This is a genomic window from Sediminibacter sp. Hel_I_10 (genome assembly GCF_000688335.1).
Lineage (GTDB): Bacteria > Bacteroidota > Bacteroidia > Flavobacteriales > Flavobacteriaceae > Psychroserpens.
This window is the reverse complement of record NZ_JHZX01000001.1, coordinates 3171934-3287276: the sequence shown is the minus strand read 5'-3', so window position 1 is coordinate 3287276 and position 115343 is coordinate 3171934. Positions and strand designations below refer to the sequence as shown.

Below are 115343 nucleotides of genomic sequence, written 5' to 3'. Positions count from 1 at the left end.
TCGTAATATTGTAAATACCAGCCAGAGCCATTACTTTTGAGGTACCAGAATAAACATAAATGGGATAAATTTCTCCATTTTGATAATACGAACCAAAAAATCCAGAGACGAGAATACAACAACGGCGTTGTCGCAATACCTTTCCATAATGATCAGTTGAGATTATAGATGCTATTTCTAAATTTAAAGTATTGCTCACCTTTTGATAGACTTGCCAATCATCATTAAAATCTTGAGGAAGTATCCCCCAAATTCCAAGGTCAACAGTTTTTGGGGCCTTATCTAGAACTATAGGTAAAATTTCTTCATCTAGACCATCTATAATTGATCGTCGTTCAAAAATATCTGGAAATTTGAAATTTAAGCCATGTGCCTCTTTTAGATCTTTAACCGTAAAGTTATTTGAGAGTTTATAATACATAGCCGGGGTTTTTTTGTAAATATGGGTATTATACCCAAAAAACCTTGTCGTTAATTAGTTTAATCATAACTCAAACCAAATTTCATCATGAATTTATAAAATTCATAATCCTATTTCAATCCTATCTATTGTTTTAAGATATCATTTGATTTTTATGCACGACATCTGTTTAATAAAAAAAGCCATTACAAATTGCAATGGCTTATTATTTATATATTATAAAAGACTAGTCTACAGCGTCTTCAACATCATCAGCTACATCTTCTACAGCGTCTTCAACATCATCATTCTCTTTTGTTTCTCTGCAGCTTGTTACAACTGTTGACATTGCAAAAACTACTAAAAATACTCTTGCTAATTTTTTCATAATTGATAGTTTAAAATTGATTAGTGATTTTTATTTAAATGCGCCTTTTAATAAAGACAAGATAAATAATACAATAAATATAAAGAAAATAACTTTAGCTATTCCGGCGGCTGCACCAGCAATTCCACCAAATCCTAAAATGGCAGCAATAATGGCTATAACAACAAATGTGATTGTCCAACGTAACATAATAATTGATTTTTAATTAATACTGGATTGATTTTCAATCAAGTACTGCAATATACTTCGGAAATAAGTAATAGATTAGCTCATTAAACTTTAACATTAACACGAACACTTATAATTTTCTTTAAATACTATTTTACAACAAAAGAAAAGGGATGCAAAAAATGCATCCCTTCTTTTTCTTCTAATGATTGCGTATTATCTCAAATCTTCTAAAGACTTGATATTTGCTAATCCAGACTCGATGGTATTCTTTTGAGAAGTTAACAAACTTTTAGTGCTGGATGGCAAACTAGATTCACCTAGCACTTCTTGATATTCATCAACAGCAGCTTTTTCCCCTCTAATAGCCTCCTCTAACATAGACTCTTCATTATCGCCACTAAACAAAGCTTTCACGTCCATCCATGTGCGATGGAGTGTCCCAGATACGCTTCCGCCTTTATCAATATTTTGACCAAAGGATTTGATTTCAGACTTTAACTCATGCCCAAAGTTATAACGCTCTTGTGCCTTTTGACTAAAATATGATTTTAATGCCGCGTGATCTACATTCTCAGCTGCATTTTTAAAACCTTTTTCTGCATCATAGGTTCTTTCTAATAACTCATTTAGTTTTTTTCCGACTTCTTCTGTGTAAGTACTCATAGTTCTTGTGTTTAAATTTATAAAGCAATGGCTTATTTATAGATGTGCATTGGAGACATCAATTTCATTACACTAAAATTAATGTATCGCTCGAGGAGTCGTTAATCCTAATACCATCAGGATTAACGCAGAAGCCATTTTAAGTGAGTTTTAACAGTTGCTAACATCATTTATGTCTTAATATAATTTTTCTGTATTGCCTTATCGTGTTCTTAAGATTTAGAACCTTCCGAAGAGAACAGCAATTCATCCATTTAGAGAAGATGCATACAATGTTCTAAAATAGAAAAACCTTCCACTGCAGTTGATATCGTCTCAAACGCAGTGGAAGGTTTTAGTAGAATAATAGAACCTATTCTTTTATTATCGGTTCTCTTTCATGTAGTCATTATAACTTTTAGACAATTCTGTCTTTTGCTTTTCTGTAAGTACTTTTCCTGAGAGCTGAAAAAATTCATGCTCTTCATCGTCAAGATGGTGCTCAACTTTATGCTTAAGATCTTTAGCAATTTTTAACCAAGCAGAAGAACTATAATCTGTTGATTCAAGCTTCTCTATTAACTCATCGATTTCATGATGCTCGGCAATACCGTGACGTGCCTTTTCTTGCATCATGTCAGAACTTATTAATGGTTTATAATAATGACGTTCTTCTGCATCGGCATGAACCTGAAGTTCTTTTTTCACCTTTTTAAATAACTCGTCTCTTCCTTTTGAGTCTCCAGACGTTGTTACTAAAATATCCAGTAGTTCTCTTTGAATGTCGTGATCTTTTCTAATAGCTTCAAAAATTGTCATAATTAAAAATTTATTTTTATATAATACTAAATTAAAAAAACCTCAGCAATTTTTAAATTACTGAGGTCTAACCAACCAATCTTCTTAAGATAAGAAGTAATTACCAATACTTAGTAATTATGTAAATTTAATGGGATTATCACCAGCAATGGTGCTTTATAAATTTTGTCCTTAACTCAATGGCATTTCAATTAAATAAGTTCGAAAATTCCACAAATAGTATAAGGTCGTCCAGAAAAATTGAGCGTCTACAACTGCATATTTAAGGTGTCCATATTTTAAATACGTGTTTTTTTGAACTTATTCTAACGTATTAATTTTCAATTTAAAGTCTTCATCCAAATGTTAAGGCAATAACATTACTTTAACGCATTTACTATATATATTAATGTATATTGATTTATAGTTAAATTTGCTGAAAAAAAATATGGTAGAAATAGAAATGCGACCTCAAGCCGCAAAATATAGTTTAGAGCAATTAAAGAAGGCTCTTGGAGGTGATATCAAGAGAGAATCTGGTCGCGACGTATTAGTTGTTGATAATGATATCGCCAAAGGAACGATAGCCCATATTTCTTTTGACTGGGGTGTTCATTTTATGGTCTTGAAAATAAAATTTTTTAAAGAAGTTACTGTAAGAACAGAATCTAATGATTTTAATCCACTAAGATTCATGTACGCCATGCACGGTAGTTTTAAGCATCGTTTCGGCGTAAATAAAGAGGAACGCGATATTGATCAATTTCATTCCTTAATTTTTACCAATAAATCTGGAGGTGAGAATTTCATACACTTTCCTTCAAACGAAGCTTTGCACGTTAGTCTTATACAAATTGAAAGACGTTCATTTCTTAAAAAACGAAATACAAATGTGTCTTCTTTAAATCAAAGACTTCATGATGTTTTTGTAGATACAGACGAAGAACACCGTTTTGCACATTATGGTAGCTTAAATCTAAAAATAAGCGATTACATTAAAAAGATTGACAAACTAAAAGGCAAAGGAATGGTTAGAGCTCTAAAAATAGAGGCTCTGGTTTATGAAATTTTGTCTTTTCATATACAACAACATAACAAATTTCAAAAAGGGGTACCATTACCTACTTCTTTATCCAGCACAGAACTAAAATTGATACGAAAATTGGGTAATGAGATTATAAAAAATCCTTCTTTTCATTATAATCTAGATGAACTGTCTTTAAAATCTGCACTATCCCAAGCCAAATTACAAGAAGGGTTTAAGTTCTTATATACTAGAACGGTTACCGAATATGTGAGACATATTAGATTAGAGAAGGCTCGAGAACTTTTAAATAAAGCTGATCTTAACATATCACAAGTAGTATATTCTATCGGGTTTACAAGCAGAAGCTATTTCTCCAAAATCTTTAAAGAGAAATATGACATATCACCTAACGAATATCGTAAAAACGTCATGAGAAATATGGAATCTGTTAATATGGTAGCTTAAAATAGACGGCAAAAAAAAAGTGAAATAATTTCTTATTTCACTAACTTTTTCAATAGAACAAATAAGCCATATTTGCCGGCAAATTTAAATCCGCTTTGTAACCAACTTATTGGTTTAAAATATCCTACATACTCATCTTTAACAACTTTTAGCTCTTCGTAAGCAATCTTACGTTCTAAATCGAGTCGTTCTAAATTATATTCTATTTCTTTAAAATTTGAGTACATAATTATGATTTGAAGAATTTTTTTGAAAGAGATTTAATCACGGCATTATCTATTTGACGCGCTAAGAAGCAAGCTATAATGGCTAAAACTAATAATATCGCACCAACAATTAGAAAACCTAAAGTTTCAGACTCTAAAGCGTTACCAATTGCCAAAGCTGCTGATACAGCCAAGAATATAATTGCCAACATAAATAAAACTCCAAATATTACAAGTTTGCTCATATAACTGAGCCCAACTGCCATTTGCTTAAATATCTTAAGTTTAAAATATTCGCGAGAAGTATCAAAATACTTCTCGCCAATATTTGCTGCCTTATCCGTTGTATCGTTTATCGATTCGAATATGCTCATACGTTTATTTTAGCAGCGTTTGAAAGATTTGAATCTTTCTGCAAATTTTTATTTTTAGCTTTTAATTCAGACAATTTGCGCTCTAAAGTTGTAATAACATCTTCTGCTTTATGACTTGCATCAGATACGATATTTTCAACTTTTTCGTCAAGTGTATGCTTCTTAGAAGACATTGTAGTTACAACGTTATCTCTTAAATGAGTCGCCTTTTCAGAAAGCATATCTTTAGTATGAGCAGCTTCATCAGCAATTCTTTGTCTTGTAGTTGTTCCTTTATCTGGAGCAAATAAAATTCCTAATGTGGCTCCAATTGCTGTTCCAGCTAATATTCCTAGTAATGCACTACTTTCTTTTCCCATGATATGTTTGTTTTTTTTGGTTTAAATTAATAATTACAAAGTACAAAAAATTAAGCAAATCCATTTGACTCATTAAATTCAATTCTTGACTTATACAAGATTACTAGAACGTTAAATATTGTTGGTATTGCGTCAATATCTTTTAGCCACTAATTTTATTTTTATTAAAAATTAAAGATCATGTCAAATACAATACAAACTGTTAATCCTTTTAATAACCAAAAACTCAAAGAATATACCTTATATAATGATAATCAATTAGAAGAAATTTTAAAATTATCTGATACCGTTTTTCAAGAATGGCAATTAAAATCAGTGAAAAGTAGAGTGAAATTATTAGATAACGTCGCTCAAATTTTAAATGATAACCTTGAGGAATATAGTCAATTAATGACATCAGAGATGGGAAAACCTATAAGTCAAAGCAGATCAGAAATAGAGAAATGTATATGGCTTTGTGATTTTTACCGTAAAAACGGAGATCGCTTTCTTTCAGACGATCTTATTGAAACTGAAGCTAAGGAAAGCTTTATAAGTTATGACCCTTTAGGTACGATTTTAGCAATTATGCCATGGAACTATCCGTTCTGGCAGGTTATGAGGTTTGCTTTACCAACATTAACTGCGGGTAACACCGCTTTACTCAAACATGCTTCTAATGTTACAGGTTGCGCATTGATAATTGAGGATATCTTCGAAAAGGCAGGATATCCTAAAGGCGCTTTTCAAACCCTACTTACAGATCATAACAAGATCGAAGCAATGATTGGTGATGATCGAATTAAAGCGGTCTCTTTAACCGGTAGCGAGAAAGCAGGGAGAAAAATTGCCGAAGTGGCTGGTAAACATTTAAAGAAAGCAGTGCTTGAACTTGGGGGAAACAATGCCTGTGTTGTTTTAGCAGATGCTGATCTTGACACCTATTTAGAAGTTATGGTTAATGCTAGGATGCAAAACACTGGGCAAAGTTGTATAGCCGCAAAACGATTTATTGTTGAAGAAAAAATATATGACAAATTTCTTAAGCGCTTTACCAAAATGGTAAAAGATTTGAAAGAAGGAGATCCTTCAAAAGATAGTACAAAAATGGCAGTTTTAGCGCGTCCAGATTTAGCCGAAACATTAAAAGAACAAGTTGAAGCTAGTCTTAAGCAAGGTGCTAAGGTACATTATGGCAATAAACAAGACAAGGCGTATTACGAGCCAACAATTATTACAGACGTTACTCCTGGCATGCCCATTTTTGATGAGGAAACTTTTGGACCAGTTGCGGCCATAATAAAAGTGAAAAACAAGAAAGAAGCGTATCAAATGCTTTCAAATACAAGATTTGGATTAGGAACCATGCTTTTTTCAGAAGATACCGAAGATGCTAAAAAACATATTGCCCATGTGGGAGATGGTGCTTTTTTTATAAACGAAATGGTAAAATCAGATCCGCGATTACCGTTTGGTGGCACTAGAGCTTCTGGCTACGGAAGAGAACTTTCAAAAGAAGGCATCATGGAATTTGTCAACAAAAAAACTGTTTTTATTAAATAACCAATTAAAAAATAAGAAAATGAAATTTGTAAAAGATGAAGATGAAAATCGAAACGATTATATTCTACAAAAAGATGAAACAACTAAGAAGACCTCTGTTTTTGTAATCGTGATGGTCGTATTGTTAATTGTAGGGGTAATAGCCTCTGGCATTTACTTTGCAACACGATAAATCTTAAATTCAATAGTTTATACAAAACAGAAAGCCAAGGTCCCTCAACCTCGGCTTTCGTCATTTGCTTTAATTTTTCTGGTAGATTTAGGGTCTCTAAGTCTTCACAGTTGCAAATATTAATTAATTAATCCATTGAACTAAAAACTACATTTCTAGTACACTTCAAAGATAGTAGTGTTTTTGAATATACAAGTTAAAATACATTATTAATCGATGAAATACGTATTATTTTAACATTTTAAGACCAAATATTGTATTTTACCGATATAATGCATTGAAACAAGAGACCTAATCGCGCCTAAATTCAGTTCATTAATAACCATATATTGCTTAACTTTAATAAACCATATCACATGAAATATATATTCCAATTCATTAGCATTAGTTTTTTTAGTCTAATTAGTCTTTCCCTTTACAGTCAAGATAGCACGCTCGTTTCCGAAGATATTGCCATTAATAAAATGATAGATGGTACGCTACTTCAACCTAAAGAGACTAAAAAGCGGCCTTTGGCCATCATCATTGCAGGTTCTGGCCCCACAGACCGTAACGGCAATCAAAATCTGCTTCAAAATAATTCTTTAAAAAAGTTAGCGACAGGATTGGCAAAAAATGACATTGCCACTTTTAGATATGATAAACGTGTTGTGAAGCAAATCAAAATGAAAAAGATTGATCCCAATACAACCTTTGATGATTTCGTAATTGATGCAAAAGCAGTCCTAGACTATTTTATTGCGGAAGGAACGTACTCAAAAATATATGTTGTTGGACATAGCCAAGGAAGCTTGGTAGGTATGCTAGCCGCTAAAGATAAAGCCGACGGTTTTATTTCGTTAGCAGGTGCAGGACGAACCATTGATGAGATTGTTGTTAATCAAATAGGCGCGATGGATCCATCTCTTATAGAAGGCACAAAAAAGGCTTTTGAGAGTTTAAAGGCCGGCAAAACCACTAGTGACTATCCCGTGGCCTTGGGATCTATCTTTAGAGCCGATGTGCAACCTTTTATGATCAATTGGATGAAGTATAACCCTGCTGAAATTTTACCCACATTAGAAATGCCTCAACTTATAGTCAACGGCACCAAAGATCTTCAAGTCTCTCAAGCCGAAGCACAGTTACTTAAAGATGCTTCAGAAACGGCAGAACTTGAAATCATCAAAGACATGAATCACGTGCTGTTTACCATTGAAGGCGACACTTTAGAAAATTCAAAGTCTTATAATGAATCTTCTAGACCTGTTTCTGAAGAACTTATAATGATTGTCTCTAATTTTATTCTGAAACATTAAAACAACAGGAGCTATTTCAGCTTGAGAACTTCAACCTCAAGTAAAATTCATTTCTATCGTTTATAAAATCAAAAAAGCGCCTCAAATATGAGGCGCTTTTTTACTAACTAACCAACCAAATGTGAAATGCTACTCCGTTATACGAGGTAATCACTCCTCTGCTAACATCATCGTAAACATTTACAATACACATTAAGCAAAGGCCATGCCAAAATTGATTTTGATGATAAAAATTTTTTATATATCTTTATGATATGAAATTAATATCATATTGAAAACTTAACACACCAAACCAATGAAATCAGAAAAAATCATTACCCCAACCAACGGCTACTTAATGCTCCTCTTGTTTATTTTGCTATTTTTTGGTAGCATTATAGCTATCATTACATTTAAACATGCCATTTACGGTCTAGCAACCGTCTTTTCTTTATTTATTGCACCTGGTTTTGTAATGGTACAACCCAATGGATCGAGAGTATTACTGCTCTTTGGCAAATACATTGGAACCATCAAAGAAAACGGGTTCTACTGGGTTAATCCCTTTTTTACTAAAAAGAAAATTTCGCTTAGAGCAAGTAATTTTGACAGTGAGCGTCTTAAAGTAAACGATAAGTTAGGAAACCCTATAATGATTAGCACCATCTTGGTTTGGCGGGTCAAGAACACATATAAAGCTGCTTTTGATGTCGATAATTATGAAAACTTTGTAAGGGTTCAAACCGATGCTGCAGTTAGAAAGTTAGCAAGCATGTATCCTTATGATAATTTTGCCGATGAGGGCGTCGATGAAGACATTACCCTTCGATCTAGTGTCAACGAAGTAAGCGAAGCTCTAGAAAAAGAAATTGATGAACGTCTAACCACGGCAGGTATTGAAGTTCTTGAAGCCAGAATTGGTTATCTTGCATATGCTAATGAAATCGCTAATGCCATGCTTAAAAGACAACAAGCTACTGCAATAGTTGCTGCCCGACATAAAATTGTGGAAGGCGCCGTAAGCATGGTTGAAATGGCATTAGAAGAACTCGGAAAAAGACACATTGTTGAGTTAGACGACGAGCGCAAGGCAGCTATGGTAAGCAACCTTATGGTCATTCTTTGTGGAGATAAAGACGCCTCGCCCGTTTTAAACACAGGTACATTAAGTCACTAATAAAACAACATGGCAAAAAAGAAAGCATTTGCATTGCGTGTTAATGAAGACATGCTAAAAGCGATTGAAAAATGGGCAGCCGATGAATTCCGGAGCACCAACGGTCAAATCGAATGGATGCTCATGCAGTCTCTTAAAGAACAAAAACGTGAGCCTAAATCTAAAGCTTCCGATAAAAGCGACTCTTAACGAGTCGCTTTTTTTATGCACTTAAATTTGGTATTTTGCACATCTAAAGTTTTACCATGGACACTACTCCTTTTTTTACAGATGACACCATTGTTTTTGGACTCCTAATGCTCTCGTTAGGATTTGTTTTTTTAACAGAGTCCATAAAGACTGGATTTTGGCCTAAATTTTATAAGATTGTTCCAGGACTCTTCATGGCCTATATGATTCCTGCCGTTTTAACAACTACCGGTCTTATTGCTCCAGAATGGATTACAGTTACCGAAGATGGCTCCTCAGTTGAAAACAGCACTAGCCTCTATTATATGGCAAGCCGCTATCTCCTACCCGCCGCCCTCGTGCTCATGACACTGAGTATTGATCTTAAAGCGGTTTTTAATTTAGGGTGGAAGGCCTTAATCATGTTTTTTACTGGAACTATTGGGATAGTAATTGGAGGACCAATTGCCATATTGCTCATTTCTTTCTTTTCACCATCTACTGTTGGCGGTATTGGTCCAGATGCTGTTTGGAGAGGACTATCTACTTTGGCAGGGAGTTGGATTGGTGGTGGCGCTAATCAAACAGCCATGTTAGAGATTTATGAATACAATCCTGCAAAATATGGCGGTATGGTTTTTGTAGATATTGTGGTCGCTAATATTTGGATGGCCATTATTCTTATTGGTATAGGCAAACGTGACCGAATCAATAAGTGGCTAAAAGCAGATACAACATCCATTGAGCAGTTAAAGGAAAAAGTATCTGCCTTTTCAGAAAAAGCAAAAAGAAATCCTTCTTTAGCAGACATCATGATCATTGGTGCTATTGCTTTTGGTACAGTAAGCCTTGCGCATTGGGCCTCTAACGGTTTAGCGCCTTATTTTAATGGTATTGTTAAAGGTATAGAAGACCAAACCACCCGTAATGTTTTTACGTTTTTAGATTCTAAATTCTTTTGGATGATCAGTATCTCTACATTGGTGGCCGTACTGTTATCATTTACAAAGGCGAAGTCTTTTGAAGGCGCTGGAGCCAGTAAGTTTGGTAGTGTTTTTATATACATTTTGGTGGCTACCATAGGAATGAAAATGGATCTTACACTCATCTTTGACAATAAGGGTCTCATTTTTATTGGTGTGGTCTGGATGACTATTCACGCCTTATTACTTATTGGCGTTGCAAAACTTATTAGAGCACCCTATTTCTTTCTTGCTGTGGGCAGTCAAGCTAATGTTGGTGGAGCAGCTTCTGCACCAATCGTGGCCTCAGCATTTCATCCATCACTAGCCACTGTTGGGGTACTATTGGCTGTTTTTGGATATGCCATAGGAACGGTCGCTGCTATTGGTTGTACTATTTTAATGGAATTGGCTGCCGTTAGTTAGAATTTCAATTTATTTATAGCATATTTGCGCCTCTAAAATCACGAAAAAGAATGAAACAATTTGCTGCAATCCTAATCACTATCCTACTCTATAATTGTGCCTCAGAAGAGCAGCACGATTTTACATTAAAAGGTCATATTGAAGGACTTAAAAAAGGAACGGTTTATCTTCAAAAACAAACCGACTCGGTGATGGTGACCTTAGATTCCCTAGAGATTAATGGTAATTCTATGTTTGAACTTCATGCAGCATTGGAAGAGCCTGAGCTATTGTTTCTTAAATTAGACAAAAATGATGACGATGAAGGCACAGTCGTGTTTTTTGCTGACAAAGGCATTACAGAAGTTAATTCTACTTTAAAGACTTTTAATTACGATGCAAAGATCAAAGGTTCTAAACAACAAGATGTTTTAGAAGAATATTTATTAATGATGTCAAAATTCAATGATAAAAATTTAGACATGATCAAAGAAAGTTTTGAATCTCAAATAGCACAAGATTCCACTAAGTACAATAACATCCAAGCTAATTTTGACAACCTTTTAAAACGAAAGTATCTCTACACCATCAATTTTGCGGTAAATCATAAGGATAGCGAAGTGGCGCCTTATTTAGCGATAAGCGAAATTTCAAACACCAGTGTTAAATATTTAGAAGAAATTTACAATGCACTTGATGCAGAGATCAAAACATCGAAATACGGCATTGAACTGGAAGAACTGATTGCTTTACGAAAAGCAGAAGCTAAGAACCAATAAAAAAAGGGACTGATTTTGAAGATTCAAAATCAGTCCCTTTTAATTAATGCTTTCCGAAGAAAACTAGAATTAAAGATTAAGATTACCCTAATTGATTCACCTTTTCTACTAAAACTCTGCCTTTAGTTTCTAGGTCATTGTGAATTGACTTAAAGTGCGCCTTTTTGTTTTCTACAGATTTATCGTTCACTTTTGCGATAAGCTCATCAAAAGTTTCAATAGATTCGTCGATAATAGCTTCACTCTGCTTATTATCTTTTTTAGGATTGTTGTGTTCCCAAACGTAAACTGCTTCTATAATATCACCCAAGACAAAATTGATGTCTTTTTTTAGGTCTCTAACATTTGCCATAATTATATTGGTATTAGGTTTAATAGTTTTGCAAAAATAGGCAATATCAAGAGATAACCGCCATCAAAAAGGTGATCAAGAACAAAAAAAATCAATCAATAGACACTTCTAATAATTTTGCCTGTTTAGCCGATAGCTGATAATCTAAAATAGTGGCAGGTAAAAGCAAGGTCTCCCCTACCTTAATAGTTTCCTTATAATTTGAATTAGAAATCACCGCTTCTCCTTCAACGCACATATATATCACGAAAGCGTCTTTAGTATTTTTCTTCGGAAGATTGCCTTTAAGCTCTATAACATTCGTATTAAAATAAGCACAGTTTACCATTGAATTAGATTGGTTTGCAGTGGTCTCGTAACTCACCCTAAAATCATTTGGCATCTCAAAATCAAAGGCCTCAATGGCAATATCATTATGCAGCTCTCTTTCATTACCCTCGTCATCGGTTCTATCCCAATCATACACACGATAGGTAATATCACTGGTTTGTTGAATTTCGGCCAATAAAACGCCTGCCCCTATGGCATGTATTCTACCAGCAGCAATAAAATACGTATCCCCAGCTTTAACCTTATCAAAATTGAGGATATCTGTTAATGTTTTATTGTTTAGGTGACTTAGATAAGTCTCTGCATTCATCTCTTGGTTGAAACCAACAATTAAATTGGCATCTTCATCAGCTTGCATGACATACCACATCTCTGTTTTTCCGAAGGAATTATGGCGTGATTTTGCCAAAGTATCATTTGGGTGAAGCTGCACGGAGAGATCACTTTTTGCATCTATAAATTTGATCAATAGTGGGAATTTATTGCCAAAACGTTCGTAGTTTTTAGTTCCTAACAAATCAGCGCCATAATCAGTTAAAACGTCTGTTAAAGACTTTCCTTTTAAGGCGCCATTAGAAACTATGGAGACATCTCCCTCAACATCACTCAGCTCCCAGCTTTCACCAATATCTTTGAGCGTGCTTTGTTTGTTTAAGTAATGATGTAATTTTTCTCCTCCCCAAATTTTTTGTTTTAAGATGGGGTGAAATTTCAAAGGATACAGTGCTGCTCTCATTTACCTGAATAACTTACGAAGTTGCGTGGTGTTTCATATAAAGTGATTTCTAAATCAAAGGAAGGGTCTAATTTTGGTTTGATTTTTTGATAGATCACAACCACAATATTTTCCGCTGTAGGATTTAAATCCTTAAACTCGGGTACTTCCAAGTTTAAATTTTTATGATCAAAGGCATCTTCCACTTCCAATTTTATAATATCCTTTAAGACCTTCATATCCATAACATATCCTGTCTCCTTATCGATATCACCAGTTACATGAACAATTAAATCATAATTGTGTCCATGAAAGTTAGGGTTATTGCATTTCCCAAAAATCTCGTCATTTTTCTCAAAACTCCAATCCTTTCGGTATAAACGGTGAGCCGCATTAAAATGCGCTTTTCTACTTACGGTAACTCTCATGATTTTGTGATGTTGATATGTTCATAAAATTTCTCAAAGATAATTTTAAACCAGGCAGTATAGAGTTCTGGTTGATCAATCATATCTTGTTTAATACTCTCTAAATCCATCCATTTCCAAGCCTCAACTTCGTCAGGATTAATTTTAGGTTCCTCGTTATAGGTACCAATTAAGATATGATCAAATTCATGCTCTGTGAGGCCATTGTCAAATGGAGCTTTATATATAAAAGATATAGACTCTTCCAAGCCTGTTACAAAGCCCATCTCTTCCATAAGGCGTCGCTTACCAGCATCTAAATTAGATTCGCCCTCTCTTTGGTGACTGCAACATGTATTGGTCCAAAGCAAAGGTGAATGGTACTTATGCTTAGCGCGTTGCTGCACCATCAACTGTTTATCTTTATTAAATACAAATACGGAAAAGGCTCGGTGTAGGAGCGCTTTTTCATGAGCTTCCATCTTTGGCATGGTACCAATTTGCTCATCTTTTTCATTTACTAGAATTACACGTTCTTCTGTCATAGCAAACAAAAATAACAACTAATATTAACAATTTGAAGGTTAATAGAAATGGTACTTCAAAATAGTTGGAATTTAACGTTCTCTTAGCAAAGTAAAACAGGATCTAAAATCTTAGAATCTCAAAGAAATAACTACTTTTGCACTCAATTTCAAGGATTATGAGTTTTATTAAGGAAATCAACAGACGACGTACTTTCGGAATTATTTCGCATCCAGATGCCGGCAAGACCACACTTACTGAAAAGTTACTACTTTTTGGAGGTGCCATTCAGGAAGCCGGAGCTGTTAAAAGCAATAAGATCAAGAAAGGTGCTACGAGTGATTTTATGGAGATTGAGCGTCAGCGTGGAATTAGTGTGGCAACCTCTGTCTTGGCTTTTGAGTATGACGGAACCAAAATAAACATTCTGGATACTCCAGGTCACAAAGACTTTGCTGAAGATACATTTAGAACGTTAACTGCTGTTGATAGCGTTATCGTGGTTATTGATGTTGCTAAAGGTGTTGAGGAGCAAACCGAAAAACTAGTTGAAGTGTGCCGTATGCGTAACATCCCAATGATTGTGTTTATTAATAAGATGGACCGAGAAGGTAAGGATGCTTTTGATTTACTAGATGAAATTGAGCAGAAATTAGGTTTAAAGGTTGTTCCATTGAGTTTTCCCATAGGGATGGGCTATGATTTTAAAGGTATCTATAACCTTTGGGAACAAAACATTAATCTCTTTAGCGGAAGTAGTAGAAAAAACATTGAGGAAACTATCGAGATTTCAGATTTAAAATCTGAAGAATTAGATCAACTTGTAGGAGAAAAAGCTGCAGACACATTACGCGAAGAAATAGAACTTGTAGAAGGCATCTATCCAAAATTTGATAAAGAAGCTTATCTAAGCGGCCAACAGCAACCCGTCTTTTTTGGATCTGCGTTAAACAATTTTGGAGTACGTGAATTATTGGATTGCTTTGTAGACATTGCACCTAAACCAAGACCAAAGCAAAGTGAAGAGCGCTTAGTAAAACCTGAAGAAAAGGAATTTACCGGTTTTGTTTTTAAAATACATGCTAACATGGATCCCAACCACCGAGATCGTTTAGCTTTTATTAAAATAGTTTCTGGTGAATTTAAGCGGAACACGCCTTACCTTCATGTTAGAAATGATAAAAAACTTAAATTTTCAAGTCCGAATGCCTTTTTCGCCGAGAAAAAAGAAATTGTCGATATATCTTATCCTGGTGATATTGTAGGACTTCATGATACTGGAAATTTTAAAATTGGTGATACGCTAACCGAGGGAGAAACCATTCATTACAAAGGAGTCCCAAGTTTCTCTCCCGAGCATTTTAGATATATCAATAATGCCGATCCTTTAAAATCAAAACAACTCAATAAAGGAATAGATCAATTAATGGATGAAGGTGTTGCCCAGCTATTTACTTTAGAACTTAACGGACGAAAAGTAATTGGCACTGTAGGAGCCCTGCAATATGAGGTTATTCAATACAGATTAGAACATGAATATGGCGCGAAGTGTACTTACGAGAATCTAAATGTTCATAAAGCGTGTTGGGTTGAACCAAAAGACGCAAAAAGCCAAGAATTTAAAGATTTCCTTCAAGTCAAACAGCGTTTTCTAGCTAAAGACAAACGCAATCAAATTGTGTTTTTGGCAGATTCACCTTTTTCGCTGCAAATGACCCAGCAAAAATATCCGAATATCAAATTTCACCTCACTTCAGAATTTGACTGAAACTGCTAAAAAGAAGTTTAAGATAAAATAAATTTGGTTATTTACCGATGATTTTATACTTTTAATCGGACCTTTCCAAGTTGCGGAAAGATTCGTTTGCCCTAATTAAGATTAGATTAACCCCAAAAAAATCTACTTATGAAAACAAAACCTAATGTTTTCAGTAATTCTGAAATTACTGTCACCTACAGTCCGTGCCAATGCATAAACGCTGAGCGTTGTGCAAAAGAGCTCTCTAATGTGTTTAGACATTCAGTCATTCCATGGATTGATCTCGATGCCGCTTCAACAGACGAGATTATAAATCAAATCAAAAAGTGTCCATCAGGTGCTTTAGAATTTCATTATAATAAACGAATGGCCATGTGAGGAGATTGGACTCTATCCAAAATAAAAAACATCAAATACTCCTCAAAACGCACATAAATCCGATGTATAACCAAAATTTCTAGCTTTTCTCAATTTTAATTTATATCATTGTGTAAAATTCAGTTAATAAAGCATAAATTCACAACCCAATATTAGAAGCACTTTGGAATTCGATTACGACATAAAAGACATCAATAAATTGGCAACTAGTCTTTTAGATCAGTTTTCTTCTAAAATCATTCTTTTTCATGGAGACATGGGAGCTGGAAAAACAACGCTTATAAAAGCATTGGTTCAATCACTTGGAAGTGATGATGTGGTAAGTAGTCCTACCTTTTCTTTAGTTAACGAATATGAGATTACTGATGATAAGATCTATCACTTCGATTTATATCGTATAAAAGATGAGAATGAATTGCTTGATATTGGTTTTGAAGATTATATCCATTCTAAGCATTGGGTATTTATTGAATGGCCCGAAAAAGCCAAAGACTTTATCCCAATTGATTCTCAATTAATTACTATAAAGACGACAAAAAAGACCTCTAGAGCAATAATTTTGAGTTCAAACACCAATAAAAAAACAAATGAAGCTATGAAACAGCAGTAAAATCGCAAAATAATTTCCCGCCAAACACCCCATCATACTTAAAGACTACGGAAAAACCGTAACAAAATCATCATTTTAAGGCTGATTTTAACAGTTATTTTAACAGATTAAATTTAATTCAACTCCTATATTTGAATCAATAATTAATCTAATCCCTTAAAATTATGAAAACTAAAAAGTATGTTATCGCAATTGCGATTTTCGGTGGAATGTTATTTACTGCTCAAGCTACAGATTTAATTGACCTAAATGGACAAACTACTACCCAAATTGAAAAGAAAAATTTCAAAATACCGTCAGCAGGATAGAACTGTTTCTAAAAAAGACTTTGTAATTGGAGGCATAATAGGAATATTTATTGCTGCCAGTCCATATCTATTTTATTTATATGAAAGTGTCCCAGATCAGCAGGTCTGGAACACTTTTTTGTTTACTTATAATAGCAAAGGTTGGGGTAGTGCCAATCTATCAATGTGGATTTTGACAGGTAAGATTATTCCATTAATATTTTTAGTAATTTGGTTTTTCACCAATCGCCATTGGTGGTATCATGCCCTTTTGGTGCCAATTACAATGTATACTTATCAAATTGTCGTTCTCTTCAACGACGACAATAAGTATATAGATGAATTCCAACTAATTTACATTCTTCCCGTAATGGCAGTTATTATTCCATCCATATATCTCATACGTGCTCAAATATTTAATAAAATCAACAATGCTGGCAAAAGCATGAAAGAACTCGAAGAAGAGTTTATGATCAAACCCAAAGGACTTATGGGCACATTAAAACAATATTTTTAGACTAAATATCAATGTTTTAAGATGTATTCTCCTAAGCCACAACTCATACGTTTTGAGTTGAGTTTCATTTTCAGCCAATTCTCAAATGAATTCCTTTAAATCATAAATTATTTGTAAATTCATTTTTGAATTAACAAATCAAATGAACAAATCCCTTTCTCCCTTTACCAAGGCACAATTGATGCCTCAAGAAGAAATGCTCGAAGTCTACAGGAAAAAAAGCGAGCTTTTTATTGGCATTCCTAAAGAAACCCATTTTCAAGAAAAGCGAGTCTGTCTTACGCCAGATGCAGTTTCTGCTTTGGTATCTAATGGTCATCGTGTAATGATAGAGTCTGGCGCCGGAGAAGGTGCCAATTTTAAAGATAAGGCCTACAGCGATGCTGGTGCCGAGGTTACTAGAGACACCTCTAAAGTGTTCTCATGCCCTATTCTGCTCAAAGTAGAGCCACCGTCAAAGGATGAAATTCAAATGATTAATCCTCAGACGCTGCTCATTTCTGCTCTACAGTTAAAAACACAATCAAAATCCTATTTTGAAGCTTTAGCTTCTAAAAGAGTCACCGCCTTAGCCTTCGAATTTATAAAAGATGAGGACGGCGCATACCCTGCAGTAAGAGCCTTAAGCGAAATTGCAGGAACAGCCTCTGTATTAATTGCTTCAGAATTACTCTCAAATGTAAATGGCGGTAACGGACTTATGTTCGGTAACATATCTGGCGTTCCACCTGTTGAAGTGGTTATCATTGGCGCTGGAACCGTTGGCGAATTTGCCGCTCGCTCTGCTATGGGCCTTGGAGCTAATATTAAGGTTTTTGATAATAGCATCACAAGGTTGCGCTGCATTCAAGCCAATTTGGGCCGTACATTTTACACCTCAACCCTTCAACCAAAAAATCTCATTAAAGCATTAAAACGCTGTGATGTTGCTATAGGAGCAGTAAAAGGAAAAAATAGAGCGCCAATTATAGTTACCGAAGCTATGGTGAGCACGATGAAAGCTGGTGCAGTAATTATAGACGTGAGTATTGATATGGGCGGATGCTTTGAAACAAGCGAAGTCACCAATCACGACCAACCCACATTTGAATACAACAACGTCACACATTACTGTGTGCCAAACATACCAGCACGATACTCTAGATCTGCCTCAGTATCAATAAGTAATATTTTTACACCGTACCTTCTAAAAATTGCAGAAGATGGTGGTATTGAAGATGCCATAAGATATGACCGCGGTTTAAAAAATGGGTTGTATTTTTACCACGGCATTTTAACCAACAAATCGGTTGCAGATTGGTTTGATCTGGATTGTAGCGATGTGAATTTATTGATCTTCTAAAATTTCAATATACTTCAAATTAACTGTCTTCAGCTCACCATCTCAATACCATAAAGGACGTTCGTGTCTCTCAGTTTCCGTAATATATTAAAGAAAAAATTATATGAAATTTATTCACCGCCTCGGCTATTATTTAGGAGGCTTTTCCCTAGGTCTTATCCTTTTAGCTTTTTTTTTAAGCGGAAAAAAAACATCTTGTGATTATGGTCCAAACGCGAGAACCATCAAAAATATTAATATTAAAAAGCACTTTTTTTCTGAAACATCACTCGCCAATATGAATACCTATGGTATTGATAGCTTAGAAGTAGAACGCTTAATTAGAACTGGTGACGTTAATTTTTCTGAAAGTGAAACTGAAAAAGATTCGTGCAAACGTTACCTCATTGAAAATGAGTTGAAAGACTCCGACATTGAGCTTTGGCTTACAAATTGTGATTCTCTGGTAACCATAGAATCTCTAAACTTAAAATAAATTAACCTTTTCGGCGTTGCTTTTCTTTCTTTAGTAAATTCAACTCTCTACTAGTTTGTCCTGCTACAGAAGTATTCTCTTCTGCGCGTCTAATCAAGTAGGGCATCACATCTTTTACTGGTCCAAAAGGTACGTATTTAGCTACGTTGTAACCTTCTTCCGCTAAATTAAAGCTGATGTGATCGCTCATTCCGTATAACTGACCAAACCAGACATTATTATCTTTTTTATCGACGTTGAGATCTTTCATCATATCCATCGCTAAATAACAGCTATATTCATTGTGAGTGCCAATAAACACAGAGATACCATTTAAATTTTTAAGGCAATAGCGTAAACAATCATTAAAGTTATCGTCTGTCGCTTTTTTATTTTCACAAATTGGAGAATCGTATCCCTTATCCTCAGCTCTTTCACGTTCTTTCTCCATATAGGCACCTCTCACGATCTTGAATCCTACTTTATGACCATTCTCTTGAGCCCTTTTATGTAGATCTTTGAGATAATCAAATCGATCCCAACGGTACGTTTGTAACGTATTATAGACTATTGGCTTTTCTATGTTGTATTTGCGCATCATGTCTTCACAAAGATCATCTGCAGCGTCTTGCATCCAACTTTCTTCACCATCGATAAGCACCTCAACATCACGTTCTTTTGCCAAAGCACAAACGCTGTCATAACGGGCTACAATGCGATCCCACTCCGCTTGTTCTTCTGAAGTAAAGGCTTTACCCTCTCCCTTTTTTTGATATAAAAAGAAACGACCAAACCCTGTGGGTTTAAATACTACAATAGGCATGGCTTCTTTTTCATCTGCGAACTTAATGATCTTTATGATTTTTTCCGCGGCAGCATCAAAATTGGCCTCATTCTTTTTGCCTTCTACAGAATAATCTAAAACAGAGCTCACCCCTTTTTCAAACATATTATCCACCACCTTCATACAATCATCTTCACTCACACCTCCGCAAAAATGATCAAAAACAGTGGCCCTAATGAGACCCTCGACAGGCAAATGCGCCTTCAAGGCAAAATTAGTGGCTGCTGTCCCAATTCTTACCAACGGCTCGTGGGAAATCATTTTAAAAAGGAAATAGGCACGTTCTAGTTCTGAATCAGATTTCAGACTGAAAGCGACTTTAGTGTTATCAAAAAGTTGATTTTTCAATGCAATATCTACCATTTAGCAAAAATAATTATTCAGGTTCGATATTATTGCTAAAAAACTGCTAATTTTCGACGGTATTACTACAGAAACTTGCTCAATGAATTCCATACCATTAAAAAATTACAGCGTTCATTTCAATTCCAACGCTTACACCTCACTTAATGCGCATCTAAATGATGCGTCATTTTCAAAGCTTTTTATTTTAGTAGATAGCAACACACACCAACATTGCCTTAGTAAATTTCTCTCTGAGGTTCATTCTGAAATTGACATAGAGGTGATAGAAATTGAAGCAGGAGAATCTCATAAAACCATAGATAATTGTGTTGGTGTTTGGAATGCTCTAGCCGAGTTGGGTGCAGATCGCAAAAGCTTGCTCGTCAATCTTGGTGGTGGCGTTGTGACTGATTTGGGTGGCTTTGTAGCATCTACATTTAAAAGAGGAATTAGCTACATTAATGTTCCTACCTCACTATTGGCCATGGTAGATGCATCTGTTGGCGGTAAAACAGGCGTAGACCTTGGTCCTTTAAAAAATCAAGTTGGCGTTATTAGCTCTGGTGATATGGTATTGATTGACACCTCTTTTTTAGATACCCTTCCTCAAAATCAGCTTAAATCTGGTTTAGCCGAAATGTTAAAACACGGCCTTATTAAAGACAAAGCGTATTTTGACAAACTCACCGACTTAAAAAAGTTAACGCTCAATGATCTTGATCAATTGATTTACGATTCTGTAATCATTAAAAAAGATATTGTAACGCTTGATCCACTAGAGCAAGGCATTAGAAAACATCTCAATTTTGGCCATACGTTAGGGCACGCGATAGAATCTTATTTTTTGAGTCATCCAGAAAAAGAAGAACTATTACATGGCGAAGCCATCGCCATCGGCATGATATTGGAATCTTATATATCTCGTGAATTATTAGACTTTCCTTCCGAAGATCTTGACTACATCACACAGGCACTGTTAGATATTTATAATCCCGTAGAGATTATGCCTGTTGATTACGATGCTATTATAGAACTATTAAAATACGACAAGAAAAATGAGCACGGCAACATCAATTTCGTTCTGCTGGAAGATATTGGTAACCCAAAGGTCAATTGCTTAGTCGATAACAACATGATCAAGGAAAGTTTTGAGTTCTACACCCAAAAATGTTCAGAAACATCATGACGTTTACATCGCAGACCGCAAAGCATTTAAAGGACGTCTATTTTGGTGGCAACTGGACCAGTGTAAATTATAAAAATACACTGTCTGAAATTGATTGGAAAGAAGCCACAACAAAAATTGAAGGCTGCAATACCATAGCCACACTGGTTTACCACACCAACTATTACATCGAAGCCGTGACCAAAGTCTTAAAGGGCAATCCCTTAAACGCAAAGGATGAATTTAGTTTTGAAACACCACCGATAACTTCCGAAGAAGATTGGCGTAAACTCATTGAAAAATCCTTAAATGATGCTCATGCCTTTACAGAGCTCATTCAAAAACTGCCAAAGACAATACTACAAGAGGATTTTACTGATAACAAATACGGGAACTACTTTAGAAATCTCCATGGTATTATTGAACACTGTCATTATCATTTAGGTCAGATTGTGATTTTAAAGAAACTAATTACCAACAACGCATAAAAAAACCTTTCAGCGAAGATGATCTCAGCTGAAAGGTCTTTAAAATTTTACGTTATAAACGTTTCCGTTCAGTTATCCCTTTAACCAAGCTTTACGGGTTTCAATCTGTTTTTCAGTAGCATTCTCGTCTTCAGCTAAAACTTTTGAAGTTGTAAAAGATGGCGTTAGTTTGGTCTTAACAATGACCTCTTTTCCATCACGCTCCAATTTTACATCAATGTCTTGCCCTTCTTGCCATTGAAACATTCCTCCGATCATCGCCTGAGCATTTTGTAAAGTAAGCGCATCTCCATTTATAGTTTTGATGATATCTCCAGGTACAACACCTTGTTCTGTCCAAAAACTATTGTTTTTTACACCTTCAGAAAAGAAAATCACTCCTTTTTCACGGTCACCATCAAAAATAAACCCATCGCCACTTTGGATGTAGTTGGTAGGCACTTGAGTTTCCTTAAACGTCAACCCTACTTTTTCAAAGTATACATTATAATCAATTGGCGTATCTCCAGCAACGTGCTTGGTTAAGAAATCGCCGACAGATGGATAAGTCATACTAGTGATTTCTTCAATAAGATTATCATCTTCAAAAGGCTTTTCTTTTCCGTATTTGGCAGATAGCTCTTTCATTAAACTCAACATACTTCTATTGCCATTGCTTTCTTCTCTCATCATAATATCGATACACATCCCTATAAGTGCGCCTTTTTGGTACACGTTATAGTAATTAGATGCATAAGGCTCTTCCAAAACATTCTCGCTCATGGTGGTAAAACTCATGGCGTCATCCATACGTTTAGATGTTGTGATCTTTTGAGACATGGTTGCATAAAACTCAGGAGCCTCAATCAATCCTTCGTACACTTGAAAATGTTGAGCAAAATATTCAGTCACCCCTTCATACATCCATAAGTGTTTTGAAAATGTAGGCGCGTTGTAATCAAAATAGTGCACATCTTCAGAGTGGACAGACAATGGCGTCACGATATGAAAAAACTCGTGAGCAACAACATCTACCATAGATGCAGCCAATTGCTCTTTAGTAGATTGCTCTTGCAGTACCACTACAGTAGAGGTATGATGCTCTAAAGCTCCAAGTCCTTTTGGAGAGCCTTCACTGCCGTCTGATAAGTATAAATAAATATCATATCTAGGTGTAGTGTTGACATCGCCCAAATAAGATTTCTGAGCTTCCATCATTTTATAAACGGTCTCTTTCATGCTTGCTGCGGTATGCACATTGTTTGGAGAATAGACGCTCAACACAATTTTAATATCGCCAACCATAAATTCTTCAACGTCTAAATCACCATACATCATTGGGTTATCGGTAATATCAAAATAACGTGGTGCAAAATAACTTGTCGTCATTTGAGTACCGTCTTCACTAGATTTAGTGTTGGTTGTCTGTAACGCCGATGTTCTTTCAAAGGTTGCAGGCGCAGTAACATCTAAAGTATACTGTGCGTTTTTCAAATTATCAAAATAACCAATAAAACCATGCAAATTCAGTACATAATTATCTGGTTCAATGTTTGTTCCAGAAGGAGAGAAAGGCTGCTCGCCACCAATACCACCAGCTACTTCTTGATCAAATGTATCATTAACGTTATAAGTAATCTTATCAAGTTTTGTTGCATTAGTAATGGTCCAAGTATTGTCATCAACCTTTGAAGTTGCTAACTCGTTACCATCATAATCCAAGGCTTTAAAGTCGTCAATGTATTTTCCAAAATCACTCACAGAGTAGGTTCCTTGAACCACACGCGGTAATCTATAAGTTACTGTTTCTTCAGTTAAACGCCCTGGGTTAATCACCACAGGTGCCTTATCGTTGGAAACTTCAGATAAATTTATAGAAGTTGAAATTGGATTGGCAGTTGCCAAATCGTTAATATTAGATTTTGGCCCACAAGCTATTAGCAAGACGCTCAAACTAAGAATGTAACTAAAACGTTTTATCATTATAATAAGTTTAAATTTTTAGGACTACAAAAGTACCATCACACAAGCTTATTTTAGCAAAGGTTTTGTTAAAATGGTAACTTCGCGTCATGGATGACCCACTTATTAGCATTCTTGTACCCTTTAAAAACACCGAGCGTTTCTTGGCACAATGTCTAGATTCAATTCTCGCGCAAAGCTATGCCAATTGGGAGTTGCTTATTGTTGATGACCATTCTACCGACATGAGCTACAACATCGTAGCCAATTACGCGGAAAAGGATAAACGGATCAAGCTTTTCAAAAATGAGAACTCTGGGATTATTGCTGCATTGCGAACAGCCTATCAAAATAGTCATGGCCAATTTATAACCAGAATGGATAGTGACGATTATATGCATCCTGAAAAACTAAAACTCATGCTGAAGGATTTACAAAACTACGGTAGACAACATATTGCCCTAGGATTAGTGTCCTATTTTAGCGAAACCCGTTTGGGTAATGGTTACAAAGCCTACGAAGATTGGCTCAACCAATTGAGTATAGGAGGAAATAACTATAGCCAAATTTACAAAGAATGTGTTATCCCCTCCCCTTGTTGGATGGTACATCGCGATGATTTCGAAATCTGTAGAGCCTTTCAACCCAATACCTATCCTGAAGATTACGATCTCGCTTTTAGGTTTTACAAGTATGGCTTAAAATGTATTCCTTCTGAAAATGTCTTGCACTATTGGCGAGATCACACAAATCGCGCCTCACGAACTCATGAGCATTATGCTGAAAATAATTTTATAGACTTAAAAATCAATTATTTTCTTGAACTTGATCATGATGCAAACAGACCTTTGACCCTTTGGGGAGCAGGTCATAAAGGCAAGACTATCGCAAAACTTCTGAAATCTAAGAATATACCGTTTACGTGGCTTTGTGACAATCCTAAAAAAATTGGAAAGCATATCTATGATGTGCTTTTAGTCCACTACCACACGCTACACCAAATGAAACAAGCACAAACGATAGTCGCCGTGGCCAATCCTGAAGACCAACAGCATATTACTACATATTGTCAGGATTTGGGCATGACGGCTGCCTTAGACTATTTCTTCTTCTGCTAATGCATCATTTATCTCATTAATTTTTAATGCACTTGAATGGAGAATTAAAATCTAACTAATTTCTTACACAAATAATTGATGGCTTAACAAGCAGACTCACAACCTCTTGATATTAAATATCTGTTAACAGCTCAAATCGCACAGAGATAAATAGTACTTTTGGCACAAAATCTTAACCCGTTGAATTTATTTTTTCGAAGTCTTTTAATTCTATCCTGCTGGTTTTCAGTTGTAAATTTACATGCGCAGCAACCAAAAAAAATCAAGATTGAGTATTTTGGTTTTGCCACAAGAGATAGCCTACTTGGGGATAATATAACCACATTTGTACGTAGCGATCAATCACAAATTCACGTGATTCATGAAGGGATCGATATGTTTTGCGATAAGGCCATTTACTACCAAGACGAAGACTTTATTGAAGCCTTTAGCAATGTGAGTATGGTACAAGGCGATACCATCACCATGAACTCAAAATACGTTGAATATAGCGGTATTACGCAATTAGCATTTGCTGCAGGAGATGTTGTTTTAACCGAACCACAATCTGTATTGACCACGGATACCCTATATTTTGACAGAACCAAACAAGAGGCTTTTTATAATACAAAGGGTAAAGTTGTAAGAGATTCTTCGGGCACCATCACGAGCCAAATTGGCAGGTATTACATGAACGATTCGAAATACCGTTTCATCAAGGATGTGGTATTGGTCAATCCTGATTATACACTCAACACCGAACAACTCGATTTTTATTCAGAATCTGGTTATGCCTATATGTTTGGCCCCTCAACGATTGTTGGAGAAGCCAGTACCATTTATTGCGAGCGTGGTTTTTACAACACCAACGACGATACGGGTTATTTTATAAAAAATTCAAAAATCAATTATAACAATCGTGTTGTAGAAGGTGATAGCCTCTATTTTAATAGAAAAAACAGTTTCGCTTCTGCCACCAACAACATCAAGGTAACAGATACGATAAACAACTCGGTTATTAAAGGTCATTATGCAGAGGTCTTCCGAGAAAAAGATTCTGTATTTATTACTAAACGGGCCTTAGCCATTTCTGTTCAAGAAAAAGATTCCCTTTACATTCATGCCGATACATTAATGGTGACAGGCAAGCCAGAACACCGCATCACCAGAGCCTATTACCATGCCAAAATGTACAAAAGCGACATGAGCGGCAAGGCAGACAGCATTCATGCCGATCACAAGTCTGGCTTAACGCAACTTATAAATTTGAAGCGCTATAACTCAGGTGATGCTTTCGCTGTAAAACGAAAACCATTGATATGGAATCAAGGCAACCAAATGTCTGGGGATTCCATTCATTTGATTTCAAATGTAGAAAAAGAGCAACTGGATTCTTTAAAAGTGTTTGATGATGCCTTTCTTATTAGTAAAGACACCCTTGGTGATGGTTTCAATCAAATTAAGGGACAAAAACTTATTGGTTTATTCAATGACAATGAACTTTATAATGTTGACATTATTAAAAACGCAGAGGTGATTTTCTACACTAGAGATGATAAAGATTCTTTAGTAGGTATCAATAAATCGAAATCAGGAAGCATTAACCTCAAGTTTGATGGACCATACAAAATCATCACTTTAATCAATCAAGTGGATGGCAATATTAATCCGGAAAGCTTATTTCCAGAGAATGCCAGAAAATTTAGAGGTTTTGATTGGCGAGGAGATGAACGTCCCGAGAGTGTAGAGGATTTGTTTAGTGAAGACCCACCATTGCAGTTACCTACTATTAAAGGTTTGGAACCCTATGTTCCCGAAGAAGCCTTTTTTGATGAAGCCATGATGGAACGCGTCGATACCGCTAAGGAAAAAGATAAAGACGAAATCAATAAGGCTGGCAGAAACATTCCAAAGTCTAAAACATTACTTAAAAAAGATACCATCTCGTCTAAAAAGTCAAAAACAACAAAGAAACCTCTTATTAATACCAAGGACAAAAGACAATGAAGCAGGATTTCCTTAAATACCAAGCCCAAACTACTCCTCACCCTCTGGCTATGGAAATCTCTCATGCTGAAGGCTCTTACATTTATGACACTAACAATAAAGCCTACTTAGATTTTGTAGCAGGCGTTTCTGCCTGTAGCTTAGGGCACAAGCACCCAAAGGTCATAGAGGCCATCAAAACTCAATTGGACAAGTATCTCCATGTCATGGTCTATGGGGAATATGCACAACAACCAGCGGTTGAATTAACAAAATTGTTAGCAAGACTTCTACCAGAGCCTTTAGATAAAACGTATCTCACCAATTCAGGTACAGAAGCTATTGAAGGCGCTATAAAATTAGCACGACGCATCACTGGGCGCAGTGAACTTATTGGTGCCCAACACGCCTATCACGGCAACACTATGGGAGCCATGAGCGTTATGGGATTTGAAGAACGAAAGGCCGCGTTTAGACCCTTAATTCCCGATGTAAAATTTATAAGATTTAATAACCAAGAAGATCTTGCACAAATCACCACTAAAACTGCAGGTGTCATTTTAGAGACCATACAAGGGGGTGCTGGCTTTATAGAGCCACAGCAGGGGTATCTTGAAAAGGTAAGAGCGCGTTGTACAGAAGTTGGTGCGATGCTCATTTTAGACGAAATTCAACCAGGATTTGGCCGTACAGGTAAACTTTTTGGTTTTGAACATTTTAATTGTATTCCCGATATTTTGGTAACAGGCAAAGGTTTAGGCGGCGGTATGCCAATTGGTGCTTTTACGGCGTCTTCCGAACACATGGATTTACTTCAAGATCATCCAGAATTAGGCCATATCACTACGTTTGGAGGCCACCCTGTAATCGCTGCGGCAGCATTAGCCACGGTCAAAGAAATTACCGAAAGTGACTTAATGTCACAAACCTTAGAAAAAGAACAATTAGTTAGAAAACACCTTCAGCACCCGTTAATAACAGACATACGTGGTAGAGGTCTCATGCTGGCAGCCATGACTGTTTCTGCAGAAGTCACTAATGAAGTCATCCTTAAAGCGCAAGACAGCGGATTGGTTTTGTTTTGGCTGTTATTTGAGCCAAAAGCCATACGCATTACACCACCACTTACCATTTCCGAAGAAGAACTCATTAAAGGCTGTAAAATCATACGCTCTATTTTAGACGATCTTTCGGCATGATATATTCTATAAATCATTTATTGTTATACATTTAAACGTCATTTAATCGTTATAAGATGTAACAAAAAACAGTAGCTGTTAACTACTTTGTTGAAAACATTGAAGCCCAAAAATGAGGAAACTTAGATGTTAACATTACATTTAGAAAACCAATAATGCTAATTGCTTATGGAGTTCAGTCTACCTGACGATAATAACAACCTCTCGCTCACTCGTTTTGAATCGATGCTCAAGACGAATAATGTGTTGTTTTTTGATTCCAACGAATTTGAAAACATAATTTATCACTATCTCGAGAATGGTAAAATATCCCTTGCAAAAAAAGCAATAAAGTTAGGTTTGGAGCAACACCCAACCTCAACCAATCTGCGCTTATTTAAGACGGAAATTTTAATTATTGAAAACAAATTAGAAGATGCAGACAAGTTGCTAGAAAACCTGCATGATCTAGAGCCAATGAATGAAGAAATCTACATTCAAAAAGCCAATGTGCTTTCTAAGCGTGACGATCACGAGAGCGCAGTGCAAACACTTCTCATAGCTTTAGATTTAGCCGAGGTTGATGAAGGCATTGCAGATCTTTACGCATTGATCGGGATGGAATACCTCTTTTTAGATCAATTTGAAAATGCCCAGCATTATTTCAAAAAATGTCTAGAGATTGACAATGAAGATTATTCTGCCCTGTACAATGTGATCTATTGCTACGATTTTTTAAATGACAATCAAGAAGCCATTGTTTTCTTAAACGATTACCTCAATGGTAACCCGTATTGTGAAGTCGCTTGGCACCAATTAGGTTGTCAATATGTTATTGTAGAAGATTTCGACAAAGCCTTAGTAGCTTTTGATTTTGCCATTATTTCTGATGATACTTTTGTTGGCGCTTACCTCGAAAAAGGTAAAGTGCTGGAAAAGAAAAAACGCTACAATGAAGCTATAGACAATTACAAAATCACCTTGGCTTTAGATGATCCAACCTCTTTTGCTTTACTGCGAATCGGTAAGTGTCACGAAAAATTAGGCAATGATGATTTAGCGGTACAAAATTATTATAAAACGGTACATGAAGACCCGTTGTTGGATAAAGGTTGGATTGCAATTACCAAGTTTTACAACAAGAAGAAAAATTTCCAAAAAGCATTGTTCTACATTAATAAGGCTATTAATATTGATGGAGACAATGTTGTGTATTGGAAACTTTATGCACAGATCAACCACCGCTTAAATTTTATTGAAGAAGCTGAGCGTGGTTACAAAAAAGCATTAGACCTAGGGAATTATGAATTATCAACGTGGTTGGCTAGAGCCGATATTTTAATCGCTTTAGGAGAATATGAAGCCTCTATTCTTAACTTAATTCAAACCGCCGAGTTTTATCCAGAAACGGCCGAAATTGAATTTCGTTTGGCGGGCTTGCATTTTACGCTTCATGAAAGCAGTAAAGGACATTATCATTTAAAGAATGCCTTATTGCTCAATACAGACTATCAATATATTTTAGAGGAACTATTCCCTAACATTCTTAAAAAACCTTCGGTACAACAGCAAATTTTGAACGCTGGAAAGACAGAAAATTAAACGCTTCTAAATTTTAAAGTGATTATTAGAGATTTCTGAAACAACTTCGAGATCTGGGATAAAACTAATGGGGTGTTTTAAACCTTTATAACATCCCTTAGTCTAAACCAAAATTCAATTCTTGAAGGAAGAAGAAGCTTTAGTCGCTCAATTACAAAATCATCTTGATAAGGATACGGCCTTTAAGGAGCTGCTCAAACTTTATAAAGAGCGTTTGTATTGGCATATTCGGCATATCGTTAAATCACATGCCGATGCTGATGATGTATTGCAAAACACCTTTATAAAAATTTATAAAAATATTGATAAGTTTAAGGGCGACAGCAAATTATATTCTTGGATGTACCGCATAGCAACCAATGAAAGCATTACCCATCTCAACAAAAACGCCAAGCGCTTAAGTTTTTCTTCGGAAGAATTACAATCCTACACCATCAATAATTTACAAGCCGACGTTTATTTTGAAGGCGATGAGATCCAGCTGCAACTGCAAAAGGCGATTGCAACATTACCCGAAAAACAACAGCTGGTTTTTAACATGAAATACTTTCAGGAAATCACATATAAGGAGATGTCAGATATTTTAGAAACTTCCGAAGGTGCTTTAAAAGCGAGCTATCATATTGCTGTAAAAAAAATTGAGGCCTACCTCACCAAAGATTAAACCAATTAAAAATTACATAGTCAAAGACACAGATGACCACAAATAATTCACATATTCCAAAGACTTCCGGCTTTAAGGTCCCTAAGGATTACTTCGCTCATAGTGATGAACACATTTTAAACGTATCCCATCTCAAAGAAAGCGCTAGTGATTCTGGATTTGAAGTTCCTAGTGACTATTTCGAAAACTTTGATGCCCGTCTTCTTTCAAAATTAGAACAAGAGAAAGAAGTAAAAGTCATTTCTATAGGGCACTGGAAAACTGCAATTGCCGCAATAGCAGTTGCCGCTAGCTTTATTTTAGCTTTTAATCTGTTTATGAGTACACCACAACCCTTAAGTTTTGATTCTTTAGAAACAGCAGCTATAGAAAATTATCTTGAGGAGTCAGACTATACCAGCTACGAACTAGCTACTTTACTTTCTGAGAATAACCTTATCACAGATCACTTTATTGACAATAACATTGATGAAGATCAATTAGAAGCCTACCTATTAGACACTAACAATCTAGAAGATCTTATCACAAACTAATACTATGAAAAAATCACTGATCACTTTAGCATTGCTATTGCTAGTGCTTACGAGCTTTGCCCAAGATAAAGGCAAACGTGAGCGCATAAAAGCCCTTAAAATCGCCTTTATTACCGAAAAGCTAGACCTTACCACAACCGAAGCCCAAAAATTTTGGCCAATCTACAACGCTCATGAGCTTGAAAGAGATATGATGAGAATGACCCTGAGAGAGAAAAGATCTAACTTAAACGTAGACACCTTAAGTGAAACTGAAGCTAAAAGCGTGCTTACCGACATGATGGCCTTTGAAGAAGAGCGAAGTCAATCAAAAATTGATTATATCGAAAGTTTGCTAACGGCCATACCGGCTAAAAAAATAATTCTACTTAAAGTTTCCGAAGATGAATTTAACGAGCGCATGCTTGAGGAGTTCAAAAAAAGACGAGGCAGATAGGCCTATGCATAATTTGTTTCTCTTAGATCACATCATTATAAAAGCATCTTTTCACAATTCCCGAAACCAAACAGATCATCAAAGAAATTTAGTTTTTGGAATTCCTTTTTTTACGTAAAATGATTTTTGAAATTTTCCCTGCTCCTCCAGCATAGGCAACACTATCATTTAAAAACCTTAAAGTGTAAAATCCTTCGTCACTAAGATGAGACCAAGTTTCTCCAGAATCTTTGGAATAATCAATTCCTTTAAAACCAGTGGCAACTAATTCTTGAGCATTACTATTGGGGACATATTGCACACAACTTCGGTAGCCGGGTGATTGGTTTTTGGCAACCAACTCCCAAGTCTTACCTCCATCTTTTGTTCTTATTTTATTTGCACTACTATCGGCTGGTTTCATATAATCGCCACCAATTGCGAATCCATGCTTTTCATCATAAAAATCTAGACTATAGATACCGGTTGTAGATTCGCCTTGAATTATTGGTGTCTCATAAGTACGCCAAGTTTTGCCTTTATCTGCGGAATACAAGATTCTACTTACCACCCCTCCCGTAGCAATCCAAGTATGGCCTCCAACGATGGCGATATTGGTATCACTCGCAGCAAAGGCCGCCTCGCCTTCTTTAGCTTTCGGCAACTCTTCACAAGATAATTTCGTCCACGTATTGCCACCATCTCTGGTAATAATGATGCTCATGCAGTCTTCGGTAGGATCGCCAATGGCAATCCCTTCTTGGTTGTTCCAAAATTCCATAGCATCATAAAAGACGTTTTTGTGAGTTTCCTTATAGACCAGTTGTAATGAATCTTTATCTACTTTATATAAGAGCGCTGGCGATGCAATACTTAATACAAATGCAGCGCTATCGGTAACGGCTAACGAGCGAAAATTTGGGATAACACTGTCTTGTTTTAGTTGAAAAGTCAGGCTCGCTTCTTCATTTGGGTTCCCTGAAATAGTCCCAATTTTCCCGTTTGATAGGGCAAAAGATGCTCCACCAGATGGATCTAACTCCAAAGCCCTAACATTCAAAGTAGAGTCTCGTAATAAATCCACGATTTCAATTTCCATTTGTGATGCACTTTTAGAACGAACTGATGGTGTCTTTTTTCCGCAGGAAAACAAAAAAGAAGTCATTATAGATACTAGTAAGAGCTGTTTCATGTAAGTCTTGTTTCAGTAAAAATAGAAAACTTCTGTTAGTAATGCTTCAGCATCGCATTTAAACCAGCCTATTATCCAAAGACAGTGAAAGTTTCATACGCGCTATAAAAGGAGAAAACAATTTTAATGTACCTTTGCAGGCTTAAATCTCAAAGATTTAAGCTTAATTTTAGAAGATGAGATTACATAGAAATTTATGCTTTGCAGTGATTGATGGTTTAACCTTAATTTTTAATGAGGGTAACTATGCTGACAAAGTGATACAGCAACTACTTAAGAGAGATAAACGCTGGGGGAGTCGCGACCGTGGCTTTGTTGCCGAAACGACTTATGAAATTGTACGTTGGAAGCGTCTTTATGCTGAAATAGCCGAAGTTAAAGAGCCTTTTGATAGAGATAATCTTTGGCGCATCTTTGCGGTTTGGGCAACACTAAAAGGGATTAAACTTCCAGACTGGAAATACTTTGAGCATACACCAACCCGAAGAATTAAAGGTCGTTTTGATGAACTTTCTCAAATAAGAAAATACCGAGAAGCTGTTCCAGATTGGATGGACGAACTTGGAGAAAAAGAACTTGGGGAAGAATTATGGACCAAAGAATTAGCAGCGCTTAATGAGCAAGCTGATGTTATATTGCGTGTAAATACCTTACAAACAACTAAGGAAAAACTATACGCTACCCTGTTTGATCAAAATCTAGATACTGAGCCTATTAAAGGTTACCCAAGTGCACTTAAGTTAAAAGAACGCGCCAATGTTTTTCAAACTGAAGAATTTAAAAACGGCCATTTTGAAGTACAAGATGCGTCGTCACAACTCGTGGCAGAGTTTTTGCAGGTTGAACCAGGAATGCGCGTTGTAGACGCTTGTGCAGGTGCTGGAGGAAAAGCACTTCACCTTGCTACATTGATGGAAAATAAAGGTCAAGTTTTAGCTTTAGACATTTATGGCAATAAGCTTAATGAGCTAAAGCGAAGAGCCAAAAGAAACGGAGCCTTCAATATTGAAACCAGAACAATTGAATCTACCAAAGTCATTAAAAAATTATATGATAAGGCAGATCGCGTTTTAATAGATGCACCATGCTCTGGATTGGGAGTTTTAAGACGAAATCCTGATGCGAAATGGAAGTTGGAGCCAGAATTTTTAGAAAAAATTAAAAAGACGCAGCAAGAAATTTTGCAACAATACTCTAGAATGGTAAAACCAGGAGGAAAAATGGTGTATGCCACCTGCTCAATTCTCCCTTCTGAAAACAGAGAACAAGTTGACATTTTCTTAACATCAGAGATGGGAAAAGAGTTTACCTTTGCGCGAGAAAATATCGTCTATGCTCATAAATCTGGTTTTGACGGATTTTATATGGCATTATTAGAAAAGAAGAATTAACAATTAATATATCATGAAACACTTTTACTTTATTGCTTTATTAACCTTCATTAGCATCAGTGCTTTTGCTCAACTGCAGGTACCTGTAGAGCTGCAAGATTATTATGACGCAACGTCATTTAGTATTTCAGACGGAGAACAACTAAAAGACTTTGTAGCAACAACTACAAACAATCAGCATACTAACATATTAAGTTATGGCCAACGTCATCAGTATCTTTATACTGCTGATGCCAACTTAGACGATGCCTCAGAAGTGGTGTTGATGTACTCAGGTGAAATTCGCAACGAGCAGGAATATTTATCTGGTAACAATACTTACCCAACACAAACTTTTAATACTGAACACGTATTCCCACAGTCGATGCTAGCTGACGGTATTTATGATGTTGCAAGAGCAGACCTTCACCATTTAAGAAGTTGTGATGTTCAAGTGAACAGCAATCGTGGCAACAAACCTTTTGCAAACAATACTTCAGGAGGAACTTATGAGAATTTAGGGAGCACTTGGTTTCCTGGAGATGATTGGAAAGGTGATGTCGCCAGAATGGTGATGTACATTAATCTTAAGTATAACGAGCCTTTTACAGATGTTGGAACACTTGATTTATTTATAGAATGGAATATTGAAGATCCCGTTTCAGATTTTGAAATCAATAGAAACGAAGTTATTGCAGATGCACAAGGAAACAGAAATCCATTTATTGACAACCCATATTTAGCAACTGTTTTTTGGGGTGGTGCTGATGCTGAAAACAGATGGGAAACATTGTCTGTAAACAGTCAAGAAGAGAACAATATTAGCATGTTTCCTAATCCTGCAAAAGGAAATACCGTAACTATATTATCTAAAGACAGCATTACAGTAGCGGTTTTTGATGTATTAGGCAAAAAAGTACTTTCAAAAACAATGACTACTAATCAGAAAAAACTAGACATCTCCACTTTAAATGCTGGAGTTTATATTGTAAGGTTGAGCTCTAAAAAAGGCGCTATCACTAAAAAATTGATTAGACAATAAGTTTTTCAAAACTGAAAATTTCAAATCCCGACTTGTTCGGGATTTTTTTTATGTTCAAAAGTTAAGGATAACTGTTAAGAAACCGATGTTTAAAAAGCGCAATTTTCATCTAAAAAAAGTAAATTTGTGCTTCGCTCATTTTATATAACTACACTTATAATGATTCACTTCTTCGGAAACCAAAACAGTAAAATTTTTGCTGTTCAAGCCACAAAAGAATTTACAACCGAGACCATTTCAAAATTGGAATGGCTCTTTGGAAACCAACCTAAGCTAGAACAGTCCGCCGTGGCGGATTTTTTTATTGGTCCGCGTGCAGCTATGATCACTCCATGGAGTACAAATGCCGTCGAGATTACTCAAAATATGGGTATTGACGGGATCATAAGAATAGAGGAATTTCAATCTGTAAAAGCCGATTTCACCGATTTTGATCCGATGATTTCAGAAAAATTCAGCGTTTTAACCCAAGATACGTTTACCATTAGCGTTCAACCAGAACCCATTCTTCAAATAGAGGATATTTCCGCATACAACAACCAGGAAGGACTCTCATTAAGCGATGAGGAAGTTGACTATTTAGAGAGTGTTTCAAAAAGAATTGGCAGACCATTGACAGACTCTGAGGTGTTTGGCTTTTCACAAGTCAATTCGGAGCATTGCCGACATAAGATTTTTAACGGCACTTTTGTAATCGATGGAGAAGAAAAACCAAATTCTCTTTTCAAACTTATTAAAGAAACTTCTAAGCAAAACCCAAATACTATTGTTTCTGCTTATAAAGATAATGTGGCTTTCATTAAAGGCCCAAGAGCCCAGCAGTTTGCACCACAACGAGCAGACGTTCCTGATTTTTATCAAACAGAAGATTTTGAGTCGGTCATTTCTCTTAAAGCCGAAACCCATAATTTCCCAACCACTGTAGAGCCTTTTAATGGTGCTGCTACGGGATCTGGTGGCGAAATTAGGGATCGTCTTGCGGGAGGAAAAGGATCTTTACCTTTAGCCGGAACTGCGGTTTACATGACCTCCTACTCTAGACTAGAGAAAAATAAACCTTGGGAAAATGCTTTTGAAGCACGTGAATGGCTTTACCAAACGCCATTAGACATTCTGATAAAAGCGAGTAATGGTGCTTCAGATTTTGGAAACAAATTTGGCCAACCGCTTATTTGTGGTTCTGTGCTCACATTTGAACACAATGAGCAGGATGATGCTTCAACTGAAAGCAACGCTTCGCCTAGAAAATTGGGCTATGACAAGGTCATTATGCAAGCTGGCGGTATTGGCTATGGTAAATTAGATCAAGCCATAAAAGCGGTTCCCGAAGAAGGTGACAAAATTGTAGTTCTTGGTGGTGACAACTACAGAATTGGTATGGGTGGTGCTGCAGTGTCATCAGCAGATACAGGAGCTTTTGCTTCTGGTATTGAGCTTAATGCCGTGCAACGCTCTAATCCTGAAATGCAAAAGCGTGCAGCAAACGTCATTAGAGGGATGGTAGAAAGTAAGGAGAACCAGATTATATCTATTCATGATCATGGTGCTGGCGGACATTTAAACTGTCTGTCAGAACTTATAGAAGATACTGGTGGCCATATTGATTTAGACAAATTACCGGTAGGAGACCCCACCCTTTCAGATAAAGAAATTATTGGTAATGAATCCCAAGAACGTATGGGACTTCTCATTGCCGAAAAACATTTAAAACACATTAGCGATATTGCAGAGCGCGAACGTTCTCCTCTATACACCGTCGGAAATGTAACCAATGACAAGCACTTCTGTTTTGAGTCTGAGACCAAAGGGGTTAAACCTATGGATTTAGATTTAGAGGATATGTTTGGAAGTTCTCCAAAAACTGTGATGAACGATCAAACGGTTAAAAGATCTTATAGTGACGTCAATTACAATAGCAGCCAATTTTATAATTATTTAGACCAACTACTACAAATGGAAGCCGTAGCCTGTAAAGACTGGCTCACCAATAAGGTAGACCGTTGTGTTGGTGGCCGGGTTGCAAAACAACAGTGCGCTGGCCCATTGCAATTGCCTTTAAATAATGTAGGCGTTATGGCTCTCGATTTTAAAGGAAAAGAAGGCATTGCCACGTCTATTGGCCACGCTCCTATCGCCGGGTTAATTGATCCTGCGGCAGGTAGTCGGAATGCTATTGCAGAAGCGCTTACCAACATTATGTGGGCACCATTAGAAGAAGGTCTAAAAAGTGTATCCCTTTCGGCAAATTGGATGTGGCCTTGTAAAAATGAGGGTGAAGACGCTCGTTTATATGAAGCCGTAAAAGCCATCTCTGAGTTCGCCATTGATTTGGGCATCAATGTGCCTACAGGTAAAGATTCTTTATCTATGAAGCAAAAATATCCCGATGGTGATGTTATTTCTCCAGGCACAGTCATCATTTCTGCAGCAGGACACTGTAATGATATTACCAAAGTAGTAGAGCCTGTATTTAAGAAAAATGCCGGATCGATTTATTATATCAATCTCTCTCAAGACGACTTTAAATTAGGCGGAAGTAGCTTTGCACAAATTTTAAATAAAATTGGTAATGAAGCTCCTAATGTCAAAAGTGCAGCTTATGTGAGCACCGTTTTTAATACCGTTCAAAACTTAATTAAAGACAATCAAATTGTGGCAGGTCATGATGTTGCTTCTGGCGGACTCATAACCACCTTACTTGAAATGTGCTTTGCTGATACGAAATTAGGTGCCACTCTTAATATTTCAGCTTTAGGAGAAAAAGATGCTTTTAAAGTTCTCTTTGCCGAAAATGCAGGTATTGTATTTCAAGCCTTAGATGATTCTATAGAGCAGACGCTATCTGAAGCTGGTATTACGTTTTTCAATATAGGGAACGTCATGGAGAATGACGTGATGAGTATTATCAATGGAGAGGAAAGCCTCTCGATGACTGTTTCAGAGTTAAGAGATACGTGGTTTAAAACGTCTTACCTATTTGACCAAAAGCAAACGGCAAATGGTTTGGCTCAAGATCGCTATAATCATTATAAAAATCAGCCATTGGTTTATAAATTTCCGAAGCACTTTAATGGCACTTTAGCGGCGCTAGACCATAGGTCTAAAAGACCTAAGGCAGCCATCTTAAGAGAAAAAGGATCTAACTCTGAGCGCGAAATGGCTAATGCAATGTATTTAGCCGGTTTTGATGTTAAAGATGTACACATGACCGATTTAATTTCGGGCCGTGAAGATTTAAAAGACATTCAGTTTTTGGGCGCTGTGGGCGGTTTTTCTAATTCTGATGTTTTAGGCTCCGCTAAAGGTTGGGCGGGAGCTATTAAATACAACGCAAAAGCAAATAAAGTTATTAAAGACTTTTTTGATCGTGAAGATACCTTATCTATTGGGATTTGTAATGGTTGCCAGCTATTTATGGAGTTAGATTTGATAAATCCTGACCACGATGAGCACGGTAAAATGACCTATAATGATTCACATAAACATGAAAGTGGGTTTACTTCCGTAGAAATAAAAGAAAATAATTCTGTAATGCTATCTACCCTGGCAGGAACTAAATTAGGTGTTTGGATTTCGCACGGTGAAGGTAAGTTTCAACTTCCGAAGGAAGAGACAGATTATGACATTGTCGCTAAATATGGATATGCCGATTATCCAGCTAATCCAAATGGTTCTGATTATAACACAGCCATGTTATGTGATAAAACTGGACGTCATTTAGTAACCATGCCACATATTGAGCGCTCTACTTTTCCTTGGAATTGGGCACACTATCCTAATGACCGAAAAGAGGATGAAGTTTCGCCATGGTTAGAGGCTTTTGTGAATGCGAAGTTATGGGTCGAGAGTCACTAAAATTATCATAATTATAAAAAGACAAGGGGTATTTTCTTAAGATGCCCCTTTTTTATGCGCATATTTGAAAATCCCATTTAATTTCATACTTTGCAATACTTCTAACTTTCCAAATAACACATGACAGAAATAAAACGGCTTTTCGACTTTCCGTATTATCAACTAGAGCATAAACCTTCAGACTCAGCATTAGTTACTAAATATAATGGCAAATGGACGCCAATGTCTACACAAGAATATGTAGATAAGTCTAACGCCATAAGTCGAGCTCTTCTTAGACTCGGTGTTAAAAAAGACGATAAGATTGCAGTAATTTCCACCTCAAATAGAACAGAGTGGAACATCATGGATATTGGTGTGCTTCAATTAGGCGCTCAAAACATTCCTATTTATCCAACGATCTCTGCTGAAGATTATGAGTATGTTTTGAATCATAGTGAATCTATTTATTGCTTTGTTTCTGATGAAGAGGTTTTAAAAAAAGTACGAAAAGTACAATCTAGAACTAAAGTCAAAGAAGTATATTCTTTTGACCACATTGACGGTTGCAAGCATTATTCTGAATTGTTTGAACTAGGAAAAGATGAGAGCAATCAGCCAGAAGTTGAAGCTTGTAAAGACGTCGTAGATTCAAATGATTTAGCTACTATTATCTACACCTCTGGTACTACAGGTAAACCTAAGGGCGTCATGCTATCGCACTGGAACATTACCAGTAATGCTTTAGATAGTATCCCGAGATTACCGCTTATTGAAGGCGAAACCCGAATTCTTAGTTTTTTACCGATCTGCCATATTTTTGAGCGCGTACTCATTTATATTTATCAGCATGCAGGCACCAGTATTTATTACGCTGAAGCCATTGATAAAATAGGAGATAATGCCAAAGAGATTCACCCCAATCTTATGAGCGTAGTACCGCGTCTGCTTGAAAAGGTATACGATAAAATCTATGCGAAGGGCTCTGAACTTTCAGGAATCAAATACAAACTGTTTCATTGGGCCATAGCACTTGGAGAACAATGGAAACCTTATAAGGAAAATGGTGCTTGGTATGAGTTCAAATTAAAAATTGCCAGAAAACTTATTTTCAGTAAATGGCAAGAAGCCTTAGGAGGTGAACTTCACACAATGGTTTCTGGTAGTGCACCCTTGCAACCCAGATTAACGAGATTGTTTTGCGCGGCAGGCATGCAAGTCATGGAAGGCTACGGACTTACCGAAACGTCTCCCGTTGTTGCTGTTGGTATGTATAGCGATGCTCATTTTAGAGTTGGCACAGTTGGCAAACCGATAAGAAATGTTCAAGTAAAAATAGCCGATGATGGTGAAATTTTAATTAAGGGCCCTAACGTGATGTTGGGCTACTATAAAGATCCTATAAAAACTGCCGAGGTAATGTCTGGTGATTTCTTCCATTCGGGAGATAAAGGTGAGATAGATGCAGATGGATTTCTTAAAATTACCGGACGAAAAAAGGAAATGTTCAAGACCTCTGGTGGAAAATACGTGATCCCAACACTTTTAGAAAATGAGCTCAAACAATCCCGCTTTATAGAACAAATTATGGTTATTGGCGAAGGTGAAAAAATGCCGGCTGCTATCATTCAACCTAATTTTGAATTCATCCAGGACTGGATCAAGAAGAAACACAAAAACATAGGGACTTCTCCAGAGGAGATTGCTATGTCTCAAGAAGTCATTGATCGCATTCAGAAAGAAATAGACCGTTGCAATACCCACTTCGGAAAATGGGAACAAATCAAACGTTTTGAACTTACCAAAGACGCTTGGTCTATTGAAGGAGGACACCTTTCCCCTACCATGAAAATGAAACGAGACATTATTAAAGGAATCTATCAGGACCTATACGATAATATTTATCGATAAATTACAGCTCTAACACATTACTGAAGACCTTTCATTTCTTATAAATGAAAGGTCTTTTTTTTGTTCTAGGTATTAAAGATCACTAAAAGGGACCTTAAAATTTCTTTTATTTATTATGCATGCATAATAAATTTTCTTATATTTGAGTTATTAAATACTAATAGAATACCCGTTCATTTTCACGAGCGAGACTTCATATGAAAGATAAAACCATTGATTACATATTGCGTACCACATGGTTAGCAGTTAACAAAATGTATAATGAAGAGGCTGCTCAGTTTGAAACAACCATGGCTACTGGTTTTGCACTTTTGAGCATTGATCCGGAAGAAGGAACACCTTCAACGTCTTTGGGCCCTAAAATGGGAATGGAGGCTACAAGCCTTTCAAGAACCTTAAAGTCCATGGAAGCAAAAGGCCTCATTGAGCGCAAACCAAACCCTGAAGACGGACGTGGGGTATTGATCTATTTGACCGATTTTGGTAGAGAGAAACGTGAGTATTCCAAAGAGAAAGTTTTGACGTTTAACGAGGTGATTAAAGCTAATGTTTCCGAAGAAGAACTTAAAAATTTCTATAAAGTTTCCGAAGTCATCAATAACATGATCTCCAACAAACAAATTTATAAATCACAAGAACATACTTTAAAATAAGATGAGTAAACGAAGAATAAAAAAGATAGCCATTATTGGTTCCGGAATTATGGGAAGCGGTATTGCCTGTCATTTCGCAAGCATTGGTGTAGATGTCCTTTTATTGGACATAGTACCTAGAGAACTCAACGACCAAGAAAAAGCTAAGGGTCTAACCCTAGAAGATAAAGCGGTTAGAAATAGGATCGTTAATGATTCATTAACGGCTTCCTTGAAATCAAAACCCTCCCCTATTTATCACCAATCATTTGCCAGTAGAATCACAACAGGAAATCTTGAAGATGATATTTCTAAGGTTAAGGATGTTGATTGGATCATGGAAGTTGTGGTTGAGCGTTTAGACATTAAAAAACAAGTATTTGAAAAACTAGAGAAATACCGCACACCAGGTACATTGATTACCTCTAACACCTCTGGTATTCCTATAAAATTTATGAGTGAAGGGCGCAGTGAAGACTTTCAGAAGCATTTCTGCGGGACACACTTTTTTAATCCCGCACGATACCTGAAATTGTTTGAAATTATCCCTGGTCCTAATACAGATCAAGCAGTACTTGATTTTTTAAACGATTATGGCGAAAAGTTTTTAGGCAAAACATCTGTCGTTGCTAAAGATACTCCAGCATTTATAGGCAATCGTATTGGTATTTTTAGCATCATGAGCTTATTTCATGCTGTTAAGGATATGGACATGACGGTTGAGGAAGTGGATAAACTTACAGGTCCTGTGATAGGAAGACCAAAATCTGCAACGTTTAGAACCGTTGATGTGGTTGGCTTAGATACGTTGGTGCATGTTGCCAATGGTATTCATGATAACTGCAAAACAGATGAGCGTTTAGAGCTGTTTAAGCTTCCAGACTTTATCAATACCATGATGGAGAATAAATGGTTGGGCAGTAAAACTGGACAAGGTTTTTATAAAAAAATAAGAAAGGATGACGGTACTTCGGAAATTTTAACCCTAGACTTAAATTCCCTAGAATACAGATCTTCTAAAAAAGCGAATTTTGCTACTTTAGAACTGACTAAAACCATTGATAAAGTAGAAGATCGCTTTAAAGTTTTAGTTAATGGTAAAGATAAGGCCGGTGAGTTTTATAGAAAGACCTTTGCCGCTCTATTTGCTTACGTTACCCATAGAATTCCTGAAATCTCAGACGAACTTTATAAAATTGACGATGCCATGAAAGCTGGTTTCGGCTGGCAACACGGTCCGTTTCAAATCTGGGATACCATTGGCGTTGAGAAAGGTTTACAAATGATTAAAGACGAAGGCTACGAAGCAGCGTCATGGGTAAACGAGATGGTTGACAGTGGAGAAAATAGCTTTTATTCTGTTAAAAACGGGAACACCTATTTTTATGATATTCCTAAAAAATCAAAAGAAAAGATTCCTGGTCAAGATGCCTTTATAATTTTGGATAACATTCGAAAAACGAAAGAGGTTTTCAAAAATTCAGGAGTGGTCATAGAAGACATTGGTGATGGGATTCTAAACGTAGAATTTCAGTCAAAAATGAATACCATTGGCGGAGACGTTCTTTCAGGTATTAATAAAGGTATTGAACTAGCCGAAAAAGATTTTGCTGGATTGGTTGTAGGTAATCAAGCCGCTAACTTTTCAGTAGGAGCCAATATTGGGATGATCTTTATGATGGCTGCAGAGCAAGAATACGATGAGTTAAATGCTGCGATTAAGTATTTTCAAGATACCATGATGCGCATGCGTTACTCTTCAATCCCTACCGTAGCTGCACCACATGGCATGTCATTAGGCGGTGGTTGTGAATTGTCAATGCATGCTGACAAAGTGGTTGCGGCCGCAGAAACCTATATTGGTTTAGTGGAGTTTGGTGTTGGCGTAATCCCTGGAGGCGGCGGTTCTAAAGAAATGGCGCTAAGAGCTCAAGATAAGTTTGAAAAAGGCGATGTTCAACTCAATATTTTACAAGAGTACTTTTTAACTATTGCTATGGCTAAGGTATCTACCTCAGCTTATGAAGCTTTTGATTTGGGTATTTTACAAAAAGGAAAAGACGTCATTGTTGTTAATAAAGATAGACAAATAGCTGTTGCAAAATCTTATGCCAAACTAATGGCAGATGCCGGATATACCCAGCCTGTTAAACGTACTGATATTAAAGTCTTAGGCAAACAAGCCTTAGGGATGTTCATGGTTGGGACAGACTCTATGGAAGACAGCAATTACATTAGCGAACACGATAAGAAAATAGCAAACAAATTGGCCTATGTTATGGCAGGTGGAGACTTGTCTGAACCAGCCCTAGTCAGTGAGCAATATCTGTTGGATTTAGAACGCGAAGCATTTTTAAGTCTGTGTACAGAGCGTAAAACTTTAGAGCGCATTCAACATATGTTAAAAACAGGTAAGCCATTAAGAAACTAAATAGAATTATGTACTAAGTATGAAGTACATAGTTAGCACACAAGTAAAAACGAGTACATGCTGTAAAACAAGTGAAATTTTAATACTTATATAAATAATGCACAGGTTTGAAGATTTGAAAATATGGCAAAAAGCCATGGATATCACAGAAGACTGTTATCGAGTTACGGAAAATTTTCCTAAGAAAGAGACCTACGGACTAACTTCCCAAATAAGGAGATGTGCAGTTTCCATTCCTTCAAACATAGCTGAAGGTGCCGGTAGAAATACAAATGGTGAATTCAGGCAATTTTTAGGCATAGCCAACGGATCCTCATTTGAATTACTAACACAATTATACTTGTCAAAACGATTAAATTTAATAAATGAAGAAAAAGTGAGACCTATTGTACAAGAAGTGATTGAGGTCGCTAAAATGAATTATTCACTTCAAAAATCACTAAATAAGTCTTAATACTTGATACTAAAATCTTAATACCATTATGAGCAAACAAGCTTACATAGTTAAAGCATACAGAACGGCCGTAGGTAAAGCACCAAAAGGCGTGTTCCGATTTAAAAGAGCAGATGAGTTGGGTGCTGAAACCATCCAATACATGATGAAGGAATTGCCTAATCTAGACGTTAAACGTGTTGACGATGTGATTGTTGGTAATGCCATGCCAGAAGGAGCACAAGGATTAAATATGGCTCGTTTTATTTCTTTAATAGGACTAAACAGTGTAGATGTTCCTGGCGTAACCGTTAATAGGTTTTGTTCTTCAGGGATCGAAACCATAGGTATTGCCACTGCTAAAATTCAAGCAGGAATGGCAGACTGTATTATTGCAGGTGGATCAGAAAGCATGAGTTCGGTACCCATGACGGGCTTTAAGCCAGAGTTAAATTACAATACTGTAAAATCTGGTCATGAAGATTATTATTGGGGTATGGGAAATACTGCAGAAGCCGTTGCAAAACAATTTAAAGTGTCTCGCGAAGATCAGGATGAATTTGCATACCAATCGCACATGAAGGCCCTAAAAGCGCAATCTGAAAATCGTTTTCAAGATCAAATTGTTCCTATTGAAGTTGAGGAAACATTTATTGATACCAATGGAAAGAAAGCAACTAAAAATTATACAGTCAATAAAGATGAAGGCCCTCGTAAAGGGACAAGTCTTGAGGCACTTGCAAAACTTCGTCCTGTATTTGCGCAAGGAGGAAGTGTTACCGCAGGAAATTCATCCCAAATGAGTGATGGTGCGGCATTCGTAATGATCATGAGCGAAGCTATGGTCAAAGAACTTAATCTTGAGCCCGTAGCGCGATTGGTCAATTATGCCGCAGCAGGTGTAGAACCAAGAATTATGGGGATTGGTCCAGTAAAAGCAATTCCTAAAGCACTTAAGCAAGCTGGATTAAAACAATCAGACTTAGAGCTTATCGAGTTGAATGAGGCATTTGCTTCACAATCTCTTGCTGTAATTAGAGAACTTGGCTTAAACAAGGATATTGTTAATGTGAATGGAGGAGCCATTGCATTAGGTCACCCATTGGGATGTACTGGTGCAAAACTTTCGGTGCAACTCTTTGATGAAATGCGTAAACGCAATATGAGCGGCAGGTATGGCGCAGTAACCATGTGTGTGGGTACGGGTCAAGGTGCTTGTGGTGTGTTTGAGTTTCTAAGCTAAAGCATCCATCAAAGGAATCCATCAAAAACATGATATAATCAGAAACCAGAACAAATCTACAGTTTAGACTCATTAATCTATCTGTCAAAAATTTATCAAATCTTATGGCAACAACAGAAAAACAATTATTACGAGGCGGACAATTTCTAGTGAAAGAAACAGACTGTCAGGACGTCTTCACTCCAGAAGATTTCACAGAAGAACAAACCATGATGAAAGAAGCGGTCATGGAATTTAATGAAAGAGAAATCATTGCTCACCGTGAGCGCTTTGAGAAAAAAGACTACGCGTATACCGAAGAATGTATGCGTAAAGCTGGTGAACTTGGTTTTTTAGGTGTAGCCGTACCCGAAGAATATGATGGTCTTGGAATGGGCTTTGTCTCTACCGTATTAACTTGTGATTACATTTCATCAGGTACTGGATCTTTTAGTACTGCTTTTGGCGCTCATACGGGTATTGGTACAATGCCAATAACACTATATGGTACTGAAGAACAAAAGAAAAAATACGTCCCTAAATTAGCTACGGGCGAATGGTTTGGAGCCTATTGCCTTACTGAACCTGGTGCTGGTAGTGATGCCAACTCAGGAAAAACGGTTGCAGCACTTTCTGAAGATGGTAAAACCTATACCTTAAACGGACAGAAAATGTGGATTTCGAACGCTGGCTTCTGTAAATTGTTTATTGTATTTGCACGGTTAGAAAAAGACAAAAATATTACGGGTTTTATTGTAGAAAACGACCCTTCTAATGGGATCACCATGGGTGAAGAAGAGCACAAATTGGGTATTCGCGCCTCCTCTACCCGTCAAGTGTTTTTTAATGATACGGTTGTACCTGTAGAAAACATGTTAGCAGGGCGCGGTGAAGGTTTTAAAATTGCAATGAATGCGCTTAACATCGGTCGTATTAAATTGGCGGCCGCTTGTTTAGATTCACAACGTCGTATCTTAACTACAGCTGTTAAATATGCTAATGAGCGTAAGCAGTTTCAAACTAGAATTTCAGATTTTGGCGCTATAAAAGTAAAATTAGCTGAAATGGCTGCTAGTGCGTATGCAGGAGAATCTGCGACGTACAGAGCCTCAAAAAATATTGAAGATCGTATTACATTACGCGAAGAAGCTGGAAACTCTCATCAAGAGGCTGAGTTGAAAGGTGTAGAAGAATATGCCATTGAGTGTTCAATACTAAAAGTGGCGGTATCTGAAGATGTACAAAATTGTGCTGATGAAGGCATCCAGATTTTCGGTGGAATGGGCTTTTCTGAAGACACACCTATGGAAGCCGCCTGGAGAGATGCTCGTATTGCCCGTATTTACGAAGGCACTAATGAGATCAACAGAATGATATCTGTAGGGATGTTAGTTAAAAAAGCGATGAAAGGTCATGTCGATCTTATGGGTCCTGCTCAAGCGGTTCAAGAAGAATTGATGGGTATACCTTCTTTTGACACTCCTGATTATTCTGAATTATTTTCAGAAGAAAAAGAGATGATCAAGAAACTCAAGAAGACTTTTTTAATGGTTGCTGGAGGAGCTGTGCAAAAATACGGTCCAGATCTAGAGCAACACCAACAATTACTTTTGGCTGCTGCAGATATTCTGATTGAAATCTATATGGCGGAGTCTGCTGTTTTGAGAACTGAAAAAAATGCAAAACGTTTTGGGGAAGAAGCGCAGTCTGTTCAAATAGCAATGTCTAAGCTCTACCTATACCACGCTATTGACATCGTTGAAAAGAAAGGAAAAGAAAGCATTATTTCTTTTGCTGAAGGCGATGAACAACGTATGATGCTCATGGGGTTAAAACGCTTTACCAAATATCAAAACTATCCAGATATTGTAGATTTACGTAAAGAGATTGCAGAAAAAGTTAAGGAAGAAGAAAAATATTGTTTTTAAATTTTAGACTAACTCAATTTTTTTAAACAATGAAAGCCAATTCAATTTTTGAATTGGCTTTTTTATTTCCATTTAAATAAAAACGTCCAAAGCAATGAATTAGCTTTGGACGTTTTATAATAGAATTATAGATGTCTACTTAAGGTTGTGAAACCACACCAAGCGTATATAACTGCTCCATTGTTGGCGTATCACTTCCTCCTTCTGGCTCTAAGGTAATACCAAAGGCCTGACTCTCGTTAGCGTTTTCAATACTGAAGATCTTATTCTCATCTTCGTTAAACGTATCGATAGTTCCCAAACTTGTAGGGGTTAATGGATCTAATTTAAGCGACCATAACTGATAAACTTTACCGGCAGGAGCATCTGGTAGACCTTGTGCATCTAGGTAAATGGTATTGTCTTTTTTATTCCAATACACCTTAGCATAGGTATTCTCAAATTGACCTTGACCTCCTAAAGGAACGGCAATGATATCTTTATCTCTAAGGGCATTTAGTAATTCTTTTGAAGATACAAGATCACTCTTGGTATCCTCTAGTTGGGTTTCTAAATAATTCCTTTCAATATTTATATTCGATATTTTAGTTTCCAGCTGTTGATTTTGATTAAGGTTCCATAGCAAGCCAGCTCCAATAATAATAGCCGCAGCCCAGCCCAAATAGGTCACCCAATCGTATCTCGATTTCTCTATAGATACTACTTTCACCTCTTTATCGCCAAGTTTCAACTTGTTTTTAATAAGTCCGAAAATGTGACCATTAGCTCTAGGTGAAATCGCCGCTGTTAATTTTACAATAGCAGCTTCAATCTCTAACACCTCTTGAAGAATTTCTGGATGTTTCAACATGAGGTCGTAAACCTCTTTGTTTTCTTTTTCGCTGAGTTGTCCTGCGACGTAAAGCTCCAAAATTCCCGATTCTATGTATGCGTTTATATCCATTATTTCTCTATTCCACTAACATGGTTCTTAACTGCTTGATGCAATTTCGATTTCTGGTTTTTATAGTTCCGATAGGTATGTTGAGTTCTTCTGAAGTTTCCTTTTGAGTAAATCCTTTAAAGTATAAATAATCAATAATACTCTTGCACTTTTCTCCTAGGGCTTTAACATACTTCTTAATTCCTATAGCGTCTGTTTGGCTGTCGAGACTATCGCTAGTTTCAAGAATATCTACGAAAAAATCTGAGTTAAGGTTTTTTCCTGAGTTCTTAAAGGCCTTAGAACGAGTCTTATCTATAGCCGCATTACGCGCTATGTTCAAAATCCAAGTGAAAAAACGGCCTTTTGATGCATCGTAACTGCTTGAATTATTCCAAGCCTTAATAAAGACATCTTGCATGACTTCTTCTGCAATATCTTGACTTCTTACAATATTATAGATAACGCCATGCATACTATCGCTATACATGTTATATAATACTTCAAAAGCGGACTCATCCTTTTTTTGAAAATTTGAAACTAAAATTTCTAGTTGCATATAGAATCTTGGTAAAATTTATAAATGACCTAAACTCCGTTAAGAACTTAGGTCATCTATACAACATTTAATGTGTTTTATTTTAATTATTCAATGATCCCACCACAACTTACGCGGCTTCCTGCATCACCAGAAGGTTGAGAGGTATAATCGTCTACGCCTTCATGTACAATAATGGCTTTACCCATTACATTTTTAGTATCATCTTCACAACCAAGACACCACTCGTTTGTAGTTGTAGTTACCTCGGCAACACCTTCCGCATTTGCTGTGAAATTTCCTATATCACCTTTATGATATCCTGCTTCATCTCCCCATTTGCCATGTGGCGCTCCTGTTGGGTTCCAATGACCACCAGCTGACTTACCGTCATCTGAAGAACAATCTGCTTTTTCATGAATATGAATGGCATGTTCTCCCTCGCTTAAGCCAGTAAGATTTGCCTTCATCATAACTTCTCCATTTTCTTCTGTAAATGTTACGCTACCAGTCACATTACTGCCACTTTTTGATTCTAAAGCAAAAGTCACAGTTTTCGCTTCTTCCATTTCTTCCATGTCCATGTCCTTTTCATCAGTCATCTCCATGTCATCCATATCATCTGCATTCTCTTTCTTTTCACTTTTGCAGCTCATACACATGCTGAATACAACTAAAGCAGCGCCTAACATATAATTTTTCATAATTTTTGATTTTTGTGGTTAATTAAAGTTGAAATATACTCATTTAATAAGTTGAACCGAAATTATTAGAATTCTAATTCATTCTCTATCACTATTAAAAAAAAAGTTAACGCATATTCTAAAATAGACACAAAGAATTTTAAACATCAGCTTTACGTTAAATATTCATTAAATGCTTTGAAGTTTCTAAGGAATAGACTTACTTAAGAACTTATCAAAAACTCAACCTTATAACAACCATGAAGAAAATAATTGTACCTATTGATTTTTCTAAATATTCTGAATATGCTTTAGAGAGTGCTGCACTTCTAGCAAAACGACATAATGCTGAAATATTGGCGCTTCACATGCTCAATATAGACAAAGACAGTTTGACCAACTCAGAAGATCAACAGAATGAGCAAGTCGTATTTTTTATGAAATTGGCAGAGCAGAAATTTCATGCTTTTCTAGAAAAAGATTTTTTAAAAGATGTTAACGTAACCCCTATAGTGAAGCATTTTAGAGTGTTTAGCGAAGTGAGTGACGTGGCTGAAAATCACAGTGCAGATCTTATTGTAATGGGATCTCATGGTGCAAGCGGACTTTCAGAAGTTTTTGTTGGCTCTAATACCGAAAAAGTGGTGAGACACTCTAAAATTCCTGTTTTGGTAATTAAACAAAAACCAGCTCATATGGATTTTAAGAGCGCTGTTTTTGCCTCAGACTTTAAAGATGAAAGTATTAGCGCTTACAAAGCGGCTCAAAATTTATTCAATATTTTCGGCTCAAAAATTCACTTACTTAACGTCAATATCCCAGGGCAAGGGTTTAAAAGTTCTACAGAATTAGAGCAGCGTGTTGCGCAGTTTCTTGAAAAAGCAGACGGCAATCTTGATCGCATAAATGATATTAATTATGTTTCAGATTATTCCGTAGAAAAAGGAATTCTGAATTTCTCTAACCTAGTTGGCGCAGATCTTATTGCAGTACCTACTCACGGGCGTAAAGGTTTGGCTCATTTCTTTAGCGGAAGTATTTCCGAAGATGTCGCAAACCACTCCAACATACCTGTTTTGACATTCAAGATTGATAAATAATCTAGAATTTTAAATATAAAAAAAGCTCGTGACGAAATCACGAGCTTTTTTATTTAAGACCAGATCTTACGTTTGACTAATCGATTTCAAACATTTTAATTTCCTTAAACGCACTCAGCTGTAACGCACTCATATCATTACGATATGCTTGCCATTCGGTTTTAAAAAAATCATTTGTAGCTTTTAGCGCTTCTTCAAGTGAGACTTTTGCATTTTTTATCAAAGTTGTTTCTGTTTCTGTCATTCCGTTTTGCCTTGAACTCACATATCCCCTAGCCTGCCCAAGTAACTCCATGGGCGTTACTTCTGGATTTCTAGTAATACCTTGACGCTTGTCTTCCTTACCTAAAAAGGTATCGATAAGACTGTCCAGTTGTTTTACAATTTCCGAAGATGCTTTAATCTCATCTTTATAAACAGTTTTATCTAAGTCTTTTAATCGCTTTTGATAATCTACCGCTATCGTTTTATTCTCCACTAACTGTTCTACTGCCTGCGCTGCAGTTTCCTGCATCTCCTCAAGTTGCTTCATTGCGGTATATACAGCCTTTAAATTTTCGGTAGAAACCTCTAATCTAGGATCGGACTTGACCTCTATAAATTCTTCGGAAGTTTGATCTCCAAAGCTTAAAACAGCTTTGTAAGTCCCAGGCAACACAGAGACGCCACCAGGCTCAGTGGTTCTTTTTCTTATTCGTCTTGAAGGCCGATCTACACCAGTCTCATCCATGTACCAGGTCCATTTAAAAAGACCGGTAGAGTCTGGAGCCTTAGTCTTCAAAGTCCTTATAAGACGGTCTTGATCATAAATTTTTAAATACAGCGAATCCCATTTCACCACATTCTCACTGATCTCATCTATAACTGCTTCTTTATCTTCATCCGCTTCTAGATCCTCTTCAGATTCAGAATCGTTATCATCGTTCTCTTCGGAAATTGGATTTGATTCATCAATTTTTACATAATAGGAGAATTGGGCACCGTAACCTCTGTTCTCACCATGATACATAGCATCAGCTCCAAAACGACTGCCTGTAGGTTCTTGATAAGCGGCTTGATACGCCGTTGGCGGCTCAAATAACTTTAATTTAGAGGTTATGAGGTTATGATCTTTTGCAAATGCTCTTAATGGTCTAATATCATCTAAAACCCAAGCAGCTCTTCCGAAGGTACCAATAACCAAATCATGTTCTCTTGGATGAATCACCAAATCCTTAACCGATACTGTTGGGAACCCATTGGTCCATTTCGTCCATTTTTGTCCTGCGTTGAAGGATACATAAAGCCCATCATCAGTGCCTAAAAACATCAAATTGGGCTCCATAGGATCTTCAATAATACAAAGCGCGTAGCTCTCAACATCTTCAGCATCTACAATACGATCCCAAGTCTTTCCGTAATTTTTGGTTCGATAAGCGTATGGTGTATAATTAAACTTTCTATAATCATTGGCAATGAGCAAGGCCTCTCCCTTGTTTGTATGAGACGCTTTTATTTGAACAATCCAGCTACCTTCAGACAAGTCTTTGATGTTTTTAGAAACATCATTCCAACTGTTTCCGCCATTGGTGGTGTAATGAATTTTACCGTCATCGGTGCCTACCCAAAGCATGTCCTTCTCTACTGGTGAAGGCTCAATTACTAAAATGGTGGTATAATTTTCTGCTCCCGTGGCATCCATGGTGAGTCCGCCGCTTTCAGATTGCTTTTGTTTTTCAGGGTCGTTGGTTGTGAGGTCTGGAGAAATAATGTCCCAGGTTTCGCCTTTATCTGTAGATTTATGAACAAACTGACTTCCGAAGTAAATGGTACTCGTATCAAACGGGTCGCTATTAATGGCTGAGTTCCAATTAAAACGCAAGGCTACATTAGGGTCGGGATGGGTTGGTTTTACCCCATAATTATTACCGGTTTGCCAATCGTACCTGCTTACGTAGCCTTGCTGACTCATGGACCAGCCGTATCTCGAATCATCCTTATCTGGCACGACGTCAAATCCGTCACCAAAACTAATTTCTTGCCAATAGCTATTTCTAATGCCCTGAGAACGCCAAATGTATGCAGGGCCGCGCCAAGACCCATTGTCCTGCATGCCGCCATAAACATTGTATGGAATCTCATTATCAACATTGATGTGATAAAACTGTGCTACGGGTAGATTGCCTATAAATCGCCATGTCTTCCCTCGATCATGAGTGATGTTTAGGCCGCCATCATTGCCATCAATCATAAAGGTACCATCGGTGGGGTGTATCCACCACGCATGATGATCGGGGTGCACTCCATTACTTACACCATAGGCCGGCATCAACTGGGTAAAGTTTTTTCCGCCATCTTCAGACACGTTGATATAAGTGAACACAGAATACACGCGATTTTCATTTTGCGGATCTACATAAATTTCAGAATAATAAAAAGGCCGATTGCCAATATCCTCCTTATCGTTAATTTTTTTCCAATTAAAACCACCATCCTCACTTTTGTAAAGTGCATTTTTCTTAGCTTCTACGAGTGCATAGACTATTTTAGGGTCACTCGGCGCTATGGCCACACCAATACGACCGAGCTCTCCTTTAGGAAAACCATCTGTTTCCTTAATTTTTTTCCAAGTTTTACCGCCATCGTGGGTCATATGCAGTCCTGAACCTTCTCCACCAGATTTAAAAAACCATGGTTCTCGTTGATGTTCCCAAAGCGCCGCAATAAGTTTATTTGGATTGCTCGGGTCCATAACCAAATCTGCTGCTCCGGTTTTGTTATTAGCAAACAGTATTTTCTCCCAAGTCTTCCCCCCATCAACAGTCTTAAAAACACCTCTTTCAGGATGTTCTCCCCAAGGGGAGCCAATTGCTGCAGCATAAACAACATCTGGATTGGTAGGGTCTATCACTACGCGATGGATGTGTCTGGTATTTTGTAATCCCATAGAGTTCCAGCTTTTGCCACCATCTAGGGATTTGTAAATGCCAAAACCGCCATTTAAAGAGTTTCTTGGGTTGCCTTCTCCCGTCCCTACCCAGATCACACTTGGATTAGATTGCTGAATGGCCACCGCACCAATAGAGGCGGTTACCTGTTCTTCAAAAATAGGTTTCCAAGTAATGCCGCCAGATTCACTTTTCCATAGTCCGCCAGATGCCGTACCCGCATACATGATGTCAGGATTAGAGTGTACAACATCTATAGAAGTAACACGGCCAGACATGCCACCAGGGCCAATATTACGAGGTGTTTTGTTTTTTAAAAGATCTAATGAAATGTCTTGTGCAAAAAGCGAAAAAGATGCCAGAAGAAGCATTGCTAATAGTTGGTTTTTCATTCTTGATGAGTTTATTTGATCTAAAGATAAACAAAACTTATAACTGGATTCTTAAATTTGATGTTAATGCCTTTTATTCCGAAGGAAATTAGTCGTAATTTTATAAGGCAATGAAAAAAGAAAACCCACAAAAAAAGGGCTTTGTATTTAAACCTTACGAAGCGCCTAATCTGTCTCCTTTTGATAAATTATTTGAAATTTTCAAGGAACTGATTACCCATACTTCTGGCGATTTTGATGAAGCTATTGATTGGCTCCGTCAATTAGATAAGGAATATGAGCTCACAACAGCAGAATATACCATAGACGATTTTATTGAAGACCTTAAGCAAAAAGGATACATCAAAGAAGAAATTGATCCTGATGGTAATGGAAACGGCATGGCCATTACAGCCAAAACCGAAAGAGCGATACGGCAACAAGCGCTAGAGCATATCTTCGGAAAAATCAAACGCAGTGGTCAAGGCAACCATAAAAGTAAAAGCACAGGTATTGGCGATGAGCATACCGGTGATTTTAAAAACTATCAATTTGGTGATGCCCTAGATAAAGTGTCCATGACCGAAAGTTTGAGAAATGCTCAAATTAATCATGGCATTGGCGATTTCAATCTTACTGAAGATGACCTCGTTGTAGAAGACACCTTACACAAGTCTCAAATGAGTACGGTGCTGATGATTGACATTAGCCATAGTATGATTCTCTATGGTGAAGATCGTATCACGCCTGCTAAAAAAGTAGCGATGGCGCTCGCCGAGTTGATCACAACACGCTATCCTAAAGACACTTTGGATATTATTGTCTTCGGAAACGACTCGTGGCAGATTGAAATCAAGGATTTACCTTATCTCAAAGTTGGCCCATACCACACCAATACGGTTGCTGGATTGCAATTGGCAATGGATTTATTGAGAAGAAAGCGAAATACAAACAAGCAGATTTTTATGATTACGGATGGTAAACCTAGCTGTTTGCGAATGCCAGACGGGCAATATTACAAAGATAGCAATGGCCTAAATCCATACATCACCAATAAATGTTATGCAATGGCAGGCCAAGCCAGAAAATTGCATATTCCCATAACCACCTTTATGATTGCCCAAGATCGATATTTGATGCAATTTGTACAGGAATTCACTCGGGCAAACCAAGGTAAAGCCTTCTATACTGGTCTTAAAGGTTTGGGTGAAATGATATTTGAAGATTATGAGACCAATAGAAAAAAGAGGATTAAAGGATAAAAATAGATTCAGTATAAAAGAATCACTACAAAAGAAAAATTAGAAAATGAAAATAGATCATATAAATACATTAGCTGAATTAAAAGCATCAGGATATCAATCAAAATCTATTAAGGATGAATTGCGAGATAACTTGATTCAGAAAATAAAAAATAAAGAAGCAACCTTTGAAGGGGTACATGGCTATGAAAATACCGTAATCCCTGAACTGGAGCGCGCCATCTTATCAAGACATAACATTAATTTATTAGGTCTTCGTGGTCAAGCAAAAACACGTTTAGCACGTTTGATGCTCAACCTTTTAGATGAGTATATTCCCTATGTTGATGGTTCAGAAATTAACGATGACCCCTTACAGCCCATCTCAAGATTTGCCAAAGAACGCATTGCAGAAGAGGGAGATAAAACGCCTATTGCTTGGCTGCATAGAAGCGAACGTTTTGCTGAAAAATTAGCAACTCCAGATGTTACTGTTGCCGACCTTATTGGCGACGTAGACCCTATAAAAGCTGCTAATCTTAAATTGAGTTATGCCGACGATCGGGTAATTCATTACGGGATGATCCCAAGGGCCAATCGATGTATATTTGTAATTAATGAACTTCCTGATTTACAGGCAAGAATTCAAGTGGCACTGTTCAACATTTTACAAGAAGGCGATATTCAAATTAGAGGCTTTAAACTAAGATTACCTCTAGATGTTCAATTTATATTTACAGCCAATCCAGAAGATTACACCAATAGAGGTAGCATTGTTACCCCTTTAAAAGATAGAATTGGGAGTCAGATTTTAACTCATTATCCTACAGACATTGAAACAGCTCGACTCATCACTGAGCAAGAGGCAAAAACCGTTGAAGCTCAAAAAAGTGCGATATTGGTTCCAGATTTAGCAAGAGACTTATTAGAGCAAATTGTTTTTGAGGCTAGGGACAGTGAATTTATTGATGCCAAAAGTGGGGTTAGTGCGCGACTAAGCATTACCGCATTAGAGAATTTATTGAGTACTGCAGAGCGGAGAGCTTTAAGAGCTGGAGATGACACCACAACATTACGCTTAAGCGATTTTGTTGGGATCATTCCATCCATCACAGGTAAAGTAGAATTGGTGTATGAAGGTGAACAAGAGGGTGCTGCTATGGTGGCTTACAATCTTATCGGCGAAGCTGTGAAGAGCCTTTTCCCAGAATTTTTTCCGAAGATTGAAAAACTCAAAAAGGATACCGATGAAACGCCTTACGACGATATCATCTCGTGGTTTTTTAACCAACAAGACGGTTTCGAAATTTTAGATGATCTAAGAGATAAAGAGTATAAGGCTTTATTGGATGCTGTATCTCCATTAAACGATTTATTGGCAGCACATCAGCCAAATCTTAAAAGAGAAGACAGCTATTTTGTAAAAGAGTTTGTGTTATGGGCCCTAGTGGAATTCAAACAACTGAGCAAATACAGATTTACAGAAGGCATTCAGTTTAAAGACCCTTATGGCAGCTACATAAGTGGCATCTAAATAACTAAAAAAGGGAAGCCATGCGGCCTCCCTTTTTTTTATGTTATAAATTCTGCAATTATTGTGGCTTAAACAATGTACGTTGATCGGTGATTCCTTTTTTAAGATTCTCACAGAGCAGTAGTGCCTTATCAATTCGCTTTTGAGAATTCTTGATTCTAATAATCGTATAGATAATACTGCGCTTTTTTCCTGCAGTGAACGATTCAAAAATCCTGAAAGCCTCTACGTCTGTCTTAAACACCTCATCTAATTCTTCTGGCATTTCCACGCCGTATTTCGAGGTATCTTCAATTAATTGCATTTCAAAATAATCATTTTGAAATAAGCCTAATTTTGCTTGATTGCCCTTACTGAACATCATCCTATAATCACCAGTATTTTTATCCTTGCGTAAAGCCGCATAGACTTCTAGAGACTTATCTTGGTGCTGAAATTTAACCTTAAAGCGATTTCTCTTTTCCTTCGGAAAAACCTCAACAATCTCTGATGGCACATAAAGATGATGTTGGTCTAATAATCCTACACTAAAACGGTCACTCTTCATCATTTCAAATACTTATCGTGTCTTTTTATTTTGTTCACAAAGGCGTATTATTTCTACAATGCGTGATTGTCGAGTCGTTTCTCTTTTTGCTTGATTTAACCAATACAAATAGCTCTTTCGATAAGAGGTTGAAAAATTGGTATAATTTTCAAACGCGATCAGATTCTTATTAAAGGCCAATTGTAGATCCTTTGGAATAATCCCATTTTCAACATCATCAAGAGCTTTCCAACTCCCGTTTTCTTTAGCTACTTGAATTGCTCTCGATCCACTTTCTTGAATTAAACCCTTATCCGTCAGTTCATCAATGTAACTTTTGTTTAAAGCGCTCCACGCACTTTTGGGTTTTCTGGGACAGAAATATTGTCGACGTTTACCATTACCCAAACCTTTTACAGTAGAATCGATCCAACCATAGCATAAGGCTACTTTTACAGCCTCCTCCCAGCGCATGGAATCTTTATCATGATCAACCTTATAGAAAATCAAATAGACACCCTTGTATAACTTATGATTTTGATGGAGCCAATCGCGCCAATGTTCATCCGTTTTAAAATATAACTCCTCAATCATTTTTAACAATTTCCCATTTTATAAAATCGGTGCTTTTTTTAGAATCTAAAACAAAGGGTATCGAAACAAATTTAAAAGGTTCACTTTTAAATACTGCAAAATGTAAATGAGGCTCAGTTGACCAACCCGTATGACCCGAAATTGCTATAGGTTCACCCACCTCAACAAAATCGTTAACTTCAATGAGTGCTCCATTAGTATCTAAATGTACATATTGGCTAAAAGTGCCATCGTTGTGATACATAGTAATGTAATTGGCAAAATCTCGGTAAGATGCATTGGTGCCTTGTTTGTAATTGTGTGATACAACTCCTACAACAAATCCTTCTCTTGCCGCACAGATGGTATCACCAATTGGAATTTTGAAATCTAATGCGTATTTAGAAAAATCAGTGTTATGAGTGAAATTGGTGCTGTTACCTTGTAAAATTTTATACGATTTACCACGAGAAAAAGGGGGTTGATAACTATAGAGTGAGTCGTAAGCTATTAATTCTGGATTGCCATACGCTGTTTTAAATTTAAACGTTTTCAAAATTTGGAGTGTATCCATTACTTTTGAATTAATTTTTGATAGCAATACAGTATCGTTTGGATTAAGAACAAAGGTCTTACCCAAATCACCATTTTCATTTTCTACAGCTATTTGATAAGGTGCGTGCAGCTCATTTATTGCTGAAATATTAATAGAATCATCAATTTGATTAAAAATTATGTAGTTTGGTGTTTTAAGTTTATCAGAACATGAGAAAACGAAGCCCAAGACTATAATAAATATTAAGTAGCGCATAATTCTACTTCAAAATAGCATTTGGAAACACAACTACACTTTCAAAGCCGTCCTCACCAACAGAAGCCACTCCAAAAAAGAAATTATCGATAACAATGCCTTCTAAAGTAAATTCATTTACATCTTCTACATATCTACTATAATCCCAAGTTGGAGACGTAGTATCTCGCCAATAAATTTTATACCCTTTTGCTCCCTCTACGGGAGTCCATTTTAATTTAGCCGAGGGCTCAACAATCCCGCCGATAGCCACTTCTGATGGCGCTGGAGGTGCAGATGCTATACTCGCCATTGCAATGGCATTAACCGCAGTCAATTTTTTTACATATGAAAAATTGACGTGTTCAAACGTATCTCCATAATCAATACCATTTTCAGTGCGAATATCTTGATGTTGTTGTGTATAGTTCTCGTGAGCTTCCATAATTCGGATGCCGGAGAAACCAGCATCGTTAAAAGGTCTATGGTGCCCACCACGTCCAAATCGATCTAATCTGTACACCATCATAGGGTTCATTTCTGGCATGTACGTTTCTGTAGTTTTATGAACGTAACGTGCTAATTGTCTCGATATCCCATCGACTTCGCCACCGTAAAAACGTCTCGCATTTCGCTGTTGTTCGGTTTCGGTTGGAGGCACAGGCTCTGAGAAAATCCTAAATGTTCTATTATCAATTACGCCATCAACGCCTTTAATATTTCCAATCATGTCATTATTAAGCACACCAATAATTTCCCAATTACTTTCTTTAGCATACTCAGCAAGACCTTTTCCGCCATATAACCCTTGTTCTTCTCCTGAAAGCCCTATATATACAATGCTATTTTCAAATTGATATTGAGATAGCACTCGAGCAGCTTCCATTGTACCGGCCATTCCAGTAGCGTTATCATTTGCCCCGGGAGCATCTGACGTAAAATCATTTGGGTCTGAAACACGAGAGTCAATATCGCCACTCATTATAATATAACGGTTAGGGTATTTGGTGCCCTTCTGAACAGCCACAACATTAACGACCATGACATCTCTAGTAATGCGACTATTATCATCTTTCTCCACCTTGTTTTTTTGATAAAACACATTCAGGCAATTATTACAATCACTAGAAATGGACTCAAACTCTTTTTTTACCCATCGCCTTGCTGCCCCAATACCTCTAGTTTCAGAAACCGTATCACTTAGCGTATGACGCGTACCAAACTCCACTAAAGTCTTGACATCGCTTTCTAAACGTTCTTCGGAAACGGCATCGATAACATCGTATATTTTTTGGTTGGTTTGAGCCGAAAGACAAAGTGTCGACAGCATTAAAAAAACGAATGATCTTAAAATGGTATTCTGCATTGATTTTATATTGAACTATTAAATAAGTATGAATTATTGCCAATTAGTAGCTATTATTACTGTAAACTTCCGTCATTTCTATGACTATTAAAGCAAGGGACGTTTTACTCTTTAATTCCAAAGATAAAAATTTGACTAAAAAATTATTCTACAAACTTTTTCAAAACCGTTCTCACTTCGTCGGTGTTTTTAACATAGTACTTCGCCGCAGTTTTCTTAAAGCCTACCTTAACCGTATAAGCTGTTTCCGGAAGTTCTTCAAACATATATTCATCGGTCCAATCGTCACCAATACAGAACATGAAGTCGTAATTATTAGCGGTTAACAATCGAGATGAAGCTCTTCCTTTATTAACGCTACTACTTTTTATTTCGATGACCTTGTTTCCTTTTAAAACAGACAAGTCATTATTAGAAGTTAAACTGGTCAACACCGTATCGATCTCAATGGTTCGAATTTGAGCGAGCTCGGGATCGGCTTTTCTATAATGCCAAGCCAATGAGTATTTTTTCTCCTCTATAAAGGTCCCTGGAGTTCTGTCTACAAACGTCTCTAAGATGGGTTTGATGTTCTCCATCCAGTCATTTTTAAGTCGTTCTAAGGCTTCCCACTGATGATCCTTCGTTTTAAGCCAAACGCCGTGATCGGTAATCAATTTGTAATCTTCATCTCCAAACCACTCAGTAAAGGTTTCTCTATCACGTCCACTAATAATGACCACGTCATTTTTTGGATTCGATTGCAGTTGATCCAAAAGCTTATACAATTGTTGATCTGGACTTGCTTCCTTGGGATTATCCTTAAATCCTGCCAAGGTTCCATCATAATCCAGCAGAAACAATCGGTTTTCTGATTGTTTGAAACCAGCGTACATGCGCTCCTGTACCTTTTCATCCAATCGTTCTGCTGCAATCACTGCACCTAAATGTTTTGTAGCATGAAGCGATTTCATAAATTCTTCGGCCCATTTTTCTACGGTATAACGTTTTAATCGCTTCTGTAATATTTTCATACGAGATTGTTGTTCCTCTATTGGCATTTCCAATGCATACTTTAAAGTATCGGCAATCTGTTCGAAATTGTTAGGATTGATCAGCATGGATTCATTCATTTCTTTTGAAGCTCCTGCCATTTCACTTAAGATGAGTACACCGTCTTGTTCCGTTCTTGTGGCGACATATTCTTTAGCTACCAAATTCATCCCATCACGTACGGGTGTAATCATGGCAACATGCGAAGAGGTATATAAATCAATCAGATTTTCAAAAGGCATAGACCTATAAAAGTACCAGATTGGCGTCCAGCTTACAGTTGAAAACTCGCCATTTACACGCCCTACAAGTTCATCGGTATCACGTTTCAGCTTTTGATATTGAGGTACATTAGAACGTGATGGCACAGCCAACATGATCAAACGTACCTTTTCTTTATATTGTGGGTATTTTTTTAAAAAATATTCAAAAGCTCGAATCCTATTAGGAATACCCTTAGTATAATCCATACGGTCTATGGACAAAATCATTCTGGCATCAGGACTTGAGTTGATGTGATCATCCAATCGCTTTTGAAGTTCGCTTTTTTCTTCAGCTTTTTGTTTGATAGCAGAATCATGAAATTTGTCATAATCAATGCCCATAGGAAATGAATCGACCTTTACAATGCGATCATGATAGGTGATTTCATTAAAATTAACATCAAGTCTTAAGATCCTTTTTACCGAACTTAAAAAATGTCGCTCGTAATCATAGGTGTGAAATCCAATCAAATCTGCTCCCAACATACCGTGCAATAATTCTTCACGCCATGGAAAAGTCCTGAAAATCTCATAAGACGGATATGGAATATGTAAAAAGAACCCAATAGTTGTATTCGGTTTCTTGTCTTTAATAAGTTTTGGTAAGAGCAATAATTGGTAATCATGAACCCAAACAGTATCTCCATCTTCAACATGCTCCAAAACCTTATCTGCAAATTTCTGATTCACTTCTTTATAAGATTCCCAATAATCATTTTCAAATTCGGTAAACTCCATAAAATAATGAAACAGCGGCCATAACGTTCTATTACTAAATCCGTAATAAAAATTCTCGAGATCATTTTGTGTCAATGATACCGCATCACATTTGGCTTCCTTGACCATTTTTTTCACTTCTTTGCTTTGCTCCTCATTCAGTTCTTCTTCAGTGAGCCCAGACCAACCAATCCAAAGACTATTACCATCGTTGTGTACCGATTTAAGTCCTGTGGCAAGACCTCCAACACTTGGTTCAACTTGGAGTTTATCATGGTCTAATTTGATCTGTAAAGGGAGTCTGTTAGAAATAATTATCGTTTTATTCATCTTTGAAGCTTTGATTTTTTGAAGGATTTTCGTTAATTTAAGAAAAATTGGTTTGAACAGAAAACAATCTTCGAATTGTGTTAAAATTAAGTTTAAATCGGTCAACGTACAATCCATAAACATTAAAATTTGATTAAGAATTTAGACTACGGCATTATAGGAAATTGCAGAAGCGCTGCACTCATCTCAAAAACAGGCTCTTTAGATTGGTGTTGCTTACCAGAGTTTGACTCCTCTTCGGTGTTCGCAAAACTCCTAGACGATGAGATCGGTGGGAGCTTTAGCTTTTCGGTTTCAGAAGATTATGAGATCACTCAAGCTTACATAGAAAACACCTGTATTTTAGTAACCCGTTTTTCTACGGAAAAGGATAGTTTTGAAATCCACGATTTCATGCCCCGTTACAAAAAAGACACCAATGATTATTACGCGCCACCGGAAGTCGTACGATATATCAAACTTTTAAAAGGAACGCCGGAATTTAAGGTCAATTACAACCCGAAATTAGAGTATGCGCTAGGCAACACCAACACTTACGTGAAAGAAGATTTCATAGTAAGCCTTACCGATAAAGAACGTTATGATACTTTATTTCTTTATACCAGTTTTGACAAGAAAGCTGTTGTTGAAGGGCATCCCATTCAATTAAAAACAGACGGCTTTTTTCAATTTGGTTATAACGAAAAACTATTTGTTCCTACCATCAATAAAATTGATTTAGAGCGGGAACGCACTAAAGTGTATTGGCTCAACTGGATGACTAGAACACCTAGCTATGCGCTTTATAATGAACAGATTTCAAGAAGCGCAATGACCCTCAAGCTTTTAAGTTATGAAAAAACAGGAGCTGTTTTAGCTGCTGCAACAACGTCACTTCCTGAAACCATTGGAGAGGTTAGAAATTGGGATTACCGTTTCTGCTGGATTCGTGATGCCTCTATGGTTATCAAGGTTGTGTCGCAATTGGGCCACAAACGCATGGCGAAACGCTACTTAGAGTTCATCACCCACTTGATCCCTGAAAAGGATGAAAAACTCCAAATCATGTATGGCATTAATGGTGAAAAAATATTGACCGAATTAAAGCTAGACCACCTCAGCGGTTATATGGGTTCTAAACCTGTACGCATTGGTAATGCAGCATATTCACAACGTCAAAATGATATTTACGGGATTTTGATGGATGTCATTCATCAGCAGTTGGTGAAGTTTAAAACCGATATTGAAAATGGCGAAGAACTTTGGGCTATTACTAAGGGTATTGTTTGGGTAGTAAGCAAGCACTGGAAAGAGGCTGATAAAGGCATATGGGAATTTAGAACGGAAGACCGACACTTCACCTTTTCTAAAGTGTTATGTTGGGTTGCCATAGATAAGGCGATTAAAGTGTCTAAAATTTTAGGAAAAACTCATAAGCTTGAAAAATGGCTTCCGTTAGAGGCCGAAATACGTAAGGATATTATGGATAATGCTTGGAATGAAGACGTACAAGCATTTACTCAAAGTTATGGTAGCACAGATTTGGACGCCGCTGTATTACTCATGGAGCCTTATGAGTTTATAGATGCTAAAGATCCAAAATATGTGAGCACTGTTAAAGCTATAGAAAAGGAATTAAGTAATGACGGCCTGCTCTACCGCTATAAAAATCAGGATGATTTTGGTTTACCTTCCTCCTCCTTTACCATTTGTACCTTTTGGTTTATCAATAGCTTGTTCAAAATTGGTGAAGAACAAAAAGCCAAAAAACTCTTTGATCAATTATTGAGCTATAGCAATCATTTAGGATTATTTAGTGAAGATATTGACTTTAAAACAAAGCGTCTGTTGGGTAATTTCCCTCAAGCGTATTCGCATTTAGCACTTATAGAAACTGCTATCAATCTTTCGACCATTACTCAGGAAGAATCGGTAATGGAATCTATTAACAGCTAAATTATAGCAAAATTTAGAAACCATCAAGCCACATTTATACGATGCTTAAAATCGGGTATTTGTGGCTTTTTCAATATCAATTTTTTAGAATGTATTTTAGATGATTAAAGTGAAGGCAATTACTGATACTAAACCTTATATTTAATGGTAAATTCCACTAGAATCCTTTATTAAAAACGATAATTAAATAGGTCTATATCTTTTGAAAATGTGCTTTAGATATTGTAATATTTCATTCTCGGGTATAATCAAACGCTACAATTTCAACATCTCCTTCTTCGTTTTTGATATCTACAAAAACAGTCATTTTGGTATCACTGACTTTCTCAAAGGTCATTCCCTCAAAGACAACCTTATGAGCAGTAATCTCTTTTAAAGGAAAATCAATGGTTTCATTTTTAGTTTCCCAGCCTTTTAGATTCTTATCAAAATGTTTGAGCTGCAACAGCAAGGAATTGTCAACTTCTTTAATGATTTCAATTTCATAAAAAGTCACTTCCCCTTCGTTAATCAATTTAAAACTCGCCATCATTGAGCCACCTGAGGGTTGGCTCCATATTTCTTCAGTAATACCGCCAAAAGCCTCGCCTCGCCAGGTACCTGCAATCCATGCTATATTTTCCAACTTGGGTTCTAACTGGGATGGTTTTTCTTGAGCCTGAGATGGAATAGAAGACCCCAAGAATAACATCAATAGAAAAAGCTGCTTCATGATTTTAATATTTATTTTACAAAAGTTACACTTTTAATCAATCCGTTTTCCACTTCATAAATGGCTACGGCGAAAAAAGTATTGCCATTAGCGGTTAACTTTTCCTTGTCAATCACCTTATTTCCTATGACGGTACGGTTTTCTAGCGCAGCATACAAATCTGGCGTATTTTCAAAAAAATCAGCGTAACGCTCACGAAGTTGCACCTTTCCTTCTGAAATCAATTCATTTGGATAATTATACAGTTTAACATCCTCTGTATATGTTTCTAAGAACATATCAATGTCTTGATAATTATAGGCATCTAACTGCTGCTGTACAATAGCATCAGGCGTTTCAGGATCATAATCAAGAACATACTCCCCAACAATGGCTATTTTCTTTCCGTTAGGACTTATCGCCAATCTTGTGACATTTGTTATGCCAAAATTATCAAGAGTGGCAACAAGTTCCCAATCACCGCGTTTTTTCAGATTATGGGCGTAAATCTTATGGCCTTTACCAGAAAACGCAATTTTCTCATTAAGCCAGACCATGTCTTCCACGTTTGGCATCATTTCAAAAAGAGCCTCGGCCTCAAGTTCGTCTAAATCAAAACTCATGAGCTGCCAAGGATTACTGTTTTTATCTACAAAACTGAACAAAGGATCTTTACGTTCACTAGGTATTTTAAACAAAGATCTACCCACGTGATCCACTAAATCTTTATGCTTTTTAAAACGAAAATCTGAAACCGTAAGCGTTAGATTCTCATCTTTTAAAATCGAGGAGATCACAATGTTTCGGTTAAGCCATAAATGATAGCCGATAAGGATATCATCAATAAGCATAAGAGGTTCTAGTTTTACTAAAATATCATATTGCAACAGGCGTTGATTTTCATCTTTCTCTAATGTAACTGCAGAAAATGCATTTTGAAATGGAATTTTTAATGGTGAGTATTCATTAAATTCGGTATCTGTGAGCCAAGTTGTTTCCGCATTATTCAAATTGTAAGATCTTATATCGGTTTGATCATTACGTGTAGAGGCGAACAATACCAATGTATCATTATAGAATGAAGGTTGGTTATCATATCCTGGACTATCAGAAATATTTTTAAGATTGAAAAGTCTAAGACTGTCTTTACTAAATTCAAAGTCAAACAAAAACACCTCAGTATCTGGTTGAGCATGAATCAAAAATGTTACGAATAAAAAAATGAGAGGGAGTAGAGGTCTATTCATAGATGTCACATTTCCGATAAAGATAAAAAAGAATTTGATTTGGCTGTTTATGAAAGGATAGCGCGCACTATTTTTCGTCAAAATCACAAACTTAAATCTATTAAAAAAGAAAACACCTGTTCACAGACTCAGAACAGGTGCTTTCAACTAACAAAAAAACTCTAAAAATACCACATATCTCTACATGGTATGTCGTTGTAGAATCTACTATTTCTTTATGTTAGCATTTACTAATAACTCCCTCAAATCATTAGCAAATTCTCTAATTTTTTAAAATTTATAGGCAATACTGCCTCTTACAAAAAATGGTGTTCCCGGTGTAAAATGAATTTCCTCAACAGGCATTGCCTCATTTTGAAGTCGGGATTCTGTAGCAAATTGGGTTTCATTCCAGTCTACATCAAATAGGTTTTCAACGATTAGTCCCAAAGTTATTTTATTAAAACTATAATTGACATTAAAATCTGTGACAAAATAACCTTCTGCCACAATACTATTATCCTCATTCGCTGGTCTATCGTCAATATATCTGTAGCGTAATCCTCCTGAAAACCCATCGAGATCATTAACCGAAAGTCCGCCTGCCATCGTGAAATCTGGTGCTAATGGAATAAAATCTTCTCCATCAACAACCTCTAAACTTCTAGCTTTTGTATAGGTAGCATCAGTATCAAAATACAACCAATCATTAAATTGGTAGCGCAGCCCAAGATCTATACCAAAGCGTTCTGTCTTTCCGCTAGGCTCAACAATACCGGCATCTCCAACATACACGAACTCTTGTTCTAAAAACAAATACCATAAGGCCGTGTTCACAACTAATCTTGAAGTGGGTTTCCAAATATCTCCCACATCCAAACCATAGGCTTTTGGCAGAATATCCTTACCTAAATTACTCACTACAACACGGGTATCGTTAGAATGAAAACCTATTCCCGATTTTACAAAAAATTGTAAATTTTCTTTGGCGTCGTAGAAAAAATTCAATTTAGGACTCACTCTTGTTTTTGTTTCAGAAAGTAAGGTATAGACATCTTGAAGCTTATCATTATATATAAAATTGAAATAATCCAATCTTAGACCTGGTGCCATCCTAAATTTTCCGAACTCAAACTCAGCGTTGACAAATCCGTCAATATTAGTCTGATTGATATCTCCCAACTGAATTTGCTCTAATGTAGTGCTTCTATTAAGAGTTCTCGACAGCTCCACATCATCAATAACGTCATGTCTAAAACCAAGTCCAGAGGTCACCGTTATAGGCGCAGCTCCTAAAAAAGTCTCATGTATTATGCTTGTATTTAATCCAAAAATACTGCGATTTTCTTTTTGTTTAATTTGATCGCCATTAATAGGATCTTCTAAGAAAAACGTAAAATTAGAATACAGTTCAAAATCATATTGTGAGTAAAAAGCATTAGCCTTCAAGCGTGTTTGATCTGAAATGTGCTTACTATATTCTGCGTTAAGATTTGTTCTACTTGTTTGGCCACCTTCAGTATCATCAATAGCACCAAATCTTGTAATTAAACCCGCATCAACGGCTCGCTGCGGAATTTGTCCTGAAGCATCCCATCTACTGGTAAAATGCGAAGCTGACAATGTGAGTTTATCATTCTCTGGAGAGTACATCACGTATTTTCCGAAGAGGTTTAAGCGGTTGAAATTTTGAGGGGACTTAAAAGGACCGTCCGTTGCTAAATACTCTACCGCCATATAGGCATTTTGATTTTGAGTTTTTTCCAAGAGATTGAACATCCCTAAGGTTCTTACAGAATTGAACTGCCCAGCTGATAAGGAAATCATGCTTTCTTTGAGATAATCTCGGGTAGCAAAATTAACGTAACCAGCAGTATTAAAATCGCCTTCTTTGGCATAATAAGGCCCTTTTCCGAAGTCAATTTTATCAACTGTTTCTGGAATTACAAAATGCAGGTCGCTATAACCTTGACCATGCGCATGAGACACCATATTAACTGGCATACCATCTACTGAAATGGAAATGTCTGTACCGTGATCTATATCAAAACCTCTTAAAAACAACTGCTCTGCCTTACCACCACCAGCATGCTGACCTGTAATTAACCCAGGCACTTTTCTCAAAATATCTTGAGATGAATTGACCGGGTTGGTTTGAATATCCAATCTTGAAATGGTACTTAGCGCATTAAGCTCTTCTGTAATTGTCATTTCTTCTAACTGAAAGGTTTTCTCTTTCAAGGTAATCGTTACTTCCATATCAAAATCTGATGCCGTAAGCATTTTGTTCTCATTTTCATAACCCAATAACCCTACTCTAATTGAATCTCCAATTTTAGAATTTTCTAGAATAAAGGTTCCATTTTCTAAAGAGTGTGAATGACTTTTAGTGGTAATGTTATAGATATATGCTGCTTCTAAGGGTTGATTGATATGGTTTACCACTTTCCCCTTGAGCTGTTGCCCAAAAGTATTTACCGAGGCAAAAGCTAACGTAATAATTATAAAGTATTTATACGGTTTCATAGTTGGTTGGCGTGTTTAGGGCTGCAATTTATTAATTTTATCTTCCATCATAGGTCCCAATTCATAGACGCTGGCTAATAATTCCTTTTTTAATGGCTTCACCTTTTCCTGCATTCCGGCGGCTTTATAAATTTCAGCACTATGATATAGAGCTACAGGCTCAAATGTTTTGTTGATGACATGTTCATCTATAACTTGTAGTGCCGCATCGATACTACCGTCCTTGAAATAAGACCAGGCCAAAAGATCGTAAGATTGTGGAGTTGGCCTATTTTGCACTTCTTCTTTAGCTATTTTAATAGCCTCTTTGCTTCCAGACGACTGATCTGTATAGAGCATCACGTTGTACGAATTGTACATATCACCGTAAGCTTTATTTTCTAAAGCTTCTCGATAAAGAATAAGCTGTTCTGATTTGAGCTTAGCATCTCCTTTATAATCGGCAATTTCAGCCTTGAGCAAGAAATAATCTGGTGCTTTGTAATATTCTGAAACAGAATTTAAAATACGGAGAGCCTCATCTGGATTTTTCTCGTAAGAATAGAGTATCCATGCGATTCCCTTTTTTGAGTAAGCATCGTTAGGATCTAATTCCAACGCTTTTAAGTAATAGGCATAAGATTTTTCTATTTCTCCTGCATGACCATAAAAGTCTGCAATGTTAGTATAAGACCATTGCTTTAAACCTTTAAGGTTACCCGACTCGGCTTTTTCCATAGCTTTTTCCATGTATTTGATTGCAGCATCTAGGTTTCCTTTGTGATCATTCCATTTTGCCAAACGGATGAGATAATCAAAGTCACTAAAGTTTTCAATTTGATCTAAATAGGCTTTTGCCTTACTGTAATTACCCAATTCTAAGTGCACATCAAACAGCATTTTTCTTGTTGCTGGGAGATTTTCTTTAAGTGCTTCCGCTTTTTCCAACAGTTCTAAAGATTCTTTAAAACGGTGTTGCGATATATAATTATGGGCCAAGCTCCTTAAATAGCCTGGAGTTTTAAATTTTGTTTTTTCGTTGAGAAGAACCAAGTTTTCTTCGGCCAATTTCAAATATTCGATCTCTCCCGAAGCGGAAAACATGCGATTATAAGTGGACGCCTTTTTTGCCAAGTACGGGTATTGCTCTGGAGTAGCATCTAATTTGTTAGACCAAAATTCGTTAGATTTTTTAGCGGTCTCGTAAGTGCTATTTTCAGCTAAGGCCAAGTAATTATTGTAATCTTTTTTGTCTGTGACTTTCGATGTTGAAGAATTTGAGCAACTGAAAATCAGTAACGTTGCAACAGCAATCGTTAAAATTCTTGAGTTCATATAAGAAAGTTTAATGTTATTTATTTTTAGAGTTGTAATAAAAATCTTGAAGTTGGATTGTTAGCTCCAACTTCAAGATTGGACATTATTTTACCAAGGCGAAGCTAGGTAAGGAAAGGAGTCACTAAATGCTTTGTCATTTGAATCTACATTATCACTAGTTAAACCAGGGTTTGCAGTACCGTCTGGTCCACCGAAGATTAAGAGTAACTCAGTATCTATGACATCATCACCTAATGCACGACCAGTTAATACGTTAGTACCATCAAAAAACGTGGTGGTACCATCTAAACTAACAGTCAGTACATCTGTAGCTAAAGCAGTTGTAAAAGCTTCTGCCGTAAACCCAAGAGCATTGGTTGTGTAGTTAGGATTCAAAGCCAAAAGTTTGTTCTGAAATTTGGTTTGAAATGCGGCATCTTGATTACTAGGAATGGTTCTATTGAATGCATTTTTATCTGCCATATTTACAAAAACGGTGTTAATTGCAGGGCGACCCATTTGATCTTCCTGTGTGTAAGTTCCTGTAAAGTTCGGAAGCACTTCTCCCATGGGTGTATTATCATCGTCATCGCTACAGTTGATTGCAGAAAAAGCAACGAGAACAGCAATTGCCATTAATTTTATATTATTGATTTTCATAATTTCTAAATTTTAATAATTATTGTTTTCTTTTAGACTCAACCCAAGTGTTGATCGTACCGGTTCCTCCAATTTGGTCTTTTGGTACTTCAACCACTATAGACATGACGTTGGAAGCTGCAAAAGTATCTGTTCCAGGATCGCTGAATCCTGGAGCTCCTTCTAAGACTTCATTATATCTTGTAAAGTCAAAAAAGAACGGATCGTCTCTTGGTCCTGCAAAAATGCGCATACCATTAGAACTCGCGATTACCGGATTTGCGGTGCCATAAGCAGTAATATCTACAACCATAGGTGTGGTTGTTAAAATCGTACTGTTTAAGCCAGTTGATGATGGAGCTGCTGGTCCAAAAACATACATTTTACCGTCTCTTGCAACGGCCTGAATCACTAAATCCTCAGTAGCATCACCATCGGTATCAATATTGAACTCAATGATCACATCTTCATCAAACTGAGCAGCTCCAGTATCTGCAGGTGAAATAAAACCTTGCGTGTTTGCCACAAAAGCAATGGTGCTTTCATCTTGACCTTGAAAGGCATAATAATCTGTAATGTCACTTGATGTTCCTGCAACAGCAGGTGCATCAATGTGATCTGCCGCGATAGCGACCAAGCTTCCCATCGCAATGACGACAGCTCCAATTAAAAGTTTTGATTTTTTCATAATAACATGAGATTTTTGTTAATTAATAATTGTCTCTGCTATGTTTACGCAAAAACTACAGATGCGGTTTTGTTAAAACTTTGTTAACTAAAATATTTCTAGAGATTTGCGGCAATCAATTACCTTTGTCTTTTATTAGTTTATTCTAAAATGAATCCATCAACCAATGGCTGGGTTGAGAATTTATGTTCTCAACTCTCAAAGCGTCAATTACCTTTTGAAGATTACGCACAACTTTATGCTGCACTCAAACAGTATGGCTTTATTTATGGCGTAAACATTAGTGCCACCGATGGGTTTAAGAAGATTCATCGCTATTCGGAAGATGAGCTGGCAAAAATAAATTTGATTACCGCCTTATATCACAGCTACTCATTTAAGCACGAGAATTTTGATTTTAAAGAGTTTTCTAAAACATTACTTACGTTTTATGAAGAACTGGAAGTGTCTGACTTTTCTTTATGGGATCGATTGCTCATAGGAAAAAGTGCCAGTACAAAATTGGAACGCTTAATCAATGATCGTGTTAACATAGACGACGACTTGCTTACCAAAAATTTCAACAAGTCTATAACAAACTCTTTATTATTTGTAGATGTACTTGTCTTTGACAATTACATCAGAGAGAAGATTGACGTCAAATCAACTGCCGCTAATCTAGAGCAGATGATTATTGGAACACTTTATCAATCCCTTAATTCAAAGAGCAAAATAACCGAAGAGGATAAGGATGTTATAGAAATTATTGAGTTCTCAACCGCACTTGTCGATGACGAATTAGAGGTTCAAGATCTCATTTATGATATTGAGTATAATATCAAACCTCATGAAAAATTATATTTAATAGATCTTGTATGTCTTTCGGTATGGGACGATGAAGTTTTAGAAAAAACGGAATATCAGTTTTTAAAAAGTTTAGCGAAACGTTTAGAGATCCCTATTACTGTAATTCAAAAATCAATTGTAGAAGTCTCTAAGTTTCATCAAACCAATAGAAAGACGATCTTACTTTTTCAGCAAACCAATCCTATTCATAATTTCTTTGAAAATTCTTCTCAATTGGTCAATAAGCTAATTAGAAGAAATAGCAAGCGTTTGGTTAAAGAGTTACGACAAAGCAAGGATTTACTATTCTTAATAAGCAAGTCTACCCACACTGAGCTGACCAAGGAAGAACAAAAGTTGATGTATGCTCAAATTGTAGATATCCTTAAGACTATTCCAAGCTTGGCAATCTTCATGTTACCTGGTGGCGCTATTCTATTGCCTATTTTTGCGAAATTGATTCCCAATCTATTGCCTTCAGCATTTGATGACAACAGGATCAGTAAATAAAATAGCCTTCACTTAAATTATGCCAGCCAATCCTTAAATTCTTTGACGCGCTCTCTAGCCACAATAATTTCACCATCTTTAAACGTCTTTAATTTAATTTTTAATCTTGAGTTTGTATAGCTAATCATATCATCAATGGCATTAACGTTGACAATAAATTTTCGGCTCACTCTAAAAAACTTATGCGGCTCTAGCTCCTCTTCCAATTGCTCTAAAGTTAGGTCTAAAAGATAATTTCTACCTTCATTTGTATAGGCATAAGTGCCTTTATTTTCGCTGTAAAAACATTCAATGTCATCGATATTGATCAACTTGAGGTGCTGACCAACTTTTACTGAAAATCGTTTCTTATACTCTCTTTCAATAGGGTTGACCAAAAGTTTTTTAATATCGTCAAAGTCTAATTTTACGGCTTGAGTTTCTCTATTTGCAGTTCTACTATTGTATTTTTCTACAGCCGTTGCTAGATCTTCTTCATCAATAGGTTTCAATAAATAATCGATACTATTTAGTTTGAAGGCCTGAAGCGCATACTCATCGTAAGCCGTTGTAAAAATAACTGCAGATTTAATATCTACCGCTTCAAAAATCTCAAATGAGAGACCATCACTCAATTGAATGTCTAAAAAAATCAAATCAGGATGGGCATTCTTTTGAAACCAATCAATAGCTTCTTCTACAGAGTGCAACATGGTTTCTGCGTCAACATTCAATTCTTTAAGCATACGCTGTAAGCGCCTTGCAGACGGTTTTTCGTCTTCAATTATAATAACATTCATAGTTTAAATTACATTTTTTAAATATTCTCAAAACTCGTATTCAGAATAAATTATTCCCAAAAACCAGAATTCTGGCCTTCTTCCTTATTTAAATAATCGTTGATCTTCTTTTCTTCCCAGCTTCTCTTAAATAAAAATCTTCCTTTAAAAACAAAACACCCATGTACAAAAAGAAAAACACCCCACACTACTATAGTTGTCATGTTTAGAATAGTAATGGTCTGCTTGTAACCGTTGTCTTCAATAATATATAAGTTATAAAGTAGTAATGCCGTTAATACAAAATACCCAGCCAAATGAATGTAGAAGATCTTAAGTTTTCGTAATTTTTGCTTTGCCTGAATTAAGTTTTGAGCGTCTTTCTCTTTAGTGTCCATAAGTTTCAATTCTTAAAATTCTAATCCCAGTTCTCATTTTCCTTATTCATAAACTCCCGAATTTTTCGCTTTTCCCAATTTTTTCCGAACATGAAGTTTGGTCCAAAAACTCCTAAGAAATGAAACAATAATCCAATACCCCAGAAAAAAGCTGTGGCATAAGTCCCAAAACTAGTAAATCCCTGATTGGAATACATCCCTATTACAACAATCAAGAAGAGATTGACAATAACATAAGAGGCGAGGTGCCAGTAAAATCCGATTAAACTATCTACCCGCTTTTTCGCTCTTATATAAGCTTCTTCGCGTTTATAAGAATAGGTCTCTTCTTCGTTATCGTAAAGTTCTAATTTATATTTTTCCATCATTTTAAAGTTTTGAGTCGTTATTCAATTCTTCGTTCATGTATTGTTCAATTTTGCGCTCTTCCCAACCCAATCCGTAAGTAACCATTAGAAAATGCAGCAGTAACATCATTCCCCAAACCACCCATGAACTCAACACATCAATACTAACTACTCTACCAAAAAACATCTCCCAGTTATCCAAATAGTTATAAGTTTTAAATCCTGTGATAATAAAGTTTATTATAAAATATATGGCAACATGATTGTAAAACCCTCTTAATTTCTTAACTCTATTTTTAGCTCTGTTATACTTTAATTCTGAATCTATTTTGTTCATGTCAATTGATTTTAACTCCATCGGTTTCTATCTTCCTTTTGCATAAATTCTTCTATTTTACGCTGCTCCCATTTAGCTCCAAAAGCTCCATCATCCACAAATACACGATAAGCCTGAAATACAAGGCTAAGTCCCCACCCTAATAAAGGGAACCAAAACCATTGAATGGTATGACTTGAATATTTAAAATATATAAATATTAAAAAAGGAATGACGAGGCAGTAAGAAATGAGGCTATAGTAAAATGCCTTAAGCTCTTCTACGCGTTTGCGCGCCTTTACATACTGGTCACTAACACCTGACCTTGCGGGTTCTAATCTTCTCATAACTGATACTTGTTTGGTGAGCATAGGTATTGCGACAACAAAATCCTGCTCACGTTGTTTTATAATTATTTTTCTATTTGAAAGTAGCCTATAGCGCTGCTTGATATTTTCAAGACCAACCCCACTACTCTTCTTCACGATTTGCTTGAGTTGTAAATTATTCATAACCACTAAGTGGTTGCTATCTTCATAAATCTTAATATGTAGCGGTTTGCTTGGGGTAACCATATTATGTTTTACCGCATTTTCCAAAAGCAATTGTAATGACAGCGGCACCACTTTCATTTCTGGATCTGAGGCCTGATCTGGAATTTCAAAAATAATGCTATCCTCAAAACGCATTTTTAATAAAGACATATAGGTCTTGGCAAATGCGAGCTCCTCATCTACAGGAATTAATTCCTTGTTTTTTTGCTCAAGTACGTAACGGTACACTTTTGACAAAGAGGTCGTGAACTTTTGCGCATTTTTTGGATTTTCTTCAATAAGACTGGTTAAGACATTCAGACTATTGAATAAAAAATGAGGATCTAATTGATTTTTAAGCGCATCAAACTTTGCACTTGCAGCTCCAGCAATAACCTTCTGTTCTTTAATTCTATTTTTCTGATACTGATTGTAAAAGTAAATGACATGAAAAACCGAAACGATAATAAGCGTTACCCAAAATCCAAAGGCATAACCTTGCCATGACTCGTTTTCTATAAAGGTGTTGAACGGTGCTCCGAAATAAAGTACTTCCACAGCAACTCTCAATAAAAACAAATCGATCAAGGTGATTATGGTAGAGCCCAATATTCCGAAGAAAATACGTTTTAGCGTATCGTATTTTTTCCAATTTCTACGCTCCATATAATTAAAGAAGTAGGTGTTGGAAAATCCTAACACAAAAGCATAAAGCTGCCAGATTGTAAAATCTAAAAGAAATTCATTAATGCTATCATATTGAAACCCATCAGATAAAAATGTTCCTATAACATATACAATAGAGCCAATGATGAAGGTAATCCATATGCGTTTTGGCAATTCTTTTAGTTTCATAATTTATGGTTTAGCCTTTACAAGATTCCAAAGCTTCTTCGGCGCGTTCCTTACCCCAATTGGGATGCAACTCTGTTTCTGGTTTAAATGTAGCAAAAAGTTTGGTAGACTTTTCTATGTCTGCACAAAAGGGCGCTGTGTCATGCCCAAAATACTTGGCGCTTCCCATGTCCCACTCAGCTTTGCTAAACACTACTCTAGGATTATCTGGCGCCATCTTGATGATCTTATGGTATAAGGCAGTAATCTTACCGCTATATTTCATGCCATAAGTCATCCCGTCAAATGCGACCCAATTGGTCCAAACATGAGCCTGTAGCACTAGTAGTTCAGGATTATCTTTACTTATGGCCATAGCTATATTTAAATGGTCTTGTGCTTTTTCTAACTGGCGCTTTAAGACTTGTGCATCGGTTTCATTCCAGCTTTTAAGACTGTTGATCTGGGCAATGTAATAATGCGGCAACCATTGGTCTTGTTCTGCAGCGGCAATACGTTCAAACATATGTTGAGCGTCTTCTGTGTTTCCTGCTTTCCAAAGGTCGAAGGCTTTTACCATTCCTTTTTCGAAATTGCCCTGTGCCATTGTTACCGTCGAAATAAAAGTGATTAAAATGTAAATTAAATGTTTCATAGGTTCTGATTTTAAATATGGATGGATTGTTCCACAAATATCTACCGAAGCTATCAGATCTTAAAAATCAATCTACCCAATTGTATGTTTTTAATGATGAACCGTCAACCGCTATTCGAGGAGGAGTCAAATCTTCAATTACACCTATCTTGAAACTCAAATATCCACGCATACCTCATACTTAAATGCATTTTTTTTCATAAAATAAAATATTTAATGCCCTGCAATGCTCTATTTTATTGAAAAAAAACGATATTGTTAACAGTATTGATTCTAAATGAAAAAATACAGTCTCCCAAATCAAAATTTCTTAACCACAGTTGGTACCAATCCAATATTTTTGCGCATCTTAATATCTGTAAATAATTTAAAACGAAACGATTGAAAGAAGATTATCACAAATGGTATTCACCTACTCTGAGCAAGGATATTGAAATGCTCACTTTTGGCCACGCTGGCTATCCTGTAGTATTATTTCCTACAACCATGGGACGATTTTACGAGTGTAAGGATTTTAAGCTTATAGAATCTGCACGATGGTTCTTAGAACAAGGACTCATCCAAATTTACTGTCCAGATAGTATTAACGATATGAGTTGGTACAATAAAGGCATTCATCCGGCTGAAAAGGTTAAAAACCATATGTGGTATGATAAGTTTATCATGGATGAAGTCGTGAATGCTATTTGTCATGAAAAGGGAATTTCGAAAGTAGCCATGGCTGGTGTTAGCTTTGGCGGCTATCATGCCGCTAATTTTGCATTCAAACATCCTGAAAAGGTAAGCCACATGTTTAGCTTGAGTGGTTCTTTTGACATCAAGTCGTTTTTGGGAGGCTATTATGATGACAATGTCTTTTTTAATAATCCCGTGGATTTTTTACCAGGTAGCAATAATCCTGAGCTTTGGAAAATGAAAATCATTCTAGGTGTTGGTGAATATGACATTTGCTTAGAGGCCAATCAACGACTTGCAAAAATACTCAACGACAAAAACATCCCCTTTTGGTTTGATGAGCGCCGATGGGCAGAACATGATTGGCCCATTTGGCTGGAAATGTTTCCACATTATTTATCTACAATTTAATCACTAAATAACCATATAACATGAAGAAAATAGGAATTTTATTCGGTCAGGAAAACACCTTTCCACAAGCATTTATAGACCGTACCAATCAAAAAATAAAAGAACAAGGCATTAAGGATATGGTTGCTGAAGCAGTGCTAATTGACACGGTTGAGCAGGCAAAATCTGACGAATATGCTGTAATTATTGATCGCATTTCACAAGACGTCCCTTTTTACAGAGCGTATTTAAAAAATGCGGCCATTACCGGTACTGCCGTTATCAACAATCCGTTTTGGTGGAGTGCCGACGAAAAGTTTTTCAATAATGCTTTAGCAGAAAAAGTAGGCGTCCCTGTCCCTAAGACCTTTATTCTACCAACATCACATCGTCCGCCAGATACCGATCAAAATTCGTTTAGAAACATGAAATTTCCTTTCAATTGGGAGAAAATGTTCGAGACCATTGGCTTTCCTGCCTACATGAAACCTCACGATGGAGGTGGATGGAAAAGTGTGTACCGTGTAGATAATCCAGATGATCTCTGGAGAAAACATGGGGAAACAGAACATTTGGTAATGATGCTTCAAGAGGAAATTCAGTTTACTGAATATTTTAGATGCTACGTTCTGGACACAGACAATGTGCACATCATGCAATACGAACCTAGAAATCCTTTTCATTTACGTTACGTGATCGACGGACCTCAAGTGGATAAAAAATTACTGGCACTTGTCAAAAAATATTGCATCACACTTAACAAAGCCTTAGGCTATGACTTTAACACAGTAGAATTTGCAGTGCGAGATGGCATCCCGTATGCCATTGATTTCTGTAACCCTGCTCCTGATGCAGACATACACTCTGTTGGTCAAGACAATTTTGACTGGATTGTCGAAAACGCTGCAAATATGGCCATCAAAAAGGCTAAAGCTTACAAGAAGGGACAAATGAATTTGACATGGGGAACCTTTGTAAAAGATCAAATGGCACCCGCTAAAACCGCAATTAAAAAAGCGCCAGCTAAAAAAACAGCAACGCCTAAACCAGCCGTAAAAAAAGCAGAATCAAAGACAGCTACTCCTAAACCTGCAACAAAAAAGACAGCAACTCCAAAGACTGCTATCAAAAAAGCAGCCACAAAAACTACCAAGAAGTAATCTTCTTTTTAGTTTCAACATAATCGAGTTAATGTTTTAATTTAGAGTAATTTAATATGAAGTTTACATTAGGCATAGAAGAAGAATATCAAGTTATTGATCCCAGCACGCGCGAATTAATTTCGCACGATCAGCAGATTGTCACCAATGCTGCAAAATTGCTCGATGAACAAGTTAAAGCAGAGATGCACCAAGCGGTTGTTGAGGTTGGTACAAATATTTGCAATGATATTTCTGAAGCACGTACCGAGATCACGCATTTACGAAAATCTATTGGTTCTATAGCTCATGATTTAGGATTTAAAATTGGTGCTGCTGGAACCCACCCTTTTACCAAATGGGAAACTCAGCTCATTACACCCAACCCTCGTTATGATGAAATTGTTAACGAGCTGCAAGACACAGCTAGGTCTAACTTAATTTTTGGCCTTCACGTTCATGTGGGTATTGAAGATAAGCAGCTGGCCTTACACTTGGTCAACTCCATGCGCTATTTTTTACCTCACTTGTATGCGCTTTCAACAAACTCTCCTTTTTGGGAAGGCAGAAATACGGGATTTAAATCGTTTAGATCAAAGGTTTTTGACAAATTCCCTAGAACCGGGATCCCTGGTATTTTTCACAGTGTGGCAGAATATGAGCATTATGTTAATCTTTTAGTTAAAACAAAGTGTATTGACAATCCGAAGAAAATTTGGTGGGATATTCGCATCCACCCATTTTTTCCAACACTAGAAGTACGCATATGCGATGTTCCTTTAACCATAGAAGAAACATTGAGCATTGCAGCACTAGTACAGGCTTTGGTTGCTAAATTGTACAAACTAAGAAATCAAAATCTTAATTTCAATTGGTACCATAGAGCTTTAATTAATGAAAACAAATGGCGGGCCAGTCGTTATGGTATTGACGGCAAAATGATTGATTTCGGAAAAGAATGCGAAGTTGAGACCAGGTTACTCATGGGAGAGCTACTTGATTTTGTAGATGATGTTGTAGATGATTTAGGCTCAAGAAAAGAGATTGAGTTTATTGAGCAAATGCTCAAAAACGGTACAGGCGCAGATCGCCAATTGGCCATTTTTGAAGAAACCAAAGATCTTAAAAAAGTGGTCGACTACATTACAGACCAAACTATACTAGGAACATAATTAGAATGATAGAGCACATGAATATGACGAAAGAAAAAGCTAAAATTGCAATTTTAGACATGAACAACGATGCGCCAAACCAAGGTTTACGTTGCATCAAGGAGATTGCTGCTTTTTTTACTGAAGATGCCGATACCACTGTTTTTAACGTGCGTGCAAAAAACGAATTACCAGACACCTCTTATGATGTGTATATTTCAAGTGGCGGCCCTGGTATCCCATTAGAAGATGGCGAGTGGAGAGCACCATACCTCAACTTGATCCAGCAACTATGGGATTTCAACGAAACATCAGCGTTTCAAAAGAAACATGTTTTCTTTATATGCTATTCGTTCCAAGTTGTTTGTAATTACTTTAAACTGGGCACTATCAAACCCAGAAAGAGCACTTCCTTTGGTATTCTTCCTGTTCATAAAACAAAAAAAGGCATTAAGGATCCCTTGTTGGAGGGATTGAATGATCCGTTTTATGCTGTAGACTCCAGAGATTGGCAATTGGTTCAACCCAGATTAAAAGTCTTTAAAGAGCAAGGTGCCACCATTCTCAGTCTAGAAAAAATAAGAACTCATGTTGAATATGAACGCGCTATTATGGCGGTTCGATTTTCCGAAGAATTTGTAGGCACTCAATTTCACCCAGAAGCCGATCCTATTGGCATGAAAGCCTATTTTTTGGCTGAAGAGAACAAGATGAAGGTCATCAACAATTTTGGGGAAGAAAAGTACAATGACATGATGGATAAAATGGACGATCCAGATAAAATTACCATGACCTATAATGCGATTCTTCCTAAATTTATTTCCAACGCCATAAATCACGTTGGTCAATCTTTAATATCATAAGTTCACATGATTCCAAAACACCGTAAACGCTATAACAATCAATTTACCGAGGCTAAATACAACTCTTTTTTGGAAGATATCACAAGATCCTACGATTACAAGCCTCAATTTAAAATTGCTGAGACTCCAGCATTCATTCCCAAAGCTCTAAAAACAAAATTAGTGGATGCGTGTCATGATATCATGACGGTGATCAATAAGCCCAATTTTAAAGCGCTTACAGATGCTGCTTTTTTTGACAAGACCAACATCGTACCCAACGAAGATGATCAGGCTAAATTTATTCAATTAGATTTTGGAGTATGTAAAAATGACCAAGGAGAACTCGTGCCTAAACTTATTGAATTACAAGGATTTCCGTCGCTTTATTTCTTTCAAGAACTGTTAGGTCGCATGTACCGAAAACACTTTGGAGATGCCATACCTGCAGACTATTCTCAACATATTGACGGCATGACCCCAGAGCAGTATGTGGATCTTTTAAGAGACGAAATTGTTGGTGATACAGACCCCAAACAGGTGATTTTATTGGAAATTGAGCCAGAAAAACAGGCCACAGCGATTGATTTTTATGCTACGGAAGCGGCACTAGGCATTAAGGTACTTTGTATTACCGATTTAAAAAAAGACGGAAAGCAATTGTACTATCTTGATGACAAAGGAGATAAAATTGTCGTTTTAAAAATCTATAATCGCATCATCTTTGACGAGCTAGATCAACGAAAAGACTTAGAAACAGCATTTCACTTTTCCGATGATGTGGATGTAGAATGGATTGGTCATCCCAATTGGTTTTTTAGAATCAGTAAATTCACCATGCCATTGTTGCACGGCGATTATGTACCAAAATCTTACTATCTCGATAAACTAGAAACAATTCCTACCGATTTAGAAAATTTCGTCTTAAAGCCTTTATATTCATTTGCTGGCGCTGGTGTTAAAATACATGTCACACGAGCTATGATTGATGCCATTGAAGACAAATCCACCTACCTTTTACAAGAAAGAGTAGCTTACGCCCCAGTGATTGAAACTATGGACGTTCCTGCTAAATGTGAAATAAGGATGATGCTTTTGCACAACTCTAAAACCAACAAAACTCAAATTGTGAGTAATTTGATGCGTTTGAGCAAAGGCGAAATGGTTGGCGTTAAATACAATAAAGATAAAACCTGGGTTGGAGGAAGCACCGGTTTTTTTGAAAGTTAAAAACTTCTGTTTTTATTTAAAAACCTTTGCGAACTTTAGCCGAAATTTTAAACCTTTGTAGTCTTTACTAACTTCAATCCTAAAAGTGACTCCTTGTATATTTTAAATCTCATTCGTTGGAAAAATTTAGCATTAATTCTCTTAGTGCACCTTTTAATAAAATACGCACTTTTAGAAGCCTTTAATATTTTAACGGTTCTTGACAACCTTCATTTTGCAGTACTTAGCCTTGCAACCATATGTCTGGCAGCCGCTGGAAATATCATCAATGATATTTATGATGTAGATACCGATGCCATCAATAGATCTGATAAGCAAATCGTTGGAAAGCACATCACAGAGTCAGTAGCCTACAATCTGTTTTTTGGTTTTAACATTACGGGGATTCTTTTAGGCTTTTATTTGTCTAATCATATTGGCAAACCCGCATTCTTTGGCATTTTTGTAATTACCTCATTAGCGCTTTATCTGTATGCATCGTTTTTAAAGCGTACCATCTTTATCGGCAACCTTGCTATTTCTATCTTAGTGGGCCTTAGCGTACTCATCATTGGGATCTTTGATGTGATTCCTGCTACGTTTTCCCAAAACAAAGCCACGCAAATGATATTTCTTAATATTATTTTTGATTACGCCGTTTTTGCTTTTATGATCAATTTGGTAAGAGAATTAATTAAAGATATTGAAGATATTGACGGGGATTACAAGTCTGGAATGAACACCATCCCTATCGCCATTGGCCGAGAACGCGCCAAAAAAATTGTATTTGCTGTAAGCATGATCCCTATTGCAATGGTCATTTACTATTTGGCCACCTATTTATACAAGCAGCAATTGGCCATTGCCTATTTTTTGATCTTGATCATTGCTCCATTAATTTATGCCACCATCAAGATTTTTGGTGCAGAACATAAAAGCCATTATAAAAAAATAAGCGGTATCTATAAGGTGATCATGCTTTTGGGCATGCTCTCACTTTTACTATATCCTTTTATACTTAAATAAAAAGACCAATTTCTAAAGCTTTAGTGCCAAAGGTCTTTTTAAAAGTATAAAACTTAACTTTAGAAACATTCAATATGCTCGCTGAAAAACTAACAGACTATCATCTTATTTTAGCTTCTGGATCTCCGAGACGCCATCAATTTTTTAAAGAATTAGGCCTTGATTTTGAAATTAGATTAAAGCCCGTTATTGAAAACTACCCGCAACGATTGGTTCATTTTGAAATAAGCGATTATTTAGCGCAACTCAAAGCCTTAGCTTTTAAAGATGAACTCAAGGAAAAAGACATTCTTGTTACCAGTGACACCATCGTCTGGCACCAGCAAAAAGCTTTGGGCAAACCCAAAGATGCGCAAGAGGCTTTTGAAATGCTCAAGTCTATGAGCAACACCACTCACGAGGTGATTAGCTCCATATGTTTTACCACGAAAGCATCTCAAAAAACGGTACACTCAAGCACTAAAGTGACCTTTAAAAGCTTGACAGACCAAGAAATTCAATACTACATCAATACCTATAAACCCTTTGACAAGGCTGGTGCTTACGGTATCCAAGAATGGATTGGACAAATAGGGATTACTGCCATCGAAGGCTCATACGCTAACGTTGTTGGTTTACCAACCCATCTACTCTATAAAACGTTAAACGCTATGGCGTTATAAATGACAGATCTTATCTTTATAATAAAAACCATGACCATTAACTTTTCAGCCCCTCGCCCTTTAATATTGGCTTTGATGTTCTGCGGAACACTAAGCTCATGTAAAGACAATGCTTCAGAAAAAGATCAAGCCTCATTTTCAACCTCTAATGCTGCAGCCACATCAGAGAGGCTTCCGAAGAAAAGTGAATTTGAGCAAACCTCAGCATTCAAAGACTATTGGTATGCTGGCGAGGCTGAAATCTCATCCTACACATTAAAACAAGCACGCTATGGAGAACTTAGAGAGGGACAAGCTGTTTTGGTCTTTGTCACTGAGCCCTTTTTAAAAGAAAAACAAGTAAAAGCAGATAATGCTAACGCGGACAATATTCCCGTCTTAAAACTAAATGCGACCAAAACCTTTACTACGGGAATCTACCCGTATGCGATTATGCAATCTACGTTTTATCCTGTAGCAAATACCCAGCACGCCCTGAAGGTAAGTTGCTCCATCCAGGAATGGTGCGGTCATGTTTACTCTCAATTAAACAATCGCGATCAGTTTGAAGTCACGTCTCACAGCTATTTTGAAAACGAAGCTGACGAAAATTTTAAACTTAGTAAAGCCCTTTTAGAAAATGAGATTTGGACGCAATTACGCCTTGAACCGTCATCTTTACCGGTTGGAGAGATCAAAATGATTCCCGCTTTTGAATTTATAAGTCTAAAACACGTGACATTAAAAGCCTATGACGCAAAGGCTGTCTTAAACGAAGGTAATTACAGTATTACTTACCCCGAATTGGAGCGTAAAATATCCATAAATTTTAATCCACAGTTTCCATATGATATTACATCTTGGGAAGAAACATTTAACAGCGGATTTGGAGACCGTGCGGAAACCTTAACCACTACAGCCACAAAACTAAATACCATTAAGTCTGCGTATTGGAATAAAAATAACAATTCAGATGCGGGACTGAGAGAAACACTTCAGCTTAATTAAATTTAGCTTATCGTTTCAAAATAATAGAAACGTATCTTTGTGAGCAATAGTATTAAATCGATTTTTATATGTTTTTTGAGACTTATCAAAACCAACTCATCATCTCTGGTTTTATTCTACTCTTTCTCTTATTAGTAAGATTAATGATCAATGCGCTCATTCGTAAAATAGGAAGAAAAAGTAATCTTAACGATGCCCGAATCAATTTGATTTGCCGCTATGTTTCGGTCACGTTATTTCTTATTGCAATCCTTGCAGAAGCATTTGTATTTGGTGCAGAATTCAAAGAAATGGCACTTATCTTTTCATCTATATTTGCAGTCATAGGGATTGGATTATTTGCCATTTGGTCTATTTTAAGTAATATAACTTCAGGGATCATCATGTTCTTTTCATTTCCTTATAAAGTAGGAGATAAAATTATGATTCACGATAAGGACTTTCCAATTGAAGCCATCATAGAAGATATTAGAGCCTTTCAATTGCACCTGAGACAAGATAATGGAGACCTTGTAACCTACCCTAATAATTTGATGCTTCAAAAAGCCGTAACGCTAGTTGAAAAAGATGCTATTGAAGATTATATGGAAGACGATAGCAGGGCGGTTTAATTCAATAATAACGTATGAAAAAAGTCATAAACATCTTTATCATTCTTATAGCATTTCAAAGCTATAGCCAGTCGGTACTATTCGATTTTTCTAAAAAAGAATACATTCCCGCGGCTCTCGTTCTCGAAAACGGAAACACACTGAGCGGTTTTATAACTGATTTTATACTACCCAAAACGGTTGAGTTTCGCGGGGTTGGGTTTGAGTTCAAATCCATTGAATCTAAATTGAGGATGGATAATCCCAATATAAAATTCAAAAGCACAACAGATGGCGAAGTACAAAAAATGGAACTTAAGGATATTAAGAGCATCACGTTGTTAAGAGAAGAGGCTGTTATTTATGAAAAAATAAAGCTTAAAACTATCAATTCAAATAATGAGGTTGTAGATTTAGAACGAGAGGTGATCGTACCCTTAATTAAAGCTGGAGCACTTGATCTTTATGGTTTGAAAGCCTATAACTGTTCAAATGGCAGTAATTGTGAAATGATGTATGTGATTGCCTATATCAAAAATCCAAATCAAGATTATGCCTACATCCCCATTGATGTTAATAGAATTAACCTCTTTAATACAGGCAGTTTAACTGATAAATTATTTAAATCATTTGCCGAAGCGGGCAGTGATTGTCCAGAATTTCTAGCCTATCTGGATGCTGCTAAAAATGAAATAATAGATAAGGATACACGTCAAAAAGGAAGGGAAGCCTACAAACAATTTAGAAAAGAGAAAAAAGAAAAGTTGAAAGCGTACAAAGCTGGGCGCGAACGTCGAAACGCAGAAGACGATTTAGATGTGGCGTATTTTTTATCTTTATATTATAATCTCATTGATGAATATGCTTCGAGATGTGATTAATGCTTTACCTATGGAAAGCATCTCAATTTCTCACGTTTAGCAACGTTAAAGAAACTCTAAAAGCCACCACTACCCTAACCCACTTCGTTATATTTGAGACCAAGCTAAGTTATCAAACCACCATGCAAAACACATTACGCTTATTGGTCCTATTTTTATTGACCACAACATTAGTTAACGCACAACAACCTAAAAAACCCACCTCTTCTGAAATATTTGAATCCATAAAAAAACTCAATTTTTTAGGATCAGTATTATATCTCGCAGCGCATCCAGATGACGAGAATACTAGGCTCATATCATACTTATCTAACGAGGTTAAGGCAAGAACTGCCTATCTCTCGCTAACTAGAGGTGATGGCGGTCAAAACCTTATTGGCCCAGAAATAAGAGAGTTATTGGGTGTTATTAGAACTCAAGAGCTTCTCGCCGCAAGACGTACCGATGGTGGAGAACAACTATTTACAAGAGCAAACGACTTTGGTTATTCTAAACATCCTGATGAAACATTAGAAATTTGGAATAAAGACGATGTACTAAGTGATGTGGTCTTAGCAATAAGACGATTTCAACCAGACATTATCATCAACCGTTTTGATCATCGCAGTCCTGGAAGCACCCATGGTCACCATACAAGTTCTGCCATGCTAAGCGTTGAAGCCTTTGATTTGGCAAATTCAAAATCTGCCTTTCCCGAGCAACTAAAATATGTAAATCCTTGGCAACCCAAACGACAATTTTTTAACACGTCATGGTGGTTCTACGGAAGTCAAGAGGCCTTTGACAATGCTGATAAGTCCAATTTACTACAAATTGATACTGGCGTCTATTTCCCATCAAGCGGAATGAGCAATCCCGAAATTGCCGCCTTAAGTAGAAGCCAACATAAATCACAAGGCTTTGGAAGTACTGGAAGCCGCGGTAAGCAATTAGAATACATTGAACTCATTAACGGTGACTTACCAAAAGATAAATCCAACCTATTTGATGGCATAGACACCACATGGAATCGAGTTAAAGGAGGAAAAGCTATTGGAGATATTCTAAATCAAGTTCAAAGCAATTATAATTTTAAAAATCCTGCGGCATCCTTAAAAGAACTCATGCGTGCCTATACACTCATTCAAAATCTTGAAAATGACCACTGGCGCACTTACAAAACTCAAGAGATCAAACAGATCATTGCCGCTTGTGCTGGCCTGTACCTAGAAGCTGTGACCAATACTAATTTGGCAACTCCAGGAGAAACAGTTGATATGAGCGTTGAAGTGATCAATAGAAGTGACGCCAACATTAAGCTCTCAAACATCGTTAATCCTAACGGCGTTAAAATTGAGAAAAACATCAACTTAGATAATAATACAGATTACGAGTTTAAAGAGTCTTTAAAAATCAATTCTAACCAAAACTTCACAACACCGTATTGGTTAACACAAACCGGAAGTTTAGGCATGTATCGCGTAGACGATACATCTCTTATCGGAAAACCTGAAACCCCTAGAGATCTAAAAATCACTTTTAATCTGAGTATCGAAACTATAGCAATTCCTTTCGAAAAGGCTTTGGTCTATAAAACAAATGACCTTGTAAAAGGTGAAGTGTATAAGCCTTTTGAAATTGTACCTGAAGCCTCAGCTAAAATTCAAGAAAAAGTTATTATTGTAGATAGTGACCAACAACGCGATATTGAGGTTATTGTAAACTCCAGCAGAGAAAACCTAGAGGGTTATGTGGAACTTGCTCACCCTAAAGATTGGCAAGTCTATCCCGAAAAACAAAAAATCACCATTGCTCATAAAGGAGAAACCCAAACATTGGTTTTTACACTAATTCCTCCAAAAGAGCAAAGTGAAGGCACATTGTCCCCAATGGTTCATATTGGAGATGCTGTTTACAGCAAAGAACTTGTTGAAATAGATTACGATCACATTCCCTATCAAACGGTATTGATGCCCAGTGAAAGTAAAATCGTAAGATTGGATATTCAAAAGCGTGGTCAAAATGTCGGCTATATTGAAGGTGCCGGAGATGTGGTTCCAGAAAGTTTAAGACAAATTGGCTACAACGTTGCTGTTTTAAAACCCGAGGATATTTCCGCAGAAAACTTAAAACGTTTTGATGCTATCGTGGTTGGAATTAGAGCTTACAATACCGTCGAAGATTTAAAATACAAACAAGAACTATTGTTTGATTATGTGGCTCAAGGAGGCACCATGGTTGTACAATACAACACGAGTAGAGGTCTGAAAATTAATACTCTGGCGCCATACGATTTAAAACTATCTAGAGATCGGGTGACCGATGAAAACGCAAAAGTTGAGCTTATTGCTCCAAATCATGATGTCTTAAACGCACCAAACAAAATCACTTTAAAGGATTTTGAGGGGTGGACGCAAGAGCGCGGACTTTATTTCCCCGATGAATGGTCTTCTGAATTCACGCCCATATTATCTATGAATGATAGTGGTGAAACCGCAAAGACAGGAAGTTTATTAGTCGCTCAATACGGCGAAGGTTACTACGTATATACGGGTTTAAGCTTTTTCAGGGAATTTCCCGCAGGTGTTTCTGGCGCTTATCGCTTATTCGCCAATATCTTATCTTTAGGGAAAGATAACCTACCAAAAACTCAAATCAAGAACTAGCGTATTTATGAATACCACCAATTTTTAAAAAGATCATCTATGTCGAAATCAGGTTTAGAAAAATATACATGGAGCCGTTGGTACACCATTGTTCTTGTGGCTAACGCACTGTATATTCTTGCATTTTACCTCATCACAAACCATTTTTAAATGCAAACTCTAGACTGGACTATTTTAATAGGAACACTTGTACTCATTGTAGCTTACGGCACTTACCAAACCCGTGGCAGTAAAAACGTACAGGATTACTTAAAAGGTGGTAATACATCCCCCTGGTGGACCATAGGTTTGTCGGTTATGGCAACCCAAGCCAGTGCCATCACCTTTTTATCTACACCAGGACAAGCCTTTAATGACGGGATGGGTTTTGTGCAGTTCTATTTCGGGTTGCCTATTGCCATGATCGTGATTTGCATGGTATTTATCCCATTGTATCACAGACTTAAGGTTTACACGGCCTACGAATTTCTAGAAAATCGTTTTGATCTAAAGACCAGAACCCTAACTGCCATTTTGTTCTTAATACAACGTGGGCTCTCTGCAGGGATTACCATTTTTGCACCTGCCATTATTTTATCTGCCGTTTTAGGATGGAATCTCCTATTGCTCAACGTACTTATTGGTGTATTGGTTATTATTTATACTGTTTCAGGAGGCACAAAAGCCGTAAACGTGACCCAAAAACACCAGATGATTGTTATTTTCTCAGGAATGATCGTGGCATTTATCATCATTTTAAATCAGCTTCCCGAAAATATCAACTTCTCAAATGCGCTAGATATTGCTGGCGCAAGTGGCAAGATGGATGTGCTCGATTTTTCATTCGATTTAGACAATCGCTACACAGTTTGGACCGGTCTTATTGGTGGTACATTTTTAATGCTCTCTTATTTTGGTACAGATCAAAGTCAAGTGCAACGTTATTTATCAGGAAAATCGGTAAGAGAAATGCAACTAGGCCTTATTTTTAATGGCATTCTAAAAGTACCGATGCAGTTTTTTATTCTGCTCATTGGTGTCATGGTGTTTGTATTCTATCAATTTAATGCGGCTCCTGTAAATTTCAATCCTACGGCCACTGAGGTGGTTTTAAATTCAGAATACGCCAAAGAATACGAGGTCCTTCAGCAAAAACAACAAGACATTTTTAATGAGAAACAAGCACTTTTAACCAACTTTGTTGATCATAATAACGCCGCTACATTTCAAACCATTGCAGAGGCCAATACGCAACAAGATGAATTAAGAGCACAAGCCCGAAACTTAATCGACAAGGCTGGCGAATCCAGAAATATCAAGGTGGAGAGTAATGATAAAGACTATGTCTTTATTCATTTTATTTTAAATAACCTCCCACGCGGGCTCATTGGTCTTTTATTGGCTGTTATTTTAAGTGCTGCAATGAGTAGTACTGCCAGTGAGTTGAATGCTTTGGCCAGTACAACCGCCATGGACCTTTATAAGCGTAACGTCAAAGAGAAGTCTGAAAGCCAAATGGTCAACAGCTCTAAATGGTTTACATTGCTTTGGGGTATTTTGGCCATTAGTGTTGCTTGTGTGGCCAACCTTGCTGAAAATTTAATACAATTGGTAAATATCATCGGTTCTATTTTCTACGGAAATGTGCTGGGTATTTTCCTGCTTGCCTTTTTTGTGAAATTCGTTAAGGGTAACGCGGTATTTACTGCCGCCCTGATCACGCAAGTGCTAATAATAGCATTATTTATTCTCAATGAGTATGACTTTATCAACCTACCATTTCTTTGGTTGAATTTTGTGGGCTGCGTCATTGTGATGACCATCGCCTTTTTAATACAAACTTTAAAGCCTAAAAATCATGGAAACAAACTTGCCTAAAACCATCAATTGGGGAATTATTGGTCTTGGAAAAATAGCTCATAAATTTGCCGCAGATTTAGCAAAAGTATCTGATGCCAAACTCTATGCCGTAGCCTCAAGAACTCAAGAAAATGCAGATAACTTTGCTTCCCAATTTGGAGCGAGCAAAGCTTATAATTCTTATGAGGCCCTAGCGAAAGACCAAAATGTTGATGCTGTATACATTGCAACACCGCATAGTTTTCACAACGAACACAGCGTGTTGTGTCTTCAAAATAAAAAGGCAGTATTATGCGAAAAACCATTTGCCATGAACCGCAACGAGGTCGAGCACATGATAAGCGTTGCTAAAGAAAACGACACGCTTTTAATGGAAGCCTTGTGGACCTATTTTCTACCTCACTACCAATACGTTCTCAAGGAATTGGAGCATAAGACGTACGGAAATGTTCTAAAACTGGAAGCTGATTTCGGTTTCAAACCAAAATTAGACCTGAGTTCTAGAGTACTTAAAAAATCTCTTGGTGGAGGTAGTTTATTAGATATTGGGATTTACCCCATATTTGCGGCACTGTCTGCTCTAGGAAAACCAAAAACAATTGAAGCCAAGGCCACCTTTTTTGAAAATGGAGCAGATTCGTCTACGCTCATGATTTTTGGTTATGATGATAACGTTGAAGCCCAACTTAAAAGTACGTTTTTAGAAGAAACAAAAACCGAGGCCATCTTTCATTGCGAAAAAGGCACCATCAAAATCAATACAAAGTTTCATGAACCTTCAACCGTGACCATAATAGCTGAAGGCAAAGAGAAAATTTTAGATTTTAATTATACTACCATAGGCTATAATTACGAAATTATTCATTTTAATGAATTGATAAGAAACGGTAAAACGGAAAGCCCGATCATGACGTTCGATTTTAGCAAAAATTTGATGCAATTGTTAGATACGGTAAGAACACAAATTGGCTTAGAATATTAGCCGCGCTTTACTTCAACATCACCTTAAAACAACACAACATGCTAATCAGAATCGTTAAAATGAGCTTTGACCCTTCAAAAATTCAGGAATTTCTTGCAAATTTTGAAACTAAAAAAGAAGCCATTCGCCATTTTGAAGGTTGTAAACATCTCGAGTTATACAGAGACAAACACGATACCAACGTCTTTTTTACCTATAGTTATTGGGAAGAGGAGGCCGATCTAGAACGCTACCGGCATTCTGAACTCTTCAAGGGCGTATGGGCAAGAACCAAACCTCTATTTAACGCTAGACCCGAAGCTTGGAGCGTAGACCGATTAGAAATGCTAGATTAAACACAAATTACACTTCATTTCCAGACAAAAAAATGGAGTATTCCGTGGCAGAAACCTTTTTAATTTTAACTTTGAATTTACTTTTAAAGCATATCACGTAATGTCTAGGTTCTCATATAGAACCTATAACCTTGAAGATCTAAATTTCGCTGCATGTTCGCTATCTTAAAAAAAGAAATCAATACTTTTTTTGCATCACCCATCGGCTATTTGGTCATTGCTGTGTTTTTGGTATTGAACGGACTTTTTCTCTGGCTCTTTAAAGGAGATTTCAATATTTTGGACAATGGTTTTGCCGACCTTTCCAGCTTCTTTTTGCTAGCGCCATGGATTTTAATTTTTCTTGTGCCAGCAGTGACCATGCGTAGCTTTGCTGATGAGAAAAAACAAGGCACTTTAGAACTGCTCCTCACCAAACCCATTAGCCATCTACAAATTGTTTTTGGCAAATATTTGGGTGCAGTATTGCTTATTGTTATTGCTATTATCCCTACACTACTATACGTTTTCACCATTTCAAAATTAGGGAATCCTGAGGGCAATCTTGATATCGGTAGTACTTTAGGTTCTTACTTTGGTCTATTATTTTTAGTGGCAGCTTATACGGCCATTGGAGTTTTTGCATCAAGCACCACAGATAATCAAATTGTAGCGTTCATTATCGCCGTCTTTATTTGTTTCTTTTTCTACTTTGGTTTTGAGGGCTTATCCAATTACAAGCTCTTTGGTGATCTTTTTTATATAGAGAAACTTGGTATGGAAACTCATTTTAACAGCATGAGTCGCGGTGTCTTAGATACTCGGGATATGATTTATTTTTTAAGTATTACAGCGTTTTTTATTGTACTTACTAAATTCAACCTTAAACGAAGCAACCAATGATTATTACAGCGCCTTTAGTCATCTTAATGTGCTTGGTTTTTGTACTGGTGTTTTTATTTGTAAACACTATAGATCATCGAAAATGGCTCACAATACTAGTAAGTTTAGCATTGACACCAATCGTCTATTTTTACATGCTATATCCTATGATCAATATTTTTGTCGATTACCATCACAAAAAATATTTTACTGAATTAGCTTGGCAAGAATCTCCTGCCCTACGGTATGAACTCACAGATCACATGCTATCTTCGGAAATTTTAGATGGCAAGTCTAAGCAAGATATCAAAGCACTTTTAGGAGCACCAGAATGGCTTGGCTGGGACAGCATCCAAAAACAACCAGACAACAATCGATGGAATTATGGTTTGGGTATTGAGCCTGGCGCCTTTAATGATCAAAAAGAATGCATGGTATTGGTATTTAAAAACGATACGCTTGAAGAAGCCATCCAATATCAAGAAGAACTAGAATTTGCTAAGAATGACTAAAAACAAACCTTTACTTATCATTCTCCTCACATTGGTCATTCTCATTGTGGTCAACCTGATATCGTCTCAGCTTTACAAGCGTTTTGACCTTACGGAAGACCAACGCTATACGCTTTCTAGCTCGGCACTAAACACGGTAGATGAAGTCAATTCACCCTTGATCATTGATGTGTTTTTAGAAGGCGATTTTCCTTCAGAGTTTAGAAGACTTCGTAATGAAACCCAACAGCTGCTCGAAGAATTCTCACTATACAATAGCAACGTTTCCTTCAACTTTATCAATCCGCTAGAAAATGAAGCCAACCGTGATCGAAATGTACAGCAATTGTCCCAACGTGGATTGCAACCGTTTCAAATCAACATTAAAGAAAGTGGTAAAACCTCTCAAGAGCTTATTATTCCATGGGCCTTGGCAAGTTATAACGAGCAAACCGTTATTGTACCGCTCATCAAAAACAAAATTGGCGCTACAGATCAGGAATTGGTCAACTCCTCGATTCAAAATTTAGAATATGCCTTTGCCGATGCCTTTAAAAAATTGGTGACTCCAAAAGAGAAAAAAATAGCCATTCTTCGTGGTAACGGACAATTAAAAGATGTTTATGTTGCCGATTTTCTTAAAACGCTGGGAGAACATTATTTTCTAGCCCCATTTACTTTAGATAGCATTGCGAGCAATCCGCAAAAAACGTTGAAGGATTTAGAAAATTATGATCTGATCATTTCAGCAAAACCAACCATCGCCTTTTCCGAAGAGGAAAAATACGCATTAGACCAATACACCATGAGTGGCGGCAAAAGTCTCTGGCTTACCGAGAGCATTATTATGGATCGGGACAGTTTGCTCAACAATAACGGACGCGCCGTTGCCATTATGAAAGACCTCAACCTTAATGATTTCTTCTTTAAATACGGTGTAAGGGTCAATCCTGTAATCGTTAATGATTTATATTCAGCACCGATAACCTTAGCTTTTGGAGAAGGAAATAATGCGCAATTTCAACCAGTACAATGGCCCTATTCGCCTTTGGCCGCAAGTAATCCCAACCACCCAATTACAGCAAACCTTGATCCCGTAAAATTTGATTTTACCAGCCAAATAGATACCTTAAAAAACGAGGTTGATAAAACCATTTTACTGCGCAGTTCGCAACTCTCAAAATTAGAAGGTGTTCCTAAAGATATTAATTTAGATGTAGTTACCCAAGAACCAGATCCTGCCTCCTACAATAAGCCATTTCAAACCTTAGCCGTATTACTGGAAGGCTCTTTTACTTCTGTTTACAAAAACAGGGTGAAACCTTTCGAGGTTTTGGACTCGAAAACAGCAAAAACAGCAGACAAGACCGAAAGCGTCCCTACAAAAATGATTGTCATTGCAGATGGTGATGTTATTAAAAATGATGTGGTACACAACCAACCGCAAGAATTGGGCTTTGAGTTTTTGACCAAACGTAAATTTGGTAACAAGGAGTTTCTACTTAATGCCGTAAATTATCTTCTCAATGATGACGGACTTATAAACATTAGAACCAAGGAAGTGAAATTGGCGTTTTTAGACAGTAACAAAGTAGAAGACGAAAAAAGTGAGTGGCAATTCTTAAATATTGCGCTACCCCTTATTTTATTGGCTGGTTTCGGACTCATCTTCAATTTTATTCGTAGAAAACGCTACGGTAAAACCAACAGATAAACCCGTCAAACACTCTCTTGTTTTAGAGGCTTGTTTGTTAATAAGTTTGTTTTAGAAACCAACGTGTTTGGGATATATTTGTAGGACCAATTTTCTTGAAAGTCAGTCTCAATTAGAAATAAAAAACAAATGAAATTTATAGTTTCCAGCACGTATTTACTTAAACAGTTACAAGTCTTGGGAGGCGTTATCAACAACTCTAACACGCTCCCAATTTTAGATAATTTTCTTTTTGAACTTAGCGGATCTAACTTGACTGTTTCGGCAAGCGATTTGGAAACCACAATGTCTGCAACCCTTGAGGTAGAAAGTGATGAAGATGGCAGCATTGCCTTACCTGCAAGATTACTTTTAGACACACTAAAGACCTTTCCTGAGCAGCCCTTAACATTTGTTGTTGAAGACAATAACACGGTTGAGATTAGCTCTAATCATGGTAAATATGCTTTGGCTTATGCTGACGGACAAGAGTTTCCTAAATCTGTTGAATTAGATGATCCTAGCAAAACCACAATTTCTGGCGAGATTTTAGCAACTGCGATATCAAAAACCATCTTTGCCGCTGGTAATGATGATTTACGCCCAGTGATGAGTGGTGTGTTCTTTCAATTTTCTACGGAAGGTTTGACCTTTGTGGCTACCGATGCTCACAAGTTGGTGAAGTACACACGAGAAGATGTAACTGCAGACCAAGTTGCAGAATTCATCATGCCTAAAAAACCACTAAATCTTTTAAAAGGGATTTTAGCGGCAAGTGATGAAAATGTAGTGATTGAATACAATGACTCTAACGCTAAATTCACTTTTGAAAATTCAATCTTAGTTTGTCGTTTGATCGACGGAAAGTATCCTAATTACGAAGCTGTAATTCCTAAGGAGAACCCAAATAAGCTCACCATTGATCGTACGCAGTTTTTAAACTCTGTAAGACGTGTTAGTATATTCTCTAATAAAACGACGCATCAAATCCGTTTAAAAATCGCTGGTGCAGAACTTAACATTTCCGCAGAAGATATTGATTACAGTAATAAAGCCGAAGAGCGTTTAACCTGTGATTATCAAGGTGATGATATGCAGATTGGTTTTAACTCCCGCTTTTTAACGGAAATGCTTAATAACCTCAACGCTGATAACGTACAATTGGAAATGAGCTTACCAAATAGAGCTGGTATTCTAACGCCGGTTGATGGCCTTGATGAAGGTGAGCAAGTTACCATGTTGGTGATGCCTGTGATGTTAAATAGCTAAATGCAACGCTATTTTTCAAAGAAACTAGTCGTGAATGCGTCGCAATGGGAAAAAAGATTTTAGCATATGTCTTCTTTTTATTGGGCATCTTGTGTATCCTTAGTATAATTGGCAACGTCATAAGTCTTATTATTGGACGAAAAGAGCCAACCTATGAGATCATATCCGCAGTTCTTATGGCTGGAACTTTTGCTTTTGTACTTTTTAAATATGGACTCAAATGGACCTCAAAGAAACAAACATCTGAAATAGATCATATTGGTCATAACTCATAAAAAAAAGCAACTCTAACGAGTTGCTTTTTTTTTTAGTTACAATAGTTTGTCTTATTTGTTGTATTTACTGTCCCAAATCGCTTCATTCACATTTTTCCCTCTTGGAATGGCATAAAAAATAACCACTGCAATTACAGATTTAAATAAGAATAAGAACAATAATAACACGTGACTCATAAATTGGTCATTATCGGCTAAAGTAAAACTGTACAGATAAGTGATTAAAAGACTCACCATAAAGGTTGAGAACATTAAGTTGTCTAAGTTTTTGAATGGAAGTACCGATAGCTTTCTAAGTGGACTAAGATCTCTTCCCCACTTATGGATCAAGTAGTAATATCCATTTCCTATTGGTGCAAATAATAAGGGGTCGTCAGGATTTTCTAATCTAAATAACTTAGAAGGTGCCATCACCTTAAATCCCGCCAATTTAATATTGTGAGCTTCCTCAAGTGCTTTTATTTTTGAAATGGCTTCTTCAGGAAATTCATTTTTGAAATATTTAGAATCTAAAAAACGCAATCTATAATCGATACAGATGGTTTTAATGCTATCAATATGATACACTTTATCTGACTCTAACAAATCGATATCAAAGGGATTATTAACCTCAGTGCCTCCCGATTGTAACACATTTTCAATACGATGCTCCTCTTTAGCATCTGCAATTAATTTAGCCAGCATCTCTTCTACACTATCCCGTTCTAGCTGCCGGGAACGCCGCTCACGCAACTTTTCTTCAATGTTAGTTCTCGCAATCATAGTCAATTTTTTACATAAAAATAAAACACAACCCAATTAAAACCAAAAGATTAGTATTAAAATTTACAAATTGACAGAAGAATAACTTGATAACATGCTTTCAATAAAAATGAAACTTTTGAAGCTATTCAATTGCTTCAATCTGAAGTTCTTCTTGTATTTGACGTTCAGGCAAAAAGACACATTTTATAATCGAATTCTATAATACACAAAACGCCCACCTTTTTAGGTGAGCGTTTTTCCTATCTCTTTATAAAATAACTAACTAATAAAATTAAGAGATAAAGGATATGTTGGAGTTTCGCCGTGGCTGGCCTTTATGGCATTAATGATAGGATAGATAAACGATACAAGACCTAGAATGATCAATCCTACAATACCCAGTCCTAAAGCTAATATCAAGGGAACACAAATGATGGCCCACAACACTAAACTGATCTGAAAATTAAGGATGCGTTTGCCTTGTTCATCCATTTGATACACATTATCTTTTTGACTTGCCCAAATGATCAAGGGCACTATAAGCCCTCCAAAGCCAGTTAAAAAGGTAAGTAGTTGGCTGAGATGGGTTAATACTATGAGTTGGTTATCTTGTCGCATGAGTTTTGATTTTTTTGATTAACATCTATAGGACGCAAATTTTTAAGTTTTGTTACAAACTTTTTCTAAAAATCCATGCAATTTAACGCTTTAGCAATTTGATAAATAGCTCCTTACCCTTTCGCCCCTCTTCTGAATTGTAGCAAGGACTCATCACATCGATCTCAAATTTATTTTCGAATAATCTTTTATATTCCTCCTCATTTCCACCAAAAGGGGGCCGATCCTTGTGTAAAGGCAAATTAAAAAGTACGCCAACAATTTTACCTTTAGGCTTTAAGAGTTGATGCATTTGAGACACATAGTCTAATCTTAATTTGGGGTCTAAAGCACAAAAAAAGGTCTGTTCTAAAACTAAGTCAAACTTTAGCTCTAGACTTAAATCAAAAAAATTAGCATGCCATAATTGGTCTTTTGGAAACTCTGTAAATCGTTTTGAGACATTGTCTAAAGCAGTCTTAGAAACATCAACCACATGCACATTTTTAAAACCTTGCCGATGAAGATACTCCGCTTCATAAGCGTTTCCGCCACCAGGGATTAGTATAGACAATGAGGGATCTTTCAATTGGTCAATGTACGTTTTTAAGGGTGTTGAGATGGTTCCTAAATCCCAACCAATATCCCCAGATTGATACCTTTGCTCCCAATAATGTGCTGATAACTCTTCCATAATACCATTAAAACGTATAATTAATTGCTGTCAAAACTCAAAGAAGGCCGTTTCTGTAAACGCATGAAATATCTGGTTCTTTTTAACTTTTGAGGTTGCCAAACCTGTAAATTCACTAAAGGCCGGCAAAATGAGTTGCGAAGCAGACACTTGAAAGCAGGGCAACCGTAATCTTGGTCTACCTCTAGACTTTATTTCGACTCCTGGATGAATATGGCCAGAGATCACAAACCGATCTGATAACAATTTTGGCTCATGAACAAACCGAAATGGCGCCATATCCCATTGATCTTGGCAGCAATTAATTTTAAACCCCTCATAAACCTCAGCTTTCAACCTGTCATGATTGCCTTTAATGAGCAAAATTTCTAGATCAGTTTCCTTATCACGCCAGCGCTTAAATAAATCCATATCGGTGTTGACTTCTGCATGAAACAGATCTCCAACCACTATTAATTGCTTGGCTTGGTAGTGCGATACCAAAAAAGACAATCGATCCAAATCCTTACGCTGTACATCTACAGAAACAGGAATGCCGTGACGCCTAAAATGCGCCGATTTACCAATATGAAGGTCAGAAACGATTAAAGCATTCTGTTTAGGCCAAAACATGGCCCGAAGATTATTTAAGATCAACGTCTCATTTTTGAGTTCAATAGGTTTCTCGGTAAAGGTCATTTCTTGTGTTTTCTATAGACGTCATTCTGTATACGCGCGATACGTTTATCTAATTTCTCACTGCTCAAACTCTGTCTCAAACTATCTACTTTTATTGGGAAACTCAAGGGCGTAAAAGCATCCGATCTCTTAATCACCAGCTTTCCATTATTAATTCTTTCAAAAGCCTCCTTGAGTCTTACTTCTTCCAACTGCTGATCAAACACCTCAGCATAGGCTTGACGTAACAGTAAATTATTGGGTTCATTATCTTCAAGCACTCTAAAAATCAATCCTGAAGACGATTGCAGACTTTTATTATTTCGATTAGCGCCCGGCATGGTTTGTACCACCAATCCAGAAATAACTGCAATATCCCGAAATTTCCGTGAGGCCATTTCCGCAGCATTAATACTTGCAATAACATCGTCCATTAAATGTTCCTTACTCAATAAGCTTTCAATAGTTTGATCATCTGACGGAAACTCCTGATCGCTCAATAACTCAAATCCGTAATCGTTCATGGCTATTGTAAAGGTCAAGGGCTTAATTTTACTTATGCGATATGCCATCAATGCAGAAATTACCTCATGCACCAATCGCCCCTCAAAGGGATACATAAACATATGAAATCCTTCTTTTGTTGTAATGATCTCCACAAGAAACTCATCTTCTCTCGGAATGTGGGAATATTGACTTTGTCTCGCAATTAAGGGATGTAAAAATTTGAGCTCTTTTTCACGAGTCCCTGGATTCATGGCATCTGATAATTTTTTACGAAGTAAATGACTCATGTAGGAAGTCAAAGGCAGCCTACCTCCCAACCAACTTGGCGTAATGGCTTTTTTTGCCTTACTGATTTTAACATAGGCGGTCATATCCTTGATGTGCACCAACTCCAACATACGCCCAGCAAGTACAAAGCTATCGTTTGGTTTTAATTTGGTGATAAAATATTCTTCAATCATCCCCACATAACCACCAGACAGAAACTTTACTCTCAGCATAGCCTCGCTTACAATGGCACCAATATTCATGCGGTGCAGCATGGCAATACGTCTTGATTTCACCTTGTAAAATCCGTCATCATCCTTAAACACTTTATGGAATTCTTCGTAAGACTTTAAGGTGTTTCCGCCTTGAGTGATGAACTGGATGGCCCAAGCAAATTCATCATCGGTCATCATCCCAAAAGCATGAGTACTTCTTAAGAGATGTAAAACCTCATCGGCTTTAAATCCCTCTCCCACGGCCAAGGTGACCATAAACTGCACCATGACATCAAAGGTTAGTACCATGGGTTGTCTCGCCTCTACGCGTCTCAATTGCACAGCCTCCTTTAAAGCAGCGGCCTCAACAATTTCTAAGGAATGGGTTGGAATGATGTAAATTTTAGACAGTTCGTAAGGCGAATGTCCGCTACGTCCAGCACGTTGCATAAACCGCGCTACCCCTTTTGCCGACCCAATTTGAATGACGCAGTCTACAGGTTTAAAATCTACACCTAAATCTAAAGATGATGTACAAACCACTGCTTTTAAAATGCCTTCGGAAATGCTATTTTCTATCCAATTTCTCAGTTTTTTATCAATAGAACCATGGTGGATGGCCAGTAAACCGGCTAAATCTGGATCTGCCTCTAAAATAATCTGATACCACAATTCTGATTGTCCTCTGGTATTTGTAAAAATAAGGGTCGTGTTATTTTGATGGATGATGGGAATAATCTTATCGGCCATACTCCTGCCCAAATGTCCTGCCCACGGCAATACCTCTACCTCATCTGGTAGCACAGGGATGACCTTGATTTTTTTATTCTCCTTTGCCGTAATCATAACGGTCTTTAAATTGGGATAGGGCATCAATACCTTGGCTGCTTCTTCAAGGTTACCAATGGTAGCCGTAATACCCCAAATGCGTAATGCTTCGGAAATGTGAAGCAATCTAGCTAGTGCCAGCTCTACTAAAATCCCTCGTTTATTTCCTATAAGTTCGTGCCATTCATCTACGGCAACACATCTAATCGATTTAAACCATCTGGAATTGTTCTTTTGTGAGAATAGCAAGTGTAGGGTTTCTGGAGTTACAATAAGCACATCTGGCATTAAGCGCTCTTGTTGCCGCCGTATCTTTGTTGGTGTATCTCCATTTCTAACGGCAACTTCCCAGTCGAGGCCAATTTCGGCTACCGCAACAGACATGGCTTTTGCCAAATCCTTGGCTAAGGACCGCAACGGACTTACCCACAACAGCTTAATCCCTTTTTTATAATGCTCTGGTTTATTGAGATAATCAATCACTACGGCCAAAAACACCGAAAATGTCTTGCCAAAACCTGTTGGTGCAATAACCATCCCGCTATGTCCGCTATGGTATTTTGCCCAAGTTTGCTCTTGAAATTTAAAGGGTTTGTTTCCTTTTGAGTCCATCCAATCTAAAATGATGCGATGCCCTTCAGAATTTTGAAATGCCTTGCTCAATTTGGAGAATGGATCAATTGTTTAACGCTCTCTATGGTATCAATTTCATCTACGGGTTTATCTTTTCGCCATCTGGAGATTCTTGGAAAACGAAGCGCGACGCCAGATTTATGTCTATTGCTCAAAGCTATGCCCTCAAAAGCAATCTCGAACACCAACTCTGGCTTTACCGTTCTCACCGGTCCAAATTTCTCAATAGAATTTTGCTTTACAAATCTGCTCACCTCTTTTATTTCCTCATTAGTTAAACCAGAATACGCTTTTGCGACCGTAACCAAACCATCGTCTTTTTTTACGGCAAAAGTATAATCGGTATAATGCGAACTCCTTCGGCCACTTCCCTTTTGGGCATAGATCATTACAGCATCAATGGTCAACGGATCTACTTTCCATTTCCACCAGTCGCCTTTTTTCCTTCCAGTGTGATAAGGAGACTGCTTCCGTTTTAACATCAAACCTTCGCTGTCTTTAGATCTGGCTTCGGCACGAATAGGAATAAGATCTTGCCAGTGATCTACCGTTAAAATTTCAGATAAAAATAATGTTTTATTGTTTGTTGCCGACTTATCAAATAGCTCTTCTAAAAGAGATCTTCGGTAGGACAAAGGTTTCTCACGAATATCGGTGTTTTGCCACTCCATCATATCATAAACGTAAAAGCCAATGGGCACGTCTTGCAACAAGTTTTTAGTGACGTTTTTTCGGTTTAAGCGTTTTTGTAAATCGTTAAATAATAGGATGGCATTGTCCTTCAACGCTAAAATTTCGCCATCAATTACAAAATCACCAGGCAACTTTGCGATGGCCTCTACCAATTCTGGAAATTGCTCTGTCACCAATTCCTCTCCTCTAGACCATATAAATATCTCGTTGTTTCGTTTCACAATTTGCCCCCTAATACCGTCCCATTTATACTCTACTTGCCAGTCTTGAACAGCGCCAAGTTCTTCCAACTCCTTTTCTAGAGCATATGCTAAGCAAAAAGGATAAGGTTTTGAGTTGTCATAATTAATATGTTCCCCTCTTAGGAGTTCATCAAACGTGATGTCACTAATTTGCCAATTACCAATAATACTGTGCATGAGCTGGTTGGCCTCAATTCCCGAAAATTTGGCTAAGGCATTGACCAATGTTTTTTTAGAGACGCCCACTCTAAAGCTTCCTCCTATGAGTTTATTAAAGATGAGCCGCTCTTGAACATCTAGACCAGACCAAGCGTTACGGATAAACGCTTCTTTTTGGGCATCTGATTGAGATTTTAGTGCTACGATATCCTGCATCCACTCACTAAAGGATTTATCAATGGTATGGGATGGTTCTGGCAATAGCAGGGACATGGTTTCGCCTAAGTCCCCAACGGTACTATAACTTTCTAAAAACAGCCATTCTGGGATATTGGTAATCTCCATGCACCATTGTTTCATCAAAGTAGTTTTAACCGGGCGCTTGGGACGTTTCCCTGTAAAAATAGCGATGAGCCAAAGTTTATCCTTATCTGGTGCGGTTTTAAAATACTCTACAAAAGCAGCAATCTTATCATTGGTTTTGTTGGTAATCTCAACCGCACTAATCAATTTAGAAAAATGTTTCATGAGTCTTTTTTGGTATTGGCATCATCAACAGTATCTTCTTCATTTGAGCCATATTCGGTTTTAACTTCTTCGGAATAAATACCGATTTCATTTAAATATTTTGAAAAAATCGCTTGAGATCCATGCGTTACATATACTTTCTCTGCTTCGGTAGCTTTTACTGCGGAAAGCAATCCATTCCAATCGGCATGGTCACTCACTGGAAAACCCGCATCTACAGATTGCCATCGTTTATTGCCCCGTATTTGCATCCATCCAGAACAGATGGCGGTTGCAGCATTAGGGATTTTCTTAATCATATTAGAGCCCAACAAGGCAGGAGGAACAATGATAATTTTATTTTGAATCGCTTTCTTGTCTAGATCTACCGTCCATCGTTTCGTTTTAGGTAATTCTATACCTGAGGACTGTATGGCTTCGTTGATATTATAAATGGCGCTGTGCACGTATATCTCATCAAGCCCATCCATTAATTTCATAATGCGTTGGGCCTTACCCAAAGAATACCCAATAAAGACGCTTGTTCTGTTTTTGGATTGGTTATTAAGCACCCAACTTCGCATTTGCTGTTGGATGTCTTCTTCTTTTTGCCAATTGTAAATAGGCAGCCCAAAAGTACTTTCTGTAATAAACTCATGACATTTTACAGGCTCAAAAGCGGTGGTAAGATCATCATTTTTCACTTTGTAATCTCCAGAGAAAACCACGACATACCCTTTGTACTCTAGTTTGATTTGAGCGGAGCCAATGATATGCCCAGCAGGAAAAAAACTAACCTTCACACCGTTGATACTTTTTTCAACATTGTAGGGTAAGCTTTCTATGGATATTTCTGGACCTATGCGATGCTTGAGGATCGCTTTAGAATCGTCTTGGCACAAGTAGTGTTTCATACCCCATTTGGCATGATCTGCATGACCATGCGAAATGATGGCCAAATCAACAGGAAACCATGGATCTAGATAGAATTTACCAGGAATGCAGTAAATTCCTTTTTTTGTGAATTTAATTAATTTCAAGAGCTTAAAACTTTCTTACTAAGATAAGGCTATTTTAAAAGCTGCTGAAATGGAAATTGGAATAGGAATCTTATTTTAATGGATAACGTACAAACAAAATTACAAAGTTGTTTCCCTTAATATCAATTGGGTCTTAATGGTCTTTGTGGTGGTTTCTCTATAATCTTTATTGTTGATTCTGTTCAATAATAAACCAACTGCTGTTTTACCAATATCCAAAGTATGCTGTGAGACACTGGACAGTTTAGGATCTGTAAACTGAAGCACGTTCTCATCTGAAAACCCAATGATCGATAAATTTTTAGGTACAGCGCGATTTAGTTTAAGCGCTTTTTGCAACATGATGACACCAGAGACATTATCTATAGCAATAATACCATCTATATCTGGAGTGTGTATGAGCAGGTTCTCAATTTGAGTTTCTATAGATTCATTTTTTTTAATACTTAAAACGGTAGGTTCATTACTATAATCAGAGGCTGCTTCGATGGCTTTTAAATAACCATTGGTTCTTAGTTTACCAACACTTAAATCTTCTATATTACCAATTAAAGCAATGTGTTTGCGTCCTTCGGAAATGAGATGGTTAGTTGCCTCGTAAGCAGCACCAAAATCGTCAATGATGACTTTATCACAATTGAGCTGATCAGAAACCCGATCAAAAAGCACCACAGGAATATCCTGTTTTAGGATATCACTAATATGCTCTATTTTATCTACAATTTGAGTTTCCTCGGCGAGAGACATGATGAATCCATCCACACTGCCGTTAGATAACAATTGTAGACTATTTTCCTCTTTAGATTTTAACTCATTAGACACGCAGGTAATAATATTGTAACCCTGCTTGGTGGCCTCCATCTCGATTGCGTATAAAGCCTTCGCGAAAAAGTGATTAAGGATATTTGGAATAATAACACCAATAGTATAACTCTTACTATTTTTAAGACTTACGGCGAGCTTGTTGGGTTTATAATTAAGATGTTTTGCAAGTGCTTTAACACGCTCTATAGTATCTGGACTTATTTCCTCACTATTGTGCAGCGCCTTTGACACTGTAGATACCGAAACGTTCAATTGTTCTGCTAAATGTTTTAATGTGACCATATCCCAAAAATAAAAAAAGAGTGTATTGGATAAAAATACACTCTTTTAGTTTTATAAAAACGATTAATTTAGTTTTTAATCAATTTCACACTTTCTGAACCATTGCTGGTTTGAATAGTTGCAAAATAGATTCCTTTATTTAGAGTTGACGCATCAAGCTCTACATTTTTAGCATTAGGGCTTAAGGTCATCACGCTTTTTCCAAGAACATCAAACACTTGTACTTGAGCAACCTCCTTTGAAGAATTAAGAGTCCATACATTAGTTGTTGGGTTTGGAAAAACTTTGAAATCAACTGCTGTAAATTGAGTATTATTAAGCGTTGTGTTATTATGCATATAAAGATTGTCATAAAAGACAGTTCCTAAACTAGAGGTAATAACAAATTGTACTAGATCATTTCTGTCTGCATTAGTAATTGCAGTAAAATCATCAAGCGGAATATCAACAGAATACCAAGTCCCAGGGTTTGGTGCTGTTAAGAAATTAGCGTTTGTTATTGAGTATTCAATAGCATTAGCTTCCCCATTTCCTCCATTCCAGTTGGAGAATTTTACATTAAAACTTTGATCTTCAGTGTCTGAAAACGTAAAAAAGTCTATATGAAACGTTGAAAACCCTGTGGCATCAAAACGTCCTGATTGAAAATCAACACCCTCACAACCAAGATTAACAACTTGCTTTGTTGCGTTACCATCAATCTCAATCTCTGTAGTAGATGCCGGACACCAATCTGTATCAAATGTATTGACTGAAATGTTCTCGTAAGCACCACTAAATATAGACACTACTTCTGCCGGATCTCTCGCAGGTGGCACCGGAGCCGCTACGCTAGGAAATTCCTCTCCAGGTATAACTTCGCCATTGGGTCCATCAACATCATCTACATAATAAGTGCCAGTTTGTTCACTCGCAAAATCTGGAAAGAAAACTATTTTAGTGTACTCTGCACTTAACCCTGGTCCAAAATCAACATTTATAGTTTGCCAGCCGGTCACATTGCTATTGAACTCTAACTCTACCTGTGCACCAGCCGGTCCTCCTTCAAATTTTAATAAATGTGTTCTCTCCTCATCACTTGCAGACCAAAATTCAAACGTAATAGTGTTGTTAGCATCATCGGATAAATCGATATAAGTGTCAAGTTCCATTATGGCCCCATCGTAAAAAATACCAGAACCAACTAATTCCAATACCATATTACCAGAATCAGTAGGATCTGTTACTACAGCTACGGAAGTTATATCAAATCCTGTCCAGGCGTCATCTTCGACGTCTTCAAAATCAAGCGGAAAGGATTGGCTAAATGTAAAAGTAGTAACCAGTAAAAAAGTGAGTAATGTAATTTTTTTCATGTTTGTTAAAGTTTAATTATTAATAATTGAATCTGAAATATTTAATTTTTCGATATTCACAAATATAATACTCATTTTTTGATAAATACGCAAAATATACCGCTACAAAATACATACATTCTCACAAATAATGATGATATCATCAATTTATAACGATCAGACCCTTATTTTTAAGGTCACGAGACGCTTTTCCATTAGAGTCTCATCATCAGTTTAATACAATATTGTATGGGTAATGTTGTAGTCAATTAGTAGTTTGTATAGTAAAACGAAAACGTTTTAGTTGAAAATTTCGTTTGATTTAGACTTAAAACTGCAAATCTTAGATTTTGTGATGATCTTAGTATTTCTTTTTTGATTCATAAAATCATGAGTTTTCTAAGTTAAAATGAGTTTAAAACTTCAATTTTTCATGTTTATCCCAAAGTCCCCAAAATGCGCCGACGTCGCCTTCGTCTCCGGTTTTCCAAGATTCATCAAAAGATGAAAAATAGAACACATCGATCTGATCATTTGAGGACCACTTTTGTGTGTTTATAAAATAACGCATTGCATTTTCCCCAGAAGACATTGCACCACCCAAACTCCCGCCTTCACTAGGCCAGCCTGTTTCTGTAATGATCACCTTTTTTCCTTTGGCTGCATCTATGGCTTGCGCATACATGTGTTGCATATGAGTAAGGGCATGATCGATATGGCAACTTTCCCAGTAGGGGTAGCAGTTGGCTAAAACCACATCACTCGCATCTACCAACTCTGGATGCACTGTAAATTCATAATACGCATCTACATACCCAACGGTCACGTTTGGAAGGGCTTCTTTTACGCGTTTGATGTATTCTAATAATTCTTCAAGCGTTAAATCATTTCTATAAAGCACTTCGTTACCTACAGCTGCAATATCGACGACACCGGCTTTACCTAATTCTATTAAACCCGCAATCTCTTTTTCATTATCGTCCTTATCACCGCTAAGCCAAGCTCCAACCAAAGTCTTCAATCCTTGTTGTTTTGCAATTCTAGGAATGTGTTCATTACCCTCTATACACGAAAAAGATCTCACCCATTTGGTGTAAGGCTTAATAATTTTAATGCGCCGTTCTACTTGAGCTTCTGTAATAGTATCTCCTGGTGTTTGGCCATCTTCATACATACTAAAGCAAAGACCATGCATCCCGTTTTTTAATGTGGCCCGCCAAAGATCTTTAAGCTCAGTTTCTGAATAATTACTAGTATCTATTCCTGCATGTTCTGAATAATCTACATGCTCTAAAACATAATCGTTAGCTCTTCTAAATGACATTGTTGTATGGGTTTAAATTTGAATATTATAGTCTTCCGCGTCTTTTTACCAATTCGGTCTTGATCTCTCTTGCGCGATCTTCATTTAGACTATATCTCCACATCACTATAATAGCAACACCTGCTGTAGCTGCTGGAATAATAATATCTGCGATTCTAAGATTAGTCATTGTTTCCGCTGTTTGTGTGACAGCGTCTTGATTAAAACCAACCAATTTAAGTACCAAACCTCCTAAAACCAATGCGAGCGCCTGTCCCAATTTGACCATCCACCAGTAGATCGCACCAAAGGTGCCCTCTTTTCGAGGCATCCCATTTTCTAATTCATCCAAATCACATACATCTGCCGTCATACTCATCATTAAGGTAAACAGACCTCCTAGACCAAATGCCATAAACGGGATTGGCATAAAGATTAACCAAGGATTATCAGGATCAAAGCCCCACCATTTTAGCACGTAACCAATTATAGAAATAAAGGTAGACACAATAAAAGCAGTTCTTTTGCCCCAAAGATCAGACATCCAAGAAATTATAGGGATCACTAAAAAAGCGGTCACCAAGGCTGTTACTGTTGAGAACCAAGCTGGCCAATTACCAGCGGCTCCATAATCTCCATCAAACATATAAAAGACGATTATAAAGAAGCTAAATGAGGCTACAAGTTGAAATCCATTAAATACTAAAAATGTAGCGCCACACAATTTCATAAATGGTTTGCTTTTAGAAACCTGTTTAATCCCTTCGCCCAAATCCTTGATATTTGACCAAAGCGTTTTAAAAGTGATTTTCTTTCGGTTTTCCATACGAGCAGAATCTATACCTCTACAGAAAATCGCTGGCAAAAGACCAAGCACAATACAGATCACACCAACAATTACCGAAAGTTTTCGAACACCATTAGCTTGAAGTGACTGCAATGTCATTTTTGCGGTTTCTTCGTCTCCAAGGCCTAACTGAGCAATTCTTGCAGTCTCTTCCGCAGAAATTGGTAAAATATCAGGTGATGCTATGATGACCCAAAACCAAGGGACAATCATCCAGGCTACTTGTCCTAACACTTGAGAAAATGCCATTAGCCGTGTACGCTCATTATAATCTGAGGTCATTTCGTACCCTAATCCAATGAGTGGCGTCGCGAACATGGTATTTCCTATTAAAAACACCATTGATAGTATTAAAAAGTACCAAAAATTGTAGTGCTGAGAGTTATCAGGATCTAACTGCCATAATACTGCAAATAAAACACCACTTAAAATAGCACCCACAAAAATATAGGGTCGTCTTCTACCAAAACGCGACTTCGTATTGTCTGATATAAAACCCATAATTGGATCTGTAATCGCATCAAAAATTCTTGGAAGTCCGCCAAGTAGCCCCGCCAAAAAGGGGTCCATACCAAAAGCAGTTAGCAAAAAGAACATAAATATGCCCAAGGATCCTGGCAGTAAATTGAGTACCAAATGCCCGGCACCAAATGAAAGTTTCTGGCCTAAGGGCACTCTATCTTCTAGCGGTGTGACTTCTTTTTTCATTTTAATGTATTTAGCAAGGAAGACTACTGTCCTCTAATTATTAGGAATGACTATGGTTTGAATTGCCTTTTGACTTATTTGTAATTGTACAGACTGTCCCTCTAATGATATTGTGAGTTGTTTGGGAGCTTCAGTTTCATTGAATACCACAACCACATAAGAGCCATCTGTATTTTTCGCTGCTGTAGCCATGAGTTGATCGTCAGAGCTTTCTAATCCTATTCTCACTGCTCCTGGTCTTATATACCTACTGAAATGTGACATGGTGTAAAAAATAGGCGTATAATACACCTCATCGGTTTCAGGATCTACAATTACCGGAGCTACACACCAGTTTTTAAACCAATTGGGACCACCCTGCTTATTGAGCACCATGTTCCAATCTACCCAACCATCAACCCAATTGTTAAGGCAGCCAATGATATCTCTTGCATATCGGTTTACCGGTGCATATTTTGGATGTAGATATTTTTCTTGCTCACTAGCCCAGTCCCATCCCCAATCTGTGGCTTCTTTTGACCAATACCATTGATCATCTTTCCATTTTGGAATTTCAGAATCTACGCAGGCTTCGGTTTGAATAAGGTATTTATCAGGCGCTGCGTTATGAGCATAATTTAAAGATTCTGGAAAATAATCATAAGTACTCGCGTACCAGTGCACGGCCGTACCATCGTAATATTTTGAAGATGCTTTATCGGCATACATCACATCAATCCAGTGCTTGAGTTCATCTCCCCTATTTTGGTCATAGCCTAGAATCTTGGCGTCATGGCCTTTTTCTTCTAATTTGGGGCCTAAATGGTGCTGCACAAAATTGGTCATCTCTTCTGCCGTAAAATGCATACTTTCCCAATTATTGGAATTGCCTAAAGGCTCATTTTCAACTGTAAATCCCCAGATTTCAATACCTTCAGCTTTATAAGCTTCCAGATATTTTGAAAAGAAAAGCGCCCAAGTGTCATAATATTTAGGCAATAGTTTTCCGCCAACATAGCTGTTGTTATCTTTCATCCACGGTGGAGCCGTCCATGGTGAGGTTATGATCTTAAATCCATCTTCGGAAATGGTCATGGCATCCTTAATCATCGGAATAAGATCATCTCGGTCTTCCTCTATGGAAAAATGCTCGAGATTGACATCGCCTTCTACCGGAGCATAAGAGTAATTAGAAAGCGAAAAATCACAAGAATTCATATGGGTTCTTGTCAAAGAATATCGCGCACCGTCTTTGCCAAAATAGGCTTCTAAAACCTCATTGCGTTTCGCTTCTGAAAGTTGATTGATCAAAGAGGCCGAGGCTTCCGTAAATGAACCGCCAAACCCCGTGATGGTCTGGAATTTTTGATCTGGATTTAGTTTAATGGAAACGGAGTCTCCTTCCGAAGAAAACTGTGTTACTTTCTCGAGTTTATTTCCACGTTCAGAAGTTTCAAATACTTCAAATTTCATTTGAGTTGATCCTATTTTTGAGTTCTCCTTACAATTTGTGACAACCATGAAGACAAGAATGGCAATAAGCGGTTTTGTAAGTCTCATATCTCTTTCCTTTTTTATGAATTGGTCGTCTATATCTAATGTGATCGCGATGCTATTTCTTGAACTGTAGGCGGAACCAAAACATCCTGCATGAGCTGTTCTTCATTACCGTTGTATGACTTGACTATCGGGTTTCCATTTCTGGTTAACCCCTCAAATCTGCCTTTATCTACCAAATCCCAAAGCACATATTTTGCTTCGCCGTTGATTTTAAAGAGTCCAAAATGATTTTCTGAGCCTCCAGGGTTTGCCGCATCTTTCCATTGCTCATTAAAGGCTTCAAAATAAAAACAAGAGATACCTGCGCTATCGGTCCATTCTCGCATATGTTGATAGTACAAGGCCTCTTTATATTCGTCACAGGCCTTAGAACCATTAGGACCATAAAATCCGTTAGAATGTGAAGCCCAACCCGTTTCTCCTATATGAATTGGTTTATTCACCCCAAGACTTTCCATGTAGTTCTTAACCCCATTATATTGTGAGATGGCGTAATTTTTAGCGCGCAGCATCGCCGCTTTTACCTTCTGCTTATCTGATAGGTTTTTTTCATATTTAGGAACACCCCAAAATGCAGGATTATAGTGCGTATCATGCATAGGATAGGTGTGCATCGAAATGAAATCGACCGCATGAATGAGCTTTGTTAAATCTTCAGTATGATACAAGGGATCTCCGCCACCCCATGAGGCAAAGTTATCTGAACTTGTAATCCATAAATCCCTGGGAAGTTTATCGTCCTTTTTGAGAGCCTGCAGATGGTTGACCCATTTTAAAATAACACTTGGTTGCACATAATAGGTTTCTGCCCATTTCACCATAGCCTCATTACCTACGGCTATAACCTTAACAATATCTGGATATTGGTTGGCTAGTGCTACGGCCTTTTCTATTTGAGGCTTATTGGCCTCACTCTCTACATTATGATCTGGAGCTTTGTCTGTCCACGCATTTTTACAATCGATCCATGCTCCCAACATCACATACATTTCAAAAGAAGGATCTTCCTTTTTTAATGCGGTTATCGCTTTTAAGATGTTTGTAGCCTCTGGTAAATGCACTTTATAATTACGTATGACCTTAATCCCCATAGCAGATAGTAATTTCATATCGTCTTTGAGTTCTTCTAATGTAGGCTCAACATCTAAGGTTTTCTCTCTGTAAGCGCCAAATGAAATGGCATGATAGTTTGGATTACCCAAGATATCCTTTGCGGTTATAGTTGATGGTTTTTTCACGATTTCTGGCTGGTTTTTGTCCTTGGCTTCTTCTTTACATGCCGCACAAAAGAGCATCGCCAAAAGCACAATAAGTGATGATTTTAAATACTTCATTTTTGATTGGTTTATGGACTGAAATAGAGTACGGCGTAAAAGACTCAATTTGATTTTAATTACAAATCTGCTTCGTTACGTATACTTTGACCTGTTTAATTTTATTGTTTCTTTTAAAAATATGAGCGCTTATGGCCTCGTCTAAGGTTAGGGTGTCAAAGGCTGTTGTTTCTGAATTTGAAAACGTAACCTCAACTCCTGTTGTATTGCCCAATTCATATATAACTGGTACTTGGCAATAGGTAAAGGCCAACATATTTGCTTCCAACTCTATATGGCGAGCGCTTTGAACAACATCTGTATAGTGATATACTTTAGGTGTTTTTAAAAATTCATCGGTTCTCAACAGACACGGATTGAAGCGTATCTGACCATTTTGAACAAATACGCCAAGCTCTCCAATTCGAGATAAGATGTCTTCCTTAACCTGCCCCGTCATCCCAGGTTGTTGTGCACCTTTTCCTGCGGGAGTATGAGAATAAGGATCGGTTGGGAAAGCCCCGTAAAGTTCTGGCGACTTATGTACCCCAATCCCTTCATTTATTTCGTAATAATGCTCTAACAATTTACCAATTACCTCATCACTTTCTTTGTCTTTAATAGCACCTAAGCACACTTCTTGCACTGCATATTGCAACTTAGATACCATGTGCCAGTAAATAGACCCCAGACCTTCGTAGCCATAAAATGTGCCCGATCTGCCTGTAAACGCTTTGTGATTAAACACCTTTTCAAAAGTGCTAAGAAGCAGCGGGGTTTCCTGTTCAACTAAATCGGAAAATTGAGAGGTTTTCAATTTGGCTAATGCCTGTTTCAGACTCTCGGCGTTGTTGAAATTTCCATTGAAATGATAATCACCGTGCACATCCTTTTCTACAATGGATGTGTTGCCATGATCTGTAAGTTGTTTTATCAATTGTGATTTGGAAACCGCTTCTTTAGGAATGGTGTTTTTTACCATAAACCCGGGGAGTTCCTTATTTGGATAGAGTAAATAACTGTATTGATCTGGACGAAATAATCTAGAGTTTTTCATGGCATTCAACACCTCTAAGGCTGTTTTAGAATCTAAATAACCGGAACTCAACACCGCTACCTGACCCTCTAACATTTCCTCTAAATAAGATATAGAAACGCTGTTGTCTGATGCTACAGTCATCAAATTGTAAGCGTGATATAACTTATCTTTTCTTTGATTGGCTTCAATTGAATGGTCCAAATAGTTTAAGCTTATTGTAATTAAAGCTTGAAGATCATCTAATTTTAGGGCTTGCTTTTTACCGGAAAACCCATTTTTATAAATCGCCAATCGGTAGTGACTGGCACTAGTTCCCAATTGATCTAAAACTGCTTTACGCTGCTTGTCATTGAAGGCACCGCTTAATAACGACTCATGCTCCTTAAATGCATCATGTACCCCGTTGAAAAACTCCAATAATTCTTCGGAAATATGAACATTTTGCACATCGGCATTAGACAAAATACTTTGAAAATAATGGAGAAAGCGCCTTAAATAATACAAGGTCACCATGGATACACCATTACCAACCAATGCGTTATTGGCGTCGTTCCATTCTGGCCTTTGGGTATTTAACCAAATCCCTCCTTCTGGAATAAAATTGGATAGCTTTGCCAATACTGTGGCTAATAACTTCTCAATAAAATTGACTTTATAGATGGAATGATCACGAGCTTTTAGAAGCGTACCATCTGCACCAAGCTGAAGACGCTCTGCCTCTATTTGTTTTTGAATATCTATATCAAAATCAATCGTGTCTTTTGGATTGCTCAAGATAGTATCATAAGCCTTAATTCTATAAGGCACATTGGCATAGACAAAGATAGAAGCATCAAAATAAGACTTCAATTTACCTGGCTTATGGTGTTCTATAAACTCAAGAAATTTGAGCAAATAAATAATTTGATGATCACCCCAATATCCTATGTAAGACCAAGGATCATCTGGCTCGATCGTTTCCCAATCAAAACCATCTTTTGTGACGCGATAAGGGTTATACCCATCAAAGGTACTCGCGTTTAAAAATTTATGGATCATACTTTCAATAAACTCTGGGTAAGCATGTGCTAGAGCCTCCCAGTTTTGAAAAATGTCCCTCCAATTCCCTTCGTAATCTAGAATTTTTGAACCATCCTCTTCATTTGTAGTGTTTATAGAAAACTTATTCCAAGGTCTACTAGGATCCCCATGTCTACGACTAAACTTTAATGGCATATATTCTAAACAAAGTCGTTTAAAATCTAAATCCTCACTTGAGCCTGCTGTGTCTTTTAGCTTTGATAAGTCAAAAGTTTCTGGGAGTGCATTTAAAATGTCTTTTACTTCAGTATAGACCTTCGTATTTGCTTTAGAGATGTATGTACTGAAGTCTTGTCTTTCAATTTGATAATTATGATCAAAAATGCCACCTCGCATGATATTGAACAAAGTGTTCGAGAAGTGTCTGGTATCTCTAAGATGGTCTGCCGTAAGCTGCATTGCATCTGCACCGGCATTTAATTTAATCAAGGTTTCTGTACCTTTTTCAATATCCGCCTTAACCTTCGAACCGAGGTGCTTATCGTTTTTTATCTCGTCTACGAGCGCTACGATTGCAGAATGATTTTGATTAACATTACCAATAATCATCCATTTCTTTTCAGAGTTTGCTGGTAAGCTCATTTCCGCATTAATAAAATAAGCACCTTTTTCTGCTTTAACATCCAGCTCTTGAGTGATAGGAAGCCCTTTTCTAAACTCGGAAATTTGTTTTGAGGAGACCAAATATTTAGCGTTCTCTAAGCCTAAAGACCATGCGATATTGGCTTTAAGCGCCTCACTAGGCTCTGCCTTATCAACTATAATGGCGCTCAATGCAAAAATGCCGAGACCTGCGTCTTTAACTAGTTCGCTACGTTTATAGGCATCTACAAGATTACTAACCCGCATTTGTGTTTCTGAAGGAACACCAAACGGCAAAATATTCTGTAAGCCATCTAGTACAGAAACCTGCTGCGCTGAGCTTGAGGTATTGATCAATGTGGCCGTTTTTACAAAACCGTAAGTATTGCTTGAACTCCATTGGTATCTGAAGGTGAGGTTGAGATCATGATTTTC

General features: G+C 37.0%; 106 protein-coding genes (2 of these 106 only partly in view). 56 read left to right on the top strand and 50 right to left on the bottom strand.

Annotated features, from left to right (window positions below; translation table 11 throughout):
* From P176_RS0114750 to P176_RS0114730, 5 genes are all read right to left on the bottom strand, one after another.
* Window positions 1-421 carry the 5' portion of an SOS response-associated peptidase family protein gene (locus P176_RS0114750; RefSeq protein WP_026755428.1) on the bottom strand. It extends 281 nt beyond the left edge of the window, so 421 of the gene's 702 nt are visible here — the first part of the coding sequence; it begins with the start codon at window positions 419-421; its stop codon lies off the left edge, out of view.
* Window positions 422-647: 226 nt separating this feature from the next.
* Window positions 648-788, bottom strand: a complete 141-nt coding sequence (locus P176_RS20605; protein ID WP_197022175.1) for a hypothetical protein — start codon at window positions 786-788, stop codon at window positions 648-650.
* A gap of 30 nt (window positions 789-818) precedes the next feature.
* Window positions 819-977, bottom strand: coding sequence for a DUF1328 family protein (locus P176_RS20290; RefSeq protein WP_026755427.1), 159 nt, complete (start codon window positions 975-977; stop codon window positions 819-821).
* Window positions 978-1172: 195 nt separating this feature from the next.
* The gene (locus P176_RS0114735) at window positions 1173-1622 is read right to left on the bottom strand and encodes a PA2169 family four-helix-bundle protein (RefSeq protein ID WP_026755426.1); all 450 of its coding nucleotides are present in this window, start codon (window positions 1620-1622) and stop codon (window positions 1173-1175) included.
* A 363-nt stretch (window positions 1623-1985) separates the two neighbouring features.
* The gene (locus tag P176_RS0114730; protein WP_026755425.1) at window positions 1986-2420 is read right to left on the bottom strand and encodes a hemerythrin domain-containing protein; all 435 of its coding nucleotides are present in this window, start codon (window positions 2418-2420) and stop codon (window positions 1986-1988) included.
* A gap of 427 nt (window positions 2421-2847) precedes the next feature.
* Between P176_RS0114730 and P176_RS0114725 the strand changes: the two genes are divergently transcribed.
* Window positions 2848-3891 (top strand): AraC family transcriptional regulator, encoded by a 1044-nt coding sequence (locus P176_RS0114725; RefSeq protein ID WP_026755424.1) that lies wholly within the window; start codon window positions 2848-2850, stop codon window positions 3889-3891.
* 32 nt (window positions 3892-3923) lie between these two features.
* On the opposite strand, the gene P176_RS0114720 is transcribed toward P176_RS0114725, so the two are convergent.
* From P176_RS0114720 to P176_RS19575, 3 genes are read right to left on the bottom strand one after another with little or no spacing between them, the layout of a single operon-like run.
* A complete protein-coding gene (locus tag P176_RS0114720; protein WP_026755423.1) occupies window positions 3924-4118 on the bottom strand; it encodes a hypothetical protein in 195 nt (64 codons plus the stop codon).
* A gap of 2 nt (window positions 4119-4120) precedes the next feature.
* The gene (locus P176_RS0114715) at window positions 4121-4471 is read right to left on the bottom strand and encodes a phage holin family protein (RefSeq protein WP_026755422.1); all 351 of its coding nucleotides are present in this window, start codon (window positions 4469-4471) and stop codon (window positions 4121-4123) included.
* Window positions 4468-4830: a YtxH domain-containing protein gene (locus tag P176_RS19575; protein ID WP_037348968.1), complete on the bottom strand. Its 363-nt coding sequence runs from the start codon at window positions 4828-4830 to the stop codon at window positions 4468-4470. Before P176_RS19575 ends, P176_RS0114715 begins: the two co-directional genes overlap by 4 nt.
* 180 nt (window positions 4831-5010) lie before the next feature.
* On the opposite strand from P176_RS19575, the gene P176_RS0114705 reads away from it, so the two are divergent.
* From P176_RS0114705 to P176_RS0114675, 7 genes are all read left to right on the top strand, one after another.
* Window positions 5011-6372: an NAD-dependent succinate-semialdehyde dehydrogenase gene (locus P176_RS0114705; protein WP_026755421.1), complete on the top strand. Its 1362-nt coding sequence runs from the start codon at window positions 5011-5013 to the stop codon at window positions 6370-6372.
* A 19-nt stretch (window positions 6373-6391) separates the two neighbouring features.
* The gene (locus tag P176_RS20600; RefSeq protein WP_197022174.1) at window positions 6392-6544 is read left to right on the top strand and encodes a hypothetical protein; all 153 of its coding nucleotides are present in this window, start codon (window positions 6392-6394) and stop codon (window positions 6542-6544) included.
* A 356-nt stretch (window positions 6545-6900) separates the two neighbouring features.
* Entirely contained in the window at window positions 6901-7842 is a 942-nt protein-coding gene (locus P176_RS0114695) for a S9 family peptidase (protein ID WP_037348965.1), read from the top strand.
* 295 nt (window positions 7843-8137) lie between these two features.
* A complete protein-coding gene (locus tag P176_RS0114690) occupies window positions 8138-8998 on the top strand; it encodes an SPFH domain-containing protein (protein WP_026755419.1) in 861 nt (286 codons plus the stop codon).
* Between the two features lie 9 nt (window positions 8999-9007).
* Window positions 9008-9187 (top strand): Arc family DNA-binding protein, encoded by a 180-nt coding sequence (locus tag P176_RS0114685; protein ID WP_026755418.1) that lies wholly within the window; start codon window positions 9008-9010, stop codon window positions 9185-9187.
* Window positions 9188-9243: 56 nt separating this feature from the next.
* Window positions 9244-10554, top strand: coding sequence for a DUF819 domain-containing protein (locus tag P176_RS0114680; RefSeq protein ID WP_026755417.1), 1311 nt, complete (start codon window positions 9244-9246; stop codon window positions 10552-10554).
* Window positions 10555-10604: 50 nt separating this feature from the next.
* Window positions 10605-11312, top strand: a complete 708-nt coding sequence (locus P176_RS0114675) for a DUF4369 domain-containing protein (RefSeq protein WP_026755416.1) — start codon at window positions 10605-10607, stop codon at window positions 11310-11312.
* 82 nt (window positions 11313-11394) lie between these two features.
* On the opposite strand, the gene P176_RS0114670 is transcribed toward P176_RS0114675, so the two are convergent.
* The 4 genes from P176_RS0114670 to idi all read right to left on the bottom strand — a co-directional run bounded on the left by P176_RS0114670 (window position 11395) and on the right by idi (window position 13661).
* Window positions 11395-11664 (bottom strand): hypothetical protein, encoded by a 270-nt coding sequence (locus tag P176_RS0114670; protein ID WP_026755415.1) that lies wholly within the window; start codon window positions 11662-11664, stop codon window positions 11395-11397.
* Between the two features lie 91 nt (window positions 11665-11755).
* Window positions 11756-12730 carry a type I phosphomannose isomerase catalytic subunit gene (locus P176_RS0114665; protein WP_026755414.1) on the bottom strand — a complete coding sequence of 325 codons (975 nt, stop codon included), beginning with the start codon at window positions 12728-12730 and terminating at the stop codon, window positions 11756-11758.
* Window positions 12727-13137, bottom strand: coding sequence for a 6-carboxytetrahydropterin synthase (locus P176_RS0114660; protein ID WP_026755413.1), 411 nt, complete (start codon window positions 13135-13137; stop codon window positions 12727-12729). The genes P176_RS0114665 and P176_RS0114660 overlap by 4 nt, the downstream gene beginning before the upstream one ends.
* Window positions 13134-13661 carry an isopentenyl-diphosphate Delta-isomerase gene (idi, locus tag P176_RS0114655; protein WP_026755412.1) on the bottom strand — a complete coding sequence of 176 codons (528 nt, stop codon included), beginning with the start codon at window positions 13659-13661 and terminating at the stop codon, window positions 13134-13136. Before idi ends, P176_RS0114660 begins: the two co-directional genes overlap by 4 nt.
* A 158-nt stretch (window positions 13662-13819) precedes the next feature.
* Here idi and P176_RS0114650 point away from each other — a divergent pair, with 158 nt between their 5' ends.
* From P176_RS0114650 to P176_RS0114625, 6 genes are all read left to right on the top strand, one after another.
* The gene (locus P176_RS0114650; RefSeq protein ID WP_026755411.1) at window positions 13820-15409 is read left to right on the top strand and encodes a peptide chain release factor 3; all 1590 of its coding nucleotides are present in this window, start codon (window positions 13820-13822) and stop codon (window positions 15407-15409) included.
* 138 nt (window positions 15410-15547) lie between these two features.
* Window positions 15548-15778, top strand: coding sequence for a (4Fe-4S)-binding protein (locus P176_RS0114645; protein WP_026755410.1), 231 nt, complete (start codon window positions 15548-15550; stop codon window positions 15776-15778).
* Window positions 15779-15941: 163 nt separating this feature from the next.
* Window positions 15942-16388, top strand: a complete 447-nt coding sequence (tsaE, locus tag P176_RS0114640; RefSeq protein WP_026755409.1) for a tRNA (adenosine(37)-N6)-threonylcarbamoyltransferase complex ATPase subunit type 1 TsaE — start codon at window positions 15942-15944, stop codon at window positions 16386-16388.
* A 249-nt stretch (window positions 16389-16637) separates the two neighbouring features.
* Window positions 16638-17192: a hypothetical protein gene (locus P176_RS0114635; RefSeq protein ID WP_026755408.1), complete on the top strand. Its 555-nt coding sequence runs from the start codon at window positions 16638-16640 to the stop codon at window positions 17190-17192.
* Window positions 17193-17334: 142 nt separating this feature from the next.
* On the top strand, window positions 17335-18534 hold the full coding sequence (locus tag P176_RS0114630; RefSeq protein WP_026755407.1) for an alanine dehydrogenase: 1200 nt from the start codon (window positions 17335-17337) through the stop codon (window positions 18532-18534).
* 103 nt (window positions 18535-18637) lie between these two features.
* On the top strand, window positions 18638-19009 hold the full coding sequence (locus tag P176_RS0114625) for a hypothetical protein (protein WP_026755406.1): 372 nt from the start codon (window positions 18638-18640) through the stop codon (window positions 19007-19009).
* 1 nt (window position 19010) lies between these two features.
* On the opposite strand, the gene P176_RS0114620 is transcribed toward P176_RS0114625, so the two are convergent.
* Window positions 19011-20195: a proline dehydrogenase family protein gene (locus tag P176_RS0114620; RefSeq protein ID WP_037348964.1), complete on the bottom strand. Its 1185-nt coding sequence runs from the start codon at window positions 20193-20195 to the stop codon at window positions 19011-19013.
* An 82-nt stretch (window positions 20196-20277) separates the two neighbouring features.
* Here P176_RS0114620 and aroB point away from each other — a divergent pair, with 82 nt between their 5' ends.
* Together aroB and P176_RS0114610 are read left to right on the top strand one after the other, a co-directional pair.
* Window positions 20278-21363 (top strand): 3-dehydroquinate synthase, encoded by a 1086-nt coding sequence (gene aroB, locus P176_RS0114615; RefSeq protein ID WP_026755404.1) that lies wholly within the window; start codon window positions 20278-20280, stop codon window positions 21361-21363.
* Window positions 21345-21830, top strand: coding sequence for a DUF1572 domain-containing protein (locus P176_RS0114610; RefSeq protein WP_231481266.1), 486 nt, complete (start codon window positions 21345-21347; stop codon window positions 21828-21830). The genes aroB and P176_RS0114610 overlap by 19 nt, the downstream gene beginning before the upstream one ends.
* A gap of 72 nt (window positions 21831-21902) precedes the next feature.
* Here P176_RS0114610 and P176_RS0114605 read toward each other — a convergent pair whose 3' ends face one another.
* Window positions 21903-23792, bottom strand: coding sequence for a peptidase M61 (locus P176_RS0114605; protein ID WP_081820726.1), 1890 nt, complete (start codon window positions 23790-23792; stop codon window positions 21903-21905).
* Window positions 23793-23881: 89 nt separating this feature from the next.
* Here P176_RS0114605 and P176_RS0114600 point away from each other — a divergent pair, with 89 nt between their 5' ends.
* The 7 genes from P176_RS0114600 to P176_RS0114570 all read left to right on the top strand — a co-directional run bounded on the left by P176_RS0114600 (window position 23882) and on the right by P176_RS0114570 (window position 31267).
* Window positions 23882-24889 (top strand): glycosyltransferase family 2 protein, encoded by a 1008-nt coding sequence (locus P176_RS0114600; protein ID WP_026755401.1) that lies wholly within the window; start codon window positions 23882-23884, stop codon window positions 24887-24889.
* 180 nt (window positions 24890-25069) lie between these two features.
* The gene (locus P176_RS0114595; protein WP_026755400.1) at window positions 25070-26875 is read left to right on the top strand and encodes an OstA-like protein; all 1806 of its coding nucleotides are present in this window, start codon (window positions 25070-25072) and stop codon (window positions 26873-26875) included.
* Complete coding sequence (locus P176_RS0114590) at window positions 26872-28053, top strand: aspartate aminotransferase family protein (protein WP_026755399.1); 1182 nt, start codon at window positions 26872-26874, stop codon at window positions 28051-28053. The genes P176_RS0114595 and P176_RS0114590 overlap by 4 nt, the downstream gene beginning before the upstream one ends.
* Window positions 28054-28221: 168 nt before the next feature.
* Window positions 28222-29634, top strand: coding sequence for a tetratricopeptide repeat protein (locus P176_RS0114585; protein WP_026755398.1), 1413 nt, complete (start codon window positions 28222-28224; stop codon window positions 29632-29634).
* 121 nt (window positions 29635-29755) lie between these two features.
* Window positions 29756-30298: an RNA polymerase sigma factor gene (locus tag P176_RS0114580; RefSeq protein ID WP_026755397.1), complete on the top strand. Its 543-nt coding sequence runs from the start codon at window positions 29756-29758 to the stop codon at window positions 30296-30298.
* Window positions 30299-30330: 32 nt separating this feature from the next.
* Window positions 30331-30831 (top strand): hypothetical protein, encoded by a 501-nt coding sequence (locus P176_RS0114575; RefSeq protein ID WP_026755396.1) that lies wholly within the window; start codon window positions 30331-30333, stop codon window positions 30829-30831.
* Between the two features lie 4 nt (window positions 30832-30835).
* Window positions 30836-31267, top strand: coding sequence for a hypothetical protein (locus P176_RS0114570; RefSeq protein WP_026755395.1), 432 nt, complete (start codon window positions 30836-30838; stop codon window positions 31265-31267).
* A gap of 88 nt (window positions 31268-31355) precedes the next feature.
* On the opposite strand, the gene P176_RS0114565 is transcribed toward P176_RS0114570, so the two are convergent.
* Window positions 31356-32438 carry an oxidoreductase gene (locus P176_RS0114565; protein ID WP_026755394.1) on the bottom strand — a complete coding sequence of 361 codons (1083 nt, stop codon included), beginning with the start codon at window positions 32436-32438 and terminating at the stop codon, window positions 31356-31358.
* 176 nt (window positions 32439-32614) lie between these two features.
* On the opposite strand from P176_RS0114565, the gene P176_RS0114560 reads away from it, so the two are divergent.
* From P176_RS0114560 to P176_RS0114520, 9 genes are all read left to right on the top strand, one after another.
* Window positions 32615-33829 (top strand): RsmB/NOP family class I SAM-dependent RNA methyltransferase, encoded by a 1215-nt coding sequence (locus tag P176_RS0114560; protein WP_026755393.1) that lies wholly within the window; start codon window positions 32615-32617, stop codon window positions 33827-33829.
* A gap of 13 nt (window positions 33830-33842) precedes the next feature.
* Entirely contained in the window at window positions 33843-34850 is a 1008-nt protein-coding gene (locus P176_RS19565) for an endonuclease (protein WP_051605515.1), read from the top strand.
* Between the two features lie 159 nt (window positions 34851-35009).
* Window positions 35010-38705, top strand: a complete 3696-nt coding sequence (gene purL, locus P176_RS0114550) for a phosphoribosylformylglycinamidine synthase (protein WP_026755392.1) — start codon at window positions 35010-35012, stop codon at window positions 38703-38705.
* Window positions 38706-38825: 120 nt separating this feature from the next.
* On the top strand, window positions 38826-40595 hold the full coding sequence (locus tag P176_RS0114545) for a long-chain fatty acid--CoA ligase (RefSeq protein ID WP_026755391.1): 1770 nt from the start codon (window positions 38826-38828) through the stop codon (window positions 40593-40595).
* A 197-nt stretch (window positions 40596-40792) separates the two neighbouring features.
* The gene (locus tag P176_RS0114540) at window positions 40793-41248 is read left to right on the top strand and encodes a MarR family winged helix-turn-helix transcriptional regulator (protein ID WP_026755390.1); all 456 of its coding nucleotides are present in this window, start codon (window positions 40793-40795) and stop codon (window positions 41246-41248) included.
* A gap of 1 nt (window position 41249) precedes the next feature.
* The gene (locus P176_RS0114535) at window positions 41250-43658 is read left to right on the top strand and encodes a 3-hydroxyacyl-CoA dehydrogenase/enoyl-CoA hydratase family protein (RefSeq protein ID WP_026755389.1); all 2409 of its coding nucleotides are present in this window, start codon (window positions 41250-41252) and stop codon (window positions 43656-43658) included.
* Window positions 43659-43755: 97 nt separating this feature from the next.
* Entirely contained in the window at window positions 43756-44112 is a 357-nt protein-coding gene (locus P176_RS0114530; RefSeq protein WP_026755388.1) for a four helix bundle protein, read from the top strand.
* Between the two features lie 28 nt (window positions 44113-44140).
* A complete protein-coding gene (locus tag P176_RS0114525) occupies window positions 44141-45334 on the top strand; it encodes an acetyl-CoA C-acyltransferase (RefSeq protein WP_026755387.1) in 1194 nt (397 codons plus the stop codon).
* A gap of 104 nt (window positions 45335-45438) precedes the next feature.
* Window positions 45439-47241: an acyl-CoA dehydrogenase family protein gene (locus P176_RS0114520; RefSeq protein WP_026755386.1), complete on the top strand. Its 1803-nt coding sequence runs from the start codon at window positions 45439-45441 to the stop codon at window positions 47239-47241.
* Between the two features lie 139 nt (window positions 47242-47380).
* On the opposite strand, the gene P176_RS0114515 is transcribed toward P176_RS0114520, so the two are convergent.
* From P176_RS0114515 to P176_RS0114505, 3 genes are all read right to left on the bottom strand, one after another.
* On the bottom strand, window positions 47381-48184 hold the full coding sequence (locus P176_RS0114515) for an anti-sigma factor domain-containing protein (protein WP_026755385.1): 804 nt from the start codon (window positions 48182-48184) through the stop codon (window positions 47381-47383).
* Window positions 48185-48191: 7 nt separating this feature from the next.
* The gene (locus tag P176_RS0114510) at window positions 48192-48722 is read right to left on the bottom strand and encodes an RNA polymerase sigma factor (RefSeq protein ID WP_026755384.1); all 531 of its coding nucleotides are present in this window, start codon (window positions 48720-48722) and stop codon (window positions 48192-48194) included.
* Between the two features lie 86 nt (window positions 48723-48808).
* A complete protein-coding gene (locus P176_RS0114505; RefSeq protein ID WP_026755383.1) occupies window positions 48809-49405 on the bottom strand; it encodes a superoxide dismutase family protein in 597 nt (198 codons plus the stop codon).
* Between the two features lie 239 nt (window positions 49406-49644).
* Here P176_RS0114505 and P176_RS0114500 point away from each other — a divergent pair, with 239 nt between their 5' ends.
* Window positions 49645-50484, top strand: a complete 840-nt coding sequence (locus P176_RS0114500; RefSeq protein WP_026755382.1) for a universal stress protein — start codon at window positions 49645-49647, stop codon at window positions 50482-50484.
* Window positions 50485-50560: 76 nt separating this feature from the next.
* Here P176_RS0114500 and P176_RS0114495 read toward each other — a convergent pair whose 3' ends face one another.
* Window positions 50561-53803, bottom strand: coding sequence for a hypothetical protein (locus P176_RS0114495; protein ID WP_026755381.1), 3243 nt, complete (start codon window positions 53801-53803; stop codon window positions 50561-50563).
* A 110-nt stretch (window positions 53804-53913) separates the two neighbouring features.
* On the opposite strand from P176_RS0114495, the gene P176_RS0114490 reads away from it, so the two are divergent.
* Together P176_RS0114490 and P176_RS0114485 are read left to right on the top strand one after the other, a co-directional pair.
* Entirely contained in the window at window positions 53914-55044 is a 1131-nt protein-coding gene (locus P176_RS0114490; RefSeq protein WP_026755380.1) for a VWA domain-containing protein, read from the top strand.
* A gap of 46 nt (window positions 55045-55090) precedes the next feature.
* Entirely contained in the window at window positions 55091-56557 is a 1467-nt protein-coding gene (locus tag P176_RS0114485; RefSeq protein WP_026755379.1) for a sigma 54-interacting transcriptional regulator, read from the top strand.
* A 58-nt stretch (window positions 56558-56615) separates the two neighbouring features.
* Here the strand turns inward: P176_RS0114485 and P176_RS0114480 are convergent, their stop codons facing one another.
* The 5 genes from P176_RS0114480 to P176_RS0114460 form a co-directional block, all read right to left on the bottom strand.
* Window positions 56616-57107: a YdeI/OmpD-associated family protein gene (locus P176_RS0114480; RefSeq protein WP_231481264.1), complete on the bottom strand. Its 492-nt coding sequence runs from the start codon at window positions 57105-57107 to the stop codon at window positions 56616-56618.
* A 9-nt stretch (window positions 57108-57116) separates the two neighbouring features.
* Window positions 57117-57677, bottom strand: coding sequence for a YdeI family protein (locus tag P176_RS0114475; RefSeq protein ID WP_037348962.1), 561 nt, complete (start codon window positions 57675-57677; stop codon window positions 57117-57119).
* Window positions 57670-58467, bottom strand: a complete 798-nt coding sequence (locus P176_RS0114470) for a M23 family metallopeptidase (protein WP_037348961.1) — start codon at window positions 58465-58467, stop codon at window positions 57670-57672. Before P176_RS0114470 ends, P176_RS0114475 begins: the two co-directional genes overlap by 8 nt.
* A 4-nt stretch (window positions 58468-58471) precedes the next feature.
* Window positions 58472-59812, bottom strand: a complete 1341-nt coding sequence (locus tag P176_RS0114465) for a M28 family peptidase (protein ID WP_026755375.1) — start codon at window positions 59810-59812, stop codon at window positions 58472-58474.
* A 143-nt stretch (window positions 59813-59955) separates the two neighbouring features.
* Window positions 59956-62154: a bifunctional alpha,alpha-trehalose-phosphate synthase (UDP-forming)/trehalose-phosphatase gene (locus P176_RS0114460; RefSeq protein WP_026755374.1), complete on the bottom strand. Its 2199-nt coding sequence runs from the start codon at window positions 62152-62154 to the stop codon at window positions 59956-59958.
* 132 nt (window positions 62155-62286) lie between these two features.
* Here P176_RS0114460 and P176_RS0114455 point away from each other — a divergent pair, with 132 nt between their 5' ends.
* Window positions 62287-64089 (top strand): glycoside hydrolase family 15 protein, encoded by a 1803-nt coding sequence (locus tag P176_RS0114455; RefSeq protein ID WP_026755373.1) that lies wholly within the window; start codon window positions 62287-62289, stop codon window positions 64087-64089.
* Window positions 64090-64321: 232 nt separating this feature from the next.
* On the opposite strand, the gene P176_RS0114450 is transcribed toward P176_RS0114455, so the two are convergent.
* The 6 genes from P176_RS0114450 to P176_RS20785 form a co-directional block, all read right to left on the bottom strand.
* A complete protein-coding gene (locus tag P176_RS0114450; RefSeq protein ID WP_037348960.1) occupies window positions 64322-64801 on the bottom strand; it encodes a DUF6265 family protein in 480 nt (159 codons plus the stop codon).
* Window positions 64802-64812: 11 nt separating this feature from the next.
* Window positions 64813-66027 (bottom strand): nuclear transport factor 2 family protein, encoded by a 1215-nt coding sequence (locus P176_RS20595; protein WP_197022173.1) that lies wholly within the window; start codon window positions 66025-66027, stop codon window positions 64813-64815.
* A 270-nt stretch (window positions 66028-66297) separates the two neighbouring features.
* Window positions 66298-68532, bottom strand: a complete 2235-nt coding sequence (locus P176_RS0114440) for a TonB-dependent receptor domain-containing protein (RefSeq protein WP_026755370.1) — start codon at window positions 68530-68532, stop codon at window positions 66298-66300.
* A 15-nt stretch (window positions 68533-68547) separates the two neighbouring features.
* Window positions 68548-69846 (bottom strand): lipopolysaccharide assembly protein LapB, encoded by a 1299-nt coding sequence (locus P176_RS0114435; protein ID WP_026755369.1) that lies wholly within the window; start codon window positions 69844-69846, stop codon window positions 68548-68550.
* A 90-nt stretch (window positions 69847-69936) separates the two neighbouring features.
* Window positions 69937-70488, bottom strand: coding sequence for a DUF4331 family protein (locus P176_RS20790; RefSeq protein ID WP_026755368.1), 552 nt, complete (start codon window positions 70486-70488; stop codon window positions 69937-69939).
* A gap of 19 nt (window positions 70489-70507) precedes the next feature.
* Window positions 70508-71155: a DUF4331 family protein gene (locus tag P176_RS20785; protein WP_026755367.1), complete on the bottom strand. Its 648-nt coding sequence runs from the start codon at window positions 71153-71155 to the stop codon at window positions 70508-70510.
* Window positions 71156-71305: 150 nt separating this feature from the next.
* Here P176_RS20785 and P176_RS0114420 point away from each other — a divergent pair, with 150 nt between their 5' ends.
* A complete protein-coding gene (locus P176_RS0114420; protein ID WP_026755366.1) occupies window positions 71306-72490 on the top strand; it encodes an LETM1-related biofilm-associated protein in 1185 nt (394 codons plus the stop codon).
* A gap of 17 nt (window positions 72491-72507) precedes the next feature.
* On the opposite strand, the gene P176_RS0114415 is transcribed toward P176_RS0114420, so the two are convergent.
* Genes P176_RS0114415 through P176_RS0114390 form a run of 6 tightly spaced genes read right to left on the bottom strand, consistent with a single transcriptional unit; the run spans window position 72508 to window position 76331 of the window.
* The gene (locus P176_RS0114415; protein ID WP_026755365.1) at window positions 72508-73269 is read right to left on the bottom strand and encodes a LytTR family DNA-binding domain-containing protein; all 762 of its coding nucleotides are present in this window, start codon (window positions 73267-73269) and stop codon (window positions 72508-72510) included.
* Window positions 73270-73319: 50 nt separating this feature from the next.
* The gene (locus P176_RS0114410) at window positions 73320-73646 is read right to left on the bottom strand and encodes a 2TM domain-containing protein (protein ID WP_026755364.1); all 327 of its coding nucleotides are present in this window, start codon (window positions 73644-73646) and stop codon (window positions 73320-73322) included.
* Window positions 73647-73666: 20 nt separating this feature from the next.
* Window positions 73667-74014, bottom strand: a complete 348-nt coding sequence (locus tag P176_RS19560; protein WP_369793774.1) for a 2TM domain-containing protein — start codon at window positions 74012-74014, stop codon at window positions 73667-73669.
* Between the two features lies 1 nt (window position 74015).
* Complete coding sequence (locus tag P176_RS0114400) at window positions 74016-74330, bottom strand: 2TM domain-containing protein (protein WP_037349341.1); 315 nt, start codon at window positions 74328-74330, stop codon at window positions 74016-74018.
* Between the two features lie 11 nt (window positions 74331-74341).
* On the bottom strand, window positions 74342-75697 hold the full coding sequence (locus P176_RS0114395) for a histidine kinase (protein ID WP_037348959.1): 1356 nt from the start codon (window positions 75695-75697) through the stop codon (window positions 74342-74344).
* A gap of 10 nt (window positions 75698-75707) precedes the next feature.
* Complete coding sequence (locus P176_RS0114390) at window positions 75708-76331, bottom strand: M48 family metallopeptidase (RefSeq protein WP_026755360.1); 624 nt, start codon at window positions 76329-76331, stop codon at window positions 75708-75710.
* A 381-nt stretch (window positions 76332-76712) separates the two neighbouring features.
* On the opposite strand from P176_RS0114390, the gene P176_RS0114385 reads away from it, so the two are divergent.
* The 19 genes from P176_RS0114385 to P176_RS0114295 all read left to right on the top strand — a co-directional run bounded on the left by P176_RS0114385 (window position 76713) and on the right by P176_RS0114295 (window position 96273).
* The gene (locus P176_RS0114385) at window positions 76713-77417 is read left to right on the top strand and encodes an esterase family protein (RefSeq protein ID WP_026755359.1); all 705 of its coding nucleotides are present in this window, start codon (window positions 76713-76715) and stop codon (window positions 77415-77417) included.
* Window positions 77418-77437: 20 nt separating this feature from the next.
* Window positions 77438-78556, top strand: a complete 1119-nt coding sequence (locus P176_RS19555) for a RimK family alpha-L-glutamate ligase (RefSeq protein WP_051605514.1) — start codon at window positions 77438-77440, stop codon at window positions 78554-78556.
* A 56-nt stretch (window positions 78557-78612) separates the two neighbouring features.
* Window positions 78613-79707 (top strand): carboxylate-amine ligase, encoded by a 1095-nt coding sequence (locus P176_RS0114375; RefSeq protein WP_026755358.1) that lies wholly within the window; start codon window positions 78613-78615, stop codon window positions 79705-79707.
* A gap of 23 nt (window positions 79708-79730) precedes the next feature.
* A complete protein-coding gene (locus P176_RS0114370) occupies window positions 79731-80549 on the top strand; it encodes a type 1 glutamine amidotransferase (protein ID WP_026755357.1) in 819 nt (272 codons plus the stop codon).
* A 6-nt stretch (window positions 80550-80555) separates the two neighbouring features.
* Window positions 80556-81758, top strand: a complete 1203-nt coding sequence (locus tag P176_RS0114365; RefSeq protein ID WP_026755356.1) for a hypothetical protein — start codon at window positions 80556-80558, stop codon at window positions 81756-81758.
* 93 nt (window positions 81759-81851) lie between these two features.
* Entirely contained in the window at window positions 81852-82763 is a 912-nt protein-coding gene (locus tag P176_RS0114360; protein ID WP_156033099.1) for a geranylgeranylglycerol-phosphate geranylgeranyltransferase, read from the top strand.
* Window positions 82764-82837: 74 nt separating this feature from the next.
* On the top strand, window positions 82838-83425 hold the full coding sequence (locus P176_RS0114355) for a Maf-like protein (protein WP_026755354.1): 588 nt from the start codon (window positions 82838-82840) through the stop codon (window positions 83423-83425).
* On the top strand, window positions 83426-84412 hold the full coding sequence (locus P176_RS0114350; RefSeq protein WP_231481262.1) for a septum formation inhibitor Maf: 987 nt from the start codon (window positions 83426-83428) through the stop codon (window positions 84410-84412).
* Between the two features lie 68 nt (window positions 84413-84480).
* Window positions 84481-85023, top strand: a complete 543-nt coding sequence (locus P176_RS0114345; protein WP_026755352.1) for a mechanosensitive ion channel domain-containing protein — start codon at window positions 84481-84483, stop codon at window positions 85021-85023.
* 14 nt (window positions 85024-85037) lie between these two features.
* Window positions 85038-85883, top strand: coding sequence for a hypothetical protein (locus tag P176_RS0114340; protein WP_026755351.1), 846 nt, complete (start codon window positions 85038-85040; stop codon window positions 85881-85883).
* A 122-nt stretch (window positions 85884-86005) separates the two neighbouring features.
* On the top strand, window positions 86006-88528 hold the full coding sequence (locus tag P176_RS0114335) for a PIG-L family deacetylase (RefSeq protein ID WP_026755350.1): 2523 nt from the start codon (window positions 86006-86008) through the stop codon (window positions 88526-88528).
* A 150-nt stretch (window positions 88529-88678) separates the two neighbouring features.
* The gene (locus P176_RS0114330) at window positions 88679-90385 is read left to right on the top strand and encodes a sodium:solute symporter (protein ID WP_026755349.1); all 1707 of its coding nucleotides are present in this window, start codon (window positions 88679-88681) and stop codon (window positions 90383-90385) included.
* Window positions 90366-91349, top strand: a complete 984-nt coding sequence (locus tag P176_RS0114325) for a Gfo/Idh/MocA family protein (RefSeq protein WP_026755348.1) — start codon at window positions 90366-90368, stop codon at window positions 91347-91349. Before P176_RS0114330 ends, P176_RS0114325 begins: the two co-directional genes overlap by 20 nt.
* A gap of 38 nt (window positions 91350-91387) precedes the next feature.
* Complete coding sequence (locus P176_RS0114320; protein WP_026755347.1) at window positions 91388-91684, top strand: putative quinol monooxygenase; 297 nt, start codon at window positions 91388-91390, stop codon at window positions 91682-91684.
* A 153-nt stretch (window positions 91685-91837) separates the two neighbouring features.
* Window positions 91838-92566 carry a gliding motility-associated ABC transporter permease subunit GldF gene (gldF, locus tag P176_RS0114315; RefSeq protein WP_026755346.1) on the top strand — a complete coding sequence of 243 codons (729 nt, stop codon included), beginning with the start codon at window positions 91838-91840 and terminating at the stop codon, window positions 92564-92566.
* Entirely contained in the window at window positions 92563-93057 is a 495-nt protein-coding gene (locus P176_RS0114310) for a hypothetical protein (protein WP_026755345.1), read from the top strand. The genes gldF and P176_RS0114310 overlap by 4 nt, the downstream gene beginning before the upstream one ends.
* On the top strand, window positions 93050-94750 hold the full coding sequence (gene gldG, locus P176_RS0114305) for a gliding motility-associated ABC transporter substrate-binding protein GldG (RefSeq protein ID WP_026755344.1): 1701 nt from the start codon (window positions 93050-93052) through the stop codon (window positions 94748-94750). Before P176_RS0114310 ends, gldG begins: the two co-directional genes overlap by 8 nt.
* A 129-nt stretch (window positions 94751-94879) precedes the next feature.
* On the top strand, window positions 94880-95998 hold the full coding sequence (dnaN, locus tag P176_RS0114300) for a DNA polymerase III subunit beta (protein WP_026755343.1): 1119 nt from the start codon (window positions 94880-94882) through the stop codon (window positions 95996-95998).
* Between the two features lie 44 nt (window positions 95999-96042).
* Entirely contained in the window at window positions 96043-96273 is a 231-nt protein-coding gene (locus P176_RS0114295) for a hypothetical protein (protein ID WP_026755342.1), read from the top strand.
* Between the two features lie 51 nt (window positions 96274-96324).
* Here the strand turns inward: P176_RS0114295 and P176_RS0114290 are convergent, their stop codons facing one another.
* The 14 genes from P176_RS0114290 to P176_RS0114225 form a co-directional block, all read right to left on the bottom strand.
* A complete protein-coding gene (locus tag P176_RS0114290; protein WP_026755341.1) occupies window positions 96325-97035 on the bottom strand; it encodes a hypothetical protein in 711 nt (236 codons plus the stop codon).
* A 261-nt stretch (window positions 97036-97296) separates the two neighbouring features.
* Window positions 97297-97635: a DUF4870 domain-containing protein gene (locus P176_RS0114285; RefSeq protein WP_026755340.1), complete on the bottom strand. Its 339-nt coding sequence runs from the start codon at window positions 97633-97635 to the stop codon at window positions 97297-97299.
* A gap of 82 nt (window positions 97636-97717) precedes the next feature.
* A complete protein-coding gene (locus P176_RS0114280; RefSeq protein ID WP_026755339.1) occupies window positions 97718-98308 on the bottom strand; it encodes a methyltransferase domain-containing protein in 591 nt (196 codons plus the stop codon).
* 30 nt (window positions 98309-98338) lie between these two features.
* Complete coding sequence (pdeM, locus tag P176_RS0114275; RefSeq protein ID WP_026755338.1) at window positions 98339-98986, bottom strand: ligase-associated DNA damage response endonuclease PdeM; 648 nt, start codon at window positions 98984-98986, stop codon at window positions 98339-98341.
* Complete coding sequence (locus P176_RS0114270) at window positions 98983-101445, bottom strand: ligase-associated DNA damage response DEXH box helicase (RefSeq protein ID WP_026755337.1); 2463 nt, start codon at window positions 101443-101445, stop codon at window positions 98983-98985. Before P176_RS0114270 ends, pdeM begins: the two co-directional genes overlap by 4 nt.
* Window positions 101442-103037 carry an ATP-dependent DNA ligase gene (locus P176_RS0114265; RefSeq protein WP_026755336.1) on the bottom strand — a complete coding sequence of 532 codons (1596 nt, stop codon included), beginning with the start codon at window positions 103035-103037 and terminating at the stop codon, window positions 101442-101444. Before P176_RS0114265 ends, P176_RS0114270 begins: the two co-directional genes overlap by 4 nt.
* On the bottom strand, window positions 103034-104056 hold the full coding sequence (locus P176_RS0114260) for a ligase-associated DNA damage response exonuclease (RefSeq protein ID WP_026755335.1): 1023 nt from the start codon (window positions 104054-104056) through the stop codon (window positions 103034-103036). The genes P176_RS0114265 and P176_RS0114260 overlap by 4 nt, the downstream gene beginning before the upstream one ends.
* 99 nt (window positions 104057-104155) lie before the next feature.
* Window positions 104156-105163 (bottom strand): LacI family DNA-binding transcriptional regulator, encoded by a 1008-nt coding sequence (locus tag P176_RS0114255; protein ID WP_026755334.1) that lies wholly within the window; start codon window positions 105161-105163, stop codon window positions 104156-104158.
* Window positions 105164-105231: 68 nt separating this feature from the next.
* Window positions 105232-106518 (bottom strand): T9SS type A sorting domain-containing protein, encoded by a 1287-nt coding sequence (locus P176_RS20085; protein WP_051605513.1) that lies wholly within the window; start codon window positions 106516-106518, stop codon window positions 105232-105234.
* Window positions 106519-106912: 394 nt separating this feature from the next.
* Window positions 106913-107821 carry a glycosyl hydrolase family 17 protein gene (locus tag P176_RS0114245; protein WP_026755333.1) on the bottom strand — a complete coding sequence of 303 codons (909 nt, stop codon included), beginning with the start codon at window positions 107819-107821 and terminating at the stop codon, window positions 106913-106915.
* 25 nt (window positions 107822-107846) lie between these two features.
* Window positions 107847-109355, bottom strand: coding sequence for an MFS transporter (locus P176_RS0114240; protein ID WP_026755332.1), 1509 nt, complete (start codon window positions 109353-109355; stop codon window positions 107847-107849).
* A 33-nt stretch (window positions 109356-109388) separates the two neighbouring features.
* Window positions 109389-110894: a glycoside hydrolase family 30 beta sandwich domain-containing protein gene (locus P176_RS0114235; protein WP_026755331.1), complete on the bottom strand. Its 1506-nt coding sequence runs from the start codon at window positions 110892-110894 to the stop codon at window positions 109389-109391.
* A gap of 35 nt (window positions 110895-110929) precedes the next feature.
* Window positions 110930-112228 carry a glycosyl hydrolase family 17 protein gene (locus tag P176_RS19545; protein ID WP_037348957.1) on the bottom strand — a complete coding sequence of 433 codons (1299 nt, stop codon included), beginning with the start codon at window positions 112226-112228 and terminating at the stop codon, window positions 110930-110932.
* A gap of 55 nt (window positions 112229-112283) precedes the next feature.
* Window positions 112284-115343, bottom strand: the 3' portion of a protein-coding gene (locus P176_RS0114225; RefSeq protein WP_026755330.1) for a hypothetical protein. Its footprint extends 375 nt past the window's final position; the window shows 3060 of its 3435 coding nt (coding positions 376-3435); its start codon lies beyond the right edge, outside the window; its stop codon occupies window positions 112284-112286.

What these genes read in the sequence shown, in the direction of transcription:
- P176_RS0114495 (WP_026755381.1), bottom strand. Translation starts at nt 53,803, where the DNA reads ATGAAAAACCAACTATTAGCAATGCTTCTTCTGGCATCTTTTTCGCTT.
- P176_RS0114685 (WP_026755418.1), top strand. Translation starts at nt 9,008, where the DNA reads ATGGCAAAAAAGAAAGCATTTGCATTGCGTGTTAATGAAGACATGCTA.
- P176_RS0114350 (WP_231481262.1), top strand. Translation starts at nt 83,426, where the DNA reads ATGACAGATCTTATCTTTATAATAAAAACCATGACCATTAACTTTTCA.
- P176_RS0114340 (WP_026755351.1), top strand. Translation starts at nt 85,038, where the DNA reads ATGAAAAAAGTCATAAACATCTTTATCATTCTTATAGCATTTCAAAGC.
- P176_RS0114465 (WP_026755375.1), bottom strand. Translation starts at nt 59,812, where the DNA reads ATGCAGAATACCATTTTAAGATCATTCGTTTTTTTAATGCTGTCGACA.
- P176_RS0114285 (WP_026755340.1), bottom strand. Translation starts at nt 97,635, where the DNA reads ATGCGACAAGATAACCAACTCATAGTATTAACCCATCTCAGCCAACTA.
- P176_RS0114545 (WP_026755391.1), top strand. Translation starts at nt 38,826, where the DNA reads ATGACAGAAATAAAACGGCTTTTCGACTTTCCGTATTATCAACTAGAG.
- P176_RS0114330 (WP_026755349.1), top strand. Translation starts at nt 88,679, where the DNA reads ATGCAAACTCTAGACTGGACTATTTTAATAGGAACACTTGTACTCATT.
- P176_RS0114480 (WP_231481264.1), bottom strand. Translation starts at nt 57,107, where the DNA reads ATGATGAAGAGTGACCGTTTTAGTGTAGGATTATTAGACCAACATCAT.
- P176_RS0114590 (WP_026755399.1), top strand. Translation starts at nt 26,872, where the DNA reads ATGAAGCAGGATTTCCTTAAATACCAAGCCCAAACTACTCCTCACCCT.
- P176_RS0114600 (WP_026755401.1), top strand. Translation starts at nt 23,882, where the DNA reads ATGGATGACCCACTTATTAGCATTCTTGTACCCTTTAAAAACACCGAG.
- P176_RS19545 (WP_037348957.1), bottom strand. Translation starts at nt 112,228, where the DNA reads ATGAAGTATTTAAAATCATCACTTATTGTGCTTTTGGCGATGCTCTTT.
- P176_RS0114530 (WP_026755388.1), top strand. Translation starts at nt 43,756, where the DNA reads ATGCACAGGTTTGAAGATTTGAAAATATGGCAAAAAGCCATGGATATC.
- P176_RS0114620 (WP_037348964.1), bottom strand. Translation starts at nt 20,195, where the DNA reads ATGGTAGATATTGCATTGAAAAATCAACTTTTTGATAACACTAAAGTC.
- P176_RS0114440 (WP_026755370.1), bottom strand. Translation starts at nt 68,532, where the DNA reads ATGAAACCGTATAAATACTTTATAATTATTACGTTAGCTTTTGCCTCG.
- P176_RS0114680 (WP_026755417.1), top strand. Translation starts at nt 9,244, where the DNA reads ATGGACACTACTCCTTTTTTTACAGATGACACCATTGTTTTTGGACTC.
- P176_RS0114400 (WP_037349341.1), bottom strand. Translation starts at nt 74,330, where the DNA reads ATGAACAAAATAGATTCAGAATTAAAGTATAACAGAGCTAAAAATAGA.
- P176_RS0114505 (WP_026755383.1), bottom strand. Translation starts at nt 49,405, where the DNA reads ATGAAAAATTATATGTTAGGCGCTGCTTTAGTTGTATTCAGCATGTGT.
- P176_RS0114635 (WP_026755408.1), top strand. Translation starts at nt 16,638, where the DNA reads ATGGACAAACTACTACCCAAATTGAAAAGAAAAATTTCAAAATACCGT.
- P176_RS0114235 (WP_026755331.1), bottom strand. Translation starts at nt 110,894, where the DNA reads ATGAGACTTACAAAACCGCTTATTGCCATTCTTGTCTTCATGGTTGTC.
- P176_RS0114280 (WP_026755339.1), bottom strand. Translation starts at nt 98,308, where the DNA reads ATGGAAGAGTTATCAGCACATTATTGGGAGCAAAGGTATCAATCTGGG.
- idi (WP_026755412.1), bottom strand. Translation starts at nt 13,661, where the DNA reads ATGACAGAAGAACGTGTAATTCTAGTAAATGAAAAAGATGAGCAAATT.
- P176_RS0114245 (WP_026755333.1), bottom strand. Translation starts at nt 107,821, where the DNA reads ATGTCATTTAGAAGAGCTAACGATTATGTTTTAGAGCATGTAGATTAT.
- P176_RS0114435 (WP_026755369.1), bottom strand. Translation starts at nt 69,846, where the DNA reads ATGAACTCAAGAATTTTAACGATTGCTGTTGCAACGTTACTGATTTTC.
- P176_RS0114650 (WP_026755411.1), top strand. Translation starts at nt 13,820, where the DNA reads ATGAGTTTTATTAAGGAAATCAACAGACGACGTACTTTCGGAATTATT.
- P176_RS0114725 (WP_026755424.1), top strand. Translation starts at nt 2,848, where the DNA reads ATGGTAGAAATAGAAATGCGACCTCAAGCCGCAAAATATAGTTTAGAG.
- P176_RS0114365 (WP_026755356.1), top strand. Translation starts at nt 80,556, where the DNA reads ATGATTCCAAAACACCGTAAACGCTATAACAATCAATTTACCGAGGCT.
- dnaN (WP_026755343.1), top strand. Translation starts at nt 94,880, where the DNA reads ATGAAATTTATAGTTTCCAGCACGTATTTACTTAAACAGTTACAAGTC.
- P176_RS0114335 (WP_026755350.1), top strand. Translation starts at nt 86,006, where the DNA reads ATGCAAAACACATTACGCTTATTGGTCCTATTTTTATTGACCACAACA.
- P176_RS0114355 (WP_026755354.1), top strand. Translation starts at nt 82,838, where the DNA reads ATGCTCGCTGAAAAACTAACAGACTATCATCTTATTTTAGCTTCTGGA.
- P176_RS0114420 (WP_026755366.1), top strand. Translation starts at nt 71,306, where the DNA reads ATGAATCCATCAACCAATGGCTGGGTTGAGAATTTATGTTCTCAACTC.
- P176_RS19565 (WP_051605515.1), top strand. Translation starts at nt 33,843, where the DNA reads ATGAAACACTTTTACTTTATTGCTTTATTAACCTTCATTAGCATCAGT.
- P176_RS0114290 (WP_026755341.1), bottom strand. Translation starts at nt 97,035, where the DNA reads ATGATTGCGAGAACTAACATTGAAGAAAAGTTGCGTGAGCGGCGTTCC.
- P176_RS0114325 (WP_026755348.1), top strand. Translation starts at nt 90,366, where the DNA reads ATGGAAACAAACTTGCCTAAAACCATCAATTGGGGAATTATTGGTCTT.
- P176_RS0114660 (WP_026755413.1), bottom strand. Translation starts at nt 13,137, where the DNA reads ATGAGAGTTACCGTAAGTAGAAAAGCGCATTTTAATGCGGCTCACCGT.
- P176_RS0114255 (WP_026755334.1), bottom strand. Translation starts at nt 105,163, where the DNA reads ATGGTCACATTAAAACATTTAGCAGAACAATTGAACGTTTCGGTATCT.
- P176_RS0114485 (WP_026755379.1), top strand. Translation starts at nt 55,091, where the DNA reads ATGAAAATAGATCATATAAATACATTAGCTGAATTAAAAGCATCAGGA.
- P176_RS20605 (WP_197022175.1), bottom strand. Translation starts at nt 788, where the DNA reads ATGAAAAAATTAGCAAGAGTATTTTTAGTAGTTTTTGCAATGTCAACA.
- P176_RS0114515 (WP_026755385.1), bottom strand. Translation starts at nt 48,184, where the DNA reads ATGGATATAAACGCATACATAGAATCGGGAATTTTGGAGCTTTACGTC.
- P176_RS0114470 (WP_037348961.1), bottom strand. Translation starts at nt 58,467, where the DNA reads ATGCGCTACTTAATATTTATTATAGTCTTGGGCTTCGTTTTCTCATGT.
- P176_RS0114265 (WP_026755336.1), bottom strand. Translation starts at nt 103,037, where the DNA reads ATGAAACATTTTTCTAAATTGATTAGTGCGGTTGAGATTACCAACAAA.
- P176_RS0114625 (WP_026755406.1), top strand. Translation starts at nt 18,638, where the DNA reads ATGAAATTTATTCACCGCCTCGGCTATTATTTAGGAGGCTTTTCCCTA.
- gldG (WP_026755344.1), top strand. Translation starts at nt 93,050, where the DNA reads ATGACTAAAAACAAACCTTTACTTATCATTCTCCTCACATTGGTCATT.
- P176_RS0114690 (WP_026755419.1), top strand. Translation starts at nt 8,138, where the DNA reads ATGAAATCAGAAAAAATCATTACCCCAACCAACGGCTACTTAATGCTC.
- P176_RS0114605 (WP_081820726.1), bottom strand. Translation starts at nt 23,792, where the DNA reads ATGATAAAACGTTTTAGTTACATTCTTAGTTTGAGCGTCTTGCTAATA.
- P176_RS0114715 (WP_026755422.1), bottom strand. Translation starts at nt 4,471, where the DNA reads ATGAGCATATTCGAATCGATAAACGATACAACGGATAAGGCAGCAAAT.
- P176_RS0114450 (WP_037348960.1), bottom strand. Translation starts at nt 64,801, where the DNA reads ATGAAGCAGCTTTTTCTATTGATGTTATTCTTGGGGTCTTCTATTCCA.
- P176_RS20595 (WP_197022173.1), bottom strand. Translation starts at nt 66,027, where the DNA reads ATGAATAGACCTCTACTCCCTCTCATTTTTTTATTCGTAACATTTTTG.
- aroB (WP_026755404.1), top strand. Translation starts at nt 20,278, where the DNA reads ATGAATTCCATACCATTAAAAAATTACAGCGTTCATTTCAATTCCAAC.
- P176_RS20600 (WP_197022174.1), top strand. Translation starts at nt 6,392, where the DNA reads ATGAAATTTGTAAAAGATGAAGATGAAAATCGAAACGATTATATTCTA.
- P176_RS0114475 (WP_037348962.1), bottom strand. Translation starts at nt 57,677, where the DNA reads ATGATTGAGGAGTTATATTTTAAAACGGATGAACATTGGCGCGATTGG.
- P176_RS0114310 (WP_026755345.1), top strand. Translation starts at nt 92,563, where the DNA reads ATGATTATTACAGCGCCTTTAGTCATCTTAATGTGCTTGGTTTTTGTA.
- P176_RS0114730 (WP_026755425.1), bottom strand. Translation starts at nt 2,420, where the DNA reads ATGACAATTTTTGAAGCTATTAGAAAAGATCACGACATTCAAAGAGAA.
- P176_RS0114520 (WP_026755386.1), top strand. Translation starts at nt 45,439, where the DNA reads ATGGCAACAACAGAAAAACAATTATTACGAGGCGGACAATTTCTAGTG.
- P176_RS0114415 (WP_026755365.1), bottom strand. Translation starts at nt 73,269, where the DNA reads ATGAATGTTATTATAATTGAAGACGAAAAACCGTCTGCAAGGCGCTTA.
- P176_RS0114705 (WP_026755421.1), top strand. Translation starts at nt 5,011, where the DNA reads ATGTCAAATACAATACAAACTGTTAATCCTTTTAATAACCAAAAACTC.
- P176_RS0114575 (WP_026755396.1), top strand. Translation starts at nt 30,331, where the DNA reads ATGACCACAAATAATTCACATATTCCAAAGACTTCCGGCTTTAAGGTC.
- P176_RS0114395 (WP_037348959.1), bottom strand. Translation starts at nt 75,697, where the DNA reads ATGAAACTAAAAGAATTGCCAAAACGCATATGGATTACCTTCATCATT.
- P176_RS20290 (WP_026755427.1), bottom strand. Translation starts at nt 977, where the DNA reads ATGTTACGTTGGACAATCACATTTGTTGTTATAGCCATTATTGCTGCC.
- gldF (WP_026755346.1), top strand. Translation starts at nt 91,838, where the DNA reads ATGTTCGCTATCTTAAAAAAAGAAATCAATACTTTTTTTGCATCACCC.
- P176_RS20790 (WP_026755368.1), bottom strand. Translation starts at nt 70,488, where the DNA reads ATGAAAATCAATAATATAAAATTAATGGCAATTGCTGTTCTCGTTGCT.
- P176_RS0114345 (WP_026755352.1), top strand. Translation starts at nt 84,481, where the DNA reads ATGTTTTTTGAGACTTATCAAAACCAACTCATCATCTCTGGTTTTATT.
- P176_RS0114645 (WP_026755410.1), top strand. Translation starts at nt 15,548, where the DNA reads ATGAAAACAAAACCTAATGTTTTCAGTAATTCTGAAATTACTGTCACC.
- P176_RS0114720 (WP_026755423.1), bottom strand. Translation starts at nt 4,118, where the DNA reads ATGTACTCAAATTTTAAAGAAATAGAATATAATTTAGAACGACTCGAT.
- purL (WP_026755392.1), top strand. Translation starts at nt 35,010, where the DNA reads ATGATTCACTTCTTCGGAAACCAAAACAGTAAAATTTTTGCTGTTCAA.
- P176_RS0114500 (WP_026755382.1), top strand. Translation starts at nt 49,645, where the DNA reads ATGAAGAAAATAATTGTACCTATTGATTTTTCTAAATATTCTGAATAT.
- P176_RS0114610 (WP_231481266.1), top strand. Translation starts at nt 21,345, where the DNA reads ATGTTCAGAAACATCATGACGTTTACATCGCAGACCGCAAAGCATTTA.
- P176_RS0114570 (WP_026755395.1), top strand. Translation starts at nt 30,836, where the DNA reads ATGAAAAAATCACTGATCACTTTAGCATTGCTATTGCTAGTGCTTACG.
- P176_RS0114320 (WP_026755347.1), top strand. Translation starts at nt 91,388, where the DNA reads ATGCTAATCAGAATCGTTAAAATGAGCTTTGACCCTTCAAAAATTCAG.
- P176_RS0114525 (WP_026755387.1), top strand. Translation starts at nt 44,141, where the DNA reads ATGAGCAAACAAGCTTACATAGTTAAAGCATACAGAACGGCCGTAGGT.
- P176_RS19560 (WP_369793774.1), bottom strand. Translation starts at nt 74,014, where the DNA reads ATGATGGAAAAATATAAATTAGAACTTTACGATAACGAAGAAGAGACC.
- P176_RS0114460 (WP_026755374.1), bottom strand. Translation starts at nt 62,154, where the DNA reads ATGAATAAAACGATAATTATTTCTAACAGACTCCCTTTACAGATCAAA.
- P176_RS0114540 (WP_026755390.1), top strand. Translation starts at nt 40,793, where the DNA reads ATGAAAGATAAAACCATTGATTACATATTGCGTACCACATGGTTAGCA.
- P176_RS0114295 (WP_026755342.1), top strand. Translation starts at nt 96,043, where the DNA reads ATGGGAAAAAAGATTTTAGCATATGTCTTCTTTTTATTGGGCATCTTG.
- P176_RS19575 (WP_037348968.1), bottom strand. Translation starts at nt 4,830, where the DNA reads ATGGGAAAAGAAAGTAGTGCATTACTAGGAATATTAGCTGGAACAGCA.
- P176_RS0114510 (WP_026755384.1), bottom strand. Translation starts at nt 48,722, where the DNA reads ATGCAACTAGAAATTTTAGTTTCAAATTTTCAAAAAAAGGATGAGTCC.
- P176_RS0114675 (WP_026755416.1), top strand. Translation starts at nt 10,605, where the DNA reads ATGAAACAATTTGCTGCAATCCTAATCACTATCCTACTCTATAATTGT.
- P176_RS0114670 (WP_026755415.1), bottom strand. Translation starts at nt 11,664, where the DNA reads ATGGCAAATGTTAGAGACCTAAAAAAAGACATCAATTTTGTCTTGGGT.
- P176_RS0114630 (WP_026755407.1), top strand. Translation starts at nt 17,335, where the DNA reads ATGAACAAATCCCTTTCTCCCTTTACCAAGGCACAATTGATGCCTCAA.
- P176_RS0114695 (WP_037348965.1), top strand. Translation starts at nt 6,901, where the DNA reads ATGAAATATATATTCCAATTCATTAGCATTAGTTTTTTTAGTCTAATT.
- P176_RS0114535 (WP_026755389.1), top strand. Translation starts at nt 41,250, where the DNA reads ATGAGTAAACGAAGAATAAAAAAGATAGCCATTATTGGTTCCGGAATT.
- P176_RS0114665 (WP_026755414.1), bottom strand. Translation starts at nt 12,730, where the DNA reads ATGAGAGCAGCACTGTATCCTTTGAAATTTCACCCCATCTTAAAACAA.
- pdeM (WP_026755338.1), bottom strand. Translation starts at nt 98,986, where the DNA reads ATGACCTTTACCGAGAAACCTATTGAACTCAAAAATGAGACGTTGATC.
- P176_RS0114735 (WP_026755426.1), bottom strand. Translation starts at nt 1,622, where the DNA reads ATGAGTACTTACACAGAAGAAGTCGGAAAAAAACTAAATGAGTTATTA.
- P176_RS0114370 (WP_026755357.1), top strand. Translation starts at nt 79,731, where the DNA reads ATGACGAAAGAAAAAGCTAAAATTGCAATTTTAGACATGAACAACGAT.
- P176_RS20085 (WP_051605513.1), bottom strand. Translation starts at nt 106,518, where the DNA reads ATGAAAAAAATTACATTACTCACTTTTTTACTGGTTACTACTTTTACA.
- P176_RS19555 (WP_051605514.1), top strand. Translation starts at nt 77,438, where the DNA reads ATGAAGAAAATAGGAATTTTATTCGGTCAGGAAAACACCTTTCCACAA.
- P176_RS0114565 (WP_026755394.1), bottom strand. Translation starts at nt 32,438, where the DNA reads ATGAAACAGCTCTTACTAGTATCTATAATGACTTCTTTTTTGTTTTCC.
- P176_RS0114490 (WP_026755380.1), top strand. Translation starts at nt 53,914, where the DNA reads ATGAAAAAAGAAAACCCACAAAAAAAGGGCTTTGTATTTAAACCTTAC.
- P176_RS0114375 (WP_026755358.1), top strand. Translation starts at nt 78,613, where the DNA reads ATGAAGTTTACATTAGGCATAGAAGAAGAATATCAAGTTATTGATCCC.
- P176_RS0114560 (WP_026755393.1), top strand. Translation starts at nt 32,615, where the DNA reads ATGAGATTACATAGAAATTTATGCTTTGCAGTGATTGATGGTTTAACC.
- P176_RS0114240 (WP_026755332.1), bottom strand. Translation starts at nt 109,355, where the DNA reads ATGAAAAAAGAAGTCACACCGCTAGAAGATAGAGTGCCCTTAGGCCAG.
- P176_RS0114410 (WP_026755364.1), bottom strand. Translation starts at nt 73,646, where the DNA reads ATGGACACTAAAGAGAAAGACGCTCAAAACTTAATTCAGGCAAAGCAA.
- P176_RS20785 (WP_026755367.1), bottom strand. Translation starts at nt 71,155, where the DNA reads ATGAAAAAATCAAAACTTTTAATTGGAGCTGTCGTCATTGCGATGGGA.
- P176_RS0114585 (WP_026755398.1), top strand. Translation starts at nt 28,222, where the DNA reads ATGGAGTTCAGTCTACCTGACGATAATAACAACCTCTCGCTCACTCGT.
- P176_RS0114390 (WP_026755360.1), bottom strand. Translation starts at nt 76,331, where the DNA reads ATGAAACATTTAATTTACATTTTAATCACTTTTATTTCGACGGTAACA.